The 115343-nt window shown below is 69.7% G+C and carries 99 protein-coding genes and 4 tRNA genes (2 of these 103 cut by a window edge); 49 read left to right on the top strand and 54 right to left on the bottom strand.

The window, feature by feature from the left end:
* Both OG707_RS35910 and OG707_RS35905 read right to left on the bottom strand, forming a co-directional pair.
* Window positions 1-1060, bottom strand: partial view of an acyl-CoA dehydrogenase family protein gene (locus OG707_RS35910; RefSeq protein WP_329125938.1) — the 5' portion only. 83 nt of this gene lie to the left of the window's left edge; 1060 of the gene's 1143 nt are visible here — the first part of the coding sequence; the start codon lies at window positions 1058-1060; the stop codon falls past the left edge of the window.
* Window positions 1057-2190 (bottom strand): CaiB/BaiF CoA transferase family protein, encoded by a 1134-nt coding sequence (locus OG707_RS35905; RefSeq protein ID WP_329125937.1) that lies wholly within the window; start codon window positions 2188-2190, stop codon window positions 1057-1059. Before OG707_RS35905 ends, OG707_RS35910 begins: the two co-directional genes overlap by 4 nt.
* 124 nt (window positions 2191-2314) lie before the next feature.
* Between OG707_RS35905 and OG707_RS35900 the strand changes: the two genes are divergently transcribed.
* Both OG707_RS35900 and OG707_RS35895 read left to right on the top strand, forming a co-directional pair.
* Window positions 2315-3046, top strand: coding sequence for a tyrosine-protein phosphatase (locus OG707_RS35900; RefSeq protein ID WP_329125936.1), 732 nt, complete (start codon window positions 2315-2317; stop codon window positions 3044-3046).
* 45 nt (window positions 3047-3091) lie between these two features.
* Window positions 3092-4264: a saccharopine dehydrogenase family protein gene (locus OG707_RS35895; protein ID WP_329125935.1), complete on the top strand. Its 1173-nt coding sequence runs from the start codon at window positions 3092-3094 to the stop codon at window positions 4262-4264.
* 18 nt (window positions 4265-4282) lie between these two features.
* Here OG707_RS35895 and OG707_RS35890 read toward each other — a convergent pair whose 3' ends face one another.
* The gene (locus OG707_RS35890; RefSeq protein WP_329125934.1) at window positions 4283-4696 is read right to left on the bottom strand and encodes a hypothetical protein; all 414 of its coding nucleotides are present in this window, start codon (window positions 4694-4696) and stop codon (window positions 4283-4285) included.
* 130 nt (window positions 4697-4826) lie between these two features.
* Between OG707_RS35890 and OG707_RS35885 the strand changes: the two genes are divergently transcribed.
* Window positions 4827-5309: a zinc ribbon domain-containing protein gene (locus OG707_RS35885; protein WP_329125933.1), complete on the top strand. Its 483-nt coding sequence runs from the start codon at window positions 4827-4829 to the stop codon at window positions 5307-5309.
* Here OG707_RS35885 and mmpA read toward each other — a convergent pair.
* Window positions 5299-5433 carry a morphogenic membrane protein MmpA gene (gene mmpA / locus OG707_RS35880; protein ID WP_329125932.1) on the bottom strand — a complete coding sequence of 45 codons (135 nt, stop codon included), beginning with the start codon at window positions 5431-5433 and terminating at the stop codon, window positions 5299-5301. The genes OG707_RS35885 and mmpA overlap by 11 nt on opposite strands.
* A gap of 126 nt (window positions 5434-5559) precedes the next feature.
* Between mmpA and yicI the strand changes: the two genes are divergently transcribed.
* The gene (yicI, locus tag OG707_RS35875; protein ID WP_329125931.1) at window positions 5560-7776 is read left to right on the top strand and encodes an alpha-xylosidase; all 2217 of its coding nucleotides are present in this window, start codon (window positions 5560-5562) and stop codon (window positions 7774-7776) included.
* A gap of 285 nt (window positions 7777-8061) precedes the next feature.
* Here the strand turns inward: yicI and OG707_RS35870 are convergent, their stop codons facing one another.
* On the bottom strand, window positions 8062-10878 hold the full coding sequence (locus OG707_RS35870) for a glycoside hydrolase family 3 C-terminal domain-containing protein (RefSeq protein WP_329125930.1): 2817 nt from the start codon (window positions 10876-10878) through the stop codon (window positions 8062-8064).
* 301 nt (window positions 10879-11179) lie between these two features.
* On the opposite strand from OG707_RS35870, the gene OG707_RS35865 reads away from it, so the two are divergent.
* The 8 genes from OG707_RS35865 (at window position 11180) to OG707_RS35830 (ending at window position 22558) form a co-directional block, all read left to right on the top strand.
* Window positions 11180-12859, top strand: a complete 1680-nt coding sequence (locus OG707_RS35865) for a Tat pathway signal sequence domain protein (protein WP_329125928.1) — start codon at window positions 11180-11182, stop codon at window positions 12857-12859.
* Window positions 12860-12939: 80 nt separating this feature from the next.
* Window positions 12940-13977 (top strand): ABC transporter permease, encoded by a 1038-nt coding sequence (locus tag OG707_RS35860; RefSeq protein ID WP_443071437.1) that lies wholly within the window; start codon window positions 12940-12942, stop codon window positions 13975-13977.
* A complete protein-coding gene (locus tag OG707_RS35855; RefSeq protein ID WP_329125926.1) occupies window positions 13974-14912 on the top strand; it encodes a carbohydrate ABC transporter permease in 939 nt (312 codons plus the stop codon). Before OG707_RS35860 ends, OG707_RS35855 begins: the two co-directional genes overlap by 4 nt.
* Before the next feature lie 149 nt (window positions 14913-15061).
* Window positions 15062-17272, top strand: a complete 2211-nt coding sequence (locus OG707_RS35850) for a 1,4-beta-glucanase (RefSeq protein WP_329125924.1) — start codon at window positions 15062-15064, stop codon at window positions 17270-17272.
* 8 nt (window positions 17273-17280) lie between these two features.
* Window positions 17281-19257 carry a beta-galactosidase gene (locus OG707_RS35845; RefSeq protein WP_329125922.1) on the top strand — a complete coding sequence of 659 codons (1977 nt, stop codon included), beginning with the start codon at window positions 17281-17283 and terminating at the stop codon, window positions 19255-19257.
* Window positions 19254-21476, top strand: a complete 2223-nt coding sequence (locus OG707_RS35840; RefSeq protein ID WP_329125920.1) for a glycosyl hydrolase family 95 catalytic domain-containing protein — start codon at window positions 19254-19256, stop codon at window positions 21474-21476. Before OG707_RS35845 ends, OG707_RS35840 begins: the two co-directional genes overlap by 4 nt.
* A gap of 29 nt (window positions 21477-21505) precedes the next feature.
* Window positions 21506-22213 carry a GH12 family glycosyl hydrolase domain-containing protein gene (locus OG707_RS35835; protein WP_329125918.1) on the top strand — a complete coding sequence of 236 codons (708 nt, stop codon included), beginning with the start codon at window positions 21506-21508 and terminating at the stop codon, window positions 22211-22213.
* 72 nt (window positions 22214-22285) lie between these two features.
* Entirely contained in the window at window positions 22286-22558 is a 273-nt protein-coding gene (locus tag OG707_RS35830; protein WP_329125916.1) for a hypothetical protein, read from the top strand.
* A gap of 8 nt (window positions 22559-22566) precedes the next feature.
* On the opposite strand, the gene OG707_RS35825 is transcribed toward OG707_RS35830, so the two are convergent.
* A complete protein-coding gene (locus tag OG707_RS35825) occupies window positions 22567-23580 on the bottom strand; it encodes a LacI family DNA-binding transcriptional regulator (protein WP_329125914.1) in 1014 nt (337 codons plus the stop codon).
* Window positions 23581-23726: 146 nt separating this feature from the next.
* The gene (locus OG707_RS35820) at window positions 23727-24803 is read right to left on the bottom strand and encodes a WD40/YVTN/BNR-like repeat-containing protein (RefSeq protein ID WP_329125913.1); all 1077 of its coding nucleotides are present in this window, start codon (window positions 24801-24803) and stop codon (window positions 23727-23729) included.
* 201 nt (window positions 24804-25004) lie between these two features.
* On the opposite strand from OG707_RS35820, the gene OG707_RS35815 reads away from it, so the two are divergent.
* A complete protein-coding gene (locus OG707_RS35815; protein WP_329125910.1) occupies window positions 25005-25427 on the top strand; it encodes an SsgA family sporulation/cell division regulator in 423 nt (140 codons plus the stop codon).
* A gap of 1 nt (window position 25428) precedes the next feature.
* Here OG707_RS35815 and OG707_RS35810 read toward each other — a convergent pair whose 3' ends face one another.
* Window positions 25429-26106 carry a GOLPH3/VPS74 family protein gene (locus OG707_RS35810; protein WP_329125909.1) on the bottom strand — a complete coding sequence of 226 codons (678 nt, stop codon included), beginning with the start codon at window positions 26104-26106 and terminating at the stop codon, window positions 25429-25431.
* A 311-nt stretch (window positions 26107-26417) separates the two neighbouring features.
* Between OG707_RS35810 and OG707_RS35805 the strand changes: the two genes are divergently transcribed.
* On the top strand, window positions 26418-28046 hold the full coding sequence (locus OG707_RS35805) for an ABC-F family ATP-binding cassette domain-containing protein (protein ID WP_329125907.1): 1629 nt from the start codon (window positions 26418-26420) through the stop codon (window positions 28044-28046).
* Here OG707_RS35805 and OG707_RS35800 read toward each other — a convergent pair.
* On the bottom strand, window positions 28032-28493 hold the full coding sequence (locus tag OG707_RS35800) for an ATP-binding protein (protein WP_329125905.1): 462 nt from the start codon (window positions 28491-28493) through the stop codon (window positions 28032-28034). The genes OG707_RS35805 and OG707_RS35800 overlap by 15 nt on opposite strands.
* A 169-nt stretch (window positions 28494-28662) precedes the next feature.
* On the opposite strand from OG707_RS35800, the gene OG707_RS35795 reads away from it, so the two are divergent.
* The 5 genes from OG707_RS35795 to OG707_RS35775 all read left to right on the top strand — a co-directional run bounded on the left by OG707_RS35795 (window position 28663) and on the right by OG707_RS35775 (window position 34009).
* The gene (locus tag OG707_RS35795; RefSeq protein ID WP_329125903.1) at window positions 28663-29514 is read left to right on the top strand and encodes a helix-turn-helix domain-containing protein; all 852 of its coding nucleotides are present in this window, start codon (window positions 28663-28665) and stop codon (window positions 29512-29514) included.
* 27 nt (window positions 29515-29541) lie between these two features.
* Window positions 29542-29730, top strand: a complete 189-nt coding sequence (locus OG707_RS35790) for a hypothetical protein (protein WP_329125901.1) — start codon at window positions 29542-29544, stop codon at window positions 29728-29730.
* A 53-nt stretch (window positions 29731-29783) separates the two neighbouring features.
* Window positions 29784-32159 (top strand): excinuclease ABC subunit UvrA, encoded by a 2376-nt coding sequence (locus OG707_RS35785; RefSeq protein ID WP_329125899.1) that lies wholly within the window; start codon window positions 29784-29786, stop codon window positions 32157-32159.
* On the top strand, window positions 32138-32914 hold the full coding sequence (ddaH, locus tag OG707_RS35780; RefSeq protein WP_329125897.1) for a dimethylargininase: 777 nt from the start codon (window positions 32138-32140) through the stop codon (window positions 32912-32914). The genes OG707_RS35785 and ddaH overlap by 22 nt, the downstream gene beginning before the upstream one ends.
* 117 nt (window positions 32915-33031) lie before the next feature.
* Window positions 33032-34009: an acyl-ACP desaturase gene (locus OG707_RS35775; RefSeq protein WP_329125895.1), complete on the top strand. Its 978-nt coding sequence runs from the start codon at window positions 33032-33034 to the stop codon at window positions 34007-34009.
* Window positions 34010-34065: 56 nt separating this feature from the next.
* On the opposite strand, the gene OG707_RS35770 is transcribed toward OG707_RS35775, so the two are convergent.
* The 4 genes from OG707_RS35770 to OG707_RS35755 all read right to left on the bottom strand — a co-directional run bounded on the left by OG707_RS35770 (window position 34066) and on the right by OG707_RS35755 (window position 40625).
* Window positions 34066-35406 carry a lipase family protein gene (locus OG707_RS35770; protein WP_329125893.1) on the bottom strand — a complete coding sequence of 447 codons (1341 nt, stop codon included), beginning with the start codon at window positions 35404-35406 and terminating at the stop codon, window positions 34066-34068.
* Between the two features lie 131 nt (window positions 35407-35537).
* Window positions 35538-36524: a sugar kinase gene (locus tag OG707_RS35765; protein WP_329125892.1), complete on the bottom strand. Its 987-nt coding sequence runs from the start codon at window positions 36522-36524 to the stop codon at window positions 35538-35540.
* On the bottom strand, window positions 36521-37159 hold the full coding sequence (locus OG707_RS35760) for a bifunctional 4-hydroxy-2-oxoglutarate aldolase/2-dehydro-3-deoxy-phosphogluconate aldolase (RefSeq protein WP_329125890.1): 639 nt from the start codon (window positions 37157-37159) through the stop codon (window positions 36521-36523). Before OG707_RS35760 ends, OG707_RS35765 begins: the two co-directional genes overlap by 4 nt.
* Window positions 37160-37250: 91 nt before the next feature.
* The gene (locus OG707_RS35755) at window positions 37251-40625 is read right to left on the bottom strand and encodes a hypothetical protein (protein WP_329125888.1); all 3375 of its coding nucleotides are present in this window, start codon (window positions 40623-40625) and stop codon (window positions 37251-37253) included.
* Window positions 40626-40709: 84 nt separating this feature from the next.
* On the opposite strand from OG707_RS35755, the gene OG707_RS35750 reads away from it, so the two are divergent.
* On the top strand, window positions 40710-41534 hold the full coding sequence (locus tag OG707_RS35750; protein WP_329125886.1) for a hypothetical protein: 825 nt from the start codon (window positions 40710-40712) through the stop codon (window positions 41532-41534).
* A 15-nt stretch (window positions 41535-41549) separates the two neighbouring features.
* Here OG707_RS35750 and OG707_RS35745 read toward each other — a convergent pair.
* Window positions 41550-41623: transfer RNA gene (locus tag OG707_RS35745), tRNA-Trp, on the bottom strand.
* A gap of 92 nt (window positions 41624-41715) precedes the next feature.
* Here OG707_RS35745 and OG707_RS35740 point away from each other — a divergent pair.
* Complete coding sequence (locus OG707_RS35740; protein ID WP_329125883.1) at window positions 41716-43119, top strand: DUF2201 family putative metallopeptidase; 1404 nt, start codon at window positions 41716-41718, stop codon at window positions 43117-43119.
* Complete coding sequence (locus tag OG707_RS35735; protein ID WP_329125881.1) at window positions 43116-44963, top strand: AAA family ATPase; 1848 nt, start codon at window positions 43116-43118, stop codon at window positions 44961-44963. Before OG707_RS35740 ends, OG707_RS35735 begins: the two co-directional genes overlap by 4 nt.
* On the opposite strand, the gene OG707_RS35730 is transcribed toward OG707_RS35735, so the two are convergent.
* From OG707_RS35730 to OG707_RS35705, 6 genes are all read right to left on the bottom strand, one after another.
* Window positions 44964-46136: a ribonuclease inhibitor gene (locus tag OG707_RS35730; RefSeq protein ID WP_329125880.1), complete on the bottom strand. Its 1173-nt coding sequence runs from the start codon at window positions 46134-46136 to the stop codon at window positions 44964-44966.
* Window positions 46130-47479: an SDR family oxidoreductase gene (locus tag OG707_RS35725; protein WP_329125878.1), complete on the bottom strand. Its 1350-nt coding sequence runs from the start codon at window positions 47477-47479 to the stop codon at window positions 46130-46132. Before OG707_RS35725 ends, OG707_RS35730 begins: the two co-directional genes overlap by 7 nt.
* Before the next feature lie 29 nt (window positions 47480-47508).
* Window positions 47509-47580 (bottom strand) — tRNA-Glu (locus OG707_RS35720).
* A gap of 14 nt (window positions 47581-47594) precedes the next feature.
* Window positions 47595-47666, bottom strand: a tRNA-Ala gene (locus OG707_RS35715).
* 40 nt (window positions 47667-47706) lie between these two features.
* Entirely contained in the window at window positions 47707-49713 is a 2007-nt protein-coding gene (locus OG707_RS35710) for a translation factor GTPase family protein (protein WP_329125876.1), read from the bottom strand.
* Between the two features lie 146 nt (window positions 49714-49859).
* On the bottom strand, window positions 49860-51476 hold the full coding sequence (locus tag OG707_RS35705; RefSeq protein WP_329125874.1) for a GMC family oxidoreductase: 1617 nt from the start codon (window positions 51474-51476) through the stop codon (window positions 49860-49862).
* 87 nt (window positions 51477-51563) lie between these two features.
* On the opposite strand from OG707_RS35705, the gene OG707_RS35700 reads away from it, so the two are divergent.
* Window positions 51564-54038, top strand: a complete 2475-nt coding sequence (locus OG707_RS35700) for a hypothetical protein (protein WP_329125872.1) — start codon at window positions 51564-51566, stop codon at window positions 54036-54038.
* Here OG707_RS35700 and OG707_RS35695 read toward each other — a convergent pair.
* Entirely contained in the window at window positions 54019-54267 is a 249-nt protein-coding gene (locus OG707_RS35695) for a WhiB family transcriptional regulator (protein WP_329125870.1), read from the bottom strand. The genes OG707_RS35700 and OG707_RS35695 overlap by 20 nt on opposite strands.
* A gap of 79 nt (window positions 54268-54346) precedes the next feature.
* A complete protein-coding gene (locus tag OG707_RS35690) occupies window positions 54347-55135 on the bottom strand; it encodes a VOC family protein (RefSeq protein WP_329125868.1) in 789 nt (262 codons plus the stop codon).
* Window positions 55136-55289: 154 nt separating this feature from the next.
* On the opposite strand from OG707_RS35690, the gene OG707_RS35685 reads away from it, so the two are divergent.
* Together OG707_RS35685 and OG707_RS35680 are read left to right on the top strand one after the other, a co-directional pair.
* Window positions 55290-56153, top strand: coding sequence for a hypothetical protein (locus OG707_RS35685; RefSeq protein WP_329125866.1), 864 nt, complete (start codon window positions 55290-55292; stop codon window positions 56151-56153).
* 22 nt (window positions 56154-56175) lie between these two features.
* Window positions 56176-58356, top strand: coding sequence for a DEAD/DEAH box helicase (locus OG707_RS35680; protein WP_329125864.1), 2181 nt, complete (start codon window positions 56176-56178; stop codon window positions 58354-58356).
* A gap of 34 nt (window positions 58357-58390) precedes the next feature.
* Here OG707_RS35680 and OG707_RS35675 read toward each other — a convergent pair whose 3' ends face one another.
* A complete protein-coding gene (locus OG707_RS35675; RefSeq protein WP_329125862.1) occupies window positions 58391-59821 on the bottom strand; it encodes a gamma-aminobutyraldehyde dehydrogenase in 1431 nt (476 codons plus the stop codon).
* Between the two features lie 91 nt (window positions 59822-59912).
* Window positions 59913-60872 (bottom strand): multicopper oxidase domain-containing protein, encoded by a 960-nt coding sequence (locus tag OG707_RS35670; RefSeq protein WP_329128147.1) that lies wholly within the window; start codon window positions 60870-60872, stop codon window positions 59913-59915.
* 241 nt (window positions 60873-61113) lie between these two features.
* On the opposite strand from OG707_RS35670, the gene OG707_RS35665 reads away from it, so the two are divergent.
* A complete protein-coding gene (locus tag OG707_RS35665; protein ID WP_329125860.1) occupies window positions 61114-63567 on the top strand; it encodes a ThuA domain-containing protein in 2454 nt (817 codons plus the stop codon).
* Between the two features lie 2 nt (window positions 63568-63569).
* Window positions 63570-65780 (top strand): OmpL47-type beta-barrel domain-containing protein, encoded by a 2211-nt coding sequence (locus tag OG707_RS35660; RefSeq protein ID WP_329125858.1) that lies wholly within the window; start codon window positions 63570-63572, stop codon window positions 65778-65780.
* Here OG707_RS35660 and OG707_RS35655 read toward each other — a convergent pair.
* From OG707_RS35655 to OG707_RS35590, 14 genes are read right to left on the bottom strand one after another with little or no spacing between them, the layout of a single operon-like run.
* The gene (locus OG707_RS35655) at window positions 65767-66978 is read right to left on the bottom strand and encodes a lytic transglycosylase domain-containing protein (protein WP_329125856.1); all 1212 of its coding nucleotides are present in this window, start codon (window positions 66976-66978) and stop codon (window positions 65767-65769) included. The genes OG707_RS35660 and OG707_RS35655 overlap by 14 nt on opposite strands.
* A 21-nt stretch (window positions 66979-66999) precedes the next feature.
* A complete protein-coding gene (locus OG707_RS35650; RefSeq protein ID WP_329125854.1) occupies window positions 67000-67707 on the bottom strand; it encodes a hypothetical protein in 708 nt (235 codons plus the stop codon).
* Between the two features lie 31 nt (window positions 67708-67738).
* Window positions 67739-68269, bottom strand: a complete 531-nt coding sequence (locus tag OG707_RS35645) for a hypothetical protein (RefSeq protein ID WP_329125852.1) — start codon at window positions 68267-68269, stop codon at window positions 67739-67741.
* A 19-nt stretch (window positions 68270-68288) separates the two neighbouring features.
* Window positions 68289-68873 carry a hypothetical protein gene (locus OG707_RS35640; RefSeq protein WP_329125850.1) on the bottom strand — a complete coding sequence of 195 codons (585 nt, stop codon included), beginning with the start codon at window positions 68871-68873 and terminating at the stop codon, window positions 68289-68291.
* The gene (locus OG707_RS35635) at window positions 68870-69382 is read right to left on the bottom strand and encodes a hypothetical protein (RefSeq protein ID WP_329125848.1); all 513 of its coding nucleotides are present in this window, start codon (window positions 69380-69382) and stop codon (window positions 68870-68872) included. The genes OG707_RS35640 and OG707_RS35635 overlap by 4 nt, the downstream gene beginning before the upstream one ends.
* Window positions 69379-70635 (bottom strand): MlaD family protein, encoded by a 1257-nt coding sequence (locus OG707_RS35630; protein WP_329125847.1) that lies wholly within the window; start codon window positions 70633-70635, stop codon window positions 69379-69381. Before OG707_RS35630 ends, OG707_RS35635 begins: the two co-directional genes overlap by 4 nt.
* Complete coding sequence (locus OG707_RS35625; RefSeq protein ID WP_443071436.1) at window positions 70635-71762, bottom strand: MCE family protein; 1128 nt, start codon at window positions 71760-71762, stop codon at window positions 70635-70637. The genes OG707_RS35630 and OG707_RS35625 overlap by 1 nt, the downstream gene beginning before the upstream one ends.
* Window positions 71759-72874, bottom strand: a complete 1116-nt coding sequence (locus OG707_RS35620) for an MCE family protein (RefSeq protein WP_329125845.1) — start codon at window positions 72872-72874, stop codon at window positions 71759-71761. Before OG707_RS35620 ends, OG707_RS35625 begins: the two co-directional genes overlap by 4 nt.
* A complete protein-coding gene (locus OG707_RS35615; protein WP_329125843.1) occupies window positions 72871-73908 on the bottom strand; it encodes an MCE family protein in 1038 nt (345 codons plus the stop codon). The genes OG707_RS35620 and OG707_RS35615 overlap by 4 nt, the downstream gene beginning before the upstream one ends.
* On the bottom strand, window positions 73905-74936 hold the full coding sequence (locus tag OG707_RS35610; protein ID WP_329125841.1) for an MCE family protein: 1032 nt from the start codon (window positions 74934-74936) through the stop codon (window positions 73905-73907). Before OG707_RS35610 ends, OG707_RS35615 begins: the two co-directional genes overlap by 4 nt.
* Window positions 74933-76174: an MCE family protein gene (locus tag OG707_RS35605; protein ID WP_329125839.1), complete on the bottom strand. Its 1242-nt coding sequence runs from the start codon at window positions 76172-76174 to the stop codon at window positions 74933-74935. The genes OG707_RS35610 and OG707_RS35605 overlap by 4 nt, the downstream gene beginning before the upstream one ends.
* The gene (locus OG707_RS35600) at window positions 76171-76974 is read right to left on the bottom strand and encodes an MlaE family ABC transporter permease (RefSeq protein ID WP_329125838.1); all 804 of its coding nucleotides are present in this window, start codon (window positions 76972-76974) and stop codon (window positions 76171-76173) included. Before OG707_RS35600 ends, OG707_RS35605 begins: the two co-directional genes overlap by 4 nt.
* A 5-nt stretch (window positions 76975-76979) precedes the next feature.
* On the bottom strand, window positions 76980-77837 hold the full coding sequence (locus OG707_RS35595; protein ID WP_329125836.1) for an MlaE family ABC transporter permease: 858 nt from the start codon (window positions 77835-77837) through the stop codon (window positions 76980-76982).
* Complete coding sequence (locus OG707_RS35590) at window positions 77834-78823, bottom strand: ABC transporter ATP-binding protein (protein ID WP_329125834.1); 990 nt, start codon at window positions 78821-78823, stop codon at window positions 77834-77836. Before OG707_RS35590 ends, OG707_RS35595 begins: the two co-directional genes overlap by 4 nt.
* 626 nt (window positions 78824-79449) lie before the next feature.
* Between OG707_RS35590 and OG707_RS35585 the strand changes: the two genes are divergently transcribed.
* Complete coding sequence (locus OG707_RS35585) at window positions 79450-79962, top strand: YbaK/EbsC family protein (protein ID WP_329125832.1); 513 nt, start codon at window positions 79450-79452, stop codon at window positions 79960-79962.
* Here the strand turns inward: OG707_RS35585 and OG707_RS35580 are convergent.
* A complete protein-coding gene (locus tag OG707_RS35580; protein ID WP_329125829.1) occupies window positions 79959-80354 on the bottom strand; it encodes an ATP-binding protein in 396 nt (131 codons plus the stop codon). The two genes, OG707_RS35585 and OG707_RS35580, sit on opposite strands and share 4 nt — an antisense overlap.
* A gap of 199 nt (window positions 80355-80553) precedes the next feature.
* On the opposite strand from OG707_RS35580, the gene OG707_RS35575 reads away from it, so the two are divergent.
* From OG707_RS35575 to OG707_RS35565, 3 genes are all read left to right on the top strand, one after another.
* Window positions 80554-81435: a DUF5753 domain-containing protein gene (locus tag OG707_RS35575; RefSeq protein WP_329125827.1), complete on the top strand. Its 882-nt coding sequence runs from the start codon at window positions 80554-80556 to the stop codon at window positions 81433-81435.
* 4 nt (window positions 81436-81439) lie between these two features.
* Complete coding sequence (locus OG707_RS35570) at window positions 81440-81622, top strand: DUF397 domain-containing protein (protein ID WP_329125826.1); 183 nt, start codon at window positions 81440-81442, stop codon at window positions 81620-81622.
* Window positions 81623-81925: 303 nt separating this feature from the next.
* Window positions 81926-82858 carry a hypothetical protein gene (locus OG707_RS35565; protein ID WP_329125824.1) on the top strand — a complete coding sequence of 311 codons (933 nt, stop codon included), beginning with the start codon at window positions 81926-81928 and terminating at the stop codon, window positions 82856-82858.
* Between the two features lie 69 nt (window positions 82859-82927).
* Here the strand turns inward: OG707_RS35565 and OG707_RS35560 are convergent, their stop codons facing one another.
* Together OG707_RS35560 and OG707_RS35555 are read right to left on the bottom strand one after the other, a co-directional pair.
* The gene (locus tag OG707_RS35560; RefSeq protein WP_329125822.1) at window positions 82928-84409 is read right to left on the bottom strand and encodes a DUF6801 domain-containing protein; all 1482 of its coding nucleotides are present in this window, start codon (window positions 84407-84409) and stop codon (window positions 82928-82930) included.
* Between the two features lie 178 nt (window positions 84410-84587).
* On the bottom strand, window positions 84588-85085 hold the full coding sequence (locus tag OG707_RS35555) for a hypothetical protein (protein WP_329125821.1): 498 nt from the start codon (window positions 85083-85085) through the stop codon (window positions 84588-84590).
* 707 nt (window positions 85086-85792) lie between these two features.
* Here OG707_RS35555 and OG707_RS35550 point away from each other — a divergent pair.
* Both OG707_RS35550 and OG707_RS35545 read left to right on the top strand, forming a co-directional pair.
* On the top strand, window positions 85793-86074 hold the full coding sequence (locus OG707_RS35550) for a hypothetical protein (RefSeq protein WP_329125818.1): 282 nt from the start codon (window positions 85793-85795) through the stop codon (window positions 86072-86074).
* A 681-nt stretch (window positions 86075-86755) separates the two neighbouring features.
* Window positions 86756-87964, top strand: a complete 1209-nt coding sequence (locus OG707_RS35545) for a helix-turn-helix domain-containing protein (protein ID WP_329125816.1) — start codon at window positions 86756-86758, stop codon at window positions 87962-87964.
* Between the two features lie 3 nt (window positions 87965-87967).
* Here the strand turns inward: OG707_RS35545 and OG707_RS35540 are convergent, their stop codons facing one another.
* Window positions 87968-89716, bottom strand: coding sequence for a GMC family oxidoreductase (locus OG707_RS35540; protein ID WP_329125814.1), 1749 nt, complete (start codon window positions 89714-89716; stop codon window positions 87968-87970).
* Window positions 89703-91622, bottom strand: coding sequence for an AMP-dependent synthetase/ligase (locus OG707_RS35535; RefSeq protein ID WP_329125813.1), 1920 nt, complete (start codon window positions 91620-91622; stop codon window positions 89703-89705). The genes OG707_RS35540 and OG707_RS35535 overlap by 14 nt, the downstream gene beginning before the upstream one ends.
* A gap of 87 nt (window positions 91623-91709) precedes the next feature.
* Here OG707_RS35535 and OG707_RS35530 point away from each other — a divergent pair, with 87 nt between their 5' ends.
* From OG707_RS35530 to OG707_RS35520, 3 genes are all read left to right on the top strand, one after another.
* Window positions 91710-92171 (top strand): SCP2 sterol-binding domain-containing protein, encoded by a 462-nt coding sequence (locus OG707_RS35530; RefSeq protein WP_329125811.1) that lies wholly within the window; start codon window positions 91710-91712, stop codon window positions 92169-92171.
* A gap of 17 nt (window positions 92172-92188) precedes the next feature.
* Window positions 92189-93403: an acyl-CoA dehydrogenase family protein gene (locus OG707_RS35525; RefSeq protein ID WP_329125809.1), complete on the top strand. Its 1215-nt coding sequence runs from the start codon at window positions 92189-92191 to the stop codon at window positions 93401-93403.
* A 98-nt stretch (window positions 93404-93501) separates the two neighbouring features.
* Window positions 93502-93690 (top strand): antitoxin, encoded by a 189-nt coding sequence (locus tag OG707_RS35520; RefSeq protein ID WP_329125807.1) that lies wholly within the window; start codon window positions 93502-93504, stop codon window positions 93688-93690.
* Between the two features lie 59 nt (window positions 93691-93749).
* On the opposite strand, the gene OG707_RS35515 is transcribed toward OG707_RS35520, so the two are convergent.
* Both OG707_RS35515 and OG707_RS35510 read right to left on the bottom strand, forming a co-directional pair.
* Window positions 93750-93965, bottom strand: coding sequence for a hypothetical protein (locus OG707_RS35515; protein ID WP_329125805.1), 216 nt, complete (start codon window positions 93963-93965; stop codon window positions 93750-93752).
* A complete protein-coding gene (locus tag OG707_RS35510; protein WP_329125803.1) occupies window positions 93962-94171 on the bottom strand; it encodes a hypothetical protein in 210 nt (69 codons plus the stop codon). Before OG707_RS35510 ends, OG707_RS35515 begins: the two co-directional genes overlap by 4 nt.
* A 100-nt stretch (window positions 94172-94271) precedes the next feature.
* Between OG707_RS35510 and OG707_RS35505 the strand changes: the two genes are divergently transcribed.
* Window positions 94272-94347, top strand: a tRNA-Glu gene (locus tag OG707_RS35505).
* A 139-nt stretch (window positions 94348-94486) separates the two neighbouring features.
* Here OG707_RS35505 and OG707_RS35500 read toward each other — a convergent pair.
* Both OG707_RS35500 and OG707_RS35495 read right to left on the bottom strand, forming a co-directional pair.
* Window positions 94487-95236, bottom strand: a complete 750-nt coding sequence (locus OG707_RS35500) for a polysaccharide deacetylase family protein (protein ID WP_329125801.1) — start codon at window positions 95234-95236, stop codon at window positions 94487-94489.
* Between the two features lie 143 nt (window positions 95237-95379).
* Complete coding sequence (locus OG707_RS35495; protein WP_329125799.1) at window positions 95380-96321, bottom strand: ornithine cyclodeaminase family protein; 942 nt, start codon at window positions 96319-96321, stop codon at window positions 95380-95382.
* A 43-nt stretch (window positions 96322-96364) separates the two neighbouring features.
* Here OG707_RS35495 and OG707_RS35490 point away from each other — a divergent pair, with 43 nt between their 5' ends.
* The 5 genes from OG707_RS35490 (at window position 96365) to OG707_RS35470 (ending at window position 101238) form a co-directional block, all read left to right on the top strand.
* Window positions 96365-96820, top strand: a complete 456-nt coding sequence (locus tag OG707_RS35490) for a GNAT family N-acetyltransferase (RefSeq protein ID WP_329125797.1) — start codon at window positions 96365-96367, stop codon at window positions 96818-96820.
* A gap of 191 nt (window positions 96821-97011) precedes the next feature.
* A complete protein-coding gene (locus OG707_RS35485) occupies window positions 97012-97353 on the top strand; it encodes an SH3 domain-containing protein (RefSeq protein ID WP_329125796.1) in 342 nt (113 codons plus the stop codon).
* A gap of 65 nt (window positions 97354-97418) precedes the next feature.
* Complete coding sequence (locus OG707_RS35480; RefSeq protein WP_329125794.1) at window positions 97419-97613, top strand: DNA-binding protein; 195 nt, start codon at window positions 97419-97421, stop codon at window positions 97611-97613.
* 57 nt (window positions 97614-97670) lie between these two features.
* A complete protein-coding gene (locus tag OG707_RS35475) occupies window positions 97671-99740 on the top strand; it encodes an MDR family MFS transporter (protein WP_329125792.1) in 2070 nt (689 codons plus the stop codon).
* 46 nt (window positions 99741-99786) lie between these two features.
* Entirely contained in the window at window positions 99787-101238 is a 1452-nt protein-coding gene (locus tag OG707_RS35470; protein WP_443071435.1) for an amino acid permease, read from the top strand.
* Window positions 101239-101245: 7 nt separating this feature from the next.
* On the opposite strand, the gene OG707_RS35465 is transcribed toward OG707_RS35470, so the two are convergent.
* The 3 genes from OG707_RS35465 to OG707_RS35455 form a co-directional block, all read right to left on the bottom strand.
* Window positions 101246-102340 carry an FAD-dependent oxidoreductase gene (locus OG707_RS35465; RefSeq protein ID WP_329125790.1) on the bottom strand — a complete coding sequence of 365 codons (1095 nt, stop codon included), beginning with the start codon at window positions 102338-102340 and terminating at the stop codon, window positions 101246-101248.
* 78 nt (window positions 102341-102418) lie between these two features.
* Window positions 102419-104104, bottom strand: coding sequence for an amidohydrolase (locus OG707_RS35460; protein WP_329125788.1), 1686 nt, complete (start codon window positions 104102-104104; stop codon window positions 102419-102421).
* A gap of 21 nt (window positions 104105-104125) precedes the next feature.
* Window positions 104126-105646: an APC family permease gene (locus OG707_RS35455; protein WP_329125786.1), complete on the bottom strand. Its 1521-nt coding sequence runs from the start codon at window positions 105644-105646 to the stop codon at window positions 104126-104128.
* 110 nt (window positions 105647-105756) lie between these two features.
* On the opposite strand from OG707_RS35455, the gene OG707_RS35450 reads away from it, so the two are divergent.
* Window positions 105757-106470 (top strand): TetR/AcrR family transcriptional regulator, encoded by a 714-nt coding sequence (locus tag OG707_RS35450; protein WP_329125784.1) that lies wholly within the window; start codon window positions 105757-105759, stop codon window positions 106468-106470.
* On the opposite strand, the gene OG707_RS35445 is transcribed toward OG707_RS35450, so the two are convergent.
* Genes OG707_RS35445 through OG707_RS35430 form a run of 4 tightly spaced genes read right to left on the bottom strand, consistent with a single transcriptional unit; the run spans window position 106457 to window position 109669 of the window.
* The gene (locus OG707_RS35445) at window positions 106457-107533 is read right to left on the bottom strand and encodes a bile acid:sodium symporter family protein (protein WP_329125782.1); all 1077 of its coding nucleotides are present in this window, start codon (window positions 107531-107533) and stop codon (window positions 106457-106459) included. The genes OG707_RS35450 and OG707_RS35445 overlap by 14 nt on opposite strands.
* A 24-nt stretch (window positions 107534-107557) precedes the next feature.
* Window positions 107558-108451 (bottom strand): phosphatase PAP2 family protein, encoded by an 894-nt coding sequence (locus OG707_RS35440; RefSeq protein WP_329125781.1) that lies wholly within the window; start codon window positions 108449-108451, stop codon window positions 107558-107560.
* The gene (locus OG707_RS35435; RefSeq protein WP_329125779.1) at window positions 108448-109035 is read right to left on the bottom strand and encodes a phosphatase PAP2 family protein; all 588 of its coding nucleotides are present in this window, start codon (window positions 109033-109035) and stop codon (window positions 108448-108450) included. The genes OG707_RS35440 and OG707_RS35435 overlap by 4 nt, the downstream gene beginning before the upstream one ends.
* A gap of 13 nt (window positions 109036-109048) precedes the next feature.
* Window positions 109049-109669: a DedA family protein gene (locus OG707_RS35430; RefSeq protein WP_329125778.1), complete on the bottom strand. Its 621-nt coding sequence runs from the start codon at window positions 109667-109669 to the stop codon at window positions 109049-109051.
* Between the two features lie 115 nt (window positions 109670-109784).
* Between OG707_RS35430 and OG707_RS35425 the strand changes: the two genes are divergently transcribed.
* From OG707_RS35425 to OG707_RS35400, 6 genes are all read left to right on the top strand, one after another.
* Window positions 109785-110156, top strand: coding sequence for a BlaI/MecI/CopY family transcriptional regulator (locus OG707_RS35425; RefSeq protein WP_329125776.1), 372 nt, complete (start codon window positions 109785-109787; stop codon window positions 110154-110156).
* A complete protein-coding gene (locus tag OG707_RS35420) occupies window positions 110153-111091 on the top strand; it encodes a M56 family metallopeptidase (protein ID WP_329125774.1) in 939 nt (312 codons plus the stop codon). The genes OG707_RS35425 and OG707_RS35420 overlap by 4 nt, the downstream gene beginning before the upstream one ends.
* Window positions 111092-111139: 48 nt before the next feature.
* Window positions 111140-112006 (top strand): alpha/beta fold hydrolase, encoded by an 867-nt coding sequence (locus tag OG707_RS35415; RefSeq protein WP_329125772.1) that lies wholly within the window; start codon window positions 111140-111142, stop codon window positions 112004-112006.
* A gap of 16 nt (window positions 112007-112022) precedes the next feature.
* Window positions 112023-113264 (top strand): FAD-binding protein, encoded by a 1242-nt coding sequence (locus OG707_RS35410; RefSeq protein ID WP_329125769.1) that lies wholly within the window; start codon window positions 112023-112025, stop codon window positions 113262-113264.
* A 108-nt stretch (window positions 113265-113372) separates the two neighbouring features.
* A complete protein-coding gene (locus tag OG707_RS35405; protein WP_329125766.1) occupies window positions 113373-114593 on the top strand; it encodes an ROK family protein in 1221 nt (406 codons plus the stop codon).
* Window positions 114590-115343: the 5' portion of a glycoside hydrolase family 2 TIM barrel-domain containing protein gene (locus OG707_RS35400; protein ID WP_329125764.1), read on the top strand. The gene runs 2096 nt beyond the window's last position; only the first 754 of its 2850 coding nucleotides appear in the window; the start codon lies at window positions 114590-114592; its stop codon lies off the right edge, out of view. The genes OG707_RS35405 and OG707_RS35400 overlap by 4 nt, the downstream gene beginning before the upstream one ends.

Below are 115343 nucleotides of genomic sequence, written 5' to 3'. Positions count from 1 at the left end.
AGGCTCTCGCGACCCGGTACTCGGTCATGTATCCGTAGCCGCCGTGCAGTTGCAGGCACCGGTCGGCGACACGCTTCTGGAGCTCGGTGGCCCACCACTTCGCCATCGAGGCGTGGACCGCGTCGAGTTCCCCGTTCGAGTGATCGACGATGCACCGGTCGAGGAACGTACGGGTGACGGCGCACTCGGTGGCCATCTCCGCGATCTCGAACCGGATGTGCTGGAGCTTGGAGAGCGGCCGCCCGAAGGCCTCGCGCTCCTTGACGTACTCCATGGTGATCTCGAGGAGGTACTCGGCGGCGGCGATCCCGGCGACCGCGATGCCCATCCGCTCCTGCGCCAGATTGGTCATCAGGTGGACGAAGGCGCCGTTGAGCTCGCCGAGGAGGTTCTCCTTCGGGACGCGTACGTCGTTGAAGAACAGCTCCGCGGTGTCCTGCGACTTCTGCCCGATCTTGTCCAGGTTGCGGCCGCGTTCGAAGCCTTCCGCGCCGCGCTCGACGACCAGCAGCGACAGACCCTTCGCGCCGCCCTCGGGGGACGTCTTGGCGACGACGATCACCAGGTCGGCGAGGATCCCGTTGGAGATGAAGGTCTTGGAGCCGTTGAGCAGCCAGTGGTCGCCGCGGTCCTCGGCGCTGGTGCGGATCCCCTGGAGGTCGCTGCCCGCACCCGGTTCCGTCATCGCGATCGCCGTGATGATCTCGCCGCTGCAGAAGCCGGGGAGCCAGCGCCGCTTCTGCTCGTCCGTTCCGAGGCCGGTGAGGTACGGGCCGATGATGTCGTTGTGCAGCCCGAGCGCGAGACCTGCGGCACCGGCGCGGGTGAACTCCTCGGCCAGTACGGCGCTGTAGCGGAAATCGGCGTTCCCGCCGCCGCCGTACTCCTCGGGGACGGCGAGGCCGAGGAGGCCCTGCTTCCCCGCCGCCCGCCAGGCGTCGCGCGAGACGATGCCGCCTTTCTCCCACTGCTCGTAGTGCGGCAGAACCTCCTTGGCAAGGAATGCACGCACGGTCTCGCGGAATGCGTCGTGCTCGGCGTCGAACAGCTGCCGCTTCAACGGAGTTCCTCCTTGGCGAGGCCGGGCACGTCCCAGTCGGCGGCCACCTCGGCGGTGTCGGCGCCGGGCTGTGCCGGGCCCCGGTGTACGGATCCCGGCGTCGCGGAGAAGCGCGGCGCGGGGGCGGGCTGGGTGATGCCGCTGTGCTCCACGAAGGTGGCGCGCGCGGCGAGATGCGGGTGGGTGGGGGCTTCGCGCAGGGAGAGCACGGGGGCCACACAGGCGTCGGAGCCTTCGAAGATCTCGGTCCACTCCGCGCGGCTCTTCGTCCTGAAGCGGTCGGTGACGGCGGTGCGCAGTTCGTCCCAGCGGGTGAGGTCCTTGCGCTCGGGTGCCTGGCCCTCCAGGCCGAGCAGCCGGATGAACTCGTCGTAGAACTGCTGCTCCAGGGGGCCGACGGCCATGTACGCGCCGTCCGCGGTCTCGTACGTGCCGTAGAAGGGGCAGCCCCCGTCGAGGAGGTTGGCGCCGCGGCGGTCCTGCCAGCCGCCCGCCGCCATCATCCCGTGGATCATCGTGGCGAGATGCGTGGCGCCGTCGACGATGGCCGCGTCGACGACCTGGCCCGTGCCGCCTTCGGAGCGGGCGTGCTGGAGCGCGGCGAGGACGCCGACGACGAGGTAGAGCGAGCCGCCCGCGTAGTCCCCGACGAGGTTGGCCGGTACGGTCGGCGGCTCGCCCGGTTTGCCGATCATGCCGAGCGTCCCGGTGATCGCGATGTACGCGATGTCGTGGCCGGCCCGCTGGGCGAGGGGGCCTTCCTGGCCCCAGCCGGTCATCCGCCCGTACACCAGCCGCGGATTGCGGGCGAGGCAGGCGTCGGGGCCCACGCCGAGCCGCTCGGCCACTCCGGGTCTGAACCCCTCGACGAGGATGTCGGCGCGCTCGACCAGGTCCAGGACGCGGTCAGGGCCGTCCGCCGCCTTGAGGTCGATCAGCACCGAGCGTTTGTTGCGATTGGTCAGGTCGTACGCCGGATTCACCGCGAGGCCACCGCCGCCCGGCCGGTCGACCCGTACGACGTCGGCGCCGAGGTCGGCGAGGAGCATCGCGGCGAACGGGCCGGGCCCGATACCCGCCAGCTCGACCACGCGTACCCCGGCGAGCGGGCCGTTCCCTGTCGCTGCCATCAAGCCCCCAGCTGTATGACACTTCTGATGTAACATCAGTGATGCTAAGAACGTGTTCCACTCTGCACAAGCCCCTGAGCCAAGCAAGCGCTCAGTTTCTCCACTCTCCCCTAGAGTGCCGCAGATGAGCAGACACATAGCCTTCGACCGGCTGCACAACTTCCGTGACCTGGGCGGCTACCGCACCACGGACGGGCAGACGGTCCGGCCGGGCCTCCTCTACCGCTCCGACTCGCTCGGCAAGCTGGCCGACGACGACTGGGACCGCTATCTGGCACTCGGCGTCCGCACCGTGATCGATCTGCGCTACCCGTGGGAGATCGAGGCCAAGGGCCGGGTCCCCGGGCACGCCGGGCTCACGTACCACAACCTCTCCATCGAGCACCGCCCCTACGACCAGGCGGCACTCGGCGCCGATGTGCCCGTCGGCCGCTATCTCGCCGACCGCTTCGACGAGGTGGCACACGACGGGGTGAAGGAGATCCGGCAGGTCCTCGATGTGATCGCCGCCCCGTCCGAGGGCCCGGTGGTCTTCCACTGCGCGTCAGGAAAGGACCGCACCGGGCTGATCGCCGCCCTGGTCCTGGACCTTGTGGGGGTCGACGAGAAAACCGTCGTCGAGGACTTCGCCCTCACCGAACTGGCCTCGGAGCGGCTGCTCGCCGACTGGATCGCCGACCACGACGGACGGCGGCCGGTCTGGCCCGGATACGGCCGTGCCCCGGCCGAGATCATGCAGCTCTTCCTCGACGGCATCAACGCACGCCACGGATCCCTCACCGGCTACGCGCGGGAGCAGCTCGGTGTGGACGACGAGCTGATCTCCGCACTGTCGGCACGGCTCCTCACACGCTAGCCTCAGCCACCGACAACGACGCGGTACGGAACGGCGGAGGGCACAGTGGAGAGGCAGTACGACATCGTGCTCTTCGGGGCGACGGGCTTCGTGGGCACGCTGACCGCGGAGTATCTCGCCGCCCACGTGCCCGCCGAGTGCCGCTGGGCGCTCGCGGGACGCGACCTGGAGAAGCTGAAGGCGCTGCGCGAGCGTCTCGTCGCGATCGACCCCGCTTGCGCGACGCTGCCGCTCGTCGAAGCCGACTCCTCGGACCCCCTCTCGCTGCAGGCGCTCGCCGAGTCGGCGCGGGTGGTGGCCACGACGGTCGGTCCGTACATCTGGTACGGCGAGGGTCTTGTCGCCGCCTGCGCGGAGGCGGGCACCGACTATGTGGACCTCACGGGCGAGCCGGAGTTCGTCGACGCGATGTTCGTACGGCACGACGCGCGGGCCCGTGAGACCGGGGCGCGCCTGGTGCACGCGGCGGGCTTCGACTCCGTACCCAACGACATCGGCGTGTACTTCACCGTCCAGCAGCTCCCGGAGGGGGTGCCGCTGCGCATCGACGGTTTCGTGACGACGCACGCGACCTTCTCCGGCGGCACCTTCGCCTCCGCACTGACCGCGATGAGCCGCGGCCCCCAGGTGCTCAGGGCGGCGCAGGACCGGCGCCGACACGAGGCGCGGCTGGTGGGGCGGCGGGCCCGCGGCCCCGTCGGGGCGCCGCACTTCAGCCGGGAGACGGGGCTGTGGGCGCTGCCCCTGCCGCTCATCGACCCGCAGGTGGTGGCCCGTTCGGCGGCCGCGCTCCCCCGGTACGGGCCCGACTTCCGCTACCGGCACTTCGCGGGCGTCAAGCGGCTGCCGACCGCGCTCGGCGCCCCGGTCGGGGCGGGCGCGATGCTGGCGCTGGCCCAACTCCCGCCCGTACGCGACTGGTTGATGAGCCGGGTCGCGCCCGGCAGCGGTCCGAGCCAGGAGCGGCGCAGCCGGAGCTGGTTCGTGACGCGCTTCGTGGGCGAGGGCGGCGGGCGCCGCGTCTTCACCGAGGTGTCGGGCGGGGACCCCGGTTACGACGAGACGGCGAAGATGTTCGCCGAGGCCGCCCTGAGCCTGGCCTTCGACGAACTCCCGAGCACGTCCGGGCAGGTCACGACGGCCGTGGCGATGGGCGACGCGCTGCTGGGACGGCTGCAGGCGGCCGGGCTGCGGTTCCGGGTGGCGGACGCGCGCTAGGAGCGGATACCGGCGGGGTCAGGCCGAGCGGCTGGCCACCGCGATCACGAGCAGGACCGTGGCCGCCGCACAGACCCCGTGGGCGACAACTCCCCTGACGGGGAAGTGCCGTTCGGGGGTCTTCTGGCTCCCCTGCGCATGCCGCCCCGGGCTGGGCAGCCAGCGGAAGAGCATCATCGCGCCGAACGAGGCGACGACCAGCACCACCCCGCAGGCCGCCCACGCAGAGGCCTTCATATGACCGAACAGGTAGAGAGCCCAGGCGGCGAGACCCGCCACCGCCAGCCCCACATGGCCCATGATCAGCCAGACCGGCAGACGCGTGACTCCCGCCGACCGCTGCCGCAGACCGCCGTGACGCAGCCAGATCATGAACAAGTAGAGACCCAGCGACGCCGTCAGCAGCCAGGCTCCCAGAACGACAAACCCCATGGCCCCCGCCCCTCGTCGGCCCCGTCCGGCGCCGCGCACTCATTAGAGACCCGCCCCCGGCGCACGCCGGGACAAAGGTTCCGCGCGTTACCCGAAAGGGTGAACGGGGGTGCCAATTAGGATCGATCGCATGACAACGCCCGCTGCCGCCCGCACCCTGACCACCCTGGACGGGCTCCTCGCGCTCGGCGAGCAGCGGCAGGGCGCGCTGTGGCGGCTGGCCGAGCCCGGCCGCGGGCTCGACGCCAATGTCGTACGGCTCGGTCCCGGCGCCGTGGTCGGCGAGCACAGCGACGACGTACTCGACGTGCTTCTGGTGGTGCTGGACGGGGAGGGGCAACTCGTCACCCCCGAGGGCCGGCAGGAGCTCGTACGGCACACCGTCGTCTGGCTGCCCCGGACCTCGCGCCGGTCACTGGAGGCCGGTGCGCAAGGTCTCGTCTATCTGACGGCGCATCGCCGCCGGCCGGGCATGGCCATCGCGGGCGCGGTGACCGATACGGGCGGCGAGGCGGCCTGTCTGCTCGACCGGGTCTGCCCGGAGTGCGGACGGCTCGCCCCCGAGCGCGACGCGCGCTTCTGCGGCAACTGCGGGCAGGCGCTCAGCCGCTGAGGGCCCAGGACCCGATGGTCAGGGCCATCAGTCCGATCCAGACGGCGGCAACCAGTGCGGCGACGCCGAGTATGGCCAGGACGGTGCGTTCGGCGGTGGTGGAAGAGCTGCGCGGTGTTGTCATGCACCCACTCTGTCGATCTTGAGGCGGGGTCGGTATCCGTACTCGTACTCAGATCTCGGAACCCTCTATCGAAGCGCTTCGACATCGCGTAATTTGATTCGCGCATCCACCACGCAAGGAACCTCTATGAAGTTCACGAACGGCTTCTGGCTCATGCGCGAGGGCGTCCGCGCCTCGTACGCGACCGAAGTACGCGACCTCCAGGTCGGACCGGGCCGCTTCACCGCATACGCCTCCGTCACCAAGGTCGCCTCCCGCGGCGACACCCTCAACTCCCCCCTGATCACCGTCGAATGCCACTCCCCCGCGGAGGGCGTCATCGGCGTACGGGCCACGCATCACGCCGGAAAGTCCCGCCCCGGGCCGGACTTCGAACTTCCGGGCGCCGACACGACGCCGGCCGCCCGGACCCGGCGCGAAGGCGCGGTCACCGAGCTGGTCAGCGGTCCGCTCACACTGCGGATGGACGGCGAGGGGCCCTGGGGGCTGCGCTTCCTCGACGAGGACGGGCGTCAGCTGACCGCCGTCGAGCCCAGGGGCACGGCCTTCGCCACGGCCCCTGACGGCAGCCATCACATGGTCGCCCAACTCGCGCTCGGTGTCGGCGAGTCCGTCTATGGGCTCGGGGAGCGCTTCACCCCGTACGTCAAGAACGGCCAGACGGTCGACATCTGGCAGTCGGACGGCGGCACCAGCAGCGAGCAGGCGTACAAGAACGTCCCCTTCTACATGTCGTCGCGGGGGTACGGCGTCTTCGTCAACCACCCGGGGAAGGTCTCCTTCGAGATCGGCTCGGAGTCGGTGGGGCAGGTGCAGTTCAGCGTCGAGGACCAGTCGCTGGAGTACTTCGTGGTGGCCGGTCCGACGCCCAAGGACGTGCTGCGGCGCTACACGGCGCTGACGGGGCGGCCCGCGCTGCCGCCCGCCTGGTCGTTCGGGCTGTGGCTGACGACGTCCTTCTGCACGGAGTACGACGAGGCGACCGTCACGTCGTTCGTGGACGGCATGGCGGAGCGGGACATACCGCTGTCCGTCTTCCACTTCGACTGTTTCTGGATGCGCGAGTACCAGTGGTCGGACTTCGCCTGGGACCCGGAGGTCTTCCCCGATCCGGAGGGCATGCTGGCGCGGCTGAAGGAGCGCGGGCTGCGGATCAGCATGTGGATCAACCCGTACATCGCGCAGAAGTCCGCACTCTTCGCGGAGGCCGCTGAACTGGGCTTTCTGGTACGGAGACCCAATGGCGACATCTGGCAGTGGGACCTGTGGCAGCCCGGCATGGCGCTGGTCGACTTCACGAATCCGGCGGCGCGGGAGTGGTACGCGGGGAAGCTGCGGGTCCTGCTCGGCCAGGGGGTCGACTGCTTCAAGACGGACTTCGGGGAGCGCATTCCGACCGATGTGGTCTGGCACGACGGGTCCGATCCGGAGCGGATGCACAACTACTACGCGCACCTCTACAACAAGACGGTTTTTGATCTGTTGGAGAAGGAGCGCGGGCACGGGGAGGCTGTCGTCTTCGCGCGGTCGGCGACCGCGGGCGGGCAGCAGTTCCCGGTGCACTGGGGCGGTGACTGTTTCGCCTCGTTCAATGCGATGGCGGAGTCGTTGCGGGGTGGTCTGTCGCTGTCGCTGTCGGGGTTCGGGTTCTGGAGCCATGACATCGGGGGGTTCGAGGGGACGCCCGATCCGGCGGTCTTCAAGCGGTGGCTGGCGTTCGGGCTGCTGTCGTCGCACAGCAGGCTGCACGGGAACGTCTCGTACCGCGTGCCGTGGGAGTTCGGCGAGGAAGCGGTGGAGGTGACGCGGCAGTTCACGCTGCTGAAGCACCGGCTGATGCCGTATCTGTACGGGGTGGCGGCGGAGGCGCACCGGACGGGGGTGCCGATGATGCGGCCGATGCTGCTGGAGTTCCCCGGGGATCCGACGGCGCGGACGCTGGACCGGCAGTACATGCTCGGGCCCGATCTGCTGGTCGCGCCGGTGTTCGCGGAGGACGGGGAGGTCGAGTACTACCTGCCCGAGGGGGTGTGGACGCATCTGCTGAGCGGGGAGACGGTCGCGGGGCCGGTGTGGCGGCGGGAGACGTACGGCTTCGACAGCCTGCCGTTGTTTGTGCGGGCGGGGGTGGTGCTGCCGTGGGGGGCGGATGATCAACGGCCGGACGGGGAGTGGCTGGAGGGGCTGACGTTGCGGGTGTTCGAGTTGGGGGAGGACCCGGTTGTGGTGAACGTTCCGGATCGGACGGGGGCGGTGGCTGCGACGTTCCGGGTGGAGCGGGTGGGGGGTGCGGTGCGGGTCTCCGGGGACGGGGTGGAGGGGGTTGCGGTGCGGCTGGGGTGACGGCGGAGGGTATCCCCAATCCCGCCCCTTCCCGAAACTGGGGCTGCGCCCCAGGCCCCCTGGCTCGGGTGTGCGTGGCCCCCAATTCGGGGGCTCCGCCCCCGGACCGCTGGTTTTGCGCCTAAACCGGCGCCGCTCTCGCGGAGGTGGTTGGCGTGGGTGGGGGTTACTCAATGGCCGCTTGCGGTCCGTTCGGACGCGACACCGACCGAAGGCCGCGTACGGCAGAGCAGCGGCCCGGCACGATAATTCCGTGCCGGGCCGCTGTTCGGCTCCCCCGGACCCTCAGCCGGAGAAGCCGAGGTGCGCGAGCCTCACCGACCCGCGCAGCTTCAGGTGGACGTCGTGCACTCCGGACACCTGGAGTTCCGCGTCCAGCGTCGTGTAGGCGTACGGGCTCCCCGTCGGTGGGACGTCCACCCGTACCGTCGTACCCGCCACCTCGACGGCGACCGAGCCCTCCCCGGACGCCGTCACCACCACTCCGGTGACGCCCGCCCCGAAGTCGCAGGCGCGGAAGACCAGTTCGGCCTCCGCCCCCTCCGCCGGCGTCACCGCGTCTCCCGAGACCTTCGTCCGGTCCACCAGTTCCGCAGCCCGCTGCTCGTCGAAGTCCGATGCCTCGAGACCCTGCGCGCGTACGGGGCGCGGGCCGCGTGTGTCGCCCTCCACCGTCAGCGACTCCGTCTGGCGGATGTCCGTACTGGACGCGCCGGCCAGGAGTTCGTACGTTCCCGACTCGACCGTCCAGCGGCCGTGCGCCACGTCCCAGTGGCCCAGCGCGGACACCGGGACGTCGAACGCGACGCGCTCGGCCGCCCCCGGAGCCAGGTGCAGCCTCCGGTGCGCAACCAGTTCGCGGGACGCGCGCGGGACCGACGCGTCCACGGCGCGTGCGTACAGCTGCGCCACCTCGTCGGACGCCACCGACCCCGTGTTGGTGACCGTGAACGCCACACGCATCAGGTCACCGTCGCGTTCCGCGGTCAGGCCCTCGTAGCGGAACGTCGAGTAGGTCAGGCCGTGGCCGAAGGCGTAGAGCGGGGTGCCGTCGAAGTACAGGTACGTCTGGCGCGAGCCGATGATGTCGTAGTCCAGCAGGCCGGGCAGGTCCGCGTCGGAGGCGTACCAGGTCTGGGGGAGGCGGCCGGCTGGGGAGACGTCGCCCGCCAGTACGCGGGCCAGTGCCGTGCCCGCCGCCTGGCCGCCGTGCGCGGTCCACAGCAGCGCGGGGAGTTCTTCGTGCGCCTCGGGGACCGCGTAGGGGTACGCCGAGGTGAGCACCAGCGCAGTGCGCGGGTTCGCCTCGCGGGCCGCACGCCACAGTCTGTCCTGCTGGGGCGGGAGAGAAAGCGTCGTACGGTCCTCGGTCTCCCGGCCGTTGATGTGCGGGTCGTTGCCCGCGACGACGATCACCACGTCCGCGTCCGCCGCGGCCCGCGCCACCGCGTCCTCGCCGCGCTCGATCACCTCGACGGAAAAAACTTCTCCCGACTCGGCAACCTTTGCGCCGCCGGCGGCAACCGAGACGCAGAGACCCGTCCCTGTGTGCCTGAGGAGGTGCCCGCCGTCGTGCTCTTCCAGCGTGAACGTCTCCTGGACGACCCAGCCTCCGGGCTCGTCCGCGGACGCCCGTACGTAGCCGTCCTCGGCGACCGACAGGTACCTTCCGTCGGCCGCGCGCAAGGTCAGAACTCCGTCGCCCCAGTCGATCAGGGCCAGTTCGGACGCGGTGTCGCCGCAGGTCAGCGGCGGAAGGTCGGTGCGGCCCGCGAGCAGGGCCGGGTCGAGTGCGCCCTCGGCTCCGCGCGTCTCGGCCTCGCCGTCGTACTCCGGCACCCGGAGCCAGCCGGCCGCCGTCCTCAGCCGTACGCGGTCGGCGCCCTCGGCGTGGACGACCGCGTCCGCGCCGAAGCGGGCCCGCAGGCCGTCGAGCGGGGTGGAGCGGTGGATGAGGGTGCCGCTGTACCAGTCGAGTTTGCACTCGTCGGCGAGCAGTCCGACCACCGCGATCCGCTGCCCTGCGGCGAGCGGCAGCAGGCCGTCGTTCTTGAGGAGGACGATCGCCTGTTCCGCCGCTTCCTGGGCGAGTGCCCGGTGTTCGGGGGTGTCGAAGTCCGCCGTCGCGGCGTACGGGTCGAGTCCGGGGTCGAACTCACCGAGCCCGAAGCGCACCGCCAGCTGCCTGCGCACCGCCGTGTCGATGTCGTCCTGGGTGATCAGTCCCTGCTCCAGGGCGCCGCGGATCCGGCCGATCATGATGGTGGAGTCCGTGCCGTGGTCGGTGAAGCTGTCGACGCCGGCCTTGAGGGAGGCCGCGGTGGCCTCCTCGTGGGTGTCGAAGTAGTTCTCGGAATCGACCAGGTTGGAGGGCGCGCCCGCGTCCGAGCAGACCAGCAGCGGCTGGTCGGTCCAGGTGCGCAGGTGCTCGCCGAGGAGCGGGGAGACGTGGTTGGGGCGCCCGTTGACCAGGTTGTACGCGGGCATGACACCAGCCACCGCCCCCGCGCGGACCGCGTCGCGGAACGCCCTCAGGTCGTACTCGTGCAGCACGCGCGGGCGCACGGAGGACGAGGTGGTGTCGCGGCGTGTCTCGTTGTTGTGCGCGAGCCAGTGCTTGAGCACGGGGGCCGTGCGCCAGAACCGCGGGTGGTCGCCGCGCAGTCCGCGCGTGTACGCCACCGCGATGGCGGAGGTCAGAGCGGGGTCCTCGGAGTAGCCCTCCTCGCCCCTCCCCCACAGCGGGTTTCTCAGCAGATTCACAGTCGGCGCCCATACGTTGAGGCCGACCCGGTCGTCCTGCGCGCGCAGGGCACGGACCTCGGTGCCCACCGCCTCGCCCACCCGCCGCACGAGCTGCTCGTTCCAGGTGGCGCCGAGCCCCACGGCCTGAGGGAAGACCGTCGCCCTGCCCATCCAGGCGACGCCGTGCAGCGCCTCCTGCCCGGTGCGGAACGCGGCCACGCCGAGCCGTTCCACGGCGGGTGCGAACTGGTGCAGCATCGCGATCCGTTCCTCGGCCGTGAGCCGCGCGAGGAGGTCGTCGATGCGCTTGTCCTGCGACAACTGCGGGTCACGGAAGGGCTGTTGGAGGTCGGTCACGTGCTGATCCCCTTGCAGAGGTCGGAGGTTGATCGTTCGAAGCGCTTCGATGCTGAGCCGCCGCAGAGTCAAGTGTCAAGACATGAAGGGGTCACAACTCAAGTGCTATGTACGTCCCATAGCGAAATGGATCAGAAACATGGGCGAGGTTTCTTGAAATCAACTCTTGTGCGGTCAGACCCGTTCACTTAATGTCGCAGCAACATCGAAGCGCTTCGACATACAGCGCTCCACCTCTGACACAGGAGCCGACCGGCGGGTGTCCCGCCATGTGTCCTGGTGTGCCATGAAGGGTTACGCAATGACGCCGAACACCCCCTCTGCCCCCAGCCGGAGAACCTTCCTCTCCTCCACCGCGGTCGCCGCGTTCGCCGTGGCCGGCGGAATGCCGCTGCTGGCGGCCTGCGGCAGCAGCAACACGGGCAGCAAGGACGGCACCACCACCGGGAAGAACGCACAGAAGATCCTCCCGGCCTATGTGGCGCGGAACGTCGTGACCCCCGACATCCCGTCCAAGAACGGCTCATCGGCCGGCTTCACCCAGGCGATAGCCACCGCCCAGCTCAAGGCCTCGGTCGAGACCAAGCTGGGCAAGGGCAGCAAGATCACGGTCATGTCGCCGTTCTGGGGCACGCCGCCGGCCCAGAACAACCCCTACTACGCGGCGATGAACGACGCCATCGGCGTCCAGACGACCTGGAAGAACCAGGACGGCAACACCTACGACCAGAAGCTGGGCGCGGTGCTCGCCTCCAGCGACGTCCCGGACCTGGTCGTCGTCCCGGGCTGGAACCTCGGCGGCAAGATCCCCACCGCCATCAACGCCAAGTTCGCCGACCTCGGCCCGTACCTCTCCGGCGACAAGGTCAAGGACTACCCGAACCTTGCGGCCATCCCCACCGACGCCTGGCAACGCTCCATCTTCGGCGGCAAGCTGCGGGGCATCCCGATGCCCGCCTCGTACGTCACGAACATCGCGCCGTTCTACCGCAAGGACACCTTCGAGGCGAAGGGGTGGCAGGTCCCCAAGAGCGCGGACGAGTTCTTCTCGCTCGCCAAGGAGATCACCAGCGCCAAGGCCAAAGTGTGGGCCTGCGACGACATGACGTGGACAGCGTGGAACATGTTCGGCGTCCTCAACGGCGGTGACAAGGCGCTGGGCTGGCACCTGATCGACGGCAAGATGACCAACCGTATCGAGACCGCCGAGTACCTCGAAGCCCTGGAGTGGACCCGCAAGCTGTTCTCGGCCGGCGTCGTCCACCCGGACGCCAAGGCGCAGAACCAGGGCGATGCCAGCGTCCGGTTCACCGACGGCGAAGTCCTGATCTACAACGGCGACCTGTCGGGCTGGTACGGAAAGACCGCCGAACAGATCGCGAAGCACCCGTCGTTCTCGATGGGGGCGATGGACATCCCCGGACATGCCGGCGGCAATCCGAAGCTGTGGGCGACCAACCCGGCGGGCATCTGGGCCTTCGTCAACAAGAGCGCCTCCGAACAGGTCGTCAAGGACATCCTGGCGATCGCCAACTTCTGCTCCGCGCCGTACGGCACCAAGGAGCGGATGCTCGCCGACTACGGCGTCGAGGGCACCGACTACAAGATGACCGACGGACGTCCGGTCAAGACCGACCAGGGCAACATCGAGGTCAACGGGGCCTGGGGCTACGTCGGCGCGCCCTCCGCCTACGTCGCCCACCCCGATCTGCCCGACGTCACCAAAGACATGATCGAGTGGCAGCAGCGCATGGGCACCTTCACCACCAAGTCCTCCTTCTACGGCCTGACGATCATCGAGCCGAGCCGCTGGACGAACCTGATGAACGACTTCGAGCAGCTGGAGAAGGACATCGTCCGCGGCCGCAAGAAGGTCAGCGACATGCAGCAGGCCGTCTCGGAGTGGAAGTCCAAGGGCGGCGACCAGCTCCGCGACTGGTACAAGAAGCTGCTCGACGACAACGGCTCGTCCGCCGGCTGACCAACCGACGCCTGATGACTCCCGGGGCCGGACGCGCGCCCAAGCCGTCCGGCCCGGGGCCACGCACCGAGGAGTAGACCGTGGCGCACCACACGGCGGCGGACACCCCCAGTTTGTCGCCGCCCCGCAATGACGTGACCGACGAGTCGCCCGCCCCGTCGAGGACGCGCGCCAAGACGGTGCCTTCCGCGAAGATCCCACTGCGGAGGCGCTTCAGACGCGACCGCACGCTGATCCTGATGACCGTGCCCGCGCTGCTCCTCGTACTGGTCTTCAACTACATACCGATCCTGGGCAACATCACCGCGTTCCAGGACTACGACCCGTACGTCTCCACCAACGGCATCACGGCGATGGCCCACAGCCCGTGGGTGGGGTTCGAGCAGTTCCAACGGGTCTTCGAGGACCCGAAGTTCTGGGACGCGGTCCAGAACACCTTCGTGTTGTTCTTCCTGCAGCTCGTCCTCTTCTTTCCGCTGCCCATCGCACTCGCGCTCCTCATCAACAGCGTGATCAGGCCCCGGGTGCGGGCTTTCGCACAGGCGGTTCTGTATCTGCCGCACTTCTTCTCATGGATCCTGGTCGTCGCCGTCTTCCAGCAGATCTTCGGCGGTGCCGGCGTCATCGCGCAGACACTGCGCGAGCACGGTCATGAGGGCTTCGACCTGATGACCGACCCGGGGATCTTCAAATTCCTGGTGACAGCGGAAGGCATCTGGAAGGACGCGGGCTGGGGAATCATCGTCTTCCTCGCAGCGCTCGCGGCGGTCAACACCGATCTGTACGAGGCCGCGGCGATGGACGGCGCGAACCGCTGGCGCCGTATGTGGCACATCACGCTGCCCGCGCTGCGCCCGGTGATCGCCCTGCTGCTCGTGCTGCGGGTCGGCGACGCGCTCACCGTCGGATTCGAGCAACTGCTGCTCCAGCGGGACGCGGTGGGGCCCGGTGCCGCCGAGGTCCTGGACACCTTCGTGTGGTGGACCGGTATCCGTAACCAGGACTTCAGTTACGCCGCCGCCGCCGGCCTCATCAAGGGGGTCGTCGGCATCGTGCTCGTCCTCACCGCGAACAAGATCGCCCATCTCATGGGCGAGCAGGGGGTGTACAAGAAGTGACCGCCGTCATGGACAAGCCCGGCACCTCACGGCCCTCGCGCTGGTCGGCGCCGCCCCGGCCCCCGTGGGAAGAGACGCCTGGCAGGGCGGGGCTCACGGTGAAGGGCGCCGCGCTCGGGCTCGCCTGCCTCGCCGTGCTGTTCCCGCTGTGGATCGTGGTCGTCACCAGCGTCTCCTCGAAGGAGGCGATCTCCGATGCGGGCGGTCTGGTGATCGTCCCGAGAGACTTCACGCTCATCGCGTACAAGGAGCTGCTCAGCGGTGGCCAGGTCACGCGGGCCGCGGTCATCAGCGTCCTGGTTACGCTGGTCGGCACCCTGTTCTCGATGACCGTGTCGATCCTGTGCGCCTACGGCCTTTCGCGTCCAGGCTCACTCGGCCACCGGCTCATCCTGATGGTGCTCATGGCGACGATGTTCTTCGGCGCCGGGATGATCCCCACCTATCTGCTGGTGCAGACGCTGGGCCTCACGGACAGCTATCTCGCGCTGATCCTGCCGAGCGCGATCAACATCTTCAACGTCCTGGTCCTGCGCGGATTCTTCATGGGCATCTCATCGGAACTCATCGACAGTGCGCGCATCGACGGGGCGGGGGATGTCCGCATCCTCTGGCAGATCGTGATGCCACTGTCCCGTGCGGTGATCGCGGTCATCACGCTCTTCTACGCGGTCGGGTACTGGAGCGCCTGGTTCAACGCCTCGATCTACCTCAGCGACCAGAACATGATGCCGCTGCAGAACGTGCTGATCCAGCTCGTGCAGAAGCAGGAGATCCCGCTCGGACTCGGCCAGGTGGTCAAGGCAGGATCTCTGTCGCGGGTGTCCGTCCAGATGGCCGTCATGGTGCTGGCGCTGCTGCCCGTCGCAGTCCTCTCCCCCTTCGTCCAGAAGCACTTCAAGAAGGGCATGCTCACCGGCGCCGTGAAGGGCTGACCCGCTCCGCCCCGCCCCGCTCCGCCACCTTCGTATGCCTCCCCGCATACGGCTTCCCGCTCCACCGTGCCCGGTCGCGTTCACAGCCTCCGCCGGGCACGGTGGCCCGCAGTCCCGCCCCCCATGTCCCCCACCGGAAGGTGATCGCCATGTACGGACCTCTCCGCAGCCCCAGCCGCCGCACGGTGCTCGCCGGCGCCGGAGTCGCGGCGGCCGCTGTCGTGCTGCCTCCGGCGTCAACCGCCGCTGCCGCAGGGGCCGTTGCGGACACGTCGGTCCAGGCGCACCGCTGGCGCACCGCCTCCATCGGCGGGACCGGCTTCGTCACCGGAGTCCTCTTCCACCCCCGCGTCAAGGGGCTCGCCTATGCCAGGACCGACATCGGGGGTGCGTACCGCTGGGAGAGAACCACCTCCCGGTGGGTGCCGCTTCTCGACCACATCGGCTGGGACGACTGGAACCTGACCGGCGTCGAGGCGATGGCCGTCGACGCGGCCCACCCCGACCGGCTCTTCCTCGCGCTGGGCACCTACTCCCAGCCCTCGGCGGGCACAGGGGCCGTGCTCCGCTCGGAGGACCGGGGCGCAACCTGGGCCCGCACCGATCTGAACGTCAGGCTCGGCGCCAACGAGGACGGGCGCGGCACCGGGGAGCGGCTGCTGGTGGACCCGCGGGACAGCGACACCCTGTGGCTCGGCACCCGGCACGACGGACTCCTGAAGTCCACTGACCGGGGCTCCACTTGGGCCGCCGCCGACTTCCCCGCCACCCCGTCCGCGTCCGGCCAGGGCATCACCTTCCTCGCCGCCGCCGAGCGCGTGCTGTACGCCGGGTGGGGCGACGGCGGTGACGCCGGCCTGTACCAGTACACCGGTGGCCGCTGGCAGACGGTGGCGGGGCAGCCGTCGGGCGACGCGGCGAAGATTCCCGTACGCAGCGCCTACGACATCGGGGCCCGGGACCTGTATGTCACCTACGCGAACACTCCCGGCCCCAACAACCAGACCACCGGCTCCGTCCACCGCCTGAACACCGTCACCGGCGCCTGGACCGAGGTGACCCCGGTGCCTCCGGGCGGCACGACGGCGGACGGATCCGCGGACACCTTCGGCTACGGCGGTGTGGCCGTGGACGCCCGCCGCCCCGGCACCGTGGTCGTCTCGACCAACAACCGCTGGGCGGACGTCGACACGCTCTTCCGCTCCACCGACCGGGGCCGCACCTGGGTCTCCCTCAAGGACTCCGCGGTTCTCGACGTCACGGAGACGCCGTATCTCAACTGGGGTGAGAAGGCGAAGTTCGGCTGGTGGATCCAGACCGTCGGCATCGATCCGTACGACTCGCGCCACATCGTGTACGGAACGGGGGCGACCCTGTTCTCGACCTGCGACCTCGTCCACTGGGCGCCGCAGATCCGCGGACTGGAGGAGAGCGCGGTCACCTTCCTTCTCTCCCCGCCCACCGGCAAGGCCCATCTCCTCAGCGGTCTCGGCGACATCGGCGTGATGTACCACGACTCGCTCACCTCCTCCCCCTCGCTCGGCATGGCCACCAACCCCGTGTTCGGCTCCGCCACCGGCCTCGCCCAGGCAGCCCTGAAGCCCTCGTACACGGTCCGCACCGGGTGGTCGTCCGGAAAGAACGGCGCGTCGTCCACCGACGGCGGCCGCACCTGGACCCCCTTTGCCGCGCAGCCCGAGATCGCGTCCGCCGCGCCGGGGCCGATCGCGGTCGGTGCCGACGGGGCCACCCTGCTCTGGTCGTTCGTCCACTGGGACGGCACCAAATACCCCGCCCACCGCTCCACCGACGGCGGCGCCACCTGGACCGAGGTCTCCTCCTTCCCCAAGGGCGGGGTCCCTGTCGCCGACCCCGCCGATCCCACCCGTTTCTATGTCTACGACACCGACACAGGAACCGTATCCGCCAGCACTGACAGTGGCGCCTCCTTCACCGCCCGGGCCACCGGACTCCCCTCCGGTGACAGCCAGTTCCGTATCGCCGCGGCTCCAGGACGCTCCGGCGACCTCTGGCTCTCGGCGAAGTCGAACGGCCTCTACCGCTCGCGGGACGGCGGCGTCACCTTCACGAAGGTCTCCAGTGCCTCGGCCTCGTATGCCCTCGGGTTCGGCAAGGCCGCCCCGGGCGCCCGGTACCCCGCCCTCTATCTCGTCGGGTCCACCGAGACCATCACTGCCGTGTACCGCTCCGACGACGAGGGCGCGCGCTGGACCCGTATCAACGACGACGCCCACCAGTGGGGCTGGACCGGAGCAGCCGTCACCGGCGACCCCCGCATCCACGGCCGCGTCTATCTGTCCACCAACGGCCGCGGCATCCAGTACGCCGACCCCGAGTGAGAGCCACCATGACCAACCTCTCCGACGCCACCGGACGCCAGATCCTCTTCGGCGGCGACTACAACCCCGAACAGTGGCCCGAAGAGGTCTGGGCCGAGGACGTACGCCTCATGAAGGAGGCGGGCGTCAACTCCGTGACGCTCGGCGTCTTCTCCTGGGCGAAGCTCGAACCGCGCCCCGGTGCCCGGGAGTTCGGCTGGCTCGACCGGCTGATGGACCTCATGCACGCCCACTCCATCGGCGTCGTCCTGGCCACCCCGACCGCGTCCCCGCCGCCGTGGATGGGCCACCTCCACCCGGAGACGCTCCCGCGCGACGAGCACGGCGAAACCGTCTGGTACGGCTCGCGCCAGCAGTTCTGCCCGTCCTCTCCCGTCTACCGCCGGTACGCCGCCGCACTCACCGAGGACCTCGCCGCGCGCTACGGCGACCACCCGGCCCTGCGCATGTGGCACATCAACAACGAGTACTGCACGCACTGCTGGTGCGACGAGACGGCAGCCCACTTCCGCCGCTGGCTCACCGCCAAGTACACGGACCTCGACACCCTCAACGAGGCCTGGGGCACGGCCTTCTGGAGCCAGCGCTACGACGACTGGGCCGAGATCATCCCGCCCCGCCGCGCCCAGTACATGAAGAACCCGGGCCAGGTCCTGGACTTCAAGCGCTTCACCTCCGACGCGCTCCTGGAGTGTTACGTCGCCGAGCGCGACATCGTCGCCCGGCACACGCCGCACGTCCCTGTGACCACCAACTTCATGCCGTTCTGGACGGGCCAGGACGCCTGGAAGTGGGCGGAGCACGAGGACGTCGTCTCCGTCGACATCTATCCGGACCCCGCCGACCCGTGGGGCGGCCAGTACAACGCCATGATCGGCGACATGACCCGCTCGCAGGCGCGCGGTCCGTGGATGCTGATGGAGCAGGCGGCAGGGCCGGTCAACTGGCGGGGCGTCAACCACCCCAAGCCGCGCGGTCTCAACCGCCTCTGGTCGCTGCAGTCGGTGGCCCGGGGCGCCGACGCGATCTGCTACTTCCAGTGGCGCCAGTCCCGTCAGGGCGCGGAGAAGTTCCACTCCGGGATGCTGAGCCACGCGGGCGAGCAGGGGCGCACGTACCAGGAGGTCAAGCAGCTCGGCGCGGAACTGACGGCCCTCTCCGAGTCGGCGTCCGGCACGTCGACGCCCGCCGAGGTCGCGATCCTGCACGACTGGGAGTCCTGGTGGGCCGACCAGCAGGACGGCCGGATCTCCTCCGAGGTCGACCATCCGCAGGTCGTACGCGCCTGGCACCGGGCGCTCTGGGAGGGGGGCCGCACCACCGATTTCGCCCACCCCACCCATGACTTGAGTGCGTACAAGCTGGTCGTGATCCCCCACCTCTACCTCCTCACCGACGCGGCGATCGACAACCTCCTTGCCTACGTACGCGGCGGAGGCATGCTGGTCAGCGGCTTCCACACCGGCGCCGCCGACGAGGACGACCGGATCAGGGCGGGCGGCATGGACGCCCGGCTGCGCGCACTCTTCGGCATCACCACGCTCCAGGAGTGGTGGCCGCTGGACCCGGGCGCCACGGTCGACTGCGACGGCTTCCGGGCCACGCTCTGGTCGGAGGAGCTGACCGCGTCCGAGGAGGCCGAGACCGTCGCCTCGTACAAGGGCGGCGAGCTCGACGGGCTGCCCGCGGTCCTGCGCAACGGCCGTGCCTGGTACGTCTCCACGCTCCCCGAGCCCGACGCGCTCCGCACCCTCCTCGCACTGATCGCCGACGAGGCGGGGGCGGCTCCCGTACTGCCCGGTGCGCCGACCGCGGTGGAGGCCGTACGCCGCGGAGACCTGCTCTTCCTCCTGCACCACGGCCGGGACACGGTCACCGTGCCGGTCCCCGGCCGCCACCACGACCTGCTCACCGGCGCGACCGTGGACGGCGCCGTCGACCTGGGCCGGTTCGGCGTGGCCGTGCTGCGGGAGGTCTCTCCGTGACCTGGGGGACCTGGGAGCCGGAGCCCGCCGCGCGCTGGGAGGACGCCTTCCTCAGCGGCAACGGGATCCATGGCGCGATGGTCTACGGCGACCCGGCCGACGACCGGGTGATCGTCAACCACCACACACTGGTGCGTCCCAACGGCAGCGAGTCCGTGCGGCCCCCGCGCCTGGCCGACCAACTGGAGCGCCTCCAGGACGCGTTGCTCGCCGGTGACACGTCGGCCGCCGAACGCTTCGGTGCGGGACAGGCCTTCCACTGGGTGCAGCCCTTCCACCCGGCCTTCCAGACCCGGATCCGCCGCGAGGTACCGCTCGCGCCCGGGTATCGCCGTGAGGTCGACTTCACGACGGGGGTGGTGAGCGCGTCCGGCGAGGGCCACCAGAGCCAGGTCTTCGTCTCGCGCGCCGACGACGTGATCGTCCAGTACGTCGCCGGGCCCGCCCTCACCGCCGACATCGCTCTGGACCACCGCCTGCCCGGCGCCCCCGCCCGGCTGGGCGTCGGCCGCTCGGCCGCCCTCGCCCCGGACGGCGCGCACCTGACGCTGCGCATCGGATACCCGGGCAGCGACCGCGCGTACACGGGCGTGACCGTGGCCCTGGCGGACGGCGGGTCCACGGTCTTCGCCGGCGAGGGCATCCGTGTCGAGGGCGCGCGCGGCCTGCTTCTGCTGACCCGGGTGCGACGCCACACCGGCGATCTCGACACGGCTGCGGAGGCCGCGTCGCTGCGCGCGCTGCTGTCGCCCTCCGGACGTGACAGCTTCGCGCGGCTCCTTGACCGCCACACCACACTGCACCGGGCCGCCTTCGCCCGCACCACCCTCACCCTCCAGGCGGACGACGCCGAACGCGCCCTGCCCGGCTCCGAGTTGATCCTCCGCCCCAAGAGCCCCGCCCTCCTGGAGCGCCTCTTCGCGGCCGGCCGCTACCACCTCCTGTCGTCGAGCGGGATGCTGCCGCCGCGCCTGACCGGGCTGTGGACGGGCGACTGGGACACCGCCTGGTCCGGGGCGTTCACCACCAACGCCAACCTCAACCTCCAGACCGCTTCGGCCGCCGCCTGCGCCCTGCCCGAGGTCACCGACGCCCACTCCGCCCTGATCCAGGGCCAGTTGGACGACTGGCGCGACAACGCCCGCGCGCTCTTCGGTGCGCGCGGCATCGTCGCCCCGTCCCACACCGACGGCGAGTCCGGGCACACCAAGCACTTCCAGCGCGCCTACCCGCTCCACCTCTGGACCGCGGGCGCCGACTGGCTCCTCGCACCGCTGGTCGAACAGGCCGAGACGACGGGCACCACCGACCCCGCACTCATCACCGCGCTCACCGAAGTCGCCTTGTTCTACGAGGACTTCCTCACCCGGACCGGGCCCGAAGGACGCATCGCGATCGTCCCCTCCTACTCCCCGGAGAACCGCCCCGCCAACGCGAGCTGGGGCACGCTCAACGCCACCATGGACATCGCGGCGGCCCACCACGCGCTGACCACCGCCGCCGCCCACTCCCCCGGCCACCCGTCCGCCGACACCTGGCGCGCCCTGGCCGCCCGGCTCCCCGACTACCTGGTCAACGAGGACGGGGCGCTCGCCGAATGGTCCTGGCCGGGTCTTGCGGAATCGTACGACCACCGCCATCTCAGCCACCTCTACCCGGTCTGGCCGCTGACCACGATCAATCCGTACGACACCCCGGAACTCGCCGCCGCCGCCCACCGCGCCCTGGAGCTGCGCGGCTCGGAGAACGACTCGGCGCACGGCCACCTCCACCACGCCCTGATCGCGGCGCGCCTGCGCGACGGCGAGCGGGCCGCCGGTGCACTGGGCGCGGTCCTCGCCGGGGACTTCTTCCACGCCTCCCTGATGAGCTCCCACTACCCGGACCGCAATGTCTACAACGCGGACGCCGCACACGCCCTGCCCGCCGCGCTCGCCGAGATGCTCGTGCAGTCCACACCCGGCCGCCTGGTGCTGCTGCCCGCACTCCCGGCCGCGTACGGAAGCGGCGAACTGCACGGCGTCCGGACCCGGTTCGGCGCCTCGCTCGATCTGAGCTGGGCCGAGGGGCGCGCCACCGCCGTACTGCATCCCACGCGCACCGCGGACGTCGAACTGCGCCTGGGCGAGGGCCTGGCCCTCACCGAATCCTCCGCCGGCACCCCCCGACTGCAGCTGGAAGCCGGCGTGGACCGCGTCCTCACCCTGAGGCCGCGGTAGCACTTCCCCCCACCATGGAAGGGACACCCATGGCACATCAGAAGCTCGCCAGAATCATGCTCGCCCCCACGGCGGCACTCCTCACCGTGATCGGCTTCGCCGCGTCCCCCGCCCAGGCCGCCGTCTGGTCCTCCTCCGACCAGTGGGGCAACTACACCACCTCGGACGGCTACACGGTCTACAACAACATCTGGGGATCGGGAGCCGGTTCGCAGACCGTCTGGGCCAACTCCGCCAGCAACTGGGGCGTCTGGGCCGACCACCCCGCGACCGGCGGCATCAAGTCCTACCCGGACGCGAAGAAGGTGATCAACAAGTCGATCTCCTCGCTCTCCTCGCTGAAGAGCAGCTACAACGTCACGGTCCCGTCGTCCGGCGCGTACAACACGTCGTACGACATCTGGGACAGCGGGCACGCCAACGAGATCATGCTCTGGGTCAACTACAACGGCGCGGTCGGCCCGCTCGGCACCTCGGTCGGCAACGTCACGCTCGGCGCCCACACCTGGACCGTGTACGTCGGATCGAACGGCGCCAACAACGTCTACTCGTTCCTGCGCACCTCGGACTCCTCGTCGGGCACGGTCGACATCCTCGCGGTCCTCAAGTGGATGAAGGACACGAAGGGTTACATCGGGAACGCGACGATCGGCGACGTCCAGTTCGGCTACGAGATCACCTCGTCGGCGGGCGGCCTGAACTTCAACACCAACAGCTTCAACGTCACCAGCAGCTGAGCCAGCGCGAGGGGGCCGGTCCCGCAGTACACCGGGACCGGCCCCTCCGCAGTGTGACCTAGGCTCTGCCGCATGGGACAGCTGATTCCGTTCGTACTGGTGACCGTCGGCCTCGTCGCGGTCGTGGGCTGTTTCGCCTGGCTGGCAACCCACGTCCGACGCCGTGGCACGGCCGGAGCGGGCATCGCCGCGGCCCTGGCCTCGTACGAGGAAGCCTTCCGGGTCACGGCCCACGAGTCCCACCACGAGATCCGTGCACAGGCCGAACGCAAAGCGCCGGTCGATTCGCCCGACGGCCCAGGCAAGCGGGGCCGCTGGTCCGGCCTGCTGCGCTTCCGGCGCTGACCGCCGCCTCAGCCCGTGGCGGGTGCGGGGCCCGAGCTGGCGCGGACCGTGAGTTCCGGCTTGAGGAGTTCGGCCTCCTCCGCCCCCCGGCCCTCCAGTTTGGCGACGACCTTCTCCACCGCCCTGCGGCCCATCTCCTGCGCGGGGATCGCGACGGAGGTGACCCGTACCGAGGCCTGGACGGCGACCTGTTCGGGGCAGACCGCGACGACCGAGACGTCCTCGGGGACGGCGCGGCCCTGCTGGCGGAGCAGGTTGAGCAGGGGCTCCACGGCCGACTCGTTCTGTACGACGAAACCGGTGGTGCCGGGGCGCTCGTCGAAGATCCGGGCCAGGGTGGCGGCCATCGCGGCGAACCCGCCCTCGCAGGGCCGGTGCAGGACCCGTATGCCGAGCTCACCCGCCCGCTTCCGTACGCCCTCCATCGTCCGCTCGGCGAACCCGGTGTGGCGCTCGTACACGGCGGCCGCCTCGCCGATCACGGCGATCTCGCGGTGCCCGAGCCCGGCCAGATGCTCCACGCACAGGGCCCCGGTGGCCGCGAAGTCGAGGTCCACGCAGGTGAATCCGGCCGGATCGGCGGGCAGTCCGATGAGGACGGCCGGGGTCTCGGACTCGCGCAGCAGCGGCAGCCGTTCGTCGTCGAGCTGGACGTCCATCAGGATCATGGCGTCGGCGAGCGCGCTGCCCGCGATCCTGCGCACCGCCTCCGGGCCCTCCTCGCCGGTCAGCAGGAGGACGTCATATCCGTGCGTACGGGCCGTGGTGGCGACGGCGATCGCGATCTCCATCATCACGGGGACGTACATGTCTGTGCGGAGTGGCACCATCAGCGCGATGATGTTCGAGCGGCTGCTGGCCAGGGCGCGGGCGCCCGCGTTGGGGTGGTAACCGAGCTCCTTGATACTGAGTTCGACGCGTTCGCGGGTGGAGGCGGAGATGGTCCGCTTTCCGCTGAGGACGTAGCTCACCGTGCTGGCCGAGACTCCGGCGTGCTTGGCGACCTCCGCTAGGGTGACCATTCAGCTCTCCAAGACAGACCGTGTGAAGCGCTTCGACAGCGCGTTCCGCCGCTGCGACATGCATCGGAAACTCGACCCTAGACGCAGGCCGATCCGGTGTCCAGAGCGATGTCGAAGCGCTTCGACTCGATGACTTGGTGTGTCGGCTACGGCTCCAGCCGCGCCACGCGCCCCTTCTCCCCCGATGCCCAGCAGCCGAAGTCGGCCGTGCAGTCGACGGTGTCGTACGAGCCTGTGTCGACGGTGCGCCAGGTGCGGCCGCCGTCCACCGTCAGGTCGGTGCCGGTCGGGCCGACGGCCAGCGCGACCGTGCGGCTGTGCGGCAGCCAGGCGACGCCCGAGCGGTAGGCGGGCGGCGGGGTCGCGGACTGCCGCCAGCTCCGGCCCCCGTCGCCGGTCACCGCGCCGGCCTGCGGGGACGGCTGGTCCGCCCGGTAGTCGCCGCCGACCGCGAGTCCATGGTGACGGTCGCGGAAGGCGAGCCCGAAGACACCGCGCGCCGGGTCGCCGGCCGGGATCGTCGACTCGGAGGCCGTCCAGTGGAGGCCGCGGTCCGAGGAGTGCAGGACGCGGCCGGTCGCACCGCCGCCGGTCGCCAGCCAGACGTCACTCGGGCCCGAACTCACCAGGCACTGACCGCTCGCGGCGAATCCCGCCTCGCCCGGCAGCGCGGCCGGCATCCCCGTGCTGGGCAGCACCTTCCACTTCCGGCCGCCGTCCGAAGTCGACAGGATGCGGTACTTGCCGTCCACCGGGTCGCTCATCGCCAGACCGTGGCGGGAATCGAAGAAGGTGATGCAGTCGTAGAACGCCTTGGCATCCGTATTGCGGAAGGACTCCGTCCAGGTCGCCCCGCCGTCCTCGGTACGCAGCACACGCGACGCCTCGCCCTCGCCGATCGCCAGGACCACCGCGCGCCGCGCGTCGAAGGCCTCGACGTCCCTGAACTCCAGCGCCTCGGCGGCCGCTCCCGGCGGCGAGACGTCCTTCCAGCTCCGACCGCCGTCGGTGGTGCGCAGCACCGTGCCCTTGGATCCGGCGACCCAGGCGGTGGCGCGGCTGACCGCCGACAGACCGCGGAAGCGTGCGTCGGTGCCGGTGACCTTGAGCTGCCAGCCGGGCAGCTGCCCAGCCGCCTGCCCGCTGCCCGCCGGTTCCGCGGCCGCCTGCACGGGTGCTGCCAGGGCGGCGACAAGCGCCGCACCACCCGCTCCCAGCGTCATCGTCCGAATCGTCCGGCTCATGCGTCCCGTGTTCCCCATGCCCCTCATGGCGCTGGAAGCTAGCCCACCCGCAAGGGCCCGTCCAGAGCGCCTCGAAGAGTGATGGAGGTCACGGGATGCTCCGGTGCACGGATCGGCCCGTTCCGACGTCTCCCCTTGTGCCGCCCCCGCGCACCGAGCCATCAGGAGGGATCAGGACAGATGCCTGCGGACACCGTCGTCGAACAAGCCGTCCGGGCCCGGATGATCGCATCCGCCCCCAGGATGGAGACGGTCCCTGCCACGCTGCGCTATGCGCGCCGGGACCCCTTCGCCGTGCAGATGGCCTTCCCCGCGTCCGCCACGCTCGCGGGCACCGCGGTCTGCTGGACCTTCTCGCGCGAGCTGCTCGAAGCGGGCGTCCGGGCACCGGCCGGTCTCGGCGACGTACGGATCCGCCCGTACGGCGACGACCGCACCGTGCTGGAGTTCCATGCCGGTGAAGGCGTCGCGATGGTGCACCTGAGCACCCCCGAACTGCGCCGTTTCCTGGGCCGGGCCGAGTCGCTGGTCCCCCGCGGATGCGAGCATCTGCATCTCGACCTCGACCAGGACGTGGCCCGACTCCTGCGCGACGCCCACTAGTTCACGACCCCGCTGTGCCGCCGCCCGTACTGGCCGCGGTGATCGCGACGGTCATCGCGGTGCGTACCTCTCTGATCACCTTCTTCAGCTCGGGCGCCGTCGCACCGCTGCGCTCCGTGAGCTCCTCGATCCGTGCCCGGTGCTGCCTGCGCTCCTTGCCGGAGGCGAAGGTGCGCAGTTCACCCGCCGCGGCCAGGGCCACCAGAGCGGCATCGCGGTCGGAGACGTCCTCGGCCGGTTCCTCGCCGAGCAGCACGTACCGCGCGTCCTTGCGGAGCTCCTGGACATCGTCCGGCCGCCGGAGCTCGTACGAGGTGGACGGGAAGATCCCCAGCTTCCGGCTGGTCCTGGTGGCCAGATGGCCGGAGTCGACCAGCTGGGCGCGGACCGCGTCCAGAGTGAGCTTGCGGTGGTGGCCCACCCAGGTCTTCCAGGTGCGGGGCCTCGATTCGCCGATCAGTTCCAGCAGACCGTCGAGCGCCGCGTCGCCTGCCTGGGCGTCGTCGACGGGTTTGGCGGCCCCGTCGGCGTCGACGAGCAGTCCGCGCTGGACGAGTTCGGTGAGGGCGCCGGCCCGGACCAGATAGTCGAGGTACAGCGTGCCGGTGAGCTTGTCCTTGTCGGTGTCCCAGGCCAGCAGATAGAGCTGGGCGGCCAGGGAGAGCGAGTCTTGGGGCACGGCGGGGCTCCTCGGTGCGGCTGCACGGCTGTCAGATCCACTAGTTCCTCGCCGCCGCCGCGGGTAAGCCCCCTTTTTCGGTTGCATGCCTCACGGACGGGGGCGTAGATTCTTTGGTGGCCCTGTTGTCGTCGATCGGAGTGGACGTTGCGTTACTGAGGTCTTGAGACACCGTGCCGTGCAGTGATGACCCCTGCGCGCACCGCGTGTGACCTCGGTATTCGAGCCGTCCTCCGGACCAGGGCCTTTTTGTTGCCCTGACGGTGTCTCCACCCGTTGCCCCTTGATCACTGCCAGCAACCGGAGACCGTATGTCCTTTCCCACCACCCATGTTTCTGCCGCCGCACTCTCCTTCTCCTGGCCGGACGGCACCCCCGTCTTCGACGGCTTCCAGCTGGCCGTCGGTCCCGGCAGGACAGGCCTCGTCGGCGTCAACGGGTCGGGGAAATCAACCCTGTTGAAGCTGATCGCCGGAGAGCTCGCCCCCTCGTCGGGGAGCGTGAAGGTCTCCGGGGAGATCGGCTACCTCCCGCAGAACCTGGTGCTCGACACCGGCCTGCGAGTGGACCAGGCACTCGGCATCGATGTCACGCGCGCCGCCCTGCACGCCATCGAGGCGGGCGACGCGAGCGAGGAGAACTTCACCGCGGTCGGCGACGACTGGGACGTCGAGGAGCGGGCGATCGCCGTCCTCGGCCAGCTCGGGCTCGGCTCCATCGGCCTCGACCGGACCATCGGCGAGGTGTCGGGCGGCGAGTCGGTGCTGCTGCGGCTGGCCGCCCTGCTGCTGCGCCGTCCTGACGTACTGCTCCTCGACGAGCCCACCAACAACCTCGACCTGGAGGCCAGGAAGCGGCTGTACGCGACCGTGGAGTCCTGGTCCGGGGTGATGGTCGTGGTCAGTCACGACCGTGAACTCCTGGAGCGGGTCGACCAGATCGCCGATCTGCGCGACGGGGAGGTCCGCTGGTTCGGCGGGACGTTCTCCCAGTACGAGGAGGCCCTGGCGGTCGAGCAGGAGGCCGCCGAGCGCATGGTGCGGGCCGCCGAGTCCGACGTACGACGGCAGAAGCGCGAGGTGGCCGAGTCGCAGACCCGTCAGGCCCGGCGCGACCGTTCCGGGCGCAAGCTCGCAGCGAGCGGCAGCCACGGCAAGGCACTGACCGACGCCATGCGCAGATCGGCTCAGGAGACGGCGGGCCGCATGAAGAACCTGCACGAGGACCGGCTCGACGACGCCCGCAAACGGCTCGACGAGGCGGAGGATGCCGTACGCACCGACGACGAGATCCGCATCGAGCTGCCGCACACCAAGGTGCATCCGGGGCGGACCGTACTGACGCTGCGCGATCTCGAACTCCCTTACGGGAACGGCCTGGACGGCGAGCTGACCGTGCACGGTCCCGAGCGGATCGCGCTCGTCGGGCGCAACGGGTCGGGCAAGACGACGCTGCTGCGGACGATCGCGGGACGGCTGGATCCGGTCGCGGGCGAGGCGAAGGTACATGTCCCGATGCGCTTCCTTCCGCAGCGGCTCGATGTACTGGACGACAGCTTGAGCGTCGTGGACAACGTGGCGCGCAACGCACCCGATGCGCCGCACCAGTTGATCAGGGCGCGGCTGGCCCGCTTCCTCTTCAGGGGCGACCGGGCGCATCAGCCGGCCGGGACGCTCTCGGGCGGCGAACGCTTCCGTGCCGCGCTGGCCGCGCTGCTGCTGGCGGATCCCGCTCCGCAGTTGCTGATGCTCGACGAGCCGACCAACAACCTGGATCTGGCGAGCGTGCGGCAGCTGACGGCGGCGCTGGAGGGGTACGAGGGGGCGCTGATCGTGGCCAGCCACGACATGCCGTTCCTGGAGGCGATCGGGATCACCCGGTGGATCGATCTGAGCGAGGGGGCGAAGGAGAGGGCCTCCGAGGAGTCAAGGGTGGAGTAACGCCCAGGACTTGGTGCCGCCCTCCGGGGTGAGCGCGGGGGTCAGCCCCCAGTCGCCGCCGTGCTCGTCGACCGCCGCAGCCAGCAGCCACATGCTGCGACTGCGGCGGTCGCGGCATTTCTCGGCGCCCTGCGGGGTGGCATGGACGGGGTGCTGGTCGTAGAGCACGATCCGCAGGGCGTCGAAGTGCCATCGCACCCTCAGCATCATTTCGCGGTCCGGGGTGAACCGGTAGGCGCCCGCGACCAGTTCGGACGCGGCCAGCGCAGCGGTCTCGACGAGGTCGGTGAGGCCGTGCTGGGTGAGCAGGGTGCGCATCGCACCGCGGGCAAGACGGGCACAGTACGCACCGCCCGGAAGCGCCAGGGAGTAGCTGAGATTGTCCGCCACCGGCGAGACAGGAGGTCCGGCCGGAGTGACGGCCGGGAGGCAACGCAGGACGCCCATGTTCGTGCGGCTCCAGGTTCAGTGACGTGTGGGGGCTCTCACACCCGGACAACGGTCGCCCCGTGTGAGACTTGCGCTACCGACCGTAGCGCACGACCGGAGCACAGTGCTACTACTTGTGTCATTCCGGCCATCCGACCGGCCACTCACCGTCGAGAAGGGGGACGCAGTGCCGCCCCGCAGCACCCCGACCGCCCGCCAGCAGCGCCTCGGGAACGAACTGCGCAAACTGCGCGAACAGTCGGGCATGTCGGCCCAGCAGGCCGCCGCCCTCCTGGGCGTCGACCGCACGCGCATCCCCAACATCGAATCGGGCCGCTTCGGGATAAGCGCCGAGCGCGTCCGCACCCTCGCCTTCAACTACGGCTGCCCGGACACCGGTCTGGTCGATCTGCTCGCGGCGATGGCCCAGGAACGCGACCGCGGCTGGTGGGAGGAGCATCGCGGACTGCTGCCCCCCGGACTCCTCGACATCGCGGAACTCGAGTACCACGCAGCCGAGTTGCACACAGCCGTCACCACGCACATCCCCGGGCTGCTGCAGACGGTGGACCACGCACGGGCCGTCTTCGACACCGCCGATCCTCCGCTGCCCGGACCCGATCTGGCCGCGCGCGTCGCCCTGCGACTGAGCCGCCAGGCGGTCCTGGAGCGCGACGCACCGCCGCTGTACGAGGCGGTGATCCACGAGGCGGCGCTGCGGATGCAGTTCGGCGGGCCCAAAGTCGCCCGGGAACAGCTGGAGTTCATCCTGGAGCAGTCGCAGCGGGACACCATCACGGTCCGGGTGATCCCCTTCACGGCGGGCGGATTCCCGGGCGCGGGCCAGTCGTTCACCTATGTCGGTGCGGCGGTGCCGCAGCTCGACACCGTGCAGCTGGACTCCTCGCACGGCTCGATGCTCCTCGACGCCGACATGCAACTGCGCCGCTACCGGGGCCTGTTGGAGCGGCTGCGCGCACTGGCACTGCCCGAGAGCGCCTCGCGGGACTTCATCACTGCCATCGCCCGGGATCTGTGATCCATGGGATCCGTGGAGGGACACACCATGACCGACATCTCCTGGGACGACGCCTTCTGCAGCGAGGGGGCGAACTGCTTCCGCTTCGGCGTCGACGGCGAGGGCAAGGCGTACATCGGCACGACGGAGACCGGTGAGTACGTGGCCGACTCGATGGAGGCGCTGCGGGCCCTGATCTCCGCGGTGAAGGCGGGGGCGGCCGACCACCTCCTCTGACCCGCCGTAAATCCGGACAGAAGGTGTCCGGTATCCCATTTAGCGTCGATGACATGACAGCGAACATCGTGATCACGGGCGCACGCGAGAACAATCTCCGTGACGTCTCCCTCACCGTCCCCAAGGGGAAGATCACCGTCTTCACCGGGGTGTCCGGATCCGGCAAGTCGTCCATCGTCTTCGACACGATCGCCGTCGAGTCACAGCGCCAGCTGAACGAGACGTTCAGCTGGTTCATCAGAAACCGGCTGCCGAAGTACGAGCGCCCGCACGTCGACGGGATCGACGACCTCTCGGTGGCGATCATCGTCGACCAGAAGCCGCTCGGCGGCAATGTGCGCTCGACGGTCGGCACGATGACCGACATCTGGTCGGTGATCCGGGTCCTCTTCTCCCGGCACGGCACGCCGAGCGCGGGGGCCGCGACCGCGTACTCCTTCAACGACCCCAGCGGGATGTGCACGAGCTGCGACGGGGTCGGCCGGACCGTACACCTCGATCTCTCCAAGGCGGTCGACTGGACAAAGTCCCTCAACGGGGGCGCTCTGCGGCTGCCCGGCCTCTCGGTGGGCAGCTGGCAGTGGAGGCTGTACGCCAACTCCGGGCTGTTCGACAACGACAAGCCGCTCGGCGAGTACAGCGAGGCGGAGCGCCGGACCCTGCTGCACGGCAGCGGTGTGAAGGTCGGCATCGAGATCAAGTCGCAGACCGTGCCCGTCTCCTTCGAGGGCCTGGTGGACCGCTTCACCCGGCTGTATCTCAAGCGCGACGTGGAGGTGCTGTCCGAGAAGCGGCGGGCGGAGACGGAGCGTTTCACCCGCCAGGGCATCTGCGGGGACTGTCATGGCGCGCGCCTCAACGAGGCGGCGCTGGCCACCCGTATCGACGGGCTCTCGATCGCCGACTACGGGCGCATGGAACTGACCGACCTGGCGGAGGTGCTGTCCCGGATCGACGACCCGGTGGCCACGCCGGTCGCCGCCGCCGCGCGCGAACGCGTCGAGCGGCTGATCGGGGTCGGGCTCGGCTATCTCTCCCTCGACCGGGAGACGACGACGCTCTCGGGCGGCGAGGGGCAGCGCCTCAAGATGGTGCGCCACCTGGGCAGTTCACTCACGGGGCTGACGTTCGTCTTCGACGAGCCGAGCGTCGGACTGCACCCGCGCGACGTCGGCCGGCTCAACGATCTGCTGCTGCGGCTGCGCGACCGGGGCAACACGGTCCTCGTGGTCGAGCACGACCCCGACGTGATGGCGGTCGCCGACCACATCGTCGACATGGGCCCGAAGGCGGGCGCCGAGGGCGGCAGGGTCGTGTACGAGGGGCCGGCCGCCGCCCTGCGGGACGCCGACACCCTCACCGGCCGCTGCCTGCGCCGCCGCACCCCGCCGAAGGAGGACTTCCGCTCCCCCACCGGGTGGCTGCCGGTGACCGGTGCGGACCTGCACAACCTCAAGGGTCTGGACGTACGGTTCCCGGCGGGCGTCCTGTGCGCGGTCACCGGGGTCGCGGGATCGGGCAAGTCCACGCTGGTGTCCGAGGTGTTCACGGCCGCGTACCCGGAGACGGTGGTGATCGACCAGGGCGCGATCGGCGCCTCGTCACGGTCCACCCCGGCGACGTACCTCGGGATCATGGACACGGTCCGCAGGCTCTTCGCCCGGGAGAACGATGTCGATCCCGGGCTGTTCAGCTTCAACTCGCGGGGTGCGTGCGCGGAATGCTCGGGGCGCGGGCAGATCTGCACCGATCTGGCGTTCATGGATCCGGTGACGACGACGTGTCATGTGTGCGAGGGGCGGCGCTTCCGCGACGAGGTCCTGGAGCACCGCCTCGGAGGCAAGTCCATCGTGGACGTACTGGATCTGACGGCTGCTCAGGCCCTCGACTTCTTCGACGATCCGTCGCTGCGGCGCAGGCTGCAGACGCTGAACGAGGTCGGGCTCACGTATCTGACCCTGGGGCAGCCGGTCAGTTCGCTCTCCGGAGGTGAGCGGCAGCGCATCAAGCTCGCCACGCAGCTGCACCGGACGGGCAGCGTGTACGTACTGGACGAGCCGACGACCGGGCTGCACATGGCGGACGTGGACACTCTGGTCGCCCTGCTCGACCGGCTGGTCGACGCGGGCAACACGGTGATCTGCGTCGAGCACAACATGGACGTGGTGAAGCGGGCGGACTGGGTCGTCGACCTCGGCCCCGACGGCGGCAGGAACGGCGGCGAGCTGATCTTCGAGGGAACGCCCGAGCAGCTGCTCGACCATCACAAATCGTTCACCGCGGAGTATCTGCGACGGGATCTCGGACGGGACCAGTGGGACGCAGGGGACTCAAGGGGGGTATTCCGCTGGGCGGGGGCGCCGGGTCATGATGGGCGCCCGCGCCCCAGCGACCTGGAGAATCCTCGGTGCCCAGCAGAAAAGCCCTGATCCGCCGACCCAGCCCGCGCCTCTCCGAGGGCCTGGTCACGCACATCGAGCGCACGCCCGTCGACTACGCCCTGGCGCTCGAGCAGTGGGGGCGGTACGCGGAGGCGCTGCGCAAGCACGGCTGGGAGACGGTGGAGGCGGAGCCGGCCGAGGACTGCCCGGACGGGGTCTTCGTCGAGGACACCGTCGTCATGTTCCGCAACGTCGCTCTGATCGCGCGCTCGGGGGCCGAATCGCGCCGCGAGGAGACAGCCGCGGTCGAGCAGGCGCTCGGCGTGCTCGGCTGCTCGCTGAACTGGGTGTGGGAGCCGGGCACGCTGGACGGGGGCGACGTACTGAAAATCGGGGACACGCTCTACGTAGGGCGCGGGGGCCGTACCAACGCCGCCGGGATCCAGCAGCTGCGGGCGGTTTTCGAGCCGCTCGGGGCGCGCGTGGTGGCCGTACCGATCGCCAAGGTCCTGCATCTGAAGTCGGCGGTCACCGCGCTCCCCGACGGGACGGTCATCGGGTACGAACCGCTGGTGGACGCCCCTTCGATCTTCCCGCGCTTCCTGCCGGTGCCGGAGGAGGCCGGGGCGCACGTGGTGCTGCTCGGCGGTGGAAAGCTGCTGATGGCGAGCAGCGCGCCGAAGTCGGCCGAACTCTTCGCCGATCTTGGTTACGAACCGGTTCTGGTGGACATCAGCGAGTACGAGAAGCTCGAAGGCTGCGTGACCTGCCTCTCCGTACGGCTCCGCGAGCTGTACACATAACGGTACGTATCGGGACATCTCAAAAGTGGGGGTTGGCGCAGGCTTACTGCCGCCTTAACCTACGGATACGTAACCTACGAACCCGTAGGTACTACTCCCGTCCCCCCAGGAGCACCCGTGACGATCACCTCTCCCCACCTCGGCAGTTCGGAAGCGTGGAGTGACGCCCGACTGCTGTATGCGCTGGAGGAGGTGGTGGAGAAGGAACTCAACCGCCATCTCAAGGTCACCAAGGACTGGATGCCGCACGAGTACGTGCCGTGGGGCGACGCCCGGAACTTCCCCGGCTTCTTCGAGGACGGGGTCGCCTGGGAGCCCGAGCAGTCCAAGGTCAGCAGCATCGGCAAGATCGCACTCGTGGTGAACCTCCTCACCGAGGACAACCTCCCCAGCTACCACCACGAGATCGCCACCCTCTTCGGCCGTGACGGCGCCTGGGGCACCTGGGTGCACCGCTGGACCGCCGAGGAGAACCGCCACGGCATCGTGATGCGCGACTACCTCCTCGCCTCGCGCGCCGTCGACCCGGACGAGCTCGAGCGCTTCCGGATGACGCACATGAGCGCGGGTTACGAGTCGTCCAACAACCACTCCATGCTGCACACGGTCGCCTACGTCGCCTTCCAGGAGCTGGCCACCCGCGTCTCGCACCGCAACACGGGCCACCACTCGGGCGACCCGGTCTGCGACCGCATGCTGGCGCGCATCGCGACCGACGAGAACCTGCACATGGTCTTCTACCGCAACCTCATGGGTGCGGCCTTCGAGCTCGCCCCGGACCTGATGATGCAGGCCGTGCGCGACGTCGTCGTCGACTTCCAGATGCCCGGTAGCGGCATGCCCGGCTTCGAGCGTTCCGCCGCGCAGATGGCGATCGGCGAGATCTACAACATGCGCATCCACCACGACGACGTCATCTCGCCGATCCTGCGCTTCCTCAAGATCCTTTCGATCGACGGGCTCGGCCCGGAGGGTCTCAAGGCGCAGGAGGAGCTGGGTCTGTACATGGACGGCCTCAACTCCGAGGCGAGCAAGTTCGACGAGAAGCTCGCGGCCCGCAAGGCGCGGGTGGCCGCGCGCGCCGCTTCCGCGTAGGCACGGACTGTGAACGCGCGCCCCGGGGCAGGAAGCCCCCGGGGCGCGCGCCTGCGTCAGGAGGTCGGCACCTCGGGCGCGAGCGAGTTGCCCGCGGGGATACGGCCGCAGTCGGACGGGGCCGTCTTGCCGGCAAACCGGTCGTTGAGCCAGCTCAGTGCGGTCGGGATCCACGGCACGGCGGTGCCGACATGGCTGAGCAGGTCGTACTGCTCGTACTTGACCGCAGTGCCGCCCTTCGCGCAGTACTGCCGGGCCAGTGCGCGCACATCGCCGGCGACCATGACCCCGTCGCCCCTCCCGATGCCCGGGAGGTTGCTGAGGGTTCCCTCGAAGACTCCCCCGCCTCCCTGCGCGATGTAGCCGGGGATGCCGGGGGTGGGGGCCGAGCCGAGGTTGAGCTTGTTGACCGCCTCGACGAAGGGCGCCACCGAGTTCGGGTCGGCGTACTGCGGCTTCACCATCTTCTTCCACGTCAGCCCCGGGTACTGGCCCAGGGCGTTGACGATCGACCCGTACTGGAGCTTCTTGAACACCTCGGCGCCGTAGCTGTTGAGGTAGGGCGTGAAGTCGATGTCGTACGCGCGCGCGGCCCCGATGACGGCCATGGGGGCGACGCCGGCCCAGATGGAACTGCCGCTGATGTACTTGAGGTTGTGCGCCGGGTCGACGAGCAGCCCCCCTTCGGCGTAGCCCACCAGTCTCCTGTTGACGTCCGGCGCGTAGCGGGGCGCGAGCGCGGCCGCCCAGTGGGTGGCGATGGCTCCGCCGGAGTAACCGGCCAGACCGACACGGGTGTTGGCGTTCAGGCCCGTCTCCGGGGACTGGCTCGCGGCGCGGATCGAGTCCAGCGTGGAGGTTCCGTACTCCGGTCCGGCCGCGAAGTCGGCGGTCTGCCCCTCGGTGTCCGGGATGACGACGTTGTAGCCCGCGAGGAGCATCGGGACCAGGAGGAGCGACTCGATGTTCGGGATCGCGCCCCCGAGGGTGAGATCGCCCGCGATCGCCCGGGACGGCGCGTCCTCGGGGTTGAGGGAGTCGTAGAACGACTGGTACGACACGGCCTTGCTGCCGCCGCCATTGGGGCTGCGCACGATCGAGGTCACACCGGCGGACGGCCGGCCCTGGGCATCGACCGTGCGGTACAGCAGCTGGATCGCCTTGACCGGCGTCGGGATGCCGACGAAGTGGTACTGCAGCGTCCGCGTCTTCAGCACGTCGCCCGGTGCGTACGAGGACAGGGGCTTGCTGCCGTCGTAGGTGTAGAACGAGTCGGCCGCCGAGGCTGTCGCGTGGGCGGAGGGCGCCGCCGCAGCCGTCGCCGCAGGAACGGCTGCGGTGACGGCCAGAACGGTGACGACTGCGGTGGCCAGCTTCCCAATGGCAGTGCGCTGCATGGTTCCCTCGGATTCGGCTCATGGATCACGGGGAGGACAGATGCCTGTTACCTAGCGGTAACAGCGACGCAAGTTACCAGGGGGTACAGCTGGTTGACCATAGTTCTAACAAGACCTCTGTTACCGGCGGTTCACACCTGAGCCCACTGGGCGGTGGGGGCGTCGAGGAGTTCAACGATCCGGTCGGCGTCCGGCAGCGGGCCGTGGTCGCCGGTCACCCTGAGCGCGGCGCCCGCCGTGAGGTGACCCAGGCGCAGGGCTCGTACGGGTTCCTCGCCGCGGATGAGCCCGGCGAGGAACCCGGCCGCGAAAGCGTCGCCGGCTCCGACCGGTTCGACGACGTCGACCTTCGGCGCGGGCTCGGTGTGAACTCCCCTTCCCACAAAGGCAGTTGCTTCCCGACCACCGTCCTTGACCACCAGGATGCGCGGGCCCGGCAGCAGCGACCGTACGTCGGAAGCGTCCGAAAGATCGCTACCCCACAGCGCCTGCGCCTCGTCCAGACCGACGAAGGTGATGTCCGCGCGGTTCGCCAGATCGTGGAGTACGGCGGCGGCCGTCTCCGCGTCGCTCCACAGCGCGGGCCGGTAGTTGACGTCGAGGCTGACGGGGCACGGGCGTGCTGCGGGTGCCGGCCGGAGCAGCGCGGTGACCAGGGCCAGGCAGTCCGGCGAGAGCGCCGGGGTGATGCCGCTGAGATGCACGAGCCCGGCGGTGCGCACCGCCTCGTCGTCGAGGAGGTCGGGTCCCAGGGCGGAGGCGGCGGAGCCCTTGCGGTAGTAGTGGACCCTGGTTCCTTCGGGGCCGGGATTCTTCACGAGGAGCCCGGTAGGACGGTGCGGATCGGTGCGTACGCCTGTGATGTCGACGCCGAACGCGGCCACTTCGGCGCGGATCCGCCGGCCGAACGGGTCGTCGCCGAGGGCGGACACCCACCGTACGGGCACCCCGTGGTCCGCCAGGTACACCGCCACATTGGACTCTGCGCCGGCGATACGGACACTGAGCTGGTCGGCGCCTTCGAGCGGAGCCACGGGGTCCGGCACGAGTGCGGCCATGGTCTCGCCGATGCAGGTGACCGGCGCATGGGCACAGGCGACAGGCGCGGCGCCTGTCATCGGACCGCCTCCACGGTCCGTACGGCGTCGGCGAACGCCCGGGCCCGGGTGCGCAGGGCGTCGATGCTGCCGCCGTCCGCGGCGTCACCGATCAGCGGCGACCCCGCGCCGACGGCGAGTGCGCCCTGGGCGAGATAGGTGCGGGCCACCTCGGTGTCCACTCCCCCTACGGGCACGAACGGCACGTTCGGGAACGGGCCGCGCAGGGCCCGCAGATAGGCGGGGCCACCGGCGTGCTCCGCCGGGAAAAGCTTGAGCACGTCGGCGCCGAGCTCCTGGGCAGCGACGATGTCGGTGGGGGTCATCACCCCGGCGAGGACGGGGAGTTGGAGCCGCTTGGCCTCCGATATCCCCGCGCAGACGGCCGGCGTGACGACGAAGTCGGCGCCCGCCTCATGGACCGCCTGCGCGTCCTCTGCGGTCAGTACGGTGCCGGCGCCGAGCGGGGCGTCGGGGCCGAGGGCCGCCCGGGCCCGGCGGATGACGTCGACGGCGTCCTTGCCGCTGAGCGAGACCTCGATGAGCGGAATGCCCTCCTCTGCGAGGGCGAGTACGGTCCTGAGGCTTGCGTCCGCGTCGTCGCCGCGCACGATGGCGACGATCCGGTGGGTACGCAGTTGGGTCAGCAGATCCACGTGCGGGGTCCCTGTTCGGTCGGGGGTGTTGTCACGTCGATTGTGCTATTGCGCTCAAGGGGAGCCGCCACCGGATGGTGGATCAAGCCTCCTAGTACGCCCCTTCGTACGCCGTCACCTCGGCCAGCGCCGCGTCCCGTACGTCCGCCACCGGGTGCCGGCGCAGCGCCCTCAACTGCTCGCGCCACGGGGCGGCCCAGTCCGTACGGGACCCTCCGGCCTCGACGATCGCCGAGGCGAACAGCCCCTGCGCAGGGCCGCCGTGACCGGCCAGCGTGCGGGCCACGGTCTCCAGGACCGCGAGGTCACCGCCCTTGTTGTCCCCGGCGTCACATCGACCCGCGAGGCTCGCCGCGGTACGGGCGGCGAGCGCCGGGCGGCCCTCGGTGACGGCGGCGAGCCGGTCGAGGGAGGCCTGCAGCTCCTGCGCGCCCGCCCCGAGATCGAGGTGGGCCACCAGGAGTTCGGCGCTCTGTGCCGCGTACTCCTCGTGCCCGGCGAGCAGTTCGGAGGCGGCCAGCGCGGCCGGACGCACCGCTTCGGCATCCGCGTAGGCGGAGGCGTTCAGCCGCATCACCAGGTGGGTGATCCGCTGCCTGGCCGGCCGGTCACGCCGCTCTTCCGCGTCCGGTACGTCGCCCGCCGCTGCCAGCGCTCCCAGCGCCTGCGCGACCCCGCGCCCGCCCTCGGCGGAAGCTGCTGCGGCGACGACGAGGCCCTCCACCGCGAACCGCCAGGTGCGGCGCCTGTCCAGGTCGGCCGCCGCTGCCGCGAGGACTTCGGGGGCGTCGGGCGACCAGGGGGCCCAGCGGGCGAGTGCCGTGTAGGCGACGGCCGCGGTCTCCTCGTCGTCGGTGTCGCAGACATCCCTGACCAGCCGCGCGTACCTCTCCCGGTACGGTGCCGCCAGCTCCAGCGGCAGGACGCGAAGGACGGCGGTCCGCAGGACGGGGAGGCCGCCCGCCGCGTCGCGCAGCATCGCCCAGACCCGGTCGTCGACCAGCAGTCCGCCCGCGAACGCGACGCAGGCGGCCCGCACATCGCGGTGGGTGTCCGGCTGCCCGTACGCCTCCGTGATCAGCTCGGCGGCCTGTACGACGGGGAGCCGGGCCGCGGCGAGCCTGGCGGCCTCCTTGCGGCTGGTCACCTTGGCGGTCGGGGAGAGCAGCACGTCGCGCAGCAGCCCGGCCAGCCGGGAGGGCGCCACGCGTCGGGAGACGGACGTGGCCGCGTACACGGCGACGCGGGCCCGGTCCGTGCCGGTGTGCGTGAGCAGTTCGGGCAGGGCCTCGTCGGGCCGGTCGGTGCGGGCGAGTGCGGCGAGGGCCGCCTCCGCGAGGACGACTTCGCTCGATCCCGTCCAGCGCCGTACGAATTCCGCGCCGGTGCCGGGGAGCAGCGCGCCCTGGGTGATGGCCGCCGTACGGGTGTAGAGCGGCAGCCCGGCGTCGGAGGCGGACTTCGCCAACTGGCGTGCGGCGGCCTGCTGCTGACGGGGCGTCCACACCCGTACGTACCGGCCGACCGGCGCGGTCCAGGTGGTGCCCTTGGTGAGGAAGCGCCCGTACGGCGGGGTCTCCCCCAGCACTGTGTCGAGCAGATCGGTGCGGCTGACGGCGAGGATGCCGTAGACGCTCGGCAGCACCGCGGCCGACGGCTCCTGCGCGAGGACGCGCGCCACCCGCTCGTCGCGTGTCGGGCGCGGCTCCAGCCAGAGGTCCAGTGCGCTGCGTACGGTCGCGGCACTTCCGTAACGGACAGCCTGCCAGAGGAGTTCCTGCAGCTCGGCCATGGCCTCCGCACGGCGTCCGACGGCGCGGGCGAGCGCGAGGACGAGGCTGAAGTCGGCCTTCTCCGCACCCGCCTCGATCCAGGGGCGCAGCGCCTCGAACACCTGGTGCTCCTGACCGCGCCGCAGCGTGAGGTCGAGCTGCCCGAGGTCGGCTCCCCCGGTGTTCCCGGAGATCCGGACCAGGGTCCGCAGCGCCCAGTTGACCAGCTCGCGCTGTCCGCCCGCCGCGTGCTCGCGCAGCACGGAGAGTGCCAGATCGCTGAGGTTGCGGCGGGTGGCGGAGGAGGAGTCGCGCGCTTCGACCGCGTCGACGGCGATCCGGTCGAGGTGGGGTTCGGCGTCGGCCGTGAAGAGGGCGCCGCGGGTGGCTGCCAATGCGTGCAGGGCGGCCGATCGTACGGGGTCCTGTTCGTTGCGCAGGCGCGCCATCTCTTCGAGTACGGAGGTGACGGCCGCGGGGTCCCCTGCGCGCGCCGCGTTGCGGACGAGCAGCGGCCAGGCCAGCGCGCGGTCGTCGGCGGCGGGGCGCCGGGTGGCTGCGACGAGGCGGTCCCGTACGTCGGCGACGGGCAGGAACGACTCGGCGAACAGGACCGTGTGCCATTGCGCGCCCTGTTCGCGGGCGGAGTCCGCCATCCGGCGCGCCTCCTCGGCGACGCCACTGCGGGGCAGCGCGGCCAGGAGGTCCTCGTCGACCGCGGCAGCCCCGGCGCCCCGGTCGGCGACGGCGGCCCGGTAGAACGCGAGCCGCTCCGAGGGCGGCAGGGCCAGCAGGAGCGGGGCGAGGTCGCCGGAGTCGGCCGCCTGACGTCCGTACGCGGCCACTTCGCCGGCCCCTGACCGCATCAGTCGGACGCGGACGGACCGGGTGAGCGCACTGCTCCGGCGGAGGGCGTGTCCGCCGTTCCCGAGCAGCAGACGGAGGACCCGACCCGGGTCGACGGCGGCGAACTCCCCCAGGCGATCGTGCAGTTGATACGGCAGCACCTCGGGTCCGAACCGCTCCACAAGATCGAGAACCCGCGCAGGCTCGGCCCGCACCGCTGCCCCGACGGCCCTGGCGTACCGCGCCCACCAGGAGCCGCGCATCGCCTCGGGGAGTGCGGCGAGCTCCTGCCCGGCAACATCGAGGAGTACCCCCGGATGCCGCTTGCCCAGGGCAGTCCACCCCTGCACGGAGTGGAAGAGCCCGGGCAGCAGCCGTACGACGACGTCCTCCGAACACCCGGCGAGCAGCCTCCCTGCCTCCGCATCACCCCAGTCGGCCCGCACGCGCTCGACGAGCCGGTCGGCGAGCGCGGTGCGCCGCCCGCCCACGACCACCGCCAGGATCTGCCGGCGCGTCTCCTCGGGCGCGTCGTCGAGCGCCGCCTCGAAGGCTTCGTCGGGCACACCGAGAGACCCCGCAACCCGCAGCGCCTGCCCGCGCACCACCGGATCCGGATCGGCGAGGTGCTCGGCGATCCATGCGGCGTCCCGCCCTGCGGCGGCGGCGACGGCCGCGAGATGCCGCTCGTAGGGTCCGCGCCCGTACAGCTCGGTGACCAGGGGGCGCACCTCATTCGAGGCCATCTCCCTTACATGCGCCACGAGTTCACGCATACGGCGCGGGTACGGGAGCGGGTCCAGTGCACTCAGCAAGCGGTCTGCTTCGGACTGCGGGGTGCGATTCATGGTGCGATTGTGCCTGCCGTGCGGCGGTGCACCACGGAGATTTTCCAGTAGGTCCGTCCGCCGGCGATCCGGCATCATGCCCGCATGCATGTCAACAGCGTCACAGCAGCAGCGGCGATCGGCTTTCTGCTCGATCTGGCCGAACCCGGGGATTCCCGGACGGCACAGCAGCGGATCGCATATCAGGAGCCGCCGGCCGAGGGCCTGTTGCGGCGCTGGGGCCAGACCGGCATCTCACGGTCCGTGCTGCTGTGGGTTCTTGAGGAGGACGATCCGGAGCTGAACGCCCGGGTGTGGCGACACCCGTCGGCCGACGACTCCATGCGCCGCGCGATTCTCCGGGGCACCGCCCATGGTCCCGGGGAGGGCCCGGTGCGGCTCTCCCCGTCGCTGGACGGGATGCCGGAGCCGCCCGTTCCGCCAGAGTTGGAGCACCTCGGTCCCCTCGAAGCGCTGCGCGGCGCGCGCTCGATGGGAACCGCCAGAGCGGCCGCTTCGCTGGTCGCCGGGCACGCCGACTGGCAGGACGTCATAGTGGCGGACCGGCAGGAGCCTCTGCCCGGCTATGCGCGCTGGGCGCTCTCCATACGGGCGGACTGCCCCAAGTCCCTGCGCGCCCAGTTCGGTTCGCACCGCAAGTTCGACCACCGGCTGGAGCAGGCGCGCATCGTCGGCAGTCCGGCGGAGTACGCGCTCGACTGGACACCCGCAGCGCATGTGCTGGAGGTCCTGTTCCTCGGCCGGACCCTTTTCCCCCACCGCGTCGGCGAGGCGGCGGACGCCCTGCGCCCTCTCGTACGGGAACATCTCGGCGACCGCCCGGAGGCATGGGCCGTACTGGCGCAGCTGATCGATACGTACCGCGGCACCCCGTCGGAACTCCTGGCGACTGCAGGCGCCATCGCCTGAGAGTGAAGTGAGGGGGCGAGGCGGCTGGATTCGAACCAGCGTGATCCGGATCTGGAGTCCGACGCGACTGCCCCTGCGCTACGGCCCCGCCCTTGCCGCAGAGCGTAATCCTTTGGCCGGGTGTCAGTGGCGCCTGGTACCAATGAGATCCGGTGGGGAGCGGGCACGGGGGGCGGGGAGCATGACGTACGGAGAGCGGCGGGCGCACCGTCCTGTGGTGAATCTTGCCGACCGGCAGGCCGTCGAGCGCTACCGGCCGGCGGATCCTGCCACGGTCGAAGAGGCCCGGCGGCTGAAGGAAGCCGCGCTGCTCGACTTCGGGCTCACGGAATCGGCTGTCGCCTCCTGGCTGTTCGCCAAATGCCATCACCAGATCCCGACCACCGCCGTGGACACGGCGGCTGTGGTCGCCTCGGGTGACGGCTCGTGCCTGCTGCTCTACAACCCCGAATTCTTCGTACGGCTCGGTCTTGACGGCGTGAAGTTCGTACTGTTCCACGAGGCGCGTCATCTGGTGCAGCGGCACCTCTTCGTGGAGACCGAGCTGCGCGCCGACCCGGTATTCGACCTGGCGGCGGAGGTCTCGATCAACCATGTGGCACTCGTGCGGCTCGGCAGGACCGGTCTGCCGCTGCTCGACGGGCACCCTACCGGGATCAGCCCGCGCGAGATCCATGACGCGTACAACCGCGACCTCACGGAACAGGGGCTGGAGCCGGTCGGCTATGCGGAGTTCGTCCTCACCGACCAGTCGGTGTACGGCGAGCTGAAGCGCATGCAGAACCCTCCCGTGCCCGCGCCTCACCTCTGCGTGCATCTCGCTCTCGGCACAGTGCCCGCCGACCAGGAGACGGTGGACTCCGTCGTCTCTTCGGTGCTGCTCAACACGCTCCTGGCCGCGCGCCGCGGGCATGGGGGCGCCGAGGGGGAACTGCTCGACCTGATGGGCCGTACCGAGGGGGCATCGGCGCGAGCGGCGAAGCTCTGGGGGCAGCTGGGTGCGGGTGCGCTGCGGGGCGAGACGTCTCGTACCGGCAGGATCGACTGGTGGCAGCGCTGGCTGGTCGATGTGCTCGGCTCCAAGCTCCGTGCGGGCGAGCGGCTCGTGTATCCGAAGAAGCGCGGTGCGCTGCTGGCCGCGCTCGGCCAGGATCCGATGCTGTCGCGGACCGGTCCGGTGCGGGACAAGGTCCTCGTCATCGCCTACGACACCTCGGGATCCATGCCGCAGCATGTCGTGCACTGGCTCACTGAGCTGGTTGGCCGCATCGACGGCGTGGAGGCCCACTGGCTCTCCTTCGACGGCGTCGTGATGCCGTTCGCTCCGGGCGAGCGCGTCTATGGAGGGGGCGGGACAAGCTTCCAGGCCGTCGCCGACTACGTGGAAGGGCGTACGGAGGTCCGGGGAAGACGCTTCGAGGAGCGTCCGGACGCGGTGGTGATGCTCACCGACGGATACGCACCGCACATCACGCCCGCAGATCCCGACCGGTGGATCTGGCTGATCACCGAGGGCGGCGACGACTGGCCCGAAACCCATTCGCCCGCGATGGACTGCCATCGCGTCACCACAGGATCACGATGACCACCACCGCAGGCCCCGTCCGCAGCTGGCGCCCCAGCGCCACCTATCCGAGCCCTCCGGCGGCCGGCCGCACGGCCTCCCTCCACCTGGAGTCGTTCATCGACGCCATGATCGAGATGGGGCAGACCGGCCAGATCTTCGGAGAGCACGGGATAGGCAAGACGGCGACGTTCTTCTCGCACGTCGCCGAAGCCCACCCGGGCACTGCCCTGGTCTATGTGCCCGCCGCCAACCTGACCCCGGACGACCTGCTGATCAACGCACCGGTCCGGGATGCCCGCTCGGGCGAACTGGTCCTGCGCCAGCTGGTGATGAGCCAGCTCAAGCCGGGCACCCCCTTTGTCCTGCTGATCGACGACTCACTGCAGGCCGGCGACACCATCCAGTCGCAGCTGATGCAGATCGCCTGCAACTGGACCCTCGGCGAGCACGATCTGCGGGCGCTCGGCTGCATCGGCGTGTTCCTCACCGACAACGAGTCGCTCGCCGAGACGTCGGCACGGCGCAGCGACCTCGCCCTGCTCGACCGCATGGTCACGCTGCGGATCACCGCGAACGACACCGCTTGGCGGCTCCACCTCGCGGCCAAGTACCGCGACTGGGACCTGAGCGGAGTGTTCTCCCTCTGGGCGTCCCTCTCCCCCGCCTTGCGCGAACTCCTCTCCCCTCGCACCCTGGACCACCTCCTCGCCAACGCACGGGAGGGCTTTCCGCTGCGGTGGGGGCTGCCCCTGGTCGGCGGCGAGCGGCTGCGTCTGGTGGAGGCGCGCGGCGACGGCAGTCCCGGTGCCGACCGTACGGCGGAGGTCCTGGACCGCATCGCCACCTCGCTCGGGGTGCCCAACCCGGCGAGCATCCCCGATCCCGTACGGCAGGTGGTGAGGGCCTCGCTGCGCAACCGGTGGACCGTGCTGCTGCAAGGGCCGCCGGGGTGCGGAAAGACCGAGCTCGTCCGGGAGACGGTCCGGGAGGCGCTCGGGCGCGAGCCGCTGTACTTCTCGCTGCCGGTGACCAATGTCGAGGACCTGTGCGCCCCGGTGCCGACCGCCGACGGGGCGCTGGAGAATCTGCTCGCGGTGCCGTTCACCGGTACCGAGCCGAAGGCCATCGTCTGGGACGAGTACAACCGGCCCAAGGACAAGGCGGCGTTCGCCAAGCTCATGGAGATCACTCAGGAGTGGTCCCTCGCCGGGCGGCGCATCGCGAATCTGCGCGCGCAGATCGCCGTGCAGAATCCGCCGTACCACCTGGGGCGCAAGCTTCTGGTGTCACGCAACAACATCGCCCAGGCGAGCCGGTTCACGGCTTCGCTGACGGTGGAGCCGGAGGACATACCGGCGAACGAGTGGCTGATCGCGCAGTACGGTGCGGACGCCGAGACCGTCCTGGAGTGGTGGAAGCACGACATCGACAACGACGGCCGGGCCTGGATCACCAAGCGCACCCTGGAGCGCCTCATCAAGCTGCACCGGCGTGGGCTGCCGCTGGAGATGGCGACGGTGTATCTGGGCGACGGCGAGTACGCTCCGGTACCCCTGACGGCTCTGATCGCGCGGTTCGAGGGCAAGCCGGTGACCGGGCTGCGTGAGCTGGCGCGCGGGATCGACCAGTGGGAGGCGCGGCTGCGTACCGCGGCGGAGAGCTCGACCGAGGGCGGCAACGACAGCGATCTGGTCCATCAGATCATCGCCAACGCCGAGTTGTCCCAGCTGAAGAAGCACCGCAAGGCGGTGGCACGGCTGGTGGCCCTGTTGCCGCCGAAGCTGCGCGCCACCTATCTGGTGGGGGCGTCCGACCAGCAGCAGCGCTTCTGGACGGACATCTTCATCAGCCTGCGACGGTGATCAGGCGTCTCCGTCGGGCGGGGTGCGGTGGACACTGCGTACGGCGGAGACGTCCGGCGGGACCGTGGGCGGCGGGACGTGCGCACTGTGCGCGTGCAGCCGGCGTTTGATGCTGGCCGCGATGGACTGGCCGAGGACGAACCGCGTGGCGGTCGTCGCGTGTCCCGCGGTGTCGAGGAGTTTGTGGGCCCCGCGGCTGCGCATACCCGTGTGCGTGAGGACGAGATGGGTGAGCCGGTGCTCGGCCGCCGCCAACGCCGAGGCCATCGCCGTGGCGGCCTCGGTGTCGACCCGGTTGTCGGCCGCGCGCAGGACTCCGGCGGCGCGGACCCGACCGAGGTCGAGGAGTTCCACGCCGCTCGCCGTGGCCGCCGCGACCAGCGGAGCGACGGCACGCGGGCCGATGCCGTTGCTGGCGACGGCGAGCCGGGTGAGTCGCCCGTACGGTGCACGCCCCAGCGCCTCGGCGAGGAGCAGAGCTCCCGCGTCACCCAACTGGGCTGCGGATACGTACAGTTCACCGACGGCGCCTGCGGACACGACCTCCGCCAGGACCACCGCACCACTCACGCCCAGCGGATTGCCGCCGAGGAACAGCCGATCGATGCGCCGTCCCGAGTCGGCAGCTGCGAGCAGCGCGTCGGCGAGCACCATGAGCCCGGCCGGGTCGAGCCCCGTCTGGACGAGGTCGAGCGTCCGCAACGACCGCGCTGCGGCGATCAGTTCGGCGGCTGCGTGTCCGCCGCCCGTCCCCAGCGGATTGCGCTTGAGCCAGAGTCCGGTGACGACCTGGGGCGATGCCCGCAGCTGGTCGGCGATACGGCAGGCCCCTGCGGCCGTGACCCCGTTGCAGCCGAGGTAGAGCGTCTCCACCCCGGCCGCCCCGCTGGCCGCGACCGCACCCTCGTCGCCGAGACCGTCGGTGCCCAAGAGCAGATGCCGTACGGGAGAACGGACTTGGGAGAGTACGTCCGCGATCAGCGCCGCGCCCTCGGCGCCGAGCGCCTGCTTGCACAGATCGAGCCGCCCGTCGGGCAGCGCCGTCCCGGCAGTGAAGTCGATGCGCTCGCCTGCCGGACGGCCGCCGCGCAACCAGTCGAGCAACGGGGTGAGATCGGCAACGGGCCGCGGCGGAACCGGCGGTACTCCGGCAAAGGGCGGCTCGCTCACCATGCTGCCTCCTGGTAGTCCTTGAGGAAGACCCCGGACACCGGTGCGCCGGCCTCTCCGCGCACGATCGGGTCGTAGATCCGTGCGGCTCCGTCCACGATGTCCAGCGGCGTACGGAATCCGGCCCCCGCCATGCGGTCCTTCTTCGGCGCCGGGTTCTCGTCCGTGATCCAGCCGGTGTCGACGGCGCACATGTGGACGCCCTGGACGGCGAGTTCGGCGGCGCTGGTGCGGGTGAGCATGTTCAGGGCGGCCTTCGCCATATTGGTGTGCGGGTGCCCGGCCATCTTGTTCCGTACGGCAAACCGCCCCTCGACCGCCGTCACATTGACGACGTACTTCGACGGGCGGGGGGACGCGAGGAGCAGCGGAAGCAGCCGGTCGCAGAGGAGGGCGGGGGCCAGCGCGTTCACCAGCTGGGTCTCCAGCACTTCCGCCGGATCGAGCTCGCCGAGCCGCGCCGACCAGGAATTCGCCGGGGCCGGGTCGGGAAGCAACCCCGCCTCGTCGACGGCCGCTCCGAGTACCAATTCCAGCGCGCCCTGGTCCGCGGCAGCGACCAGTTCCCGCATCGGCCGGAATCCCGGCGCCCGCAGCGTCCGCCCGGGCAACTGGGGAGACTCGCCCGCCGCCAGCAGGGCGTAGGACTCGGGCGGTCGGCGGACCGTCTGCGCGGCGTTGTTGACCAGGATGTCGAGCGGTTTGCCCTCCTTGCGGAGTTCCTCGCACAGCCCCAGCACCTGGCGCGGGTCGCGCAGATCGACCGCGAGGACCGTCAGCCGCTCCAGCCACTGGTCGCTGCCCGGCACCTCGGCGAACCGTCTGACCGTGTCGTGCGGGAAACGGGAGGTCACCAGGAGTTCGGCGCCGTCGCGCAGCATCATCAGTGCCAGCTGGAAGCCGATTTTCACGCGCCCGCCGGTGAGCAGCACACGCCGCCCGCTGAGGTCGGTGGTGAGCGCCCGGCGGGATCGGTTGTCCGCGGCGCAGCCGGGACAGAGCCGGTGGTAGAAGGGGTCGACCTGCCGGTAGCCGACCTTGCAGACGTAGCAGGGGCGCGGCTTGTCGAACTCCCCGCCGGTCCCCGGCGCGATCAGCGGCGCATCCTCCCGGCGGCCCTCCGCACCCGTCGCGGTCGCCGCCATGACGGCCGCGTCGGCGGCCGAACGGTCCGCGCTGCGCGCCTTGCGGCGCCGCAGCCGGCCGTCGCGGGCGAAGGACGCCGCGACCTGCTCGGCGCGCAGCCTCGTCGGATCGTCGACGGGCAGGGCCCGCAGCCTGCCGACCATGCGGTCGAAGGCCGCGAGGTCCTCCCCCGTGACGCTCTCGCCCTCGCCCTCGCTCATCGTTCCCCGCCCCGTGCGTGCCTCATCTGTGGTCCCGGCCGGATTCGAACCGGCGTATCCGCCCTGAGAAGGCGGCGAGTCTGCCTCTGCTCTACAGGACCCGTCACATGCGACACCCGGACGACCGGACTCGAACCGGCGTGATTCTCTCTGCCAGAGAGCGCGACTGCCTCTGCGCTACATCCGGGTGCGCCCCCGGATCCTAACCACAGGACCCGGCACCGTCATCAGCCGCCCACCTGACCGCTCACCCGCCGCACCACCTGCAGCAGATACTCCCTGCGGTTGAGCGGATTGTGGTCCGTGCGGGGCCGCGACGGGGCAGCACCGCTGACAGGCCGGTAGCGCTCGAAGGCGCTCTCCAGCATGCCCTCGCCCCGTGTCAGGGAAGGCAGTTGCTGCTCCAGACTGTGCACCGAGGCCGCCGGAATCTCGCCCTCCAGCAGGCTCCGCGTGCCGTCCATGACCGGCGCCTGCGGGACGGCCCGCAGCTTGGACAGCACAGGGAGGATCGCGCCGAAGGTGTCGGCCGGGGTCTCCAGGCGGAAGTGGTGCATCGGTTCGTGCACCGTGGTGCCCGCCCGGCGCAGCGCGTCCATCACGATCAGCGGGGTCAGGTTGCGGAAGTCCCCCGCCGTGCTCGACATGCTCTTGTCGAACGTGCCATGGGCGTGGCTCTGGCGGGGCCAGTAGCCGGAATGCGTCATCGTGACGCGGCAGTCGGGGATCTCCCAGCCGTTGATTCCCTGCTGGAGGGATTCCCGCACTGTTTCCTCGACGGCCCGGAAGAATGCATACGGCATGGATCCGAGTTCGATCTCCAGGCGGAATTCCACTCCCGAATGCAGCGGGGCCGGCTCGAGTCGGAGACCGACCGTCGCGAGGAAGGGATTGGGGTCCTTGTCGATGATTTCGAATGCCGCTCCGGCACCGTCAAGCCGTTCGATGCAGATGGTCGTCGACTCGCGGAAGGTGACGTCGATTCCGTACGCGTCGGCGAGTGTCGCCTCGATGACCTCCTTCTGGACCTCGCCGTACAGCGACAGGGAGATCTCCTGGCGGAGCTCGTCGTGGCGCAGGTTGATGAGCGGGTCCTGCTCGGCGAGCTGGGTGAGGGCCGTGTGTAGCGCTGCCCGGCTGGTGGTGCTTGCCGGTACGACGACGGTTTCGAGCGTCGGCGGGGCGAAGTGGTGGCGCTGCGTGGACGGTGCCGGTGCGTCGCCGATGTGGTCGCCGATACGGATGTCGCCCAGTCCCCAGAGCTTGCCGATCCGGCCCGCAGGGACCGTGTCGACGCGGACCGCCGCGCCCTGGTCGAAGACGCTGACCGCGGTGACCTTGCCCTCGCTGTCCTTGCCGAAGGGCAGTGCGTCGCGGACACGGACCGAGCCGGAGAGCATCCGTACGTAGGCGATCTTCTCGCCCGCGGGACCGCGTTCGACCTTGAAGACCGTGCCCGACACCGGGCCGTCCGGGTCGCCCGACGCCGCGGGCAGCAACTCCCTGATCCCAGCCGTCAGTTCGGCCATGCCCGCGCCCGTGATCGCCGATCCGAAGAAGACCGGGTGCACCTGGGCGCGGCGGGTCTGTGCTGCGAGGGCTTCGTGGAGGCGGGCGTGGGTGACGGCCTTCTCGTCGTGCACGTACGCGGCGAGCAGGTCGTCGTCGTACGTGGTGAGCAGGTCGGTCAACGTCTCCGTGAAGGCGTCGTCGTCCGGCCCGTACGCGGTGACGGTGGGTGTGCGGGTGCCGGCGCCGTGCGCCGTGCCCATCGGGACCACCGCCGGGGTGAGCTTCTCGGCCAGGGCGCGCAGGGTGCGGTCCGCGTCCGCGCCGCCGCGGTCGAGCTTGTTGACGAAGATCAGCGTGGGGATGCGCAGGCGCTGCAGCGTCCGCATCAGTACGCGGGTCTGCGCCTGTACGCCCTCGACCGCCGAGACGACCAGCACGGCGCCGTCGAGCACACTGAGGACCCGCTCCACCTCGGCGATGAAATCCGGATGGCCGGGTGTGTCGATCAGATTGACCGTGACGTCGTCGACCGCGAAGGAGACGACGGCGGACTTGATGGTGATGCCGCGCTGCCGCTCCAGGGCCAGGGAGTCGGTCTGCGTGGAGCCGTCGTCGACGCTGCCGATCTCGTCGATGACGCCGGCGGCGTGCAGGAGCCGCTCGGTCAGGCTGGTCTTACCGGCGTCGATGTGCGCCAGAATGCCCAAATTCAGGGTACGCAATGAACTTCGAGTCCTCGAGATAGGTGGAAATAACCTTCTGGATGGGGCTCGAAGATCCGCGCATGCTCAGTACTCCTCGGTCGGGCGGACAGCGGTCCGCTGTCGTCAGGAAGTACAGCGGACCGGCGTCGGGCGGGGCAACCGATTTATGACGTACGGGATTCTTCCCGCCTGTCCTCCCGGATCAGCTCGGCGGCTTTCTCCGCGAGGGCGACGGTCGGGGCGTGCGTATGTCCCCGGGTGATCGCAGGCATCACCGACGCGTCGACCACGCGCAGCCCCTGCACTCCCCTGACGCGCAGCCGGGGGTCGGTGACCGAGCCCGGGTCCGCGCCCATGCGGCAGGTGCCGACCGGGTGGTAGAGCGTCTCGGCGCCCGCGCGGATCGCCTCCGCCAGGTGCTCGTCGTCGACGATGCCCGGGTACACCTCCATGGGACTCCCGGTGTTGTACGGGGCGAGGGCCGGGTCCGCGAGGAGCTCCTCCGCCCTGCGTACCCCTGCGATCAGCCGGCGTACATCGGCGCCCGCCTCCAGATATCCCGGGTCGATCAGGGGCGCGCTGTGCTCGTCCGGGCCGGTCACGGTGATGCGGCCCTCGCTCTCCGGCTGGAGCAGGATCACGCCGATGGTGATGCCGTGTTCGGTGGGCGCTTCGAGGCCGTGGTTGACGAACGGAACCGGCGCGAAGATCAACTCGATGTCGGGGGCGGCCAGTTCGGGCGTACTGCGGAGGAAGGCCACCGCCTCGCCGATGTTCGAGGTGAGCGGTCCGCGGCCGCCGAGGAGGAAGCGACCGACGTTGGCGAGGGAGTCGGCCCCGGTGAGCGTGACCGGGCTCGGGCAGTGCACGGTCGCGGCGAAGGCGAGGTGGTCCTTGAGGTGGCGGCCCACGTCCGGGGAGCCCGCGCGGACCTCGACGCCCGCCTCGCGCAGCTGCTCGGGGTCGCCGATCCCGGCCAGCAGCAGGAGTTGTGGGGAGCCGATCGCGCCCGCGCTGAGGATCACTTCGCGGCGGGCGGTGAGGCGGCCCGGTGAGCCCTCGGCGACGATGCCGGTGGCGCGGGTTCCGGTGTCGTCGAAGGTGAGCCTGCGGACGGTGGCGTCCGTGAAGATGTCCAGGTTGGGGCGGCGCCTGGCCGGTTTGAGGTAGCCGTCGGCCGCGCTCCAGCGGCGGCCGGAGCGCTGGTTGAGCGGGGTGACGGCGCAGCCGCTGTGGTCGGGTCCGTTCAGCTCGGGCAGTTCGGGCAGGCCGTGGGCGGCGCAGGCCTTGATGAAGGCGGCGGTCACCGGGTTGGGGTCGCGGGGCGGTGAGATGAAGAGGGGCCCGTCGGTGCCGTAGACCGACTGCTCGGGACGCGGTCCGGTCCAGTGCTCGACGCGCCGGAAGTACGGGAGGAGTCCCTCGTACGACCACTCCTCGCCCGCCGCGTCCCCCCACGCGTCGTAGTCGTCGCGGTGGCCGCGCACCCACATCATGGCGTTCATCGACGAGGAGCCGCCGAGCATGTGCCCGCGCGGCCAGTAGAGTTCGCGGCCGCCGAGCGCGGACTGCTTGACGGTCGTGAAGTCCCAGTCGTAGCGGGTCTTGAAGAGCTTGGGGAAGGCCGCCGGTATCCGGATCTCCGGTTTGCGGTCGCGACCTCCCGACTCGACGAGGGCCACCGTGACCGACGGGTCCTCGGAGAGCCGTGCGGCCAGGACGCAGCCCGCCGACCCCGCACCCACGATCACGTAGTCGTATTCCGTTCCCTCGGTGCTCAACTCTGCCTCCTGGGACTCGATATGACGCGGCAACAGCATGGACGGAGTCGAGCCCCGGTGCCAGTGTGTGGACGGAGGTGACATCCCATGGCAGAGACCCATGAGCGGATCTTCTACGAGGTCATGTGGCGCAGCTGGACGGCAAAGGGGGATTCGCCCTCCCCCGTGCCGTGGTGGCTCCAGCAGGCCTTCCACCGGTGGAGCGACTCCTTCGACGCCGGTTCGTTCGAGTCGAAGGAGGGCGCGCTCGCGTCGAACGCCCTCTATCGCTACTGGTCGATGGTCGGCGTCAAGGACCACCGGCAGGAGTCACTGGTCGGGCAGGCCGGAGAGATCGAGCCGGTCTACGACAAGTACAGCGTGGCGTTCTTCCTGTACGAACCCGCGTCCGGCGCCCTGCGGCTGCCGCAGCTTCCCGGGCCCGGCGGGTCGGTGGAGCAGCGCATGGAGGCGGCTCATCTGCCGGTCGTGGACACGGTGTTCAGGACGGGGACGGGCTTCGAGGTGACCCAGCGGACCCTGGCCACCACCGTCGGCGTACGCCAGCGTGATCTCGTACTGAACCGGCTCGCGGTGACGGCCGGTGCGGGCGCCCCGCGCGACGGCTGGCTCTGTGTCGCCGTGCTGCCGACCGGACCCAGCGGCTTCCAGCGCCACTATCGGGGTGCGGCGCAGGACACCGACCGCCGGCTGACGCTGCTGCGGTATCTGCCGCAGGAGGCGCGGGTCGAGACGAACACGGGGTGGGGGCCGGTCTTCGACACGCCGCCGGAGAGCTACGGGGTGTACGGGAACCCGGACTTCAGCCAGGACCCGGACTCCTACCTCGTCCGCAGCCCGTTCCACGAGCTGACCGTGGGCGGCAAGCTGAACGGAGCCGAGGAGGCCACCGACCAGGTCGCGGGGATGTGCACCGGGGTGTTCGCCTGGCCGTTCCGTATCGAGGAGGGCGAGTCCTTCGCGATCGACGTACGACTGCCGGTCGACACGTACAGCGGGGCGGACGATCTGGCCGAGCTGCGGTCGGCGCCCGCGGACGAACTCGAGGCCGCCAACCGGGTGTTCTGGACGCAGAAGCTGGTGCAGGAGGGTGTCCAGCCGCGGCTGCCTGCACCCGTCGCCCATCTCACCGACCTCTTCCGCCAGACCCGCGGCCAGCTCCTCGTCCTCTCCGACGGGGGCGAGATCCACCCCGGGCCGACGGTCTACGACTCCTTCTGGATCCGCGACTCCTCCGTCGAGGCCATCGCCTGCTCGCTGGCCGGTGACACCGCGCTGGCCCAGGCCCAGCTGGGTACGCACCACCCCAGCGCGTTCAACTTCGGGCACGGCCGGATCGGGCCCTGCGCGGAGTACGGCTTCTTCGGCCGGCAGCACGAGAAGGACGACGAGGAGTGGGACAGCAACGGGCAGGCGCTCTGGGCGATCGGCCGCTTCGACCGTACGCAGGGTCCGGGGGCGGGTTTCGGCTCGGGGCTCTACAACCCGTACGTCCTGGACGGCGCCCGCTGGCTGCGCGACAACCGCGACCCCAACGGCCTGCTGCACAAGGGCTGGAGCGCCGAGCACCTCGGCGAGCGCGACAAGCCGCACTACTGGGACGACATCTGGGGGCTGGCCGGTCTGTACGAGGCGGCGCGGCTCGCCGAGCGGCTCGGGACGCCCGAGGTCGGTGAACTCTGGGGCGCGTTCGACGACTTGAAGCGGGCGACCGCCGCGTCCATGCGGTGGGTGCTCGACGAGCAGGCCCGCAGGGGCGAGTGGGAGACGTTCCTGCCGACCGGGCCCGGCGACGTGGGGCGGCTCGACTCGACGATGATCGGCGCGGCGGCGTACTTCCACCCGTGCCGGCTCTACATGGGCAGCAAGCTGGGCGACGACATCGACCGGGCGGCGCGCTGCACCCTGGACACGCTGTACGGGCATTTCGTACGGGGCGGCTACCGGCACGAGGCCGCATGGAACGCGTACGGCCCCTACCTCACCCTGCAACTCGCCCACGCCTACCTGCTGGCGGGCGACCCTCAGCGGATGGACGAACTCCTGGACTGGACGGTGAGCGCGGGCACCCCGGTCGCACTCGGCCAGCGCGCGGCACTTGGCGCCTGGAACGAACAGCACGCGTTCCCCATCGCCTCGGACTTCGCCGAACTCCCCGACCGCTTCTGGTACATGGGGGACATGCCGCATGGCTGGGCCGCGGCGGAGTACCTGCTCCTCCTGCGCGACATCCTGCTCTTCGAGGCGGACGAGGACCGCGACCCGCACCTCTACATCGCGCCGGGGGTCCGCCCGCACTGGGTGCCGGACGGCGAGACGGTGAGCGTGGCCAACGCGCCCACGCTCTTCGGCGCACCCTTCGGCTACCGGCTCACCCATGACGCGGCCGCGCGCGAGGTGACGGTCGACATCGACCAGTCACCCCCACACCTGCGGTACGTCTACCCGTGCCGCTTCGGCCCGGTGCGGTCGGCGACGTCCGACGGACTGACGCTCGACGTCACGGGCGCCGACGTCCATGTCCCGCCGGGGACACGGCAGTTCAGGGTGTCGTACGCCTGAGGCGGAGCCGCTCCTTCTCGGAGAGCCCGCCCCAGACGCCGAACCGCTCGTCGTTCGCCAGCGCGTACTGCAGACAGGCCGCGCGCTCCTCGCAGATCCCGCAGAGCCGCTTGGCCTCGCGGGTGGAGGATCCGGGGTCGGGGAAGAAGAACTCCGGCCCCGTCTGGGCGCACAGAGCCTTCTCCTGCCAGGCAAGTTCGGCTTCGGTGACGATGGTGTTGATCGGCATGCGGGACAGGCTGCCCCGCACCGATCAACGTCCGGTCAATGAACGCTGAACGCGGCCCCGACCGGTGTTGCGCCCCCGCTCAGCCCGTCTGAGAATCGCTCTTGATGACAGCGAACCGTGCCCCGTGCGGATCGCTGATCTTCGCGAACCGCCCCACGCCCTTCATGTACGCCGGCTCCAGGTCGATGCGCCCGCCGAGCCTCCGCGCCGTGGCGACGGTCGCGTCGGGATCGTCGACCTCGAAGTACAGCAGCCAGAACGGTCCCGACCCGGCCGCCTGCGGATCCATGTCGAGCGGCACGATGCCGGCGAAGCTCGCCGCCTCGCCACCGCCGGCGGGGCTGGCCATCGTGTACGTACCGCCCTCGAAGGGCACCGACGCGATGTCCCACCCGTAGACGGCGTTGTAGAACGCGGCGGCAGCGGGGACGTCGGGCGTGTAGAGCTCGGCCCAGCAGAGCGAGCCGGATTCGTTGACCGCGCCGAACCCCTTGTGATCGAGGGGCTGCCAGGTGGAGAAGCGCGCACCGGACGCGTCGCGGAACCCCGCCATCCGCCCCAGCGACCCGACGTCGTCGGGCCCGAACTCCTTGTTCCCGTGGGCGCCTTCGACGGCCTTGACGGTGGCTTCGGCATCGGAGGTGTGGAAGTAGACCGACCAGAACGGCTGCACCTCGGTGATGCCGCCCATGGCGCCCCCGATCTGCCGACCGTCGTGCGTGAACGAGCCGTACCCCCCGAACTGCGGGTCGCCCGGCTCGAACTGCCACCCGAAGAGCCCGCCGTAGAAGGCGACGGCTTCCTCGGTGGACGGAGTGGCAAGGTCGACCCAGTTGGGTGAACCAGTGACGAAACGGGTGCTGAGCATGGTGCGCTCCTCGTGTTTGGGGTCCCGTTGTCCTGCCCCACCGAGTCTTGCACCGGCCACTGACAATCCGTCCCGGGACGAGCCGCGCCCTACGTTCAACGGGCCCCTGTAAAGGCCCCCTTGGCGTACGGCATCTGCGTACGCTGGCGGGACCGTGACAGAGACACGCCTGACTCCGTACGCCCGCCTGCCCCGCGCCCACCATGGCCTGTGCGCCGTCAGCAGCACGGTGGACGCATACGGCCGCGCGCACTGGCTGCTCACCGAGCCGTCGGTCGACCTGGGCGCCCCGTACGACGCCTTGATGGTGTCCGCGGACAACGGCAGCGCTCACGAGACACACCTCAGTAACGTGCAGGCGCGATTTCCCGCGCTGGGAGCACTGCCCGACGGAGGGTTCGTCGTCGCCGACTGCCGCAGCCGGCGGGGCGGCCCGCACGTTCAGGTCTTCGACCCGCTGGGCCGCTGCACCCGTTCATTCCGCGTAGGCGACGCGATCGAAGAGCTGCTCGTCGACGAGCAGGGCGAGATCTGGGTCAGCTATTTCGACGAGGGAGTCTGCACCGACAGTCTCAGCGAACCGGGCATCCGGCGCTGGAGCAGCACGGGCGAACCGCTCTGGCAGCTGTCGCCCGTCTCCGGCGTCGATCACATCGTCGACTGCTACGCACTCAACGTCGACCGACGCGCCACCTGGGCATGCCCCCACCCTGACTTCCCCCTCCTGGAGATCCGCCACGACCGCGCGACCAAGGTCCGCACCAACCCGGTCAAGGGCGCCCGAGCCATCGCCGTACACGGCGACCGCATCGTCTTCTTCGGCGGCTACGAGGAGAACAGGAACCGCCTCGCCGACTGCAGACTCACCGAGACGTCCGTAGAGACCGTGGAGCTCGGCACCCTCGTCCTGCCCGACGGCGGCGTCATCGGACGCGGGAGCCGCATCAGCCGCGGTCACCGCATCTACGTCCAGGGCGGGACCTCCCCCGACTGGTTCGTCCTGGACCTCACTGTCTGAGGCTCGTGGCACCATCGGTCACGTGAGCGGTCAGGAGCAGGATCCCGTCCCTGCGGGCAAGCACGCCCGCGCCCTCCTCCACCAGGCGGAGCGGCTGCAGGCCGCTGCCCGCTCGGTCCTCACCGACCACACCACCGCCGTCGACGCCGTCCGTGCCGCCCTCGCCCCGCTCCAGGACGCCCTCGTCCGCGACGAGCTCGGATCGATACCGGTCTCCCGGCTCAAGGACGTCACCGAAGGACGGCTGCGCCTCACCGCCCTCGAACAGGCCGGCTACGCCACGGTCCTCCAGGTGTACGAGGCTCCCCGCCACGCCCTGCAGCAGGTGCCCGGTGTCGGCCGGCAGACCGCGGACCAGGCCCTCGCCGCAGCCCGGCAGATCGCCGCCGCGGTCGCGGAGACCGTGTCCGTACGGATCGACGTCGACCGGCCCGAGCCGCGCACCACCGCCCTCATCGGCGCCCTCAACCCGCTCGTCGAAGCCGGGTCCGAACTCCGCCGCGCGCACGACGCCGCCCGGCAGCTCGACACCACCCTCGGCCCGCTCCTCGCGCAGGCCGGGGCCGCCCGGGGCCGGCTGCGCATGGCCTTCGCCGGAGCCAAGCGGCGGACCGAGGCGTACGCCGCGCTCGCCGCGATCCGCACTCTCCGCGACGAGGCCGTTGTACGCGAGACGCCCGCGCTCCTCGCCCAGGCTTCGACCGATCTCCTCCGCAGGCCCGTCACCGAGGCCGAGGCCTGGGTGGACTTCGAGCTCCGGTCGGCGGAGTACTACAGCCAGCTCGCGGAGATCGCGGGCCAGGGTCCCGATCTCGCCGCCGCCGAGGGGTTCGTCCCCTCCGACATCGCCGACCGCGTCCGCGCCCAGAAGCTCGACGACACCCATCTGCGGGTATCCCTGCGCGGCTATCAGTCCTTCGGGGCCCGTTTCGCCCTCGCCCAGCGCCGGGTGATCATCGGCGACGAGATGGGGCTCGGCAAGACGGTCCAGGCGATCGCCGCGCTCTCCCATCTCGCCGCCGAGGGGGCCACGCACTTCATGGTCGTCTGCCCGGCGAGCGTACTGATCAACTGGACGCGCGAAATCGGCACTCGCTCCACCCTCCGCGCCCACCCCGTGCACGGCCCCGAACGGCAGGAGGCCTTCGCCGAGTGGCAGGAGCGGGGCGGGATCGCGGTCACGACGTTCGACTCGCTGCATCTGCTGCCCGCACCCACCGATCCCCGGCTCGCGCTGCTCGTCGTCGACGAGGCCCACTTCGCCAAGAACCCCAGCACCCGCCGGGCCCGGACCGTCGCCTCCTGGGCGGACCTCGCCGAGCGCGTCCTCTTCCTGACCGGCACCCCCATGGAGAACCGGGTCGCGGAGTTCCGCAGCCTCGTACGCATCCTCCGGCCCGATCTGGCGCCCGAGGTGCAGGACGTCGACGCGGTCGCGGGGTCGCAGGCGTTCCGCCGGGCCGTCGCCCCCGCCTATCTCCGGCGCAATCAGGAGGACGTCCTCACCGAGCTGCCCGCCCTCGTCCAGGTCGACGAGTGGGAGGAGTTCAGCGCGAGCGATCTCGACGCCTACCGGGAGGCTGTCGCGGCCGGAAACTTCATGCGCATGCGCCGGGCCGCCTACGCCCACCCCGAGAAGTCGGCGAAGCTCGGGCGGCTGCGTGAGCTCGTCGAAGAGGCGGCCGCCAACAACCTCAAGGTCGTGGTGTTCTCCTACTTCCGCGACGTGCTCGCCACCGTCGGCGAAGCCCTTGACGGGGCGGCGGTCCACGGACCGATCTCCGGTGACCTCCAGGCCGCCCGGCGCCAGCAGTTGGTGGACGACTTCTCCGGCGCCCCCGGCCATGCGGTGCTGCTCAGCCAGATCCAGGCCGGCGGTGTCGGCCTCAACATGCAGGCCGCATCCGTCGTCATCCTCTGCGAGCCGCAGATCAAACCGACCATGGAGCACCAGGCCGTCGCCCGCGCCCACCGGATGGGCCAGGTCAGGACCGTCCAGGTGCACCGGCTGCTCGCGGCCGACAGCGTGGACCAGCGGATGCTGGAGCTGCTGGCCGACAAGACGCGGCTCTTCGACGCCTACGCGCGGCGCAGCGACACGGCGGACGCGACGCCGGACGCGGTCGACGTGTCGGACGGTTCGCTGGCCCGGCGGATCGTCGAGGAGGAGCAACTGCGGCTGGCGGCCCGGGCCGAGGCGTGACACACGCCTGACGCCCCGGACCGCCCGCGCACCGTCAGATCGCGGTCATCACGTGCTTGATGCGCGTGTAGTCCTCGAAGCCGTACGCCGACAGGTCCTTGCCGTAGCCCGACAGCTTGAAGCCGCCGTGCGGCATCTCCGCCGCGAGCGCACCGTGCGTGTTGATCCAGACCGCACCGAAGTCCAGGCGCTTGGACATGCGCATGGCGCGTGCGTGGTCCTTGGTCCACACCGAGGACGCCAGCGCGAAGTCGACGCCGTTCGCGTAGGCGACGGCCTGGTCCTCGTCCGTGAAGGACTGGACCGTGATGACCGGGCCGAAGACCTCGTTCTGGATGATCTCGTCGTCCTGCTTCAGGCCGGAGACGACCGTCGGGGCGTAGAAGTAGCCCTTGTCGCCGACCTGGTGGCCGCCCGCCTCGATCGTGGCGTGGGCGGGGAGGCGGTCGATGAAGCCTGCCACCTGGGCCAGCTGGTTGGCGTTGTTGAGGGGGCCGAAGAGCGCCTCCTCGTCGGTGGGGTGGCCGGTCTTCGTGTCGGCGGCGGCCTTGGCCAGCGCCGTCACGAACTCGTCGTGGATCGACTCGTGTACGAGGACGCGCGTCGCGGCCGTGCAGTCCTGGCCCGCGTTGAAGTAGCCCGCGACCGCGATGTCCTCGGCCGCCTTGGCGATGTCGGCGTCCTCGAAGACGACGACCGGCGCCTTGCCGCCCAGCTCCAGGTGGACCCGCTTGACGTCCTTGGACGCCGAGGCCGCGACCTGCATGCCCGCGCGCACCGAACCCGTGATGGCGGCCATCGCCGGGGTCGGGTGCTCGACCATCAGGCGACCCGTCTCACGGTCGCCGCACACCACGTTGAAGACACCGGCCGGGTGTCCCTGCTCCTTCAGTACGCCGCCGATGATCTCGGCAAGGAGGACCGTCGACGCAGGCGTCGTGTCGGACGGCTTCAGCACCACCGCGTTGCCCGCCGCCAGCGCCGGGGCGAACTTCCACACGGCCATCATCAGCGGGTAGTTCCACGGAGCGACCTGAGCCACCACACCCACCGGCTCGCGGCGGATGATCGACGTCAGACCCTCCATGTACTCCCCTGCGGAGCGCCCCTCCAGCATCCGTGCCGCGCCCGCGAAGAAGCGGATCTGGTCGGCGCAGGGCGGCAGTTCGTCGTCCGTCATCTGCGCGATGGTCTTGCCGGTGTCGCGCGACTCGGCGGCGGTCAGCTCCTCCGCCCGCTCCTCGAAGACGTCCGCGATCCGCAGCAGCACCTTCTGGCGAGCGGCCGGGGTCGCGTCCCGCCAGGCGGGGAACGCGGCCGCGGCGGCCTCCATCGCGGCGTCGACGTCCGCGGCCCCGGACAGCGCGGAGGTCTCGTACACCTCGCCCGTGCAGGGGTCGGTCACGTCGAGGGTGCGGCCGTCCGCCGCTTCCCGGAATTCGCCATTGATGTAGTTACGCAGCATGGGCTCCACCCTGTCCGATCCACCCGGCCACGTGACCTGCCAGAGTGGAGCAGACAACACCACCACCCCGTACAGAGCGGCACAGTGCAGGTCACATGTGGTGATGGGGCTCATAGCCGGGGATCGTTCCGTCCGGTTTGGCCACCAGGAAGAGCCCGGCCATGCCCATGTCGGAGTGGCTCTGAACATGGCAGTGGTACATCCAGGCGCCCGCCCCGACGTGCTCGCCCGCCAGGACCTGGAAACCGAAGGAGTCCGCAGGACCGACGATCTTCGTGTCGACGACGCGGCTCGGGTCGTCGGGCCCGGTCAGCATGCCCGTACGGTTGTCCGCCCAGCGATGACCGTGCACATGGAACGTGTGGTAGTACTCACCGTGCGTGATCATGACGATCTCGACGCGCTCGCCGACCGTCGCATTGAAGTCCGGGCCCATGTGGCCGGAGACGTTGTTGATCGTCATGTCGTTGAAGACGATCGTGAACGTCTTGTCGGGAAGCAGGTCTCCCTGGCGCCGTACGACCACCCCGCCGTAGAGCCCCTTTCGGATGCCGCCCGTCCCGTGGTCGGTCCCGACGACATGGTCGTGGTAGTGCCAGTAGCCGGCGCTGCCCGCCTGGTACGTCCCGTCCTTGCGCCGGCCGGGGGTGTGCGTGCGCCAGGTGTACGTCCGCGTACCGCCGGGCTCGACGTGGCTCTTGTTGAGGCGCGTGCCGTCGCTCGCCACGTCGTAGTCCACGCCGTGGACGTGGAGGCTCGCGTCGACGTCCATCGTGTTCTCGAACTCGATGTGCAGGGTGTCGCCCTCGGTCAGCTCGATCAGCGGTCCCGGGATCGAGGCCTTGCCCTTCTCCAGGCCGTACCCCATCTGCCCGTCCGCGAGCTTCTCCGCGTACAGCTTCATATGACGGACCACGCCGCCCGCAGGGGCGGTCCGCGCCGTGACGGCCGCCGCGCTGCCGTCGGCAGTCGCCAGGGACAACGATGTCACCCCGGCCGCCGTGACCGCGCCGCCCGCGAGCAGCCGCCTGTTGAAGCTCCGTCTGTCCAGACTCATACCGAACTCCCCATCGCCGTAAGGGCATTGAGAGGTTGACGGGGCGCACGAGACCCCCGGGACGCCGACACGGTAGCCGGGGAATCTTCGTTTATCCACACCCAGGACAAAGTTCGCGCCAACGCGGTCATACCCCTTGGCGAGTTGAGCAAAGAGGTCTAGCTTCATCCGCGTTTGCAGTGACCTCTGAGGGGTGGGTGAACGCATGCAACACCAGCGCAGATCGAGACGTGCCATGGTCGCGGCCCTCGCGGCCGGCGCCCTCGGCGCCTCCTTGCTCGCCGGGAACGCGGCTTCGGCCAGGCCGCACCCGGATCCGGAAATGCTCAAACAGTCGATCAGGACAACGTTGTCCCTGCCGTCGCCGCCCGGCACGGACAATGTGAAGGTGCTCGTCTTCCACGGCTCGGCGAGTGGCGACGAATCACCGACCGTCGACGCCGGGATCGCCGCCATCGAGAAGATCGGGCTGAGCGGTCCGACCAACCAGCGCTTCAAGACGGTCGCCACGGACGACGCCTCCGTCTTCACCGCCAAGCGGCTCGGTACGTTCAACGCGGTCGTCTTCCTGACCGGCGGCGGGGACATCCTCGACCCCGAGCAGGAGGCGGGGCTCGAGGCGTACATGGAGGCCGGCGGCGGATTCCTCGGCGTCGCGGACGCGGCACGCACCGAGCCGTACTCGGACTGGTACACCGGTCTGGTCGGCGCGCGCCCCGCCGCGACGAGCCCAACGTCCGTGCAGCGGGCCACCGTTGAGGTCGGCGACCGGCAGAACCCGGCGACCAAGGACCTCCCGCTGGAGTGGAAGCGCCCCGACAAGTGGCTGAACTGGACGAAGAACCCGTCCGGCGACGTCCACACCGTGGCCCGCGTCCGCGAGATCACCTACCAGCCGGGGGCGAGCGCCAACGGCGCCGACCACCCCGTCTCCTGGTGCCGCGACTACGACGGCGGCCGGTCCTTCTACACCGGCATGGGCAACACGGCCGACTCGTTCAGCGAGGTCGACTTCCGCGACCACCTCCGGGGCGCCCTGCTCTGGACGACCCGTCTCGTACGGGCCGACTGCAAGGCCACCATCAACGCCAACTACAAGGCCGAGCGTGTCACCCAGCCCAACCAGCCCGGCCAGAACGACCAGATCGGCGAGCCGCACGGCGAGGTCATCGCCCCCGACGGGCGCGTGCTCTACATCGGCCGCGGCGGCGCCGACTCGACCCAGCCCGTGATCACGGACTGGGCGAACCCGGACGTCGGCAAGGGCATCGGCCAGATCCACGTCTACGACCCGGCGACCAAGAAGGTCACCCTCGCGGGCGGCCTCACCATCTTCGGCAACAAGGGCGGCGGCGACGAGCTGACCAAGGTCGAGGAAGGCCTGCTCGGCATCGAACTGGACCCGAAGTTCGAGCAGAACGGGTGGGTGTACCTGCACTACACACCGCACTCCGGTCTCGACCGCGACAAGCAGATGGCCGAGCGCCGCGTCTCGCGCTTCACCCTCGACCTGGCGACGAACAAGCTCGACCTCGCCTCGGAGAAGGTCCTCCTGCACTGGCCGGTCCAGGTCCACAGCTGCTGCCACGCGGGCGGCGGCATGGCCTGGGACTCCAAGGGCAACCTCTACATCGCCACCGGTGACAACAACTCCTCCGGTTTCAGCGACGGTTACTCCGGAAACAACCCGCAGCCCAACTACAAGGGCGTCTCCTTCGCCGACGCGCGCCGCACCGCCGGCAACACCAACAACCTCAACGGCAAGATCCTGCGCATCCACCCCGAGCCCGACGGGACGTACACCCTCCCCGAAGGCAATCTCTTCACGGGCAAGGAGCAGGACGAGGGCGGCGGCAAGACGCGCGGCGAGATCTACGTGATGGGCGTACGCAACCCGGCGCGCATCTCGATCGACAAGAAGACGGACGTCCTCTACGCGGGCTGGGTCGGCCCCGACGCGGGCGAGCCCTCGACGACCTGGGGCCCGGCGAAGTACGACACCTTCTCGGCCATCATCAAGGCGGGGAACCACGGCTGGCCGTACTGCATGGGCAACAAGCAGCCCTACCGCGACCGCAATCTGCCCGACCCGAGCAAGCCGCTGGGCTGGTACAACTGCGACGCCCCGAAGAACGAGTCGCCGAACAACGACGGCCTGGTCAATCTGCCGCCGATCACCGGCAACACGATCTGGTACTCGCCGCAGGGCGGCGGCATCGACTACCCGCGCGACGCCAACGGCATCCCCAGCTACAAGAAGGAGGAGGCCAAGCAGCTCCTCCCGTGGCTGAAGGGCGGCGGCCAGGCGACGATGAACGGCCCGGTCTACCGCTACGACGCCGCTTCGACCAGCGCGGACAAGTGGCCGGCGTACTGGGACGGCAAGTGGTTCGTCGGTGACTTCTACGACGGCGACCAGCCGCGCCACGCGGTCCTCCTCGACCCGAAGACCGCCGGCAAGGGCGGGCTCCCGACGCACGCCGAGTCCCTGAAGAAGATCATCCCGGTGGGCGCGGACGGCATCCGCAACCTCATGGACTGGAAGTTCGCCCCGGACGGTTCGCTGTACGTCCTCGACTACGGGCGCGGCTTCTTCACCTCGGACTCCAAGTCGGCGCTGTGGCGCGTGACTTACAAGGGCGGCGAGGCGACTCCGGCCGCCGCCGATCTGGCCAGGAAGGCGGAGTAGCGATGAAGCGAAGAACTCCCCGCCCCAGGATGTGGGTGGTCCTGCTGTCCGCCCTGCTGATGGTCCTCGGGCTGACGTCCACGGCGGCGTACGGCCGTACGGACGACGACCAGCAGGCAGCCGCCGCCCAGGTCCTCACCTGGACCGCGGGCGACTCCATCACCCAGTACACGACGGCGCCCGCGACCGCGGTGGCGGGCCTGACGACGATCGTCTTCGAGAACAGTGCGGCCACCGGCAACACCACGGGCATGCCACACACGCTGACCTTCGACGTCTCGGACCCCGAGTACAACAACGACGTCCCGCTGAACATCCTCGCCAACCCGGGCGACGACCAGGGCGGCAAGCACACCGCCGAGGTCACGCTCACTCCCGGCCGGTACCGCTACCACTGCACGATGCCCGGCCACGAGACGATGCAGGGCATCCTGGTCGTCACCGAGGGCGGCGGCCAGGACACCACCGCGCCGGAGACCTCCGCGAAGGTCGAGGGCGAGAAGAACCAGGCCGGTGCGTACATCGGCCAGGCGAAGGTGACGCTCAACGCCACCGACGCGGGCTCGGGCGTCGACACGATCGAGTACGCGGACGGGGCGACCGGCGCCTGGACGCCGTACACCACACCCGTCGTCGTCTCGACGGTCGGCGACCACACGATCCGCTACCGGGCGACCGACAAGGCGGGCAACGCGGCCGCCGAGAAGTCTGAGACCTTCTCCGTCGCCGCCCCGCCCACCGACGACAAGACCCCGCCGGAGACCTCGGCGACGGTCAGCGGCGAGAAGGACGCCGACGGCAACTACCTGGGCATGGCGACGGTCACGGTAACCGCATCCGACACCGGCTCGGGCGTCAACTCCATTGAGTACGCGGTCGGTTCGGACGGCGCCTGGACCGCGTACACCGGTCCGGTGATGGTCCACGCGCTGGGTGCGCAGACCTTCCGCTACCGGGCCACCGACAAGGCGGGCAACGTAGCGGCCGAGAAGTCGGAGACCTTCACGGTCGTCGCCCCGCCCACCGAGGACAAGACCCCGCCCGAGACCACGGCGGCCCTCGACGGGACGACCAACTCCGACGGCGCGTACATCACCAGCGCCAAGGTGACGGTGACCGCCACCGACGCCGATTCGGGTGTCGACAAGGTCGAGTACTCGCTCGACGGCGGCCCCTACCTCGCGTACACGGCGCCTGTCCTCGTCGACCGCGTGGGACGGCACACCTTCGCCCACCGCGCGACCGACAAGGCGGGCAACACCTCGGCGGCCAAGCAGTCGGCGTTCACGGTCGCGGAGGGCGGCGGCGTCCCGGCGCCCAACTGCCCCGAGTGGGACGAGCGGTTGACGGTCATCGTCGGCACGGTCGACACCGGTGTCCCGAACCGCATCACCCGCAACCGGTGCACGATCAACGAGCTGATCGAGGACGAGAAGGAGTGGACCTCACAGGCACTCTTCCTCAAGCACGTGGAAAAGGTCCTCACCAAGCTGCAGACCGACGGCGTCATCGACCTGCGCGAGCACAGGAAGATCACGAAGGCGGCCAAGCAGTCCGGCATCGGCCTGCCCGGCCAGACCACCGGCTACCGCGACATCCTCGACGGCACGGCGAAGTCCTTCGCGAAGTGGGAGCAGGTGGGCGGCGGCAAGTTCGGCCTGAACGCCGACGGATCGATCACCAGCTCCACGACCGTCGACGGCATGGGCATGCTCTGGTATCCGCAACGCAAGTACGCGGACTTCTCGCTCAAGCTCCAGTGGCGCGACGACGCCCCGGGCACGGGCAACGCCAACGGCGGTGTCTTCGTGCGCTTCCCGTGGGTGCACGACAACCCGGAGGAGCCGCGCCCGGAGTGGGCCGCCATCAAGTACGGGCACGAGGTGCAGATCCTCGACAAGCCCGACGGCGACATGTACAAGACGGGCTCGCTCTACGGATTCGACCGCGTCGGTCTCGGCGGCGCGGGCGTCACCCCGAAGGGCACCTGGAACGACTACGAGATCCGGGTGGTGGACCAGCACTACTCGATATTCCGCAACGGTGTCCTGATCAATGAGTTCGACAACGTGGGCGGCCAGGACTTCTACCCGGCCCGCTCGGACGACCCGGGGACCGACGGCCGGCGGTTCGCCGACGGCTACATCGGTCTCCAGGTCCACTCCACCACGGATGTGATCTCCTACCGCAATATCCGCATCAAGGAGCTGTAGGCGCTCCTTCGGTCGCGGCCGGCGTACCCCCCTCACCTGACGGGAGGGGGGTACAGCCGTCCCCGCCGGGTGTTGCGCTCGGGTCGGGGCTCGGCGAGACCGTGTCCGTGGGCGACGGGCAGACGGGCGGCGTGGATCCGGAGTCGCTCGGCGAGGGGCTCGCGCTGTCGCTCGGGTCCGGCGACGGCGATCCGGTGTCGGTCGGGTCCGGGCTGGGGCTCGCGCTGTCGCTCGCGGACGGCGACGGGCTGCCGCTGGGGCTGTGCGAGGGCTTTCCGGGACCGGTGGGCTTGCCGGTGGGCTGTGGACCGATGATGATCCCGCCGCCCCGGGGCTTGTCGTCGGCCGGCGGCTTCGGATCGCCGTTCGCACCGCCCGCACCCGGACTCTGCGGCAACACACCCTGTCCGTCCGGGACTTGGTGCACGCCTTCGCGGTAGAAGGACAGCCACGACAGGACCAGCCGCAGATACGCGTCGGAGTGGTTGTAGCTGAGGATCGACCGGTCCAGATCGGCCTTCACGGCAAGATCCCGGCTCCCCGCACACAGATAGTGCCCCGCCGCGAGCGCCGCGTCGAAGATGTTGTTCGGGTCCTTCTTCCCGTCGGCGTTCCCGTCCGCCCCCCAGGTCGCCCAGGTCGAGGGGATGAACTGCATCGGTCCGACGGCCCGGTCGTAGCGGGCGTCCCCGTCGTACGCGCCCCCGTCCGTGTCGGGGATGTGCGCGAACCCGGAGCCGTTCAGCACGGGCCCGAGGATCGGGGAGAGCGTGGTCCCCTGCGCGTCGACGGCCCCGCCGCGCGCCTGCCCCGACTCGACCTTGCCAATGGCCGCCAGTAACTGCCACGGAAGCCGGCAGCTCTTGTCGGTCCGCGCGAGATCCGCTTCCGCCTTGCGGTACGCGGCGAGCACGGTCGCCGGGATCCCCTGGTTGTCCCAAGTGGGCCCCGAACCGCCCAGCGTGACGTTGGTCTTCGGGGCGGCCGGAGTGACCAGCGGCGGGATCTCCGTATGGTACGAGTCGTCCGTGGGCCCCTCGACCCGTGCCGTCGAAGGCCCGGTCGCGGACTCCTTCTTGGGCGCGGCCGACTGGTGCGCAACGATTCCTGGCGCCTGGGACGCCGTCAGTGCAGCCATGGCCGCCGCGGCCACCGCCGTTCCGCCCAGGCCTCGTCTCATCCGTCGCGCGTGCAGCATCGGTCTCTCCCTGATCGGCTCTTATCGGGTGAAGGTGTCGATGTTCGAAATCCGCCAACTGCCGCCGGTGCGTACCGCGTCGACCGCGAACATCGCGGCGGCGTACGTCGTCTTGTCGTCCTTGGCGGCGGTGTTGGTGTTGCTCTGGTCCGCGTACAGCAGGACCCGCGCCCGGTTCCCGTCGATGAGCTCCACTCCGCTTTCGGTGACCGTGGTGGTCAGCACCAGCTTCTGTTTGGCCGCCTGGGCGCGTACCTCCGCGAGCATGTCCTTGTGCTGCTGGACCGCCTTGCCGGTCAGCAGGGTCTGTGCGGCGCGGTCCGCCTTGCCGGTGTCCGCGTAGTTGTACGAGAAGAGAGAGTTGACGGCGTTGGTGACCTGGCCCTTGACCTCGGTCGTACGGGCGACATCCGAGAGGGCGACATTGGTCGAGGCCGAGTTGTCGCGCAGATCGGACGCCTGGGTGGCCGCGTAGGCGGCGAACCCGCCGAGGAGCACGGTCAGCACGCCGAGCACGACGGGCAGCGAGACCCGTCTCCGGACCGGCTTGGCGGCTGCGGCAGGAGCTTCCGCCTCCTCCGTGTCCAGCACCCGCCCGGCCACCGCAGGCGGCACGGCCGGCTCCGGCTCGTCCTCGAGATCCGGACGGGGCTTCACCCGGACAGGTGTCACAGGTGTCGCAGCCGCCAACCGCCGCTGCCGGTTGATGAGATGACGGGTCGTCGACATAACGTCCTTCCGTTCCTGTCCTGTCCGTGGGTCAGCTTGCGGTGTTGCCGACGGGCGCCTGGCCGAGGGCGCTGAGCTTCCACCCCGCCGAGGTGCGGGTGAGCTCGCCGAGCAGCCGGCTCTCCTTCGCGGCGGGCTTGCCCTTGGCCGGGGTGACCGTGATGCGCAGCGCGACCATCACGCTCGCCTTGCCCGTCCGCTCGTCCAGCTCGGTGACCGCCCCCGAGAGCACCTTCGCCGTGGACACCGTCTGCGCCTGTTGGATCTGCTTCTCGAACTGCGAGCGCCCGTCCGTCAGTTGCTTGTGGAGGTCGCCGGTCGTGGAGTCCTCCCAGGAGTCCAGACCGTGCGACAGCTGCTTGTAGTCGAGGGTGTTCATGTTCTGTACGGCCTGCTCGCCGGCCTGCAGTGCGTCGTCCCTCACCTGCGCGTAGTCGGCGGAGTCGTCGTTCGCCGCCGCGTACCAGGACCAGCCGCCCCATCCGGCCGCCCCCGTCGCGAGCAGCGCCAGCGCGAGCGCCACGACCGTCAGCGGATTTCTGACCGCCCTCAGACTGAACATGTACCTCGTCCCCCTTCTCTCAACGGGCCTTGATGTCGGTGATCAGCCAGCTGCCGTTGCGCAGTTCGGCGGTGACGGACAGCTGGGCCGCGACCGACGTGGCCGCTTTCCCCTTGCGCTGGGCTGTCTGGTCGAGGAAGACGAGCAGGTGCGCCTCGCCGCCTTCGAGCCGTACGACCCCGGCGCGCACCACCTGCGTGGTGAGCGTCAGCTTCTGCTCCGCGGCGCGCGTCCCGACCTGCCCGAAGAGCGCGGTGTACTGCTGGGCCGCCTTTCCCGCGAGCAGGTCGCGGGCCTCCTTGGCAGTGACACTGGTGTCCTCGGGCGTGTACGAGAAGATCTTGCCGAGGGCGTTGCTGATGTCCCCTGCCACCTGGGTGGTGGTCTCGGTGTCGGTCAGCGCATGGTTCTTGGCGGCCGCCACATCCCTCAACTGGTGGGCACGGAACAGGAATCCGCACCCGCCGAGCACCAGCAGCACGACGGCGAGCGCGCCTGCGAGGACGGTGCGGCTGCGCAGCCACGGCGGTGTGGCCTTCGCGTCTTGCTCGGGCTCCTCGGCTTCCTCGACCTCGGTCTCTTCGACGTTCTCGGTGACGCTCACGCGCTGCCCTTCCCCACCGGCACCGCGTTGAGCGCGGTGACCTTCCAGCCGTCCGGAGTCCGGGCGAGCGACGCCTCGAACCGCTTGCGGTCACTGGTGGCCGACCCGCTCTTCGGTGTGATGGCGACGGTGACCGTGGCGATCATCGAAGCCGTTCCCGCACGGTCGTCGAGCGCGGTGAGCGCCGCGTCCGTGACGGTTCCGCGCGCCGAGGTCCCGGCTTTGGCGAGCGTGGTGCGGTCGGTGGCCCTGGTGGACTCGAGCTTGTCGTGGAGTGCGCCCGTCGAGGCGTCGAGCCACTGCTTGAGACCGTCGTCCGTGTGGCTCACGTCGAGGGTGTTGAGCTGGGCGACCCGCTCGCGCCCGGCGCTCAGGGCGGCATCGCGCGAGGCGGAGTACGTCAGCGAGTCATCGTTCGACGTCTGCAAGTACACCCATCCGGAAAATCCGCAGAAGAGCACGGCCGCCACAGCGACCACCCAACTGACCACTCTGGTCCGTGCGTTCACTGCGCCCCTCCCAGTCCGAGCAGCTCGCTCATGTTTCTGGGCGCCTGCGCCGGAGCGGCCGACTGGCCCAGCACCCCGGGGAGCACGCCTCCCGCGTCCTTCCCCAGAAGCAGGGATCCGGGCTTCGCGGCCTTCGGCACGCCTCCTCCGTCGGGCGCGTTGGCCGAGCCGCGCACCTCCTTGCCGGTGCCGGGGGACGCGGTGCAGCGCGCATCGGTGTTCAGCGCCGATGTCGGGGAGACGTCCGAGCCCGGGCGGTACTTCGTCCCCTCGTAGCCCGTGGTGCAGGGCAGCGGGTCGAAGAAGGTGACGGCCATGCCGAACCGGGCGCCCTTGTCGTTGATCGCCGTCGAGCCGGCCGCCGCGACGGCGGGCAGCTTCACCATCAGCTCCTCGATGCCACGCTGCCGGGTGACCGCCACCTCGGAGGTGGTGAGCAGATTGGCGAGCACCACGCTCAGGCTCGGGTTGAGGTCGCGCAGCAGCCCGCTGATCTGGGTGGCGGCGTCGGGGGCCGCGGCGATCAGCTGCCGCAGGTCGGTGTCGGAGGAGACGAGCTGCCCGGCGAGCCCCTTGGCGCCCTTCGCGAAGGCCTTCAGGGCGTCGCCCTCCTCCGACTGGGTACGCAGGACGGTCTCGCCGTCGATCATCAGCTTCGTGTTGGTGGGCAGGGCCTTGTCCGCTGCCTGGATGAAGTCGCTGCCGTTGTCCAACAGGACCTGCAGATCCTCACCCCGGCCGTTGAGCGCGGTCCCGAACTCGTCGACGACCGTACGCAGCGACTCCAGGTCCACGGACGACGAGAAGTCGTTGACGCTCGTGAGCACATTGGTGACGGGCGCCGGAATGCTGGCGTCGGCCTGCGCGATCGTCGAACCGTTCTGGAGATACGGGCTGCCGTCGTGGACCGGCCGCAGATCGATGTACTGCTCCCCCACCGCCGACAGGTTCGCGACGACGGCTTTCAGGTCGGCGGGGATCCCGGGTGCGGAGTTGTCGATACGGAGCTCGGCCTCCACCCCATCCTTCGTCAGCCGGATCGGCCCGACCCGACCCACCGAAACGCCCCGGTAGGTGACATTGGAGTGAGTGAACAGCCCTCCGGTCTCCGGGAGTTGAACCTTCACCACGTAATAGCCGCGCAGCCCGACCAGATGCCCGAGGTCGGCGTAATGGATCCCGAGATAGCCGAGAACCAGTACGGCGATCAGCAGGAAGGCCAGGTTCTTCAGCCTGATGGCCATCGTGATCATCACTGGCCGCCTTTCGTGGACGGCGTGGAGACCGAGGGCAGCGGGAGCGGTGCGCTCTTCGCGGCGGGCGAAGGCGATGCGGTGCCCGTGTCGGGCTTGACCGGCGGAATGATCTGCGTGCCGGGCGCGGCCGTCACATTCAGATAGACGTTGAGATAGTCGCCCTTCACACCGTTCAGGACCTCATCGGTGAAGGGGTACGTGAAGAGGACCTGCAGCGAGTCGGGAAGGTCCTTCCCTGAGTCGGCGAGCGCCTTGAGGGTCGGCGCGAGCGCCTGCAGATCGGCGACCATGTCGTCCTTGCTCTTGTTGATGGTGTCGACGGCGACCCCGGAGAGCGTGTCGAGCGCCTTGAGCATGGTGAGCAGCGAGCCGCGCTGCTTCTCCAGGACCTTCATGCCGGGGCTCAGCCCGGTCAGTACCTTCCCCACCTCCGTCTTGCGGGTGGCGAGGGTGGAGGAGAGCCGGTTGACACCGTCGAGCGCGTCGGTGATGTCGGCCTTGTGCCCGTCGAGGTTGGTCACCAGGGTGTTGACGCGCTCCAGCATCGAGCGGATCTCCGGCTCGCGCCCGCTGAGCGTCTTGTTCAGCTCATGACTGATCGTCTTCAGCTGCTGGATGCCACCCCCGTTGAGCAGCATGGACAGCGCGCCGAAGACCTCCTCGACCTCCGGGTTGCGGTTGGTCCGGGTGAGCGGGATGGTCTGCCCGGTCCGCAGCATCGCGGTGGATGCGCCCTTGGTGGGCGCGGCGAGCTGGATGAACTTCTCGCCGAGGAGGCTGGACTGCTCAAGATGCGCATACGCGTTCTCGGGCAGCTTCACCTTCCCGTTGATCTTCATCGTGACCCGCGCGGACCAGTTGTCCTGCGAGAGCGAGATCTTGGTGACCCGCCCGACCGCGACGTCGTTGACCTTGACCGCCGACTGCGGCATCAGATTCAGCACGTCGTTGAAGTCGGCGGTGATCTCGTACGGGTGCGAGCCGAGGTCGGCGCCGCCGGGCAGCGGCAGCGACTCGATGCCGTTGAACGAGGGCACCGAGCACGCGCCGAGCGACATCGAGAACCCGACGGCCAGGGCGACCGCGGCCACAACTCGCGTACTGGTGGCGGTGGTTCGCTTCACTGTCCGGCCCCCTTGCTCTTGGTCGGGGAGCCGTACACATCGCCGACGACCGGCAGCGGCAGACCGGGCAGCCCGCTCTGCTGCGAAGGCTGTACGGGAACCAGCCCGGCGAGCCCCGCCCCCGTAGCCGCACCGCCGGACCCGTAGGCCATACGGACCTCATTGAGATTGGCGCGCCCGTCGATGGTGCGGTGCACAGGGTCGTACGCATTGACGAGGTTGCTCGCGGCGAGCGGCGCGGTGTCGAGCATCTCGGCGAGCGAGGCGCGCTGCTTGACGAGGGTGTCCGTGATCGGCCGCAGCTTGTCGATGTTCTCCTTCAGCGCACCGCGGTTCTTCTCGATGAACGCCTTCACCTGGCCGAGCGCCGAACCGAGCTCCTTGAGCGCCGCCCCCAGGTTCTCCTTGTCGTCGTCGAGGAACCCGGTGACCGTGGACAGCTGCTCCTGCGCATCGCGCACGTTCCCGTCGTTGTCCTTCAGCATCGTCGTGAAGGACTGCAGATAGGACAGCGTGTCGAAGAGGTCGGCGCTGCTCTTGTCGAGGGTCTTGCTGGCCTTCCCGAACTGCTCGATCGAGTCCCCGATCGCCTTGCCGTTCCCGTTGAGGTTCGCGGCCCCGGTCTTGAGCAGATCGGCAAGCGCCCCTTGGGAGTTGGCGCCCTTGGGGCCGAGCGCGGTGGCGAGCTTGGTGATGCTCGCGTACAGCTGGTCGACCTCCACGGGTGTCGCGTTGCGGTCGGCGGTGAGCGTGGCGTGGTCCTGGAGCTCGGGTCCGCCGTCGTACGCGGGCGAGAGCTGTACGTACCGGTCGGCGACGACGCTCGGTGCGACGACCACCGCGTGCACATCGGCCGGCGCCTTCACGCCCTTGTCGAGGACGAGCACCACCTTCACCTCCTTCCCCTCCGGTCTGACCGATTCGACCTTTCCGACCTTCACTCCGAGGATCCGCAGGTCGGACCCGGCGTAGACGCCGGTCGCCTGCTCGAAGTAGGCGGTGATCCTGGTGCCGCCCGAGTCGTCGAAGGCGATGACCCCGGAGGTGGCCACGGCGGCCACGACGGCGAGCGAGGCGGTGATGGTCACGACACGTCTGGTGGTTCGCTTCATTTCTTGCCGCCTGACGTCAGCGGGGGCGACATGCAGTCGTCGACCGGGGTCGTGCCCTGGGGCAGGTAGTTCTTCGGGACGAGGCCGCAGATGTAGCTGTCGAACCAGCGGCCGTTCCCGAGCGTGTTCCCGACGAGCCGGTAGTAGGGCCCGGCGAGCGACAGCGCCTTGTCGAGGCTCTTGCGGTTCTTCAGGAGTACGGCGGTCACGTTGCCCAGCGCCTTGAGCGTCGGCTGCAGCTGCTTGTCGTTGTCCTCGACCAGGCCGGACAGCTGTGTGCCCAGGTCCTTGGTCCCGGTGAGCAGCAGATGGATGGCGTCGCGGCGTTCCTTGAGCTCGCCGAGCAGCAGATTGCCGTCCTTGAGCAGCGCCTCGAAGGTGCTGTTCTTGTCGGACAGGGTCTTCGTCAGCTGCTTGCTGCCCTTGAGGAGTTTGGCCAGTTCGGCGTCGCGCTCGGAGACGGTCTTCGACAGGGCGGACAGTCCGTCGGCGGCCGTCTTCACATCGGGCGGCGAGTCCTTGAAGGTGTTGGAGATCGTCTCGAAGCTCTTGGCGAGCTGCGCGGTGTCGATCTCCCCGATGGTGTCGCTGAGCCCGTTGAAGGCTTCGGTGACGTCGTACGGGGACGTGGTGCGCGTCAGCGGAATCCGGTTCGACGGGTCCTGCTTGTCGGTGCCGATCGGGTCGAGCGCCAGGTACTTCTCGCCGAGCAGGGTCTTGATGGCGATGGCGACGGTGCTGGAGTTCCCGACCCAGGCGTCCTTGACCTTGAAGGTCACCTTCACCCTTGCGCCGTCCAGGCCGACCCCGGTCACCTTGCCGACTTTGACCCCGGCGATGCGGACCTCGTCGCCGTCCTTCAGCCCGGCCGACTCGGTGAAGTCGGCGCTGTACGAGGTGCCGCCGCCGATGATGGGCAGCGAGTCGGCCCGGTAGGCGGCGAGCCCGATCAGTGCGAGCACGAGCAGCCCGACGAGGCTGACGGCGACCGGGTTGATCTCCCGTACCGGCTTGATCCATCCGAAGCCCCTCATGTGGTGCACCTCGGCTGGGTGATCTCGATGCCGGTGGGCGGCTTGCTGCCGTCCGAGGTGGTCACGCCCGTCACCTTCGCCTCACAGAGAAAGAGGTTGAACCAGGATCCGTAGGTGGAGAGCCGCGTGATGGCCTGCATCTTCTCGGGAGTCTTCTGCAGGAAGTTCTCCAGCTCCGGCTGCCCGGCGTTCAACTGACCTGCTACCCGCCCGAGTTCGGCGATGTCCTTCTTCAGCGGCGCCCGCCCGTCCTCCAGAAGTCCGGCCGTGGTCGTGGTCAGCCCGCCCATCGCGGTGATGGCCTCGCCCAGCGGCTTGCGGTCCCCGGAGAACCCGGTGACCAGCTCCTGGAGGGTCACCACGAGGTCGTTGAAGTTCGTCTCGCGGTCGTTGACGGTGGTGAGCACGGTGTTGAGGTTCTTGATGACCTCGCCGATCACCTTGTCCTTGCCGGCGACGGTGGTGGTCAGCGACCCGACGTGCTCCAACAGGCTGTCGACGGTGCCGCCCTCGCCCTGGAGGACCTGCACGATGGACCCGGCGAGCTGATTCATCTCGGTCGGGGCCAGCCCCTGGAAGAGCGGCTGGAACCCGTTGAAGAGCTGGGTCAGATCGAGTGCGGGCGTGGTCCTGGCCAGCGGGATCGTGTCCCCGGCCGCGAAGTGCTGACCAACAGGCCCACTCCCCTGGTCGAGGTCGACGTACCGCTGCCCGACCATGTTGAGGTACTTGATCGACGCGGTCACCGAGGCGGGCAGCTCCCGCCCCCGCTTCACCGCGAACGTCACCTCGGCGACGCGCCGGTCGGCGACCTTGATGGACTCGACCTGCCCGACCTTCACCCCGGCGATCCGCACGCTGTCCCCGTCGAGAAGCCCGGTGACATCGGTGAACCGCGCCTTGTAGGAGACGGTGTCGCTGACGTCGGAGTTGGCAATCGACAGGCCCAGCACGGCAGTTGCCAGCGACGTCACGACCACGAAGATGGAGGACTTGACGATCGGTCCCGTAAGACTGCGGCGCTTCACTTGAGCTTCACCTCCGCACCACGGAAGACCGGTCCTGCCAGGAGGCTGCTCCAGTCGGGGAGCGCGGTCGGCTTCACCTTGGCGCCCGGCGCGAGCAGCTCGTTGACGAGCTGGTTCTCCTGCGGCGAGTTGAGCAGACCGAGGCTGTCGCTCTTGCTGGTGGCGGTCGCGGCCGTCGGCACGGACTTGCCGATGTACGGGACCGAGTAGCAGTGCGGGCCGCCGCTCGCCGTGTAGGACGGGGTGTCCTTGCCGGGCACGTACTTCCCGAGCGAAGGCACCGTCACGACCTCGATGTGCAGTCCAGGCTGCTTGGTCCCCTTGCCGAGCGCCTTGTCCATGGCGGGCACGAAGCCCACCATGGTGCGCAGGGTGCAGGGGAACTCGGGCGAGTACTTGGCGAGCAGCTCCAGCGTCGGACGGCTGACGGATGCGAGCCGGATCATGTTGTCCTGGTTCTGCCGCAGGAACGCGGTGATGTCCTGCGCGGTCTTGGTCGTGGACCCGTACAGACCGGCCAGCTCGGCCTGCTGCTGTACGAGGGTCGCGCTGGTGGTGGTGAAGTCGTTGAGCGCGGTGAGGATGTCGGGTGCGGCATCCGAGTACGTCTGGGTGACCTTCACCAGCTGCGCGATGTCCCGGTTCAGGGTGGGCAGTTGGGGGTTGAGCTTCTTCAGGTGCGCGTCGAGCGTCTCGAAGGTGTCACCGAGCTGCTGACCGCGCCCGCTGAGCGCGGTGGAGACTGCGGAGAGCGTGGCGGAGAGCTTCTCCGGCTTCACGGCGGTGAGCAGCGGAAGGACGTTGTCGAGGACCTGCTCCAGCTCGATGGCGTTGCGCGAGTGGTCCTGGGCGATGACGTCCCCGGCCTTCAGCGGCTCGGCCGAGGCATTGGCGGGCGGCACGAGGGCGACGTACCGCTCCCCGAACAGCGTCGTCGGCAGCATCTGCGCCGTGACGTCCGAGGGGACCTGGTCGAGCTTGTCGGGCTGGATGGCGAGGGTGAGCTTGGCGCCCGTGCCGTCCGCGCTGATGGACTTGACCTGCCCGATGACCACGCCGCGCAGCTTCACGTCGGCGTTGGGGTGCATCTCGTTTCCGACGGTGTCGGTGTCGATGGTGATCGCGGTCGAGTCGGTGAAGTCCTTCTGGTACACGGACACCGACAGCCACACCAGCAGCGCGGGCACGATGACGAACACCACTCCGGCGGAACGGCGCCGGACCGTCTGCGCGCTCATCCCGCCACCTTCACGGTTGTCGTCGCGCCCCAGATGGCGAGCGAGAGGAAGAAGTCGGTGACGCTGATGAGGACGATGGCGTTACGGACCGACCGGCCCACGGCGACACCGACGCCGGCGGGGCCGCCGGTGGCGCGGAAACCGTAGTAGCAGTGGGCCAGGATCACCATCACGCTGAAGATCAGCACTTTGAGCACCGACAGGATGACGTCGTCCGGGGAGAGGAAGAGATTGAAGTAGTGGTCGTAGGTGCCCGCGGACTGGCCGTTGAACATGACGGTGACGATGCGCGAGGCCAGGTAGGAGCTGAGCAGCCCGATCGCGTACAGCGGGATGATCGCGACGACCCCGGCGATGATGCGGGTGGTGACGAGGTACGGCATCGACCGCACGCCCATCCCTTCGAGCGCGTCGATCTCCTCGTTGATGCGCATCGCACCGAGCTGGGCGGTGAAGCCCGCGCCGACGGTGGCGGAGAGAGCGAGGCCGGCGACGAGGGGGGCGATCTCGCGGGTGTTGAAGTACGCGGAGATGAACCCGGTGAAGGCGGCGGTGCCGATCTGGTTGAGGGCGGCGTACCCCTGGAGGCCGACGACGGTTCCGGTGAAGAGGGTCATGCCGATCATCACGCCGATGGTGCCGCCGATGACGCCGAGGCCGCCGCTGCCGAAGGCGACTTCGGCGAGGAGGCGCTGGACCTCTTTCAGGTACCGGCGCAGGGTGCGCGGGATCCAGATCAAGGCCCGTACGTAGAAGGTGAGTTGGTCGCCGGAGCGGTCGAGCCAGCCGAGCATGGACATCGACGTCAGCTCCCCTTCGCGGGGACGATCTGGAGATAGATCGCCGTGAGGACCATGTTCACGAAGAAGAGCATCATGAAGGTGATGACGACGGACTGGTTGACCGCGTCACCGACGCCCTTGGGGCCGCCGCGGGGGTTGAGGCCGCGGTAGGCGGCGACAACCCCGGCGAGGAAGCCGAAGATCAGCGCTTTGACCTCGCTGATGTAGAGGTCGGGGAGCTGGGCGAGCGAGGAGAAGCTGGAGAGGTACGCGCCCGGGGTGCCGCCCTGGAGGATGACGTTGAAGAAGTAGCCCCCGAGGGTGCCGACGACGGAGACCAGCCCGTTGAGCAGGAGGGCGACGAACATGGTGGCCAACACCCTGGGAACAACGAGTCGTTGGATGGGCGAGACGCCCATGACTTCCATGGCGTCGAGCTCTTCGCGAATCTTGCGCGAGGCGAGGTCGGCGCAGATGGCGGACCCGCCGGCGCCGGAGATCAGCAGGGCCACGATGAGCGGGCTGGCCTGCTGGATGACGGCGAGGACGCTGGCGCCACCGGTGAAGGACTGGGCACCGAGCTGCTGGGTCAGCGACCCGACCTGAAGCGCGATGACAGCCCCGAAGGGAATCGAGACGAGCGCGGCGGGAAGGATGGTCACACTGGCGATGAACCAGAACTGCTCGATGAACTCCCGTACCTGGAAGGGCCGTCGGAAGATGGCGCGAGCGACGGCCACCCCGAGCGCGAAGAGCTTCCCGGTCTCCCGGAGCGGCGCGAGCACCCGCAGCGGGGGTCTGACCCCGGAGTGCTTGGCCTGCCCGCTGGCCGCGTGAACCTCGGGCGGCTCGGAGGGCCGTACCGGCAACTGTGCGGTCACGACTGCACACCCCCGCCGGCGGGGGCCGCGTAACTCTTCATGATGGCGGCACGGGCGGCCTCGGGAAGCTGGGCCATCATGCCCAGGACCCGCTCGCGGCGCCGCATGACGGCCTGGCGCTCGGGGAGTCCCGGGGACGGCTCCAACTGGGGCTGGATCTCCCGGGGTTCATCGAGGTAGGCCGCGCTGCCGTTGAGCTGCTCGGCGGCCAGCGTCGCCGCGTCCTTCTCCTCGGACATGGCGATGGGCCCTTCACGGCGCCCGGCGAGGAACTGCGCGACAGCAGGCTCCTGGCTGGTGAGCAGAACCTCGCGCGGCCCGAAGGTGACAAGGTTCCGGCAGTACAGCATCCCCATGTTGTCGGGGACGGTGGCGGCGATGTCGAGATTGTGGGTGACGATCAACATGGTCGCGTCGATCTGCGCGTTGAGATCGATGAGCGTCTGCGACAGATAGGCGGTCCGCACCGGGTCGAGCCCCGAGTCGGGCTCGTCGCACAGAATGATCTGCGGATCGAGCACGAGCGCCCGCGCCAGCCCGGCCCGCTTCCTCATGCCGCCCGATATCTCCCCGGGCAGCTTGCCCTCGGCCCCCAGCAGCCCGACGACATCCATCCGCTCCATGACGATGCGGCGGATCTCGGACTCTTTCTTCTTCGTGTGCTCGCGCAGCGGGAAGGCGATGTTGTCGAAGAGGTTCATCGACCCGAAGAGCGCACCGTCCTGGAACATCAGCCCGAAGAGCTTGCGGGTCTCATTGATGTCGCGCTCACGGCCGTTGACCATGTCGACCCCATTGATGAGGACGCGTCCGCGCTCCGGCTTGAGCAGCCCGATCAGGGACTTCAGGAACACGGTCTTGCCCGTACCGGAAGGACCGAGCATGACGCTCACCTCGCCGGCGGGGAGCGTGAGTGTCACGTCCTGCCAGATGTTCTGCTTGCCAAAGGACTTGGTAAGGCCTTCGACGACTACTTCGATTCCCATCTCACCTCCTGCATGCACTCACGTTGTGACAGAAGTGCACCGAGAGGCGCACGGTAGGTTCACAATCACCGCCAGGACAAGCCTTTGAACAGGGAATTCGGCAAGATCCGGATTCCTTGTCACCCAATGACAATCGACTCCGGAAAACTTGTCGAAAAGTGCGCACTCGACTCAGGTTGTGCAGGTGGGACCCCACGGCCCAGGGGGGCCGGACCGCGAGGTCCCACCGCGAGAGCCCCACCCGGAAGGAGGGATCGGGTCTGAGCTCTCCTGTAGGGAATCCCGCACGAAGGGGGCGCGACGGGACTCCATGTATGGCATGTGAGCAACCCCCGGCTCAGCTGGCCGAGTTCCCCCACGGGAGCGACGTTACGACCGAGTAACCTGGCCCGCAATACCAGGTCTCCAAGTTTTCGCACGGCTCTGACCAGCCACGTTTTTCTTGGCGCCGACTGAGTACGTGGCCCGCAAAACTTGTCGGCCGGTGATAAATCCCGGCCGGTTTCAGGGCGGCCCGCAAGAGGCCAAATTGCCATCAAACCGTTTTATCGATAACCGGCACGGCGACCGGTTCAACCAATGACGGCAGTCAGCGGCGCCAGTGACACATGTCGTACCTTGCGGAGATGACCAACACCGCCGTACGGAGGCCTGAATTGAGTCCCTTTGAGCAGATCGTCGACATCCTTGAGCGCGAGGGGGCCAAGTTCCGCGTCGTGGAACACCCGGCCGAGGGCCGCTCCGAGGAGGTGTCCGCCGTGCGCGGCACGGAGGTGTCGCAGGGCGCCAAGGCCCTGGTCTGCCGAGTCAAGGGGATCGAGGCCCCTGCCGTACTCGCCGTACTGGCAGGCGACCGGCGCGCGGACCTGAAGAAGGTGGTCACCGCGGTGACGGGGCGCAAGGGCGGGTTCGCTCCGGCGGAGCTGGCCGAACAGCTCACGGGATGCGTGGTCGGCGCGATCCCGCCGCTGTCGCTCTCTGGCGAACTGCCCGTGGTCGCGGATGCCGAGTTCCTCGCCGCCCACAAGGAAATCGCCTTCAATGCGGGCCGGTTGGACCGGTCTGTCGTGATGGCGACCGAGGACTACGTACGGATCGTGGCGCCGATGGTGGCGTCGATCGCTGCGGACCCCAGTTAGAGATCGAGCTCGGCCCAGACGGTCTTGCCGACGTCCAATGAGTCGACGTCCCAACGGGCCGCGAGCGTACGGACGATGAGCAGCCCGCGCCCGAACTGGTCCCCCGCCTCCGCCGGGCGGGGGCTCGGCGCGCGCTCCCCTTTGGGGTCGGTCACGGCCATGCGGAGGACGGCGCCGGCCAAGATCAGCTCGACGCGGAAGAGTCTGTCGCGCAGACAGCCGTGGAGCAGGGCGTTGGTAGCAAGCTCACTCACGATCACGGCCGCGTCTCCGGCGACCCCGGGATGCCCCCACTCGACCACGAGCCGGGCGACCCGGCGGCGCGCGAGCGGGATGTTCTGCGGATACGGGGTGTAGCTGACGACGTCGTAACGGCTGTCGGGGTCGGTCACGGACACGCACCTCCTTGTGCGGTCGGAGACCGCAGGGGCCTCCAACTGGCCTCGCTCTGCGAGCAGTTCGTCACCGACAGTAGGGAACAGAGTCATCCTCACGCAAGTGGTTCCGGAGAAGATATTCCCCGAATGGGATCTGCTTGCTCTCAGAGCGACGCTCCTTGCACACTGAGTGCGCACAAGGAGGTGGAGCCACATGGCACCCAAGCAGCCGTCCAACCTGGGGCGGGCATCAACTGTCCTGGGCCGCAAGCTCGGTGGGGAGCTGCTGCGTCTGCGCGACGCTGCGGGCAAGACCCAGGCCGAGGCGGCGACCGCGCTCACGGCGACCCCGACCAAGGTCGTCAAGATCGAGCGCGGCTGGGTCCCCGTCCGCGACCCGGACCTCAAGGAGCTGTGCGCGCTGTACGGGGTCGAGGACCGCACCATCCTGGACAACCTGCTCAGCCTGGCCAAGGCGGACAGGGACCGGCGCAAGGCGCACGGCTGGTGGGACCAGTACCCGGAGCTACGCTCGCAGGTCGAGTACGTCGCCTTGGAGGACGTCGCCTCTCGCGTACGCACGCACCAAGTAACGGTGATCCCGGGCCTGTTCCAGACCCCCGACTACGCGCGGGCGCAACATGTCGGCGCAGGCCTCTGGGAAGACCCGGACGAGATCGAGCGCTACGTCGAGGCCCGCATCGCCCGCCAAGACCGTCTCACCGGCGACCGGCCGATACAGGTGTGGGCCATCGTCGCCGAAGCCGCGCTCCGCCAGGAGGTGGGCGGGCGCGACACCATGCGCGCCCAGCTCGGTCACCTGCTGGCGCTCACCGAACTGCCCAACGTCCAGATCCAAGTACTGCCGTACCGGATCGGCGCGCACGCCGGAATGGGCGGCGGCTTCAGCATCATGTCCTTCGCGGAGTCCGGCGCCATGGACATGGTCCACCTCGACACCCCGTCGTCTAGCCTGTGGCTGGAGAGCGAGCACGACACCGCACACCACGTCGCCATCTTCGACCGCGTCGCGCGGCACGCGCTCGCCCAGACCGATTCCCGGTCGCTCATCAGGCGAGTCAGCGAGGAGATGTAGACGCGTGCCCGAGTTCGAGTTCGTAAAGTCCAGCTACAGCACTGCCGGCGGCGAGTGCGTCGAGGTCGCCCGCAACATCCCCGGCACGGTCGCCGTACGGGACTCCAAGGACCCGGAGGGTCCGATACTCCGCCTGGCCCCGGCCAGTTGGGGCGCCTTCAGCCGCCACATCGGGTGCGGATCCTGACCCGGACCCCCACACCCCCTGCCGGGCCGCCCCATTCCCACGGGCGGCCCGGCAGCATCGTTTTGCGCACCAAATGACAAAGCCGCCCACCGCCCCACTCACCCCCGTACGAGAATTCGCCCGCGGCGGACTTTTATCAAACCCCGGCATTGTGCTCGCGTGTTTCCCGCCAGTAACGTCACGTTTCGTTGAATTCCGTCCCCGGGACCGGGCCATCGATTCGAGTCGCATCCGGGACGCAACAGACCCACCCAACTCCGAGTACCACGCCGTCACGCCGACGGCTGCCGAAAAGGGGAAGACATGCGCTCTGTTTCAACCCGGGCACGCGTAGGCGCACTTGGTGCCTTCACCGCGCTCACCACTGTCATGGCCATAGGCACAGCCACTGCCCAGACCCAACTCAATGGCAACTGGGCGCCATTCAGCAGATGCCCGGTCGACAACCCGACGATGCTCGCCGCCGACGGTGTGAACGACTCCGCGCTCTGTGTGTCGTCGCACTCGGCCAGCGGCAGCATCAAGCTGGGCAACACCACCGTGCCCACGGGGGCGAGTGACCTCCAGATCGGTGTGGTCACGCACCCCGGTGGTACGTCGACACTGGTCTCCCCGGCCGAGGGCGCACTCGTCGCGGACTCCGCAAACCTCCCCGGTGGGCTGCTCGGCCTGATGTGCCCCAGCAACATTCCCGTGGTCAGCGGAATCTGCAATCAGATCACCAACGTCTCCCTGAACAAGGTCACCGCGACGATCGAATCGGTCAACTCGCCCAGCGACTTCCAGCTTCTCGCCGGGACGACCACGGGGAAGCCCATCGTCACGCTGCCGGTGCGGATCCACCTCGAGAACCCGTTCCTGGGCAGCAACTGCTACATCGGCTCCTCCTCGAACCCGATCGTGCTGCGCCCCCAGAACCTCACGCGCCCGGCCCCGAGCACCGAGGCGTTCAACGGGGACGGCACGCCCGACCCGACCGGCCCTCTGGGCAGGATCAACCTCATCGGGGCGAACCAGGGGGACTCAACCTTCGCGGTCCCCGGCGCCAGCGGTTGCGGCCTCGGCCTGCTCGACTGGGCGGTCAACCTCAAGACGGGGCTGCCGGCCGCCTCCGGCACGAACAGTGTGACGCTGAACAGCGCCGCCACGTACGTCGCCACGATCAACGACCCCACCTCCGTCGCCCCCGACCAGGGCAAGGTGCTCTCGCAGTACTGGCACTCCGCGGCGAAGTAGTCACCACACCGAACACTTGATGGGGCTGACCTCACACCGAGGGCAGCCCCATCAAGCTGTTCTGTTCGGTTAGTTGTGAGGAAGCTCCGGCAGCCTTCCGGGGCATTCGGTCGACGGTTCCGTCGGCACACAGGTATTTCCCTGGACAACCGAAATCAGGTTTCCAGGTCCGGACAGCGAAGCGGTGAACAGCGGATCCAGGTCCTCACCGCCGGTTCCACATCCGGAGAATCCGGGAATGTCGACGGTCCCCTCCATCGGGCCGCCGAGGAAGACATTCGCGTACTTCGGGAAGAGGCCCGAGAGGACCACCGGAAATGGCTTGCTCGACCGGCAGTTCGGTCCCACGTCGAGCGGAACTCCGTTGACCTTCACGTCGTACACACGCAGGGTCTGTGTGAAGAATGCGGTGGCGAACTTCTCCACCGGATCCGGCTTGAATCCCACCGTCCCGGTGGAAATGGTCACGGGCCCGTTCTCGAAGTGCACCTTCGCCGTGACCGGCTCGAAGCCGAAGGTCAGGAAGGTGGACTCGGCGTCCGGGAGCACCAGTTTCCCGAGCGAGTCGATGCGCTGGTAGTAGCCGCCCTTGGCGAAGGGCGGCCGACTGCGCTGCGACGTCTGCTTGACCGCTGCGACCGACATCATGGCGGGCTTCTTGCTCGGATCGTTGATGATCATCGCGCCGTTGAGCTTCGTCACGTTGGCGTACCCGACCGCGTACGCACACCCGAGTGACCCTCCGTTGGGAGCAGCGGAGACCTTCGGCTCGTCGGCACCCGGTGGCATCGCCGCCTGCGGTGCATGACTGGTGTCCAACTCCCCCTCCGGAAGCGGGAGATCTGCCGGGCAGGATCTCGGAGGATCGACCGGGTCGTCCTGCGGCTCCACCGCGATACCGTCTCGGTTCTTCTCGCCCCCGTCGCCCGCCTGTCCTGACCCCGGCGACTTCGTCGGATCGGCGCCGGCGTCGCCGGCGACCTGAATCGTTGCGAGCTTCCCGCTCTGGTCGGCTCCCGGTCGGCACGTCACCGACAAGGGTTTCGCGGCGTCCTCCTGGCCACCGTCCGCCGTAGGAAGCAGATTCATCGTCAACGCACCGGCGGTGAGCACCACATCGCCCGGCGCATTCACCGTCACCGTGGGGACCTCACCCTCGTGGACAAGATGAAGCGTGCCGTCCGCGGGCAGCGGCGTGCCGGGGGCTTCGAGGTTGGCCCACTGGGCGTCCGCCGACTGACCGTTCTGCGTCACCTTGACGGCCAGTGCCGCCGTACTCGCCAGCGTGGTGGTCCCGGCCGGGACCAGGCCCTCCAGCTCGGCCTGCGGCAGTCCTACGTCGACCTTCACGGTGCCCGCTGAAATCGGCTGACCCACACTCCCCGCCGCCTGGAGCGCCGTGGTGACCACGACGCTCACCGGCTTGGTCCCCGTCGGCAGTGCGCAGTCGAACGGAATCGTCACCCCGTCGTGCCCCTCGTCCGCGGATGATCCGGGACCGGAGAGCAGTCCGGCGAGAAGAGTCGCGGCCGCGATGGAAGCGAGCCGCATGGGTCTCCTGGCCCCGGTCACCTGATGCATCACGTTCATTCCGGCCTGCCCTCCACCCGTGGGGCCCGAAGTGTCACCCACTGTTGTGCCGCATCCTCGGTACGCATGAAACGCAAGGTGCGGACCGACGGCAGCATCCACTGCATGCCGTCGGTCCGCACCCGAACTCACCCCGGTGTTACGGAGTGGTGATGGTCGGTGCCGTGCTCACGGCGTACGAGGCGTTGAAGTGCGCCACGTCGCCGTTGTTGATGAGACCGAGGCAGCTGGCGCCGGACGCGACCAGGTCCGATCCCGTGCCGTCGATCACGAGGTTCTTGGTGTCGTTCTCGTAGTGGCCGTAGACCTTGCCCGTGAAGTCCGCGGAGCAGCCGATGCCGGCGATGTGCGCCGAGATGGAGCTCACGGTGCCGTCGACCCAGTTCGAGTTGCCGGAGTTCACCGCGGAGACGTTGATCTTCCACGGGGTGGCCTTCATGGTGACCGTGAAGCCGATCCCGCCCACGTCACAGGTGGTGAACGTGATGTTGTCGATGTTCCCGATGCCGACACCGTCGGCACTGGTCCCCTGAAGGGTGCCGGACGTGACGTCGGAGGAGTCACAGACGAGTGTGGCCAGCGGCACGTCCAGCGTCGGACCGTCGGCGTGCGCCGTGTATGCCCCGGACGGCGTCACGGTCCACGAGGATGCGGCGGTCGCGGAGGCGGTCGTGGCCGTAAGCCCAATAGTGGCGCCGAATACGGCGGTTACAACAGCGGCTCTACGCGCAATATTGCGCATGGTTTGGCTTCCCTTCGATGTGAGTGGATCCAGACAGGGGCGTTCTCGCCCGACCGGAGAACAACAACTCCCAAGGGGGTTCACACCATCGGAACAAGGCGGGCTGCTCCCGCGTCACCGCCTGTTCCGACCGTGCGGCGATGACGCTACGGACGGGTAACGTGGCGCGCAATAGGTCTCGCAGAAGAAATTCCGAGCCACGTTCCGCAAGCCGCTTTTCTATCCCCGAGTGACTAACCACCGGGAAGTTCTTGTCAACGAGTGAGCATCTCCAAGTGGCCGAGGTGAGTACGTCCGCACGTAAACAGCGCTGGTCCGGGGCCCTCGATGGAGGAGGCCGGCCGAAGCAAGGGGTGACGGGGGCGGGCGTACCGGGGCAGATCACCCGACGTGCTTCTCGCCAGGTCGCAGTTATGCACTCTCTGACAACGACGACCCGGAAAATACTCACTCGATGCCAAGAGTTCCAGATCCTCGATTCTGAGAGGCGATTATTCAACCACTCCCATTGCGAGCCCGTGCAGCACGTTTGTAGCGTCTCTGCAGTCACGCTCGTCTCTCATGGAAGCCATGCACCAGAACCATTACGCGAGGGGACTCTCATGCCAAAAGCCACACGCAGAGCCGCACTGGTAAGTGCTCTGCTCGCCGCCGCTGTTGGGCTCGCGATGCCTTCGGCCTCGGCCACCGCGAGCACGGCCTTCACCGCTCACTCGGACGATGCGGCGATCCACTCCACCTCCGCGGTCCCCAACGGTGTGGGCATCTCCATCACCGGGGTCTCTCTGCACTTCAGCGGCGTCGGATGCACCGTCACCGTCTCCGGGTCGGCGCCGGGACACTACGACCCCACGTCGTCCCCTTCACCGGCACCTACCACCTGAACTAGGCCGGCCGCCGCTCCGCCTCGGCAGCCCGAAGTTTCACAACCGGAGCGATCCCGCCAACTTCCGGGACTCCAGCGGTCGTTCCGGCGTACCTGCCGTCTGCGGTCTCGGGACGACGACCGCGCCCGACCATTTCCCTCGCCCCCATTCCGTCGCTGCCACATCGAGTGAAACATTTCACTCACCGAACACTCTTCACCCGGCAACCCCACACACCTCGCACGATTCACGCTGAACGATCAACAACCTCCGAGTCATTGGCGACCTCGCTCGCCTCTGACCTGCGATGGAGCGTCTCGCCCAAGGGCGTAGATCGAGTGCGCATCATCCCCCGCCAACCCCTTGACATAGGACAGTCGGGGCGGTCGACTATTCATCTCAAGGGACGCAGGATGCCATAGGCGTATTTGTTTGCCGCGTGACATGTTTTCCCGGACCGGGACGATTTTCTTGTCGCCGCGTGACAAGCCGGGTCCCCTCCCCCGGACCCTCCCGGCCGGGTGGGTCGCCCCTGGCCGAATACATGCCCCATGCACATCGCCCTGTCACAGCTGTGTCCACCAGCCCCGGCTTGGTCTATCTTCAGCAGCCCAAGTTGGTATGCACCTGACGGCCGATGGGAGCGCTCTCCCCTCGGGCCACCCCCCACCGGGCGCCGGAGAGCAAGGGGTTTTAGGTATGCCGGGAGTTGCACAACCCTCGGACATCGAAGAGCCGTTGGGACCGCTTCCGCAGGAGTTCGCGGCTGTCATGCGGCCCGAACTGCCCAGTCTCATCAAGGAGATCGGGCTGGAGGTCACGCGCGCGTACCCCGAGTACGCACGGCTCCTCGAAGGGCCGTACGGGCAGGGAATCCGTGTCGGCGTCGAGCAGTCCATCTCCGTCTTCGTGGACCAGGTGGCCGAGCCCACAGCCCCCTCCACCCTGCGCGACGAGATGTGCCGGCGCTTCGGACGGTTCGAGGCTTACGAGGGACGCAGTCTGGAACAGCTCCACGGCGCCTATAGGCTCGGCGCCCGCATCGCCCTGCGCCGGGCAAAGAAGGTCGGCCGGCGCTACAACCTCTCCCCCACCCTGATGCTCACTTTTGCCGACGCCCTTCTCACTTATGTCGACGAGCTCGAAACCCTTTCCCGCGAGGGGTACTTGGAGGTGAAGACCGCCGACGGGGATCACACCGACACCCTGCGCCGCCGCCTCCTCCACCTCATCCTCGCCGGGTCGCCCGTCCCCCGTAACGCCATCGCCGACCTCGCCGAGCAGGCGGGCTGGGAACTCCCCTCGCAGGTCACGCTGGTCTCCTTGCGCACCCCCTGCGGCGTACCCCAGGTCAATCTGGACAACGATGTCCTGGCCGACCTCGCCGAACCGCTGCCCCACCTCCTCTTTCCCGGCCCCTTCGACGAGCGAAGACAGCTGATGCTGGAGGCATCCTTCCCCGGTGTGCACGTGGCCGTCGGCCTCTCCGTGCCCCTCACCGGCGCTTCGGACTCGCTCCGTTGGGCGCGGCAGGTGCTCGACCTCATCGAGACCGGCATCATCGAAGACGAGCCGACAGCCCGATGCGAAGACCACATGGTCACCCTCTGGCTGCTCTCCGACCCGGCCCTCCTCGCCCAGCTCGCCCAGCGCGAACTGGCCCCCGTCGCCGATCTCACCCCCAGCCGCCGAGACCGCCTCGTCGAGACCCTGCACGCCTGGCTGGCGACGCGCGGAACCGCCGCCCAGATCGGTGAGCACCTCAGCGTCCACGCCCAGACCGTGCGCTATCGGATGCGCGCTCTGGAGGACATCTTCGGGGAGCAACTCTCCGACCCGGACCGGCGGTTCGCGACCGAGCTCGTGCTGCGCGCCACGGAGCTCGAAGAGCGCCGCAGGCCCTCGTAACCGCTACTCCCCCTCCGGCTGGATCCGCCGCACCTTCGGCATGGGCAGCAGCAGCCGGCCGTACGCATGGTCCGGGACGGCCGGGGTGTGCGGCGCGACCGCCGTCAGCCGGGCGTAGGGGGCCATCTGGTCCGGGCGGCGGTCCTCCTCGCCCCTGTTGGGCCAGAGCGACATCGCGCGCTCGGCCTGCGCGGTGATGGTGAGCGAGGGGTTCACGCCGAGGTTGGCGGAGATCGCCGAGCCGTCGACCACCGAGATCCCCGGGTGGCCGTGGAGGCGGTGGTACGGGTCGATGACGCCCTCCTCCGGGGTCGCGCCGATCGGGCAGCCGCCCAGGAAGTGCGCGGTCAGCGGTTTGTTGATGAGCTCACCCAGGTTCGTCCCCGCGAAGCCGTTGATCTCGGCCGCGAGGAGTCGTGATGCCTCCCAACCCTCCGGTATGTGAACGGGGTTGGGGGCTCCGTGCCCCTGGTCGGCGGTGAGGCGGCCCCGGTGCAGGCGGGTCGTGAGGGAGTTGTCGTGGGTCTGCATGACGAGCCCGATGATGGTCCGCTCCGACCACCGGTGCGTCGCGGCCGTGCGCGCGACCATCACGGGGTGGCGGAGGAAGGCGAGGGCCGCGGCGAGCGGCTTGGGGATGTTCTGGGAGTACTGGGGGACGCAGAGCAGCGCCATCAGGTTGGAGCCCTTGCCGTAGCGGACGTTCTCGATGTGGGTGGTGGCGTTGGGGTGGATGGACGAGGTGATCGCCACGCCCTTGGTGAAGTCGGGCTGGCTTCCGAAGCAGCGCGGGAACGTCAACGCCCCTACCAGAGCTTCGGAGTTGGTGCGGGTGAGTGCGCCCAGCCGGTCGGGTATCGCGGGCAGCGCGTCGGTGTCCTTCATGCGGTGGAGCAGCGTCTGCGTTCCGTACGTACCGGCCGCGAGCACAACTCGGCGGCTGCGCAGCACCTTCGGGCGGCGTCGCTTCTTGTCGGTCCGTACGACGGTGACCTCGAAGCCGCCCTGCCCGTCCTCCCTGACCCCGGTGACGGTGGTGAGCGGGTGGACGGCCGCGCCCGCCTTTTCGGCTAGGTAGAGGTAGTTCTCGTTGAGGGTGTTCTTGGCGCCGTGGCGGCAGCCCGTCATGCACTCCCCGCACTCGGTGCACGCCTTGCGGTCGGGGCCCGCGCCGCCGAAGTACGGGTCGGGGACCGTGGCGCCCGGGTCGGCCTTCGTCTCGCCGTCGGCGTCCTCGCCGTCTCCGTAGAAAACTCCGACCGGAGTGAGGTGGAAGCTGTCGCCGACGCCCATCTTCTCGGCGGTCGTGGCGAGGTAGCGGTCCGCCTCGGTGACGGTCGGGTTGAGGCGGACGCCGAGCATGCGGCGCGCCTGGTCGTAGTACGGCTTCAACTCACCCTCCCAGTCGGTGATGTGGGCCCACTGGGCGTCCTGGAAGAAGGCGGGCGGCGGGACATAGAGGGTGTTGGCGTAGTTGAGGGAGCCGCCACCGACCCCTGCGCCCGCCAGGACCATGACATTGCGGAGGAGATGGATGCGCTGGATTCCGTACATGCGGAGGCGCGGCGCCCAGAGGTAGTTGCGCAGGTCCCAGGAGTTCTTGGGGAGGGTGGCGGGGGTGAAGCGGCGGCCGGCTTCGAGGACGGCGACCTTGTAGCCCTTCTCCGTGAGGCGCAGAGCGGAGACGGAGCCGCCGAAGCCGGAGCCGACGACGATCACGTCGTAGTCGTAGGTGAGGTCAGTCGCGGTCATGGTAGAGAGCCTCGATCTCTTCGGCGTAGGCGGCGGACACGGCTTGGCGCTTGACCTTGAGGGAGGGCGTGAGGAGCCCGTTCTCCTCGGTGAACTCCCCCTCGATCAGAGCGAATCTGCGGATCGACTCGGCGCGCGAGACGGCCCGGTTGGTGTAGTCGACGGCCCGCTGCACGTCGGCGAGGAGCTCGGGGTCCTTCGCGAGAGCGGCGAAGGGCGTGTCGGTGGGGCGTTTGCGTACGGACAGCCAGTGGCGGACCGCGTCCGGCTCCAGCGTGATGAGCGCCGCGATGTACGAGCGGTTGTCGCCGACGACCATGCACTGGCCGATCGGCGGGCGGCTGCGCAGGCGGTCCTCCAGGATGCTCGGCGAGACGTTCTTGCCACCGGACGTGACGAGGATGTCCTTCTTGCGGCCGGTGATGGTGAGGTAGCCGTCCGCGTCGAGCGCGCCGAGGTCACCCGTCGCGAACCACTCGTCGCTCAGCACGGCGTCGGTGGCTGCCGAGTTGTTCCAGTACGAGGTGAAGACGATGCCGCCCTTGATGAGGATCTCGCCGTCGTCGGCGACGCGGATCGCGGTGCCGGGGACGGGCACGCCGACCGTGCCGGGGCGGGGGCTGAGGGGTGGGGTGATGGTGGCTGCGGCGGTCGTCTCGGTCAGTCCGTAGCCCTCGAAGATGAGCAGGCCTGCCGCGTAGAAGAAGAGGTTGAGGCGGCGGTCCAGCGGGGAGCCGCCGCTGATGGCGTAGCGGAGGCGGCCGCCGAGCTCGGCGCGGATCTGGCGGTAGACGAGCAGTTCGTAGAGCGCCCAGCCCGCGGTGAGGAGGGGTCCGGGGCCGGGGCCCGTGCCGGTGAATTTGCGGAGGGCCGCCTCGCCGTAGCGCACGGCGATCCGGTCGGCGCGGTCGAAGGAGGCGCCGCGGCCGATCTTCTCGGCGGTCGCGCGGCCGGTGTCGTGGATCTTCTCGAAGAGGTACGGGACGCCGACGATGAAGGTGGGCCGGAAACTCTTGAGTTCGGGGCGGAGTTCCTGGGGCTTGATGCTGGGGCAGTGGCCGAGTTCGATGCGGGCCATCAGGCAGGCGATCTGGATGGTGCGGCCGAGGATGTGCGCGAGCGGGAGGAAGAGGACCGTGGACGCGGCCTGTCCGGTGACTTCCTTGAAGAGGGGGTGCAGGAGCTCGACGGTGTTGGCGGCCTCGGCGTGCAGATTGCCGTGGGTGAGGGCGCAGCCCTTGGGGCGGCCCGTGGTGCCGGAGGTGTAGCAGACGGTGGCGATGGTGTCCGGGGTGAGGGCGGTGCGCCGTTTGGTCACCACGGCATCCTCCAACTCCCGCCCTAATGCCGTGAGTTCCTCGACGGCGTTGAAGTCGATGCGCCAGCGTCGCAGCCCGTCCGCGTAGCTCGCGGTGGCCGTCGCGGGGCTCTCGCCGCCCTCGGTGATGAGGAAGCGGGCGCCGGAGTCGCGCAGGATCCACTCGATCTGGTCACTGGAGGAGGTGGAGTAGACGGGGACGCTCTGGCCGCCTGCGGCCCAGATGGCGAAGTCGAGCACGGTCCACTCGTAGCGCGTACGGGAAATGAGCGCGACGCGTCCGCCGGGCTCCAGGCCTGCGGCGATCAACCCCTTGGCCAGGTCGGTGACTTGGCGGGCGAAGTCGGCAGCGGTGACGTCGCGCCACTGACCGCGGTGCTTGCGGCGCAGGACGACGGCGTCCGGGGCTTCGGCAGCGTTGGTGAAGGGGATGTCGGCGATGCTGCCGCTGAGGGGTGGTGCGGCGAGGGGTGCGACGCGCACTTCCCGTACGGCGCCGTCACCGTCCCTGCGGACGACGTCGACGGTGGCGCGCCGCGCCAGGTCTCCGTGTCTTTTGGCCTGCTTCAGATCTCTGCGAACGCCCATGTCGGCTCCAGTTCGACTCTTGCCCGTACACGCGTCCACCCATAATCTGACTCCAGAGTAAGATTACTCAAGAGTAAGGAAGCAGCTGTGGCAGACCATTCCATCGACGACCTGGCCGCCCTGGACTTCTCCTCGGTGTCCCCGCAGGAGTTCGCGAAGATCGTCAAGGGGCTCTCGGCGTCCCAGATCAAGGAGATCGCCCACGGCGAGCTGCGGACGCGCGTCCTGGCGGAGGTCTTCGGGCGGATGGAGCGTCAGTTCCGCCCCGAGGCCACGGGATCGCTGAACGCCATGATCCGCTGGAAGGTCGCGGGCGAGACCGAAGCGGTCTACGAGACGGCGATTGCGAACGGCACCTGCACGGTCACCGAGGGCCGCTCCAACGCCGAGCCGCGCGTGACCCTGATGATGGCCGACGCGGACTTCCTCAAGCTGGTCTCCGGCAACGGCAACCCCGTGACGATGTTCATGATGCGCAAGCTCAAGATCGCGGGTGACGTGGGCCTGGCCTCGGGCCTCACCCGCTACTTCGACATCCCCAAGGCCTGAGGGGAGGGAGACCGGACATGAGCGGCTTCTCCCTCGAACTCACCGAGGAACAGCGGGACTTGAAGGAGTGGATCCACGGCTTCGCGGCCGACGTGGTCCGCCCGGCGGCGTCCGAGTGGGACGAACGCGAGGAGACCCCCTGGCCCGTCATCCAGGAGGCGGCCAAGATCGGCCTGTACGGATTCGAGTCCCTCGCCGACATGTACGGCGACCCCAGCGGACTCTCCCTGCAGATCGCCAACGAGGAGCTCTTCTGGGGCGACGCGGGCATCGGCATGGCCCTGTTCGGTACGTCCCTCGCGGTCGCCGGCATCTTCTCCTCGGGTACGCCGGACCAGCTGGCGGAGTGGGTCCCCCAGTGCTTCGGCGACGAGACCGACCCGAAGCTCGCGGCGTTCTGCGTCTCGGAGCCCCAGGCGGGCTCGGACGTCTCGTCGCTGCGCACGCGCGCACGCTACGACGAGGCGAAGGACGAGTGGGTGATCAACGGCCAGAAGGCGTGGATCACCAACGGCGGCATAGCCAACGTCCACGTGGTCGTCGCCTCGGTCGACCCCGAACTCGGCGCACGCGGCCAGGCGGCCTTCATCGTCCCGCCGGAAACGCCGGGCCTGGCAGGCAACCGCAAGATCAAGAAGCTGGGCCTGCGCGCCTCGTACACGGCGGACGTCTTCCTGGACGACGTCCGGGTCCCCGGCCACTGTCTGCTGGGAGGCAAGGAGAGGCTGGACCGCCGTCTGGCCAGGGCCCGCGAGGGCGGCCGCGCGAAGGGCCAGGCCGCGATGGCCACGTTCGAGGTCAGCCGCCCGACGGTCGGCGCGCAGGCGCTGGGGATCGCGAGGGCCGCGTACGAATACGCCCTCGACTACGCGGGCGACCGCGAGGCCTTCGGTCGCCCCATCATCGAGAACCAGTCGATCGCCTTCGCGCTGGCGGACATGCGGACCGAGATCGAGTCGGTGCGGCTGCTGATCTGGCAGGCGGCCTGGATGGCGCGGAACGACAAGACCTTCGACGCGGCCCAGGGCTCGATGTCGAAGCTCCGGGCGGGCGAACTGGCCGTCTCCGCAACGGAGAAGGCGATCCAGATCCTGGGCGGTGCGGGCTACAGCCGGGAGCACCCGGTGGAGCGGATGTACCGCGACGCGAAGATCTACACGATATTTGAGGGCACGAGCGAGATCCAGCGCCTGGTCATCGCACGAGCAATCTCGGGCCGCCACATCCGCTGAGGCCGGCCCCCTCCGCCAGCGCCGCACGCCCCCGGATGCGGCCCGCACCGCACACTGCGACTCTGGATGTGGGGGGTGCACGGAGAGGAAGGTGCCCCATGTCAGTCATGGACAAGCTCAAGCAGATGCTCAAGGGTCACGAGGACCAGGCCGGGCAGGCAGTCGACAAGGCGGGCGACTTCGTCGACGACAAGACGCAGGGGAAGTACAGCAGCCAGGTCGACTCCGTACAGGACAAGGTCAAGGACCAGCTCGGCAGCAAGTCCCAGGACCCCCCGCAGGCCTGACCCAGCCCCACGGCAACACCCCCGCCGCTCGCGCGGCGGGGGGCTTCGTCATGCGGAGATCATGACTCGAAGGTCAGGGTGTCCCAGTCGTCATGGGTCAGCATGACCTGCAGATGGGTCGCGGTGAGGATCGTGATGGGCATCGCCCTGATGACCTGGAACTCCGCACCCGCCCTGATGCCGTACGTCTCGAACATCTGGAGTCTGTTCGGGTCGTCGGTGTCCACCGTCGCGACGGTGTAGGGACCCTCGGCGGGCGGGGTGCCGTGCGTCATGCCGCCTCGTACCGGTGCGCCCGACCACCCCGCCACTCCACCCATGCCCGGTCGTCCAGGACGAGCTCGGCGTCCTCGATCCCGGCCCGTCTCAGGAACTCGGTGACGTCGCGGTCGGAGTGTGCAAGTCCGAGGATCTGCCCCTGGGCGGTGACCCTGCGGCCGCCGGACGGGCTGGGCGGGTGGACGGTTATCGGCGCGCTCATAACTCCAGACTGCGACTTTCCGACGGCTCCCGCACGCCACACGGCCGCATACGGGCGAGAAAATCCAGATGCCTCCCGGGCCACGGCCGGGCTACGGTGACGGCGTCCAGGTGCGCAGGCGGCGGATACTTCTTTCTTTCAAAAAGAGGACCCGGGTTCGAATCCCGGCGGACCGGCTCCGGCCGGTCTGTGGTGCAGCGGCCCAGCATCTATGTCTCCGCAGCCGACTCTGATCTCTGGACACCTCACGCGTGCGGTCAACTCCCCTGGTTCAGAGGGGAGTTACCGTTACCTCCCCACGAACGCAGCGATCGGTCAGGGACGGTAGACCTTGCCCGGCTCCGGCTTCGACGGGGCTATCAGCTGGGAGACCGTGACGATCGTGTAGCCGCGCTTGCGCAGCTCCGCGATGATCCCCGGGACAGCGGGGATCGTGCCCTTGTAGCGGTCGTGCAGCAGGATGATGCCGTCGCGCTCGGTCTTGTCGAGGACCCGCTTGGTGATGAGCGCGGTGTCGGTCGTCTCGTAGTCCTTGGCGGTGACGCTCCACAGGATCTGCGCGAGGCCCATCTCGCGCATGATCTTCGAGACGTCGTCGTTGGTGCGGCCCTGCGGCGGGCGCATCAGCGTGGGCTTCTTTCCGGTGAGCTTCTCGATGGGGTCCTGGACCTTGGCGAGCTCTTCGCGTACCTGCGCCGGCTTGATGTCCGTCAGGACCGCGTGCGACCAGGTGTGGTTGGCTATCTCGTTCCCGTCGGCCGCCATGCGGCGGACCGTCTCCGGGTACGTGTCGATGTGGCCCTTGCCCTGCAGGAAGAAGGTCGCGTGGAGCTTCTCCTTCTTCAGGATGTCGAGCAGCTTGGGGGTGGGGGCGCTCGGGCCGCCGTCGAAGGTGAGCGCGACGCACTTGGCCTTGCGGCAGTCGACCTCTCCTGCCGCGACCTTGGCGTCCTTCGGTGCGCTCTCGCGCTCGCTGCGCGGCGAGGTGACCCCGTGGAGCGAGCTGCAGCCCGCGAGTGCCGCCGCCAGGAACACGGCTGTCGCCGCCCCGGCCAGAGTTTTCATTCGGGACGTGGACAGGTGGTGCGGCACAGCGGTTCCCCCAGGTCGGGCGGTGTGGGTCGGCGATCCGGCGAAGATCGCAGACGTTAACTCACATGGACTATACACAGGGCGTACAGTCATGTTCCGGGCAAGGGCCTCCGCCTCTACGCGAGCAGGTCGATCTCCGTGCCGAGCCCCTGCTCCTCCGCCTGCCGGTACGCGAGCCAGGACAGCGCGAGGTCCTGCCAGGGGAGGCCGACGGGGGCGTAGACCGTGGCCGACGACGCGTCGGTGCGGCCCGGGTGCTCGGCGCGGAGGATCTCGCCGAGGGTCGCGTCCGCGGCGGTGGCGGGGAGACCTGCTGCGGCCAATGCGCCCATGGATGCAGCCAGTTCGCGGTTGTCGACCACGAGGAGCGACGAGGCGAGGAGGTCCGCGGCCAGCTCCTGCTTGCCGGGTTCGTCGGCGCCGAGGGTGGTGAAGTGCTGTCCCGGCCGGGCGTCCGCGAGGCCGAGGAGCGGGGTCCGTGACCAGGTGGCGAGCAGCACGATGTCGGCGGCTGCGGCGACCTCGGGCGCGGAGGCGAGGGCGCGGCCGCCGTGGGCGGAGGCGAAGGTGGCGGCTCGGTCCGGGTCGGTGTCGTACACGACGAGGCCCGCGAAGGGACGCAGGCTCCGCAGCCCCCGCACCATCAGCTCCGCCTGGGCACCCGCGCCGATGACCCCGACGACCGTACCGTCCGAGGGCACGGCAAGGAGGTGCGTGCCCAGCGCCGCCGCGAGGCCGGTCCGCCAGGCCGTGATCGTGGCCGAGTCCAGGAGGCCGAGGAGTTCGCCGTCGCGGGCGCTGTGCAGGCAGATCACGCCGCGCAAGGCGGGACTCGCGCCGGGGAACTTGGCGTTGACCTTGACCGTGTACGCGTCGATCCCCGGCAGGAGCCCGGGGATCAGCGCCGTCGCCGTACCGGGGAAGGGGAGGTCGGTGCGGATCCGCTGACCGGGTACGGCCACGGAGTCGGCCCTGCGGAAACCGTCCCGCAGGGCTGCGGCGCAGGACTCGGGGTCGAGCGCCGCCAGGAGGTCGCTGCGGGTCAGGATGCGCGTCATGCGCCCCATGATCACAGCTCGGCGCATACGCGATACTCCCCGTATGACAGAGATCCGGCGGGCGACCGCCCGGGACGCCAAGCGGCTGACCCGGCTGGTGCGCACTTCGGGCGCCTACCGGGAGCCGTACGCGTCGATGGTCGCCGGCTACCGGATCGGGTCCGACTACATCGAGATCCACGAGGTGTACGTCGCCGTCGGCGAGGACGGGCAGGTGCTCGGCTTCTACGCCCTGCTGCTCGAAGCCGCCGAACTCGACCTGATGTTCGTCGCGGACTCCGCGCAGGGGCTCGGTATCGGCCGGCAGCTCGTCGAGCACATGGTGAGCCAGGCGTACGCCGCCGGTCTCGACCGGGTCCGGGTGGTCTCGCACCCGCCCGCCGAGGGCTTCTACCGCAGTGTGGGCGCGGAAAGGGTCGGCACCGTGCCCGCCAGTCCGCCCGCGGTGGCGTGGGACCGGCCCGAGCTGGTCTTCCCGATCGCGCTACGGCGCACGTAACAGCCCTATTCGTGCTTCGGTCCGGGGTTTGTTCCGGCTCCCTCACTCGATCAGGTTGCCGTCCCTCCGGGCCCCTTCTGATCTGGACACGCTAGGTCACTCTTGGTCATGGGTGTCGCACCCAAGGTGATGACCCGCAGGTGCGACGACCCGTCAACCGGCAGTTCTGCACGTTCAGTTGAGGAGATTCCATGCGATCAACCACCATGTCCCGGACCGCACGCACCCTGACCGCCGCCGTAGCCGCCACCGTCGGCGTCCTCGCCCTGGCCGCTTCCACGGTCGCCACCGCCGCCCCTGCCCCCGCACCCGCGCACCGCGCGCCCGCCGTCCAGGCTCCTGCCCTGGTCTGCACGGTCAATGACAACGGCGTCAATTTCCGGGGCGGCCCCGGCTCGCAATACCCGGTCCTCGGCCAGGTCAACAGGGGCCAGAACCTCAATTACCGCGGCCGGACCGGCGACTGGATCATGGGCGATCTGTGGGGCGGGACCACCGGCGTCTGGATCTACATCGCCTACCTCGACTGCTAGCGATTGACTGGTCCGGTGGTCCTCCGGCCGGAGGACCACCGGACGACCCCACCCCAGGAGCAGTCATGGCGACAGAAGGCTTCCCCAAGATCGGCGCACCCGCCGAGCGCGCCCTCGCAAACGCCGGATACACCGGCCTCGCGCAGCTCGCAGGCGTCAGCGAGAAGGAGCTGAAGAAGCTGCACGGCATGGGCCCCAAGGCCCTCGGCATCCTGCGCGAAGCGCTTGCAGCCGAAGGGCTGAGCTTCGCTGACGAATGATCACCAGTCCGGACCACCCCGCATGCGGCCCCCCAGCGCCGGTGTGAGGGTGCCAGTGTGACCACAGCCAGCGACACCGCAACGGCCCCCGCCGCACCGCCCGTCCTCGACCCACGGCAGCGGAACATCGTCTTCGGCACCATCATGCTGGGCATGCTCCTGGCCGCACTGGACCAGACGATCGTCGGCACCGCCCTGCCGACGATCGTCTCGGACCTGGGCGGTGCGGCGCACATGTCGTGGGTGGTCACGTCGTACCTCCTCGCGGAGACCGTCGCCACCGTCCTGGTCGGAAAGTTCGGTGACCTCTTCGGACGCAAGCTGGTCTTCCAGGTCTCCGCGATCGTCTTCATCACCGGCTCCTTCCTCTGCGGCCTGGCGACGAACATGTCGCTGCTCATCGCCTGGCGCGCCATGCAGGGCATCGGCGCCGGTGGTCTGATGGTCACCTCGATGGCGCTCATCGCCGACGTGATCCCGCTGCGCGAGCGCGGCAAGTACCAGGGTGCGATCGGCGCGGTCTTCGGTGTGGCCACGGTCATCGGGCCGCTGCTCGGCGGTCTGTTCACCGACCATCTGACCTGGCGCTGGGCGTTCTACGTCAACGTCCCGATCGCCATCGTCGTGGTCATCGCCGCCGCCCGTAACATCCCGGCGGTCAAGTCGGCGATCAAGCCGGTCATCGACTATCTGGGCATCGCCCTGGTGGCGATCGGTGCGAGCGCCCTGATCCTGGGCACCAGCTGGGGCGGCAACGAGTACGCCTGGACCTCCGGCACCATCATCGGGCTGTTCGTCGGCGGCATCATCGCGCTCGCACTCTTCTGTGTCGTGGAGACACGGGCGGCCGAGCCGATGCTGCCGATGCGCCTCTTCAGCAATCCGGTCTTCACCGTCTGCTCGGTCCTCAGCTTCGTCGTCGGCTTCGCCATGCTCGGCGCGATGACGTTCCTGCCGACCTATCTGCAGTACGTCGACGGGGACTCGGCCACGATCTCCGGCGTCCGCACCCTCCCCATGGTCGTCGGTCTGCTGATCGCCTCGATCTTCAGCGGCAACGTCGTCAGCAAGACCGGCAAGTACCGGATCTTCCCCATCGTCGGCTCCCTGGTCATGGGCATCGGGCTCTTCCTGATGTCGCTCATGGGTGCGGAAACCAGCGCCTGGCTCGAGTCGCTGTACATGTTCGTCCTCGGTCTCGGCATCGGTCTGTGCATGCAGGTGCTGACGATCGCCGTGCAGAACACCGTCGACTACACGGACCTCGGCACCGCCACCTCCGGCGTCACCTTCTTCCGTACGCTCGGCTCCTCCTTCGGCACCGCGGTGTTCGGCACCATCTACGCCAACTCCCTCAAGCCGAACCTCACTTCAGGTGTCGCCGAGGCCGCCAAGGCCTCGGGACTGCCGCCCGAGCAGATCGCCAAGGCGGCGACCAGCCCCGAAGGTCTGCACACGCTCCCCGCCAAGGCGGCCCAGCCGATCATCGACGCGTACGCCGACACCATCCAGACCGTGTTCCTGTGGACCGTGCCCGTCGCGGTCGTCGGGTTCGTCGTCGCGCTCTTCCTCAAGCAGGTCAAGCTGCGCGACACCGCACGCGCCGGCTCCACCGACATGGGCGAGGGCTTCGCCTCCCCCTCCTCCGGGGACTCCGCGCGCCTGCTGGAGCTGGCCGTCGCCAAGATCCTTCTCGCCAAGGGGCCGGAGACGGCACGGCAGATCGTCGCCGAGTCCGACACCCGTCTCGACATGGCGGGAGCCTGGGCGGTGATGCAGGTCGAGTTCTACACGCGCATGGTCGGGCACACGTCGATCGGGCTGATCGCCGGCCGTCACCGGCTGCCGCCCGAGGTGCTGGTGCCGGTCTTCGAGCGGATGGTCGACGAGGGCTATCTGACGCGCGGCGGCAGTCTCTACCAACACACCCAGGCCGGCCGCCGCGAGGCCGCCACGATCACGACCGCCTGGTCGGACTGGCTCAACCAGCAGCTGGAGGAGGACACCGGGCGCCCGCGCTCCGCCGAGCTGAGGGCCGCCGTGGACACCATCTCCAAGCGGCTCCTCGCCGAGGACCTCGCGCACGGCCTGCCGGAGTACAAGCAGCCCGCAGCCGTCGGTTCCTGACCCTCACCCCGTCCCGTACCCGGCCCGAAGGCGAGACCGCACACCTGTGAGCAAGGACCTGATCGAAGACCCCCGCGAAGTCACGGACGCGGGGGACGCCGGATACGACAAGGGACTCAAGCCCCGCCATGTGAGCATGATCGCGATCGGCGGCGCGATCGGCACCGGGCTCTTCCTCGGGACGGGCGGCAACCTCGCCAAGGCGGGGCCCGGCCTCGCGTTCACGTACGCGGTCTGCGGTGTTTTCGCCTTCTTCGTGGTCAGGGCGCTGGGCGAACTCGTCGTCCACCGGCCGTCGTCGGGGTCCTTCGTGAGTTACGCGCGCGAGTTCCTGGGCGAGAAGGGCGCGTACGTCGCCGGCTGGATGTACTTCCTGAACTGGGCCACCACCGGCATGGCCGACATCACCGCCATCGCGCTGTACGTGCACTACTGGTCGATGTTCACCTCCATCCCCCAGTGGCTGCTTGCGCTGATCGCCCTGATGGTCGTGCTGACGATCAACCTGATCTCGGTGAAACTGTTCGGCGAGATGGAGTTCTGGTTCGCCATCGTGAAGGTCGCGGCCATCGTGGTCTTCATGCTGATCGGGATCTGGCTGCTGGTCACACGCCATCCCGTCGACGGTCACACACCCGGCTTCTCGCTGATCTCCGACAACGGCGGCTTCTTCCCGCTCGGCGTGCTTCCCGTCATCCTGGTCGGACAGTCAGTGATCTTCGCCTTCTCCGGTGTGGAGATGGTCGGCGTCACCGCGGGCGAGACCGCCGATCCGCACACCATCGTGCCTAAGGCCGTGAACTCCATCATGTGGCGGGTCGCGATCTTCTACATCGGCTCGGTCCTCGTCCTCACCCTGCTGCTCCCCTGGACCGTCTACTCCGCCGGCGAGAGCCCCTTCGTCACGGTCCTGTCCAAGCTCGGCGTGCCCGCGGCCGGCGGCGTGATGAACCTGGTGGTGCTCACCGCCGCCATGTCGAGCCTCAACTCCGGGCTCTACACCACGGGCCGCATCCTGCGCTCGATGGCGATGGCGGGCTCGGCACCCGGCTTCACCGCGCGGATGAGCCGGAGCCACGTCCCGTACGCGGGCATCCTGCTGACCTCGTCCGTGGCACTGCTGGGCGTCGCGCTCAATGCCTGGTTGCCCGACGACGCGTTCGCGATCGTCACCAATGTCGCCGCCCTAGGTGTCATCTCCAGCTGGACCATGATCATGGTCTGCCATCTGGTGTTCGTGCAGCGCTCCAAGCAGGGGCTGGCAGAGCGTCCCGACTTCCGGCTCTGGGCCTCGCCCTGGATCGAGCTGGCCACCATCGCGTTCCTGGCCGGTGTGATCGTGATGATGTGGTTCGACCGGGACGGACCGGGACGCAACACGGTGCTGCTCACCGTCCCGATCGCCGCCGTCCTCACTCTCGGCTGGTTCCTGGTGCGCGACCGGGTGAACGGCATCGCAAGCGCCGAACAGGCCCCGCCCGTCGACCCGTTGGAGTAAGGCGCCCTCAGTCGAAGCGGGCGAGCGAGAACCGGGGGTGCGGTTCGCTCTCGCCGGTGGCGAGAGCGGCGGCCATGGCGCCGATGAGCGGGGTGAACTTGGCGCCGTGGCCCGAGCACGGGGAGACGATCACCAGCGGTCCCCGGCGGTCCAGGACGAAGTCCTCGTCGGGGGTCGTGGTGTAGAGGCAGGTCGCCTCGCCCACCGGGTCCGGGTCCAGGCCGGGCAGTCGGTCGCGTACGAAACCGGAGACCCGGAGGCGGGAGTCCGCGTCCGGGGTGCCGGTGCGGGTGCGGGCGGTGGTCGGGGTGCCGTTGTTGTGCTCGGCGAGTTTGAAGGCGGGGGCCGGGCCGCCGTCGGAGCCGGAGGGCAGTCCGTAGAGGGAGAGGTCGTCCTGGGAGACCAGGGTCGGCCAGTCGGCTTCCGGGTCCTGTTGGCGGAAGTGGAAGACCTGTTGCTGGGTGACGCGCAGTTCGGGAAGGGTCAGGGACCTGGGCAGGCCGAGCTCGGGGAGCCAGGGGCCCGCGGCGACGACCACGGAGTCGGCGACGATGGCGCCGCCCTGTTCCGTACGGAGCAACACCCTTGCTGCTCCCAGTGGTTCGACCGATTCGATGCGTACGCGGGGCAGGACACGGGCGCCCAGCTCCGTCGCCCGCCGTACGCAGGCGGCGACCGTGGCGTCGGCGTCGATCACGCCCGCCTCGGGGTGGTACAGCGCGGGGCCCGTGAAGCGGATGCCCGGCCAGCGCTCGGACGCGGCTTCGGCGGTGAGGAGTTCGTGCGGGACGCCGGCCGTGGCGAGGAGTTCGGCGAGGTGTTCGGGGTCTCTTTGGGCGCCGAGGTCGAGGCCTCCCGTCGTACGGAGGAGGTCCGTCCTGGTGTCGCCTTCGAGTTCCTTCCAGGCGTCGGCGGCGCTGCCCGTGAGGTCGATGTAGAAGGGGTCGTCGTACACGCGGCGGAAGATGCGGGAGCTGCCGTGCGAACTCCCGTGCTGGTGACCGGGGTTGTACGCCTCGATCAGGGTCACCTCGTGTCCGCCGCGCGCCAGTTGCCAGGCGGTGGCCGCACCCATCAGGCCGGAGCCGACGACGGCGATCATCGTCGGCTCCGGGTGGTGCGGTCTGGTCCGGTGAGGGTTTCGCGGGTCATGCCACGAAGGTATGCCTTCGGGACGCGGTCAGCTACCGGCAGCGGCGTACACACGCTCTCCCGCGACATAGGTGAGCGCGACATTCGTCTCGGCGATGGCCTCCGGGGCGCCTTCGTACGGGTCACGGTCGAAGACGACCAGGTCTGCGAGCGCGCCGGGGCGGATGCTGCCGGTGTCGTCGAGGTGGTTCACGTACGCCGATCCGGCCGTGTACGCGGCGAACGCGGCGGTGAGGTCGATGCGTTGCTCCGGGAGGAAGGCGGGTGCCGTGGAGCCGGGGGCGATGCGGTTGACCGCGACATGGATGCCGTCCAGGGGGTCGGCGCTGCTGACGGGCCAGTCGCTGCCTGCGGCGAGGGTGGCGCCGGAGCGGAGGAGCGCGCCGAAGGGGTACTGCTGTGCCGCGCGTTCCGCACCCAGGAACGGGATGGTGAGCTCGTCCATCTGCGGTTCGTGGGCCGCCCAGAGGGGCTGCATGTTGGCGGTCGCGCCGAGGGCGCGGAAGCGGGGGATGTCGTCGGGGTGGACGACCTGGAGGTGGGCGAGGTGCGGGCGGGTGTCGCTGGGGCCGTTCGCCTTGCGGGCGGCTTCGACGGCGTCGAGGGCGTCGCGTACGGCGCGGTCGCCGAGGGCGTGGAAGTGGACCTGGAAGCCGACGGCATCCAATGCGGTGACGTAGGAAGGGAGTTGGGCCGGGTCGATGAAACTGGTGCCGGTGTTGGCGGTGGCGCAGCCGCAGTGGTCGAGGTAGGGGGCGAGGAGGGCCGCGGTGCCGGTCTCGGCGACTCCGTCCAGCATGATCTTGACGGAGTCGGCGCGGAACCGGCCGTGGCGCAGGGCCGCGCGGCGCTCCACGAGCTCCGGGATCTGTTCGGCGCCGCGGTCGCGGTCCCACCACAGGGCGCCGTTGACGCGGGCGGTGAGGGATCCGTCGCGGGCGGCGGTGAGGTAGGCGTCGGACGGGTCGTCCATGCCGAGGGAGGAGCCGACGAGGGCGTCCTGCCAGGCGGTGATGCCGTAGGAGTGGAGGAGGCGCTGGGCGTGGAGCAGCGCTTGGAGGCGGTCGGCGGGGGTGGAGGCCGGGGTGTGGCGGCCGACCACTTCCATCGCGCCTTCCTGGAGCATGCCGGTCGGCTCGCCGTGGGCGTCGCGTTCGAAGCGGCCGTCGGCGGGGTCGGGGGTGTCGCGGGTGACTCCGGCGAGTTCCAGGGCGCGGGAGTTGACCCAGGCGCCATGGTGGTCGCGGTTGGGGAGGTAGACGGGGCGGTCGGGGACGATGCGGTCGAGGAGCTCCTTGGTGGGGGTGCCGCCGTCGAAGGCCTCCATGGACCAGCCGCCGCCGGTGATCCAGGGGCGGTCGGGGTGGGCCTGGGCGTAGGTGCGTACCGCTTCGAGGGTTTCGTCGGCCGTCTTGGCCGTTGTGAGGTCGCACTGGGTGAGTTCGAGGCCCGCCGATACGGGGTGGATGTGCGCGTCCTGGAAGCCGGGGATCAGCAACCGGCCGTGCAGGTCGACGACTTCGGTCTGCGGGCCGATCAGTTCGCGCACCTCGTCGTGGCCCACGGCGGTGATGCGTCCGCCGGTGACCGCGACGGTGGTGGCGCGGAATGGGGTCTCCCCTGCTCGAGCGAAGCCGAGAGCTTGGGGAAGGGCGGAGTCGAGGGTCAGGACGGGGCCGCCGGTGAGGACGAGGTCGGCGTGCGGGTGGTGCATGGGGGTCCGTTCGGTTGGCGGTCAGACGGTGGTGGGTTCGGTCGAGTCGGGTGCGAAGAGCTCGTCCGCGTCCGTGCCGTGGCCGGTGCGGAAGTAAGGTGATTTCCTTACCCACTTGGCCCAGGCGGCGGCCACGATTCCGGTGCCGATCATCAGGCCGGGACAGAGCAGCATGAACCAGCCGTTGTCGGGGCTGGCCTCGAAGTGGTCGGTGGAGAGGTAGTAGGTGCGGCAGAGGTAGCCGCCGAGGCCGAGCAGGACGGCTGCGCTGAGGGTCGGGAGGATCACGGCGCGCACGCCCTGTTTGAAGTCCTCGCGGAGCAGGCCGCGGAATCGGACCGCCGCGGCGAGCGCGGTGAGTGCGTACGAGAGGGAGACGACGACGCCGATCGCGTTGACCGCCGCCAGGATCATGTCGCTGAGCGTGGGGATGATCATCGCGAGGAAGGCGACGGCGGCCGCGCAGGCGCCGAGGAGCAGGGTGCCGGCCGCGGGGGTCTGGTACTTGGGGCTGATGCGACCCCAGACGGGGCCGAGTGTGCGGTCGCGGCTCATGGCGAACATGCCGCGCACGGTGGGGATCACGCCGGACTGGAGCGAGGCGACGGCCGAGAACATCAGGGCGATGAGGGGGAGGGTGGCGAGGGGTTCGGAGGCGAGGCGGTCGCCGAAGTAGGTGAGGGCCTCGGCGCCGTGTCCGGCCAACTCGTCCTGGGAGAGGACGCGTTGGAAGGCGGTGGAGCCGAGGAGGAAGAGGCCGAGCATGGTGAAGAGGGTGATCATTCCGCCGCGGGAGGCCTGGCGCGGGTCGCGGACCTCTTCGGTGACGGTGAAGGCGGCGTCGAAGCCCCAGTACGCGAAGACCGAGAGCAGCATGCCCTGGGCGAGGCCGCTGAGGGAGGGGATGGCGAAGGGGTTGAACCAGTCGAGGCTGAAGGGGTGGCTTCCGGCGATGAGTCCGTAGCCGCAGAAGCCGATGAGGACGGCGTACTCGAAGATCAGCAGACCGGTCTGGAAGCGGGCGGCGGTGTGGATGCCGGAGACGGCGGTGAGGGTGACCGCGGCGAGGACCAGCATGCCCAGGACGGTGGTCTGGGCGGTGGAGTTGGGGTCGAGGGTCAGGCCGAGTGCGTGGTGGAGGCCTGCCTTGCCGATGAGCTGCAGCAGGGCGGATCCGGTGACGGCGGTGGTGTACGCGAGGAAGACGACGGTGCCGACGATGTTGACCCAGCCGGTGAGGAAGCCGAGCCAGGGACTGAGTGAACGGCCCACCCAGACATAGCCGTTGCCCGCGTTGGGCTCGACCTTGTTGAGGCGGACGAAGGCTCCGGCGATGCCGAGGATGGGGAGGAAGGAGAGCAGCATGATGGCGGGCAGATGGAGGCCGACGACCATGGCGGTCGCGCCGAGTCCGATGCCGATGCTGGTGGTCGCCGCCGTGCTGGATGCGGCGATGGCGACGGTGTCGAGTACGCCGATCGACCGGTTCAGGGACTGCTGGGGCGGGTCGGTTCCGTAGGGCGTCTTGTTGTCGGGTGTCACAGCGCTTTCTCCGCTCTTCACTCTCACCGGGGGCCGTAACCGGCCCGATGGCTGGATATGAAACTGCCGGAGGTCTTAACACGTCAATGGCGTTGACATAAGGTGCCGTCATGAGCGAACGAGTGGTGCCCGCGCCCGGCTCGCGGCGGCGCAGGCGGCCGACCAAGACGGGGGTCGTGCTCTCCGAGGAGCTGATCGTCGAGACGGCGCTGCGGCTGCTCAAGGAGCACGGGGCGGCGGCGCTGACGGTGCGCCGTCTCGGTGCGGCGCTGGGGGCGGATCCGAGTGCGCTGTACCGGTACTTCCGCGACACGGACGATCTGTTGCTGGCCATCGCGGACGAACTCATCGGCCGTACGCTGCGGGCGTGGCGACGCACCGGCGACTGGCGCGCGGACCTGCGGGAACTGGGGCTGCGTATCCATGCGGGCGCACTGACCCACCCGCAGGCGGCGGTCCTCGGCTCCTGCCGGGTCACGGGGCGGACGAACGAGATCAAGTCGGTGGAGACGATCCTGGGGGTGCTGCGCGACGCCGGGTTCCCGGACCCGGAGGCCGTGCGGATCTATCACGCCTTCGTCGACCAGGCGCTGGCCTTCGCGGCCCTGGACGCGGCGGCCGGGTCGCTGCCTCCCGAGGCGCGCAGGGCCGACGAGGAGATGTGGCAGTCCACGTACGCGCGGCTGCCGGCGGAGAGCCATCCGCACATCGCGGCGACCGCGCGCCACTTGGTGGCCGATATGACCCCCAGCGCCTATCCGACGGCACTGGATCTGCTGCTGTCGGCTGCGGGTGCGCGACTGGAGACTTTCAAGTCTGCTTGACCGGTGGCGAGTTGGTGCGGCGGGCGCGCAGGAGGGCGGTGTCGGTGAGCCCGGCGAGAAGCTTCTGCAGCAGGCTGTACGCGAGGACGGGCAGGAGCACCTGCGGGTAGTCGGGGAGGCGAGTCGCCGCCAGGACCGCGCTCGCGCTGCTGTTGTTCATGCCCGACGCGAAGGTGATCGCGACCGTGTCGGCGTGGGTGGCGCGCAGGATGCGGGCGAGGCCCCAGCCGACAGCGAAGGACGCCGCGCACATCGCTGCGGCGGTGGCGACGGAGGCGATCAGGAGCGCGGGCCTCGGGTCGTGGAGGAATCCGCCGAGGGCGCCGGAGGCATTGCTGTACGTGAGGAACACGGCTGCGGCCAGACTGATCAACTTCAGCCAGGGGACGACTCGTTCGAGACCCCGGCCGCGAGCGGCCGCCCGTACGAGCAGCCCCGCGAGACACGGCGCGACGACACCCGCCACGGCGAAGGCCCCTCCCCCGGTGCGCGCCATCCGGGTCAGATCGGTGGAGTAGTGACCGCTGGTCACGGCGGAGGCGGCGTGCAGGGTCAGCGGGATGGTGAGAGGGCTGATCAGGGTGGAGGTGAGGACGATCCCGACGACCAGGCTGTGGTTGCCGCCGGCCCGGTCGCCCCACACGGTCGCACCGCCCGCCACCGGCATCGCGCCGATCAGCGCCATCCCGGTGAGCAGCCCGCTGCAGCCGTCACTGTCGGGGAGCAGCCCGAGGACACCGGCCATCACCGGCAGCAGCACCAGCGGCACGACGGTGTTGGCGACGGTCCCCGTGAGCAGCGGCAGCGGTCGCCGTGCCAGGGCGGGCAGTTGGCGGGCGGAGATCTGCACGGACGCAGTGAACAGGACGAAGGCGAGCAGCAGCGAGGGCAGAGTGACGGGCGTGGGATGCCCGCCCGGTGCGGGCACCGACCCGAGCCGAGTGTGGCGCGCGGCGAGCCCGACAACGGGGACCAGAACGGCTGCCGCGTAGGCGACGAGCATGGTCAGGGTGAGCCTGCGCTGGACGAGGGCGAGTGCCCGCCCGGCGAGGGTGGCGTGCATGGCCTGGCGTCCCGTCTCTCTGGATCAGCGGCTACGGAGGGCAGCGACTTCCGGGAGACGTATGGAGGTACGGAGGAGGGGTGTGCAGGCGATCGCGACGGCGATGAAGGACGCGGCGAACAGCCAACCCGCGACCACGTCACCGGCCCAGTGCACGCCGAGATAGACACGGCTGAGCCCGACGGCAAGGGCCCAGCAGACGAGGACCACGCAGACAGCACGGCGCAGGGCGGCACGCCGGACCCGCCGGAGCAGCGCCCACCCGAGGATCCCGGCGACCAGGGCGGAGGTGGCGGCGTGCCCGGACGGGAAGGAGTAACCGGACGCATGGGTGGCCCAGTCGGCGAGCGGCGGCCGCTCGCGCCCGACGGCCTCCATGAGCCCGTACCGCAAGACCTGCCCAAGCAGGAGAAAGGCAAGCGCGGCAAGGGCGGAGCGGACCGGCGCCCCGCTGACCCCGCGCGCCAGGCCAGACACCCTCCGGACCGGACGACGCGGTGCGTGCGCATCAACATCGGAACCCGAAGCGCGGGTTGCTGCCACCCGCTCAGTCGGGAGGAGCCCAGTTGCCGCATCACGCGCATCGGTGCGGCGAGCGCCGTCCATGGCCTCGCCCTCAGCCCCTCCGGCAGGGAGCGCACCTGCAGTTCGGCCGGCCGCTGCCACCAGCCCCGCCACAAGCACCATGGCGTACGGCAGGACGCCCGTGCCCGTCGCCGTCACCGCCCGTGCCACGGCCAGACCGACCGGTGGACGGTGCGCGAGGCTCCAGTTGTGTGCGGCCAGGTCGCCGGGGAGCGGCGTCCCGTTCCGTACGACGACTACCGCCGTCAGCAGCGCCAGCAGCGCGGCACAGCCGAGTGCCACGGCCACAGCAGCGGCCGTGGCCGACGTACGGGCGGGGGCCGGTGCGCTCATGCCGTCGCCACCAGCAAGGGCTTCAGGCGGGTGTCGCGGAGGCGCTCCACCGCCGGGGCCGCGCGTCGGGCCAGCAGTGCCAGCGGCCACGCCACCAGGGCTCCGGTCAGCAGGCCGACTGCCACATCGTGCGGGTAGTGCACTCCGACCCAGACCCGCGACGCCGCCATCAGCAGTGCGGCGGGGATCGCGATCACCGCCAGGCGGTGCCAGGCGACGACCAGGGCCACGGCCGCTGCCGCCGCGATCGCCGAGTGGTTGCTCGGGAACGACCAGTCGCCCAGCGCCGGGCAGGCGTCGAGGGTGACGGTGTGGAGCGTCCGGCACGGTCTCTGTTCGTGGAAGAGCGACTTGATCACGTCGTTGGCCAAGTAGGCCACGACGACGATCACGGGGATGGCCAGCGCTGTCGCCATGCGCTCGGCGCTCTCGTTCCTCGCACGCCACCAGGCGACGAGCATGAGGACGGCGAAGAGGGCAAGTCCGTAGGTGGACCAGTAGGTGATGACGTTGTCGAGCCAGTGCGGTGCGTGCTGTGCGAGATCAGTGATCCGGGTGTACAGCCCGCCGTCGAAGGTGGACACGGCGGTTCTCTCCTCAGTTGGTACGGGCACGGGAGCGGACGAGTTCCAGGGCGAGCGGGGTCAGGGAGATCAGTACGACGAGCGCGACGACCGGGAGCAGATAGCGGTCGACGTTCGGCACGGAGGAGCCCAGTGCGTATCCCCCGAGGACCAGGCCGACCGTCCAGACCACGCCGCCGACCGTCTGCCAGAGCGTGAACGTGCGGGTCGGGACGTTGAGCGCTCCGGCCAGGGGGTTGAGCACGGTACGGACGACGGGCACGAAGCGGGCGAGGACCACGGCCTTGGCGTGGCCGTACTTCCCGAGGAACTCCTCGGCCCTGGCCGCGCCCTCCTGGATCTTTCTGGATCTGCTCTTCTCCAGCAGCGGCCGGCCCCCGCGCCGCCCGATCCAGAATCCGGTCTGCGCGCCGAGAAGGGCGCCCGCGACGGAGGCGATCAGCACCTGCCACAGGGTGAGGTGCACGGAGCCGTGCACGCCCGGAACGCAGAGCAGCCCCGCCGTGAAGAGCAGCGAGTCGCCCGGCAGGAAGAAACCGACGAGCAGCCCCGTCTCGGCGAACAGGACCACGGCGATACCGAGCGCCCCGAAGGCGGACAGCAGGGAGCCCGCGTCGAGCACGTTTACGGCCATGCGGTCAGCCCTCCCATAATGGTCGCGGGAGTGCGTGCTGCCGCACCCCGTATGACTACAGCGATGTAGACGGTCTACAACACTGTAGACGAAGGATTCGGGAGGAGAGTTCCCCATGCCCGACGCGCATTCCGAGCGAAGGCCCGCCGGCGAGCTCGAGGCCAGCGTGCTCGCCGCGCTCTGGGCCGCCCAGGGCCCGATGACCCCCGCCGAGGTCCAGCACACCCTGCCCGGCGGTCTCGCCCGGACGACCGTGACGACGATCCTCAGCCGGCTGCACGAGAAGGGCGCCGTCGCCCGCACCCGCGCCGGTCGCGGCTTCGCGTACACACCCACCGAGGACTCGCCAGGACTCACCGCCCGACGGATGCACACCGAGCTGGAGAAGGAGGAGGACCGCTCCACGGTGCTCGCCCGCTTCGTCTCCCAGCTCAGCGACCACGACGAGCGCCTGCTCCGCGAGCTCCTGGACGGCGACTCGTCATGATCTACGCGGTGTGGCTGCCCCTCCTGCTGCCCCTGATCGCCGCCCCCGCGGCCCGGCGCATCGCCGAAGCGCTGACGCCGCGACCGGCCGCCTGGCTGCTCACCGCCACCACCCTCACCCTGGCCGTCTGCAGTACGGCCGCTCTCGGACTCCTGGTCGTCGCCGGAGCGCTGCTCCTCCCGCCGGTCGCCGCCCTCGGCGACCTGATCCGGCCCCCGGCCGTCGGCGACGCGCCGCTCACCGGACTCGCCGCGGGCGCCGCCGCGGCGCTGCTCTGCGTCTCAACCGCCGTGCTCGTACGGGCCGTCCGGCGCCGGGTCGCCGAACTCTGCGAGGCCAGAGCCCTCATGGGCCGGCCGAAGGCGGGCGATCTGTCCGTCCTGCGCGACGGCCGCCCCGACGCCTACGCGCTCCCCGGCCGCCCCGGCCGGATCGTCGTCACCACCGGCATGCTCCAGGCCCTCGAACCGGCCGAGCGCGAAGCCCTGTTCGCCCATGAGCGGGCCCATCTCACCGGCCGCCACCACCTGTTCCTCGCCGCCGCCGAGCTCGCCGCCCTCTGCCACCCCTCGCTGCGTTCGCTGCGCCCCTCCATCGGATACGCCCTGGAGCGCTGGGCGGACGAGTCGGCCGCGGCCGCCGTCGGCGACCGGTCCCTCGCAGCCCGCGCGATCGGCCGGGCAGCCCTCGCCGCCCGCAACGCACCCCCCTCCCGCCCCGGCGCCGCACTCGCCGCGGCAGCCGGCCCGGTCCCCCGCCGCGTCGCCGCCCTGCTCGGCCGAGGCCCCGCCGCCGCCCCGCGCCGCGGCCGTACCGCACGCGTTCTCGCGGGCGTGCTCCTGGCCTGTCTGGTGATGTCCGCGGGCGCCGCCCTCGACGCCGCGACCGATCTCCACAGCAGCGTCGAGACGGCCCAGGGCGAGACCGGCAGCTGACGCCGGTTACGGTCGGACCACATCACCCCCCGACCGAGGAGAGCGATCGTGACCGAGCTGACGCACGGAATGGCCGACATCGAGCCCGGGCTGCGCCTGCACTACGTCACCGCAGGTGAGGGCGAGCGCACCGTCGTCCTCCTGCACGGCTTCCCGCAGACCTGGTGGGAGTGGCACAAGGTGATCACGCCCCTCGTGGAGGCCGGATTCCGGGTGGTCGCCCCCGACTACCGGGGCGCCGGGCACTCCTGGAAGCCCGCCGCCGGCTACGACAAGAAGACCGTGGCACGGGACATCCACACCCTGCTCCGCCGCCATCTGCGGATCGAGGGCCCGCTCGTCGTCGTCGGCCACGACATCGGCCTGATGGTCGCGTACGCCTTCGCCCAGACGTACCGCGACGAGGTCTCCCACCTGGTGGTGATGGACGCACCGCTGCCCGGCACGGAGGTCTTCGACCGGCTGCGCAGCGACCCGCGCGTCTGGCACTTCGCCTTCCACGGTGCGCGCGACGTCGCGGAGATGCTGGTCGCCGGGCGTGAGCGGCAGTACCTCCAGACCTTCTTCAACGTACGCAACTCCGACCCGTCCGCGATCAGTTCGGCCGACCTCGACGTCTACACGGAGGCGTACGCGGCCCCGGGTGCGATGCGCGCCGGCTTCGAGCTCTACCGCGCCTTCGACCAGGACGCGGAGGACAACCGCGAGGCCCTCAAGGACAACGGGAAACTGATCGTGCCCGTGCTGGCCCTCGGCGGCGCCGTCTCCACCTCCGGCGCCCTCCTCGGCGAGATGATGAACGAGGTCGCGGAAGACGTCACCGCACACATCGTCCCCGGCACCGCCCACTGGATCGCCGAGGAGAACCCCGAGGACATGCTCACGATCCTGCTGGACTTCGTCGGCAAGGCGTAGCCGTATCGTCTGGGGGATGTTGACCAACTGGGCGGGAAACATCGCCTTCACAGCACAGCGTCTGCACAGCCCGGCCTCCCTCGACGAGCTGCGCAAGGCCGTGACCGACAGCGCACACGTACGGGTGCTCGGCAGCGGCCACTCCTTCAACGAGATAGCCGACACCGACGGCACCCTGCTCTCGGTGGCCGGTCTGCCGCCTGCGGTGGACGTGGACAAGTCCGCCGCGACCGTCCGGGTCGCGGCGGGCGTACGGTACGCGGAGCTCGCCCGGCAGGTGCACCAGCACGGCTTCGCCCTGCACAACATGGCCTCGCTGCCGCACATCTCCGTCGCCGGATCCGTGGCCACGGGCACCCACGGCTCGGGCAACCGCAACGGCAGTCTGGCCACCGCCGTACGGGAGTTGGAGCTGATCACCGCCGACGGCGAACTGCTGACGCTGAGCCGCGAGCACGACGCCGGTCGCTTCGAGGGCGCCGTCGTCTCGCTCGGCGCGCTCGGCGTCGTCACCGCCCTCACCCTGGATCTGGTGCCCGCCTTCGAGCTGGGCCAGCGGGTCCACACCGGGCTCCCGCTGTCCGTACTGGACGAGCACTTCGACGCGATCACCTCGGCGGCGTACAGCGTGAGCCTCTTCACCGACTGGCGCGGCCCGCGGTTCGGACAGGTGTGGCTCAAGTACGAGGCCGACCGCGAGCCCGAGTTCCCCTGGGCCCCCGAGGCCGAGGGCCCGCTGCACCCCGTGCCCGGCGTGTCGCCCGAGCACTGCACGCAGCAGCTGGGCGTCCCCGGCCCCTGGCACGAGCGGCTGCCGCACTTCCGGGCCGAGTTCACGCCGAGCAACGGCGAGGAGCTGCAGTCCGAGTACCTGATCGACCGCGCGGACGCGGTCGCCGCCCTGCACGCCGTCGACGCGATCCGCGAGGCCGTCGCACCGGTGCTGCAGATCTGCGAGGTGCGGACGATGGCGGGCGACGACCTCTGGCTGAGCCCGGCGTACGGCCGGGACACGGTCGGTCTGCACTTCACCTGGGTCAAGGACATGGCCGCCGTGGAGCCGGTGCTCCGCCTCCTCGAGGAGAGCCTCGCGCCGTTCGCGCCGCGCCCGCACTGGGGGAAGGTCTCCACCGTACCCACCGCACAACTCGCCGAGCGCTGGCCCCGGTTGGCGGACTTCCGGTCGCTGGCCAGGGACCTCGACCCGGCGGCCAAGTTCACCAACCCCTTCCTGAAGCCGCTCCTCGACGCGAACTGAACCCCTTTTCACAACCCCTTTCCGAACCCCTTGTCGAAAGCCGTACGGACGCCATAACCTGGCGTCCCGCCGCCATGGACCGACGGGGGCACGACAGGGGGAACCGCCGTGAAACGCACGTCCCGTGACATCCGCACGGCCAACCGCTACGGGGTGCTGCGGCAGATCATCGCCGACGCACCCGTCTCCCGGCAGGAGGTGGCGGCGGCGACCGGGCTCAGCCTGGCCACCGTCGCCACCCTCGTCGGCGAGCTGCTCGAACTCGGCCTGCTGACCGACGTCGGGTACGAGGACTCCGACGGCGGGCGCCCGCGCGGACTGGTCGCCGTCCATGCGTCCGGGGGCGCGCTGATCGGCGTCGACGTGGCCGAGACGTACATCCACGTCGAGCTCTTCGACCTCGCGCTGAAGGTGCTGGCCCGGGCGGACACGGAGCTCAAGCCCGGCAGGAAACCGCCGGAGCAGGTGGTCGCGCACATCGCGGACGCCATCAACTCCGTGGTGGTGGAGTCGGGCGTCGACCCCTCCACCGTGCTCGGCGCCGGGATATCCATGCCGGGCCAGGTGGACCGCGAGCGCGGCTCCCTGGTGTACGCGCCCAACTGGGACTGGCACGACGTCCCGCTCCTCGACCTGCTGGCCGAGCAGGTCCCCTACCCCCTCCACCTCGACAATCCGCTGCACGCCTGCACCATCGCCGAGCTGTGGTTCGGCGCCGCCCGCGGCCGCTCTGACGTGATCGTCGTCAACCTCGGTACGGGGGTGGGCGCCGGCATCGCACTCGGCGGCGAACTGCACCGGGGCTCCACCAACTCGGCGGGCGAATGGGGCCACACCACCCTGGTCCTGGACGGACGCCTCTGCCACTGCGGCAACCACGGCTGCGTGGAGACGTACGTCGGCGCGCCCGGCATCATGCGCAATCTGCGCGAACTGAGTCCCGGCAGCCCCATGATGCACCCCGACGACCAGACGGCGACGATCCAGGCCCTCGCCGACGGAGCCGCCGAGGGTGACCCGGTGGCGGTCAAGGTCGTACGCGAGACCGCCCGTTATCTGGGCGCCGCCATCTCCGACCTGGTCAATCTCCTCAACCCCGAAGTGATCGTCCTCAGCAGCTGGGTGGCCGGACGGCTGGGCCGACCCCTCCTCGACGAGGTCCGCGCGGCCGTGGCCCGCCATGCGCTGGCCCGTCCGCTGGCCGCCACCGAAATCGTGCTGTGCCCGATACCCACCGACCCCGTGAGCCTCGGAGCGGCGACCTTCGCGCTCGAAGGATCCCTGGCGTCCGTGGGACAGAAGGCCGGCAGAAACCAAGGAGCCTCATGAGTACTGTGCGCACCCCGTACTACGAAGACGTCTCTCCCGGCACCGGCGCCCTCGCACCGCGCGCCCACAGCCCGTCCTCCGATGCGAAGTCCCTCTCCCTCAACGGCACTTGGAACTTCCGGCTCGCCCCGACAGCCGACGCCGAGGACGAGTCGTTCGCCACGCAGGGGTACGACGCCGGGGCCTGGTCCGAGATCACGGTGCCCGGCCACTGGGTGCTCCAGGGCCACGGCGCCCCGATCTACACCAACCACCTGTACCCCTTCCCGCTCGACCCGCCGCGCGTGCCCACCGAAAACCCGACCGGCGACCACCTCCACACCTTCGACCTGCCCGCCGACTGGCCGGCGGACGGCGACGCCGTGCTCCGCTTCGACGGTGTCGAGTCCTGCGCCAAGGTGTGGCTCAACGGCGAGGAGATCGGCGAGTTCAAGGGCAGCAGGCTGCCGCACGAGTTCGCGGTCGGCGCACTGCTGCGGGCGAGCGGCAACGTCCTGGCCGTACGGGTGCACCAGTGGTCCTCGGGCTCGTACCTGGAGGACCAGGACCAGTGGTGGCTGCCCGGCATCTTCCGCGACGTGACGCTGCAGCACCGGCCCGCCGACGCGGTCCGCGACTTCTTCGTGCACAGCCCGTACGACCACCGCAGCGGCCAGGGGACCCTGCGCGTCGACTGCGAGCCCGGCGGCCGGATCACCGTGCCCGAACTGGGGATCGACGCCGCGACCGGCGAGTCCGTGACCGTGCGCG

It is taken from the genome of Streptomyces sp. NBC_01465, from assembly GCF_036227325.1.
Taxonomy (GTDB): domain Bacteria; phylum Actinomycetota; class Actinomycetes; order Streptomycetales; family Streptomycetaceae; genus Streptomyces.
This window is presented reverse-complemented; position numbering and strand designations above follow the sequence as displayed.

What these genes read in the sequence shown, in the direction of transcription:
- OG707_RS35905 (WP_329125937.1), bottom strand. Translation starts at nt 2,190, where the DNA reads ATGGCAGCGACAGGGAACGGCCCGCTCGCCGGGGTACGCGTGGTCGAG.
- OG707_RS35900 (WP_329125936.1), top strand. Translation starts at nt 2,315, where the DNA reads ATGAGCAGACACATAGCCTTCGACCGGCTGCACAACTTCCGTGACCTG.
- OG707_RS35890 (WP_329125934.1), bottom strand. Translation starts at nt 4,696, where the DNA reads ATGGGGTTTGTCGTTCTGGGAGCCTGGCTGCTGACGGCGTCGCTGGGT.
- OG707_RS35885 (WP_329125933.1), top strand. Translation starts at nt 4,827, where the DNA reads ATGACAACGCCCGCTGCCGCCCGCACCCTGACCACCCTGGACGGGCTC.
- mmpA (WP_329125932.1), bottom strand. Translation starts at nt 5,433, where the DNA reads ATGACAACACCGCGCAGCTCTTCCACCACCGCCGAACGCACCGTCCTG.
- yicI (WP_329125931.1), top strand. Translation starts at nt 5,560, where the DNA reads ATGAAGTTCACGAACGGCTTCTGGCTCATGCGCGAGGGCGTCCGCGCC.
- OG707_RS35865 (WP_329125928.1), top strand. Translation starts at nt 11,180, where the DNA reads ATGACGCCGAACACCCCCTCTGCCCCCAGCCGGAGAACCTTCCTCTCC.
- OG707_RS35850 (WP_329125924.1), top strand. Translation starts at nt 15,062, where the DNA reads ATGTACGGACCTCTCCGCAGCCCCAGCCGCCGCACGGTGCTCGCCGGC.
- OG707_RS35845 (WP_329125922.1), top strand. Translation starts at nt 17,281, where the DNA reads ATGACCAACCTCTCCGACGCCACCGGACGCCAGATCCTCTTCGGCGGC.
- OG707_RS35835 (WP_329125918.1), top strand. Translation starts at nt 21,506, where the DNA reads ATGGCACATCAGAAGCTCGCCAGAATCATGCTCGCCCCCACGGCGGCA.
- OG707_RS35830 (WP_329125916.1), top strand. Translation starts at nt 22,286, where the DNA reads ATGGGACAGCTGATTCCGTTCGTACTGGTGACCGTCGGCCTCGTCGCG.
- OG707_RS35825 (WP_329125914.1), bottom strand. Translation starts at nt 23,580, where the DNA reads ATGGTCACCCTAGCGGAGGTCGCCAAGCACGCCGGAGTCTCGGCCAGC.
- OG707_RS35820 (WP_329125913.1), bottom strand. Translation starts at nt 24,803, where the DNA reads ATGACGCTGGGAGCGGGTGGTGCGGCGCTTGTCGCCGCCCTGGCAGCA.
- OG707_RS35815 (WP_329125910.1), top strand. Translation starts at nt 25,005, where the DNA reads ATGCCTGCGGACACCGTCGTCGAACAAGCCGTCCGGGCCCGGATGATC.
- OG707_RS35805 (WP_329125907.1), top strand. Translation starts at nt 26,418, where the DNA reads ATGTCCTTTCCCACCACCCATGTTTCTGCCGCCGCACTCTCCTTCTCC.
- OG707_RS35800 (WP_329125905.1), bottom strand. Translation starts at nt 28,493, where the DNA reads ATGGGCGTCCTGCGTTGCCTCCCGGCCGTCACTCCGGCCGGACCTCCT.
- OG707_RS35790 (WP_329125901.1), top strand. Translation starts at nt 29,542, where the DNA reads ATGACCGACATCTCCTGGGACGACGCCTTCTGCAGCGAGGGGGCGAAC.
- OG707_RS35785 (WP_329125899.1), top strand. Translation starts at nt 29,784, where the DNA reads ATGACAGCGAACATCGTGATCACGGGCGCACGCGAGAACAATCTCCGT.
- OG707_RS35770 (WP_329125893.1), bottom strand. Translation starts at nt 35,406, where the DNA reads ATGCAGCGCACTGCCATTGGGAAGCTGGCCACCGCAGTCGTCACCGTT.
- OG707_RS35765 (WP_329125892.1), bottom strand. Translation starts at nt 36,524, where the DNA reads ATGACAGGCGCCGCGCCTGTCGCCTGTGCCCATGCGCCGGTCACCTGC.
- OG707_RS35755 (WP_329125888.1), bottom strand. Translation starts at nt 40,625, where the DNA reads ATGAATCGCACCCCGCAGTCCGAAGCAGACCGCTTGCTGAGTGCACTG.
- OG707_RS35750 (WP_329125886.1), top strand. Translation starts at nt 40,710, where the DNA reads ATGCATGTCAACAGCGTCACAGCAGCAGCGGCGATCGGCTTTCTGCTC.
- OG707_RS35740 (WP_329125883.1), top strand. Translation starts at nt 41,716, where the DNA reads ATGACGTACGGAGAGCGGCGGGCGCACCGTCCTGTGGTGAATCTTGCC.
- OG707_RS35735 (WP_329125881.1), top strand. Translation starts at nt 43,116, where the DNA reads ATGACCACCACCGCAGGCCCCGTCCGCAGCTGGCGCCCCAGCGCCACC.
- OG707_RS35730 (WP_329125880.1), bottom strand. Translation starts at nt 46,136, where the DNA reads ATGGTGAGCGAGCCGCCCTTTGCCGGAGTACCGCCGGTTCCGCCGCGG.
- OG707_RS35725 (WP_329125878.1), bottom strand. Translation starts at nt 47,479, where the DNA reads ATGAGCGAGGGCGAGGGCGAGAGCGTCACGGGGGAGGACCTCGCGGCC.
- OG707_RS35700 (WP_329125872.1), top strand. Translation starts at nt 51,564, where the DNA reads ATGGCAGAGACCCATGAGCGGATCTTCTACGAGGTCATGTGGCGCAGC.
- OG707_RS35695 (WP_329125870.1), bottom strand. Translation starts at nt 54,267, where the DNA reads ATGCCGATCAACACCATCGTCACCGAAGCCGAACTTGCCTGGCAGGAG.
- OG707_RS35690 (WP_329125868.1), bottom strand. Translation starts at nt 55,135, where the DNA reads ATGCTCAGCACCCGTTTCGTCACTGGTTCACCCAACTGGGTCGACCTT.
- OG707_RS35675 (WP_329125862.1), bottom strand. Translation starts at nt 59,821, where the DNA reads ATGCTGCGTAACTACATCAATGGCGAATTCCGGGAAGCGGCGGACGGC.
- OG707_RS35665 (WP_329125860.1), top strand. Translation starts at nt 61,114, where the DNA reads ATGGTCGCGGCCCTCGCGGCCGGCGCCCTCGGCGCCTCCTTGCTCGCC.
- OG707_RS35660 (WP_329125858.1), top strand. Translation starts at nt 63,570, where the DNA reads ATGAAGCGAAGAACTCCCCGCCCCAGGATGTGGGTGGTCCTGCTGTCC.
- OG707_RS35655 (WP_329125856.1), bottom strand. Translation starts at nt 66,978, where the DNA reads ATGCTGCACGCGCGACGGATGAGACGAGGCCTGGGCGGAACGGCGGTG.
- OG707_RS35650 (WP_329125854.1), bottom strand. Translation starts at nt 67,707, where the DNA reads ATGTCGACGACCCGTCATCTCATCAACCGGCAGCGGCGGTTGGCGGCT.
- OG707_RS35645 (WP_329125852.1), bottom strand. Translation starts at nt 68,269, where the DNA reads ATGTTCAGTCTGAGGGCGGTCAGAAATCCGCTGACGGTCGTGGCGCTC.
- OG707_RS35630 (WP_329125847.1), bottom strand. Translation starts at nt 70,635, where the DNA reads ATGATCACGATGGCCATCAGGCTGAAGAACCTGGCCTTCCTGCTGATC.
- OG707_RS35620 (WP_329125845.1), bottom strand. Translation starts at nt 72,874, where the DNA reads ATGAAGCGAACCACCAGACGTGTCGTGACCATCACCGCCTCGCTCGCC.
- OG707_RS35615 (WP_329125843.1), bottom strand. Translation starts at nt 73,908, where the DNA reads ATGAGGGGCTTCGGATGGATCAAGCCGGTACGGGAGATCAACCCGGTC.
- OG707_RS35605 (WP_329125839.1), bottom strand. Translation starts at nt 76,174, where the DNA reads ATGAGCGCGCAGACGGTCCGGCGCCGTTCCGCCGGAGTGGTGTTCGTC.
- OG707_RS35600 (WP_329125838.1), bottom strand. Translation starts at nt 76,974, where the DNA reads ATGTCCATGCTCGGCTGGCTCGACCGCTCCGGCGACCAACTCACCTTC.
- OG707_RS35590 (WP_329125834.1), bottom strand. Translation starts at nt 78,823, where the DNA reads ATGGGAATCGAAGTAGTCGTCGAAGGCCTTACCAAGTCCTTTGGCAAG.
- OG707_RS35585 (WP_329125832.1), top strand. Translation starts at nt 79,450, where the DNA reads ATGACCAACACCGCCGTACGGAGGCCTGAATTGAGTCCCTTTGAGCAG.
- OG707_RS35575 (WP_329125827.1), top strand. Translation starts at nt 80,554, where the DNA reads ATGGCACCCAAGCAGCCGTCCAACCTGGGGCGGGCATCAACTGTCCTG.
- OG707_RS35565 (WP_329125824.1), top strand. Translation starts at nt 81,926, where the DNA reads ATGCGCTCTGTTTCAACCCGGGCACGCGTAGGCGCACTTGGTGCCTTC.
- OG707_RS35560 (WP_329125822.1), bottom strand. Translation starts at nt 84,409, where the DNA reads ATGCGGCTCGCTTCCATCGCGGCCGCGACTCTTCTCGCCGGACTGCTC.
- OG707_RS35550 (WP_329125818.1), top strand. Translation starts at nt 85,793, where the DNA reads ATGCCAAAAGCCACACGCAGAGCCGCACTGGTAAGTGCTCTGCTCGCC.
- OG707_RS35545 (WP_329125816.1), top strand. Translation starts at nt 86,756, where the DNA reads ATGCCGGGAGTTGCACAACCCTCGGACATCGAAGAGCCGTTGGGACCG.
- OG707_RS35540 (WP_329125814.1), bottom strand. Translation starts at nt 89,716, where the DNA reads ATGACCGCGACTGACCTCACCTACGACTACGACGTGATCGTCGTCGGC.
- OG707_RS35535 (WP_329125813.1), bottom strand. Translation starts at nt 91,622, where the DNA reads ATGGGCGTTCGCAGAGATCTGAAGCAGGCCAAAAGACACGGAGACCTG.
- OG707_RS35525 (WP_329125809.1), top strand. Translation starts at nt 92,189, where the DNA reads ATGAGCGGCTTCTCCCTCGAACTCACCGAGGAACAGCGGGACTTGAAG.
- OG707_RS35520 (WP_329125807.1), top strand. Translation starts at nt 93,502, where the DNA reads ATGTCAGTCATGGACAAGCTCAAGCAGATGCTCAAGGGTCACGAGGAC.
- OG707_RS35515 (WP_329125805.1), bottom strand. Translation starts at nt 93,965, where the DNA reads ATGACGCACGGCACCCCGCCCGCCGAGGGTCCCTACACCGTCGCGACG.
- OG707_RS35510 (WP_329125803.1), bottom strand. Translation starts at nt 94,171, where the DNA reads ATGAGCGCGCCGATAACCGTCCACCCGCCCAGCCCGTCCGGCGGCCGC.
- OG707_RS35500 (WP_329125801.1), bottom strand. Translation starts at nt 95,236, where the DNA reads ATGAAAACTCTGGCCGGGGCGGCGACAGCCGTGTTCCTGGCGGCGGCA.
- OG707_RS35495 (WP_329125799.1), bottom strand. Translation starts at nt 96,321, where the DNA reads ATGACGCGCATCCTGACCCGCAGCGACCTCCTGGCGGCGCTCGACCCC.
- OG707_RS35490 (WP_329125797.1), top strand. Translation starts at nt 96,365, where the DNA reads ATGACAGAGATCCGGCGGGCGACCGCCCGGGACGCCAAGCGGCTGACC.
- OG707_RS35485 (WP_329125796.1), top strand. Translation starts at nt 97,012, where the DNA reads ATGCGATCAACCACCATGTCCCGGACCGCACGCACCCTGACCGCCGCC.
- OG707_RS35480 (WP_329125794.1), top strand. Translation starts at nt 97,419, where the DNA reads ATGGCGACAGAAGGCTTCCCCAAGATCGGCGCACCCGCCGAGCGCGCC.
- OG707_RS35465 (WP_329125790.1), bottom strand. Translation starts at nt 102,340, where the DNA reads ATGATCGCCGTCGTCGGCTCCGGCCTGATGGGTGCGGCCACCGCCTGG.
- OG707_RS35460 (WP_329125788.1), bottom strand. Translation starts at nt 104,104, where the DNA reads ATGCACCACCCGCACGCCGACCTCGTCCTCACCGGCGGCCCCGTCCTG.
- OG707_RS35450 (WP_329125784.1), top strand. Translation starts at nt 105,757, where the DNA reads ATGAGCGAACGAGTGGTGCCCGCGCCCGGCTCGCGGCGGCGCAGGCGG.
- OG707_RS35445 (WP_329125782.1), bottom strand. Translation starts at nt 107,533, where the DNA reads ATGCACGCCACCCTCGCCGGGCGGGCACTCGCCCTCGTCCAGCGCAGG.
- OG707_RS35440 (WP_329125781.1), bottom strand. Translation starts at nt 108,451, where the DNA reads ATGAGCGCACCGGCCCCCGCCCGTACGTCGGCCACGGCCGCTGCTGTG.
- OG707_RS35430 (WP_329125778.1), bottom strand. Translation starts at nt 109,669, where the DNA reads ATGGCCGTAAACGTGCTCGACGCGGGCTCCCTGCTGTCCGCCTTCGGG.
- OG707_RS35425 (WP_329125776.1), top strand. Translation starts at nt 109,785, where the DNA reads ATGCCCGACGCGCATTCCGAGCGAAGGCCCGCCGGCGAGCTCGAGGCC.
- OG707_RS35420 (WP_329125774.1), top strand. Translation starts at nt 110,153, where the DNA reads ATGATCTACGCGGTGTGGCTGCCCCTCCTGCTGCCCCTGATCGCCGCC.
- OG707_RS35410 (WP_329125769.1), top strand. Translation starts at nt 112,023, where the DNA reads ATGTTGACCAACTGGGCGGGAAACATCGCCTTCACAGCACAGCGTCTG.